At 71.6% G+C, this 112,268-nt stretch carries 95 protein-coding genes and 16 pseudogenes (2 of these 111 running past the window's edge); 56 read left to right on the forward strand and 55 right to left on the reverse strand.

The window, feature by feature from the left end:
- Positions 1 to 343: the 5' portion of a ferredoxin gene (locus tag OHB56_RS05555; protein ID WP_326751148.1), read on the reverse strand. It extends 59 nt beyond the left edge of the window; 343 of the gene's 402 nt are visible here — the first part of the coding sequence; the start codon lies at positions 341 to 343; its stop codon lies beyond the left edge, outside the window.
- A gap of 109 nt (positions 344 to 452) precedes the next feature.
- Between OHB56_RS05555 and OHB56_RS05560 the strand changes: the two genes are divergently transcribed.
- The 5 genes from OHB56_RS05560 to OHB56_RS05580 all read left to right on the forward strand — a co-directional run bounded on the left by OHB56_RS05560 (position 453) and on the right by OHB56_RS05580 (position 4,948).
- Complete coding sequence (locus tag OHB56_RS05560) at positions 453 to 860, forward strand: DUF6479 family protein (RefSeq protein ID WP_406351955.1); 408 nt, start codon at positions 453 to 455, stop codon at positions 858 to 860.
- Positions 861 to 1,081: 221 nt separating this feature from the next.
- Positions 1,082 to 1,588: a SigE family RNA polymerase sigma factor gene (locus tag OHB56_RS05565; protein WP_406351957.1), complete on the forward strand. Its 507-nt coding sequence runs from the start codon at positions 1,082 to 1,084 to the stop codon at positions 1,586 to 1,588.
- 11 nt (positions 1,589 to 1,599) lie between these two features.
- Positions 1,600 to 2,136 (forward strand): cellulase, encoded by a 537-nt coding sequence (locus OHB56_RS05570; protein WP_406351959.1) that lies wholly within the window; start codon positions 1,600 to 1,602, stop codon positions 2,134 to 2,136.
- A gap of 161 nt (positions 2,137 to 2,297) precedes the next feature.
- Complete coding sequence (locus OHB56_RS05575) at positions 2,298 to 3,629, forward strand: glycosyltransferase (RefSeq protein ID WP_406351961.1); 1,332 nt, start codon at positions 2,298 to 2,300, stop codon at positions 3,627 to 3,629.
- Positions 3,626 to 4,948, forward strand: coding sequence for a hypothetical protein (locus tag OHB56_RS05580; RefSeq protein ID WP_406351963.1), 1,323 nt, complete (start codon positions 3,626 to 3,628; stop codon positions 4,946 to 4,948). Before OHB56_RS05575 ends, OHB56_RS05580 begins: the two co-directional genes overlap by 4 nt.
- A gap of 45 nt (positions 4,949 to 4,993) precedes the next feature.
- Here OHB56_RS05580 and OHB56_RS05585 read toward each other — a convergent pair whose 3' ends face one another.
- From OHB56_RS05585 to OHB56_RS05595, 3 genes are all read right to left on the reverse strand, one after another.
- On the reverse strand, positions 4,994 to 6,250 hold the full coding sequence (locus tag OHB56_RS05585; RefSeq protein ID WP_406351965.1) for a M20 family metallopeptidase: 1,257 nt from the start codon (positions 6,248 to 6,250) through the stop codon (positions 4,994 to 4,996).
- 124 nt (positions 6,251 to 6,374) lie between these two features.
- Positions 6,375 to 6,608 carry a hypothetical protein gene (locus tag OHB56_RS05590; RefSeq protein ID WP_406351966.1) on the reverse strand — a complete coding sequence of 78 codons (234 nt, stop codon included), beginning with the start codon at positions 6,606 to 6,608 and terminating at the stop codon, positions 6,375 to 6,377.
- Between the two features lie 93 nt (positions 6,609 to 6,701).
- Positions 6,702 to 7,481, reverse strand: coding sequence for an SDR family NAD(P)-dependent oxidoreductase (locus tag OHB56_RS05595; RefSeq protein ID WP_055629235.1), 780 nt, complete (start codon positions 7,479 to 7,481; stop codon positions 6,702 to 6,704).
- A 173-nt stretch (positions 7,482 to 7,654) separates the two neighbouring features.
- Here OHB56_RS05595 and OHB56_RS05600 point away from each other — a divergent pair, with 173 nt between their 5' ends.
- Positions 7,655 to 8,290, forward strand: a complete 636-nt coding sequence (locus tag OHB56_RS05600; RefSeq protein ID WP_406351968.1) for a TetR/AcrR family transcriptional regulator — start codon at positions 7,655 to 7,657, stop codon at positions 8,288 to 8,290.
- Between the two features lie 70 nt (positions 8,291 to 8,360).
- Here OHB56_RS05600 and OHB56_RS05605 read toward each other — a convergent pair whose 3' ends face one another.
- Positions 8,361 to 8,732 (reverse strand): helix-turn-helix domain-containing protein, encoded by a 372-nt coding sequence (locus OHB56_RS05605; RefSeq protein WP_055593424.1) that lies wholly within the window; start codon positions 8,730 to 8,732, stop codon positions 8,361 to 8,363.
- A 132-nt stretch (positions 8,733 to 8,864) separates the two neighbouring features.
- Between OHB56_RS05605 and OHB56_RS05610 the strand changes: the two genes are divergently transcribed.
- Entirely contained in the window at positions 8,865 to 9,725 is an 861-nt protein-coding gene (locus OHB56_RS05610; RefSeq protein ID WP_406358937.1) for an NAD(P)-dependent oxidoreductase, read from the forward strand.
- 274 nt (positions 9,726 to 9,999) lie between these two features.
- Here the strand turns inward: OHB56_RS05610 and OHB56_RS05615 are convergent, their stop codons facing one another.
- On the reverse strand, positions 10,000 to 10,389 hold the full coding sequence (locus OHB56_RS05615) for a metalloregulator ArsR/SmtB family transcription factor (protein ID WP_326751157.1): 390 nt from the start codon (positions 10,387 to 10,389) through the stop codon (positions 10,000 to 10,002).
- Positions 10,390 to 10,540: 151 nt separating this feature from the next.
- A complete protein-coding gene (locus OHB56_RS05620; RefSeq protein ID WP_406351971.1) occupies positions 10,541 to 11,533 on the reverse strand; it encodes a PstS family phosphate ABC transporter substrate-binding protein in 993 nt (330 codons plus the stop codon).
- Positions 11,534 to 11,898: 365 nt separating this feature from the next.
- Between OHB56_RS05620 and ligA the strand changes: the two genes are divergently transcribed.
- Entirely contained in the window at positions 11,899 to 13,989 is a 2,091-nt protein-coding gene (ligA, locus tag OHB56_RS05625; RefSeq protein WP_406351973.1) for an NAD-dependent DNA ligase LigA, read from the forward strand.
- 193 nt (positions 13,990 to 14,182) lie between these two features.
- Positions 14,183 to 14,509 (forward strand): annotated as a pseudogene (locus OHB56_RS05630) (NAD-dependent epimerase); the annotation flags it as partial.
- A 624-nt stretch (positions 14,510 to 15,133) separates the two neighbouring features.
- Here OHB56_RS05630 and OHB56_RS05635 read toward each other — a convergent pair.
- Positions 15,134 to 15,352, reverse strand: coding sequence for an EF-hand domain-containing protein (locus OHB56_RS05635; protein ID WP_055596811.1), 219 nt, complete (start codon positions 15,350 to 15,352; stop codon positions 15,134 to 15,136).
- A gap of 482 nt (positions 15,353 to 15,834) precedes the next feature.
- Between OHB56_RS05635 and OHB56_RS05640 the strand changes: the two genes are divergently transcribed.
- The 3 genes from OHB56_RS05640 to OHB56_RS05650 all read left to right on the forward strand — a co-directional run bounded on the left by OHB56_RS05640 (position 15,835) and on the right by OHB56_RS05650 (position 19,260).
- A protein-coding gene (locus OHB56_RS05640; RefSeq protein ID WP_406351975.1) for an IS3 family transposase occupies positions 15,835 to 17,036 on the forward strand; the annotation gives its coding sequence in 2 pieces (ribosomal slippage) (positions 15,835 to 16,126 and positions 16,126 to 17,036; 1,203 coding nt in all).
- A gap of 446 nt (positions 17,037 to 17,482) precedes the next feature.
- Entirely contained in the window at positions 17,483 to 18,367 is an 885-nt protein-coding gene (locus OHB56_RS05645) for a RimK family alpha-L-glutamate ligase (RefSeq protein WP_406351977.1), read from the forward strand.
- Positions 18,364 to 19,260 carry a RimK family alpha-L-glutamate ligase gene (locus tag OHB56_RS05650; protein ID WP_406351979.1) on the forward strand — a complete coding sequence of 299 codons (897 nt, stop codon included), beginning with the start codon at positions 18,364 to 18,366 and terminating at the stop codon, positions 19,258 to 19,260. Before OHB56_RS05645 ends, OHB56_RS05650 begins: the two co-directional genes overlap by 4 nt.
- 270 nt (positions 19,261 to 19,530) lie before the next feature.
- Here OHB56_RS05650 and OHB56_RS05655 read toward each other — a convergent pair whose 3' ends face one another.
- From OHB56_RS05655 to OHB56_RS05690, 8 genes and pseudogenes are all read right to left on the reverse strand, one after another.
- Complete coding sequence (locus tag OHB56_RS05655; protein WP_406351981.1) at positions 19,531 to 19,794, reverse strand: twin-arginine translocation signal domain-containing protein; 264 nt, start codon at positions 19,792 to 19,794, stop codon at positions 19,531 to 19,533.
- A 242-nt stretch (positions 19,795 to 20,036) separates the two neighbouring features.
- Positions 20,037 to 20,201: pseudogene (locus OHB56_RS05660) on the reverse strand (IS6 family transposase); the annotation flags it as partial.
- A gap of 244 nt (positions 20,202 to 20,445) precedes the next feature.
- Entirely contained in the window at positions 20,446 to 21,627 is a 1,182-nt protein-coding gene (locus OHB56_RS05665) for a beta-propeller fold lactonase family protein (RefSeq protein WP_406351983.1), read from the reverse strand.
- Positions 21,627 to 22,430 (reverse strand): polysaccharide deacetylase family protein, encoded by an 804-nt coding sequence (locus tag OHB56_RS05670; protein ID WP_406351985.1) that lies wholly within the window; start codon positions 22,428 to 22,430, stop codon positions 21,627 to 21,629. Before OHB56_RS05670 ends, OHB56_RS05665 begins: the two co-directional genes overlap by 1 nt.
- 47 nt (positions 22,431 to 22,477) lie before the next feature.
- A pseudogene (locus OHB56_RS05675) lies at positions 22,478 to 22,789 on the reverse strand (transposase family protein); the annotation flags it as partial.
- 180 nt (positions 22,790 to 22,969) lie between these two features.
- Positions 22,970 to 23,611: a phosphatase PAP2 family protein gene (locus tag OHB56_RS05680; RefSeq protein ID WP_406351987.1), complete on the reverse strand. Its 642-nt coding sequence runs from the start codon at positions 23,609 to 23,611 to the stop codon at positions 22,970 to 22,972.
- Positions 23,608 to 24,213: a phosphatase PAP2 family protein gene (locus OHB56_RS05685; RefSeq protein ID WP_326751165.1), complete on the reverse strand. Its 606-nt coding sequence runs from the start codon at positions 24,211 to 24,213 to the stop codon at positions 23,608 to 23,610. The genes OHB56_RS05680 and OHB56_RS05685 overlap by 4 nt, the downstream gene beginning before the upstream one ends.
- The gene (locus tag OHB56_RS05690) at positions 24,210 to 24,833 is read right to left on the reverse strand and encodes a DedA family protein (protein ID WP_326751166.1); all 624 of its coding nucleotides are present in this window, start codon (positions 24,831 to 24,833) and stop codon (positions 24,210 to 24,212) included. The genes OHB56_RS05685 and OHB56_RS05690 overlap by 4 nt, the downstream gene beginning before the upstream one ends.
- A 19-nt stretch (positions 24,834 to 24,852) precedes the next feature.
- Between OHB56_RS05690 and OHB56_RS05695 the strand changes: the two are divergent.
- Together OHB56_RS05695 and OHB56_RS05700 are read left to right on the forward strand one after the other, a co-directional pair.
- A pseudogene (locus OHB56_RS05695) lies at positions 24,853 to 25,203 on the forward strand (BlaI/MecI/CopY family transcriptional regulator); the annotation flags it as partial.
- Positions 25,200 to 25,524: pseudogene (locus OHB56_RS05700) on the forward strand (M56 family peptidase); the annotation flags it as partial. The pseudogenes OHB56_RS05695 and OHB56_RS05700, both read left to right, overlap by 4 nt.
- A 49-nt stretch (positions 25,525 to 25,573) precedes the next feature.
- Here OHB56_RS05700 and OHB56_RS05705 read toward each other — a convergent pair.
- Positions 25,574 to 25,915 (reverse strand): winged helix-turn-helix domain-containing protein, encoded by a 342-nt coding sequence (locus OHB56_RS05705; RefSeq protein ID WP_406358938.1) that lies wholly within the window; start codon positions 25,913 to 25,915, stop codon positions 25,574 to 25,576.
- A 61-nt stretch (positions 25,916 to 25,976) separates the two neighbouring features.
- Here OHB56_RS05705 and OHB56_RS05710 point away from each other — a divergent pair.
- Positions 25,977 to 26,336 (forward strand): annotated as a pseudogene (locus tag OHB56_RS05710) (hypothetical protein); the annotation flags it as partial.
- 114 nt (positions 26,337 to 26,450) lie between these two features.
- Here the strand turns inward: OHB56_RS05710 and OHB56_RS05715 are convergent.
- Positions 26,451 to 27,203, reverse strand: a complete 753-nt coding sequence (locus OHB56_RS05715) for a DUF4118 domain-containing protein (protein WP_406351990.1) — start codon at positions 27,201 to 27,203, stop codon at positions 26,451 to 26,453.
- A gap of 671 nt (positions 27,204 to 27,874) precedes the next feature.
- Between OHB56_RS05715 and kdpF the strand changes: the two genes are divergently transcribed.
- The 5 genes from kdpF (at position 27,875) to OHB56_RS05740 (ending at position 35,063) form a co-directional block, all read left to right on the forward strand.
- On the forward strand, positions 27,875 to 27,964 hold the full coding sequence (kdpF, locus tag OHB56_RS05720) for a K(+)-transporting ATPase subunit F (protein ID WP_326751168.1): 90 nt from the start codon (positions 27,875 to 27,877) through the stop codon (positions 27,962 to 27,964).
- Complete coding sequence (gene kdpA, locus OHB56_RS05725) at positions 27,964 to 29,628, forward strand: potassium-transporting ATPase subunit KdpA (protein ID WP_406351992.1); 1,665 nt, start codon at positions 27,964 to 27,966, stop codon at positions 29,626 to 29,628. The genes kdpF and kdpA overlap by 1 nt, the downstream gene beginning before the upstream one ends.
- The gene (gene kdpB, locus OHB56_RS05730) at positions 29,628 to 31,733 is read left to right on the forward strand and encodes a potassium-transporting ATPase subunit KdpB (protein WP_326751170.1); all 2,106 of its coding nucleotides are present in this window, start codon (positions 29,628 to 29,630) and stop codon (positions 31,731 to 31,733) included. The genes kdpA and kdpB overlap by 1 nt, the downstream gene beginning before the upstream one ends.
- 24 nt (positions 31,734 to 31,757) lie before the next feature.
- On the forward strand, positions 31,758 to 32,402 hold the full coding sequence (kdpC, locus tag OHB56_RS05735) for a potassium-transporting ATPase subunit KdpC (protein WP_406351995.1): 645 nt from the start codon (positions 31,758 to 31,760) through the stop codon (positions 32,400 to 32,402).
- Positions 32,403 to 32,501: 99 nt separating this feature from the next.
- The gene (locus OHB56_RS05740) at positions 32,502 to 35,063 is read left to right on the forward strand and encodes a DUF4118 domain-containing protein (protein WP_406351997.1); all 2,562 of its coding nucleotides are present in this window, start codon (positions 32,502 to 32,504) and stop codon (positions 35,061 to 35,063) included.
- Between the two features lie 374 nt (positions 35,064 to 35,437).
- Here the strand turns inward: OHB56_RS05740 and OHB56_RS05745 are convergent.
- Positions 35,438 to 35,602 (reverse strand): annotated as a pseudogene (locus OHB56_RS05745) (pirin family protein); the annotation flags it as partial.
- A gap of 365 nt (positions 35,603 to 35,967) precedes the next feature.
- On the opposite strand from OHB56_RS05745, the gene OHB56_RS05750 reads away from it, so the two are divergent.
- Positions 35,968 to 36,117, forward strand: coding sequence for a hypothetical protein (locus OHB56_RS05750; protein ID WP_326751173.1), 150 nt, complete (start codon positions 35,968 to 35,970; stop codon positions 36,115 to 36,117).
- 25 nt (positions 36,118 to 36,142) lie between these two features.
- The gene (locus tag OHB56_RS05755; protein WP_326751174.1) at positions 36,143 to 36,421 is read left to right on the forward strand and encodes an integrase core domain-containing protein; all 279 of its coding nucleotides are present in this window, start codon (positions 36,143 to 36,145) and stop codon (positions 36,419 to 36,421) included.
- A gap of 82 nt (positions 36,422 to 36,503) precedes the next feature.
- On the opposite strand, the gene sufC is transcribed toward OHB56_RS05755, so the two are convergent.
- A complete protein-coding gene (sufC, locus tag OHB56_RS05760) occupies positions 36,504 to 37,268 on the reverse strand; it encodes a Fe-S cluster assembly ATPase SufC (protein WP_326751175.1) in 765 nt (254 codons plus the stop codon).
- Positions 37,269 to 37,426: 158 nt separating this feature from the next.
- Here sufC and OHB56_RS05765 point away from each other — a divergent pair.
- Positions 37,427 to 37,852 (forward strand): annotated as a pseudogene (locus OHB56_RS05765) (inorganic diphosphatase).
- A gap of 229 nt (positions 37,853 to 38,081) precedes the next feature.
- Here the strand turns inward: OHB56_RS05765 and OHB56_RS05770 are convergent.
- Both OHB56_RS05770 and OHB56_RS05775 read right to left on the reverse strand, forming a co-directional pair.
- On the reverse strand, positions 38,082 to 38,540 hold the full coding sequence (locus OHB56_RS05770; protein WP_406352000.1) for a DoxX family protein: 459 nt from the start codon (positions 38,538 to 38,540) through the stop codon (positions 38,082 to 38,084).
- 219 nt (positions 38,541 to 38,759) lie between these two features.
- Positions 38,760 to 39,104: a hypothetical protein gene (locus tag OHB56_RS05775; protein WP_406352002.1), complete on the reverse strand. Its 345-nt coding sequence runs from the start codon at positions 39,102 to 39,104 to the stop codon at positions 38,760 to 38,762.
- Positions 39,105 to 39,861: 757 nt separating this feature from the next.
- On the opposite strand from OHB56_RS05775, the gene OHB56_RS05780 reads away from it, so the two are divergent.
- Positions 39,862 to 40,314, forward strand: coding sequence for a VOC family protein (locus OHB56_RS05780; protein ID WP_326751177.1), 453 nt, complete (start codon positions 39,862 to 39,864; stop codon positions 40,312 to 40,314).
- Positions 40,315 to 40,440: 126 nt separating this feature from the next.
- On the opposite strand, the gene OHB56_RS05785 is transcribed toward OHB56_RS05780, so the two are convergent.
- The 3 genes and pseudogenes from OHB56_RS05785 to tpg form a co-directional block, all read right to left on the reverse strand.
- A complete protein-coding gene (locus OHB56_RS05785) occupies positions 40,441 to 41,103 on the reverse strand; it encodes a class I SAM-dependent methyltransferase (RefSeq protein ID WP_326751178.1) in 663 nt (220 codons plus the stop codon).
- A 245-nt stretch (positions 41,104 to 41,348) separates the two neighbouring features.
- Positions 41,349 to 41,822, reverse strand: a complete 474-nt coding sequence (locus tag OHB56_RS05790; RefSeq protein WP_406352004.1) for a hypothetical protein — start codon at positions 41,820 to 41,822, stop codon at positions 41,349 to 41,351.
- Positions 41,823 to 41,979: 157 nt separating this feature from the next.
- Positions 41,980 to 42,523, reverse strand: a pseudogene (gene tpg, locus OHB56_RS05795) (telomere-protecting terminal protein Tpg).
- Positions 42,524 to 42,869: 346 nt separating this feature from the next.
- Here tpg and OHB56_RS05800 point away from each other — a divergent pair.
- Positions 42,870 to 43,436, forward strand: a complete 567-nt coding sequence (locus OHB56_RS05800; RefSeq protein ID WP_326751180.1) for a dihydrofolate reductase family protein — start codon at positions 42,870 to 42,872, stop codon at positions 43,434 to 43,436.
- Positions 43,437 to 43,617: 181 nt separating this feature from the next.
- On the opposite strand, the pseudogene OHB56_RS05805 reads toward OHB56_RS05800, so the two are convergent.
- Positions 43,618 to 43,854: pseudogene (locus tag OHB56_RS05805) on the reverse strand (DnaB-like helicase C-terminal domain-containing protein); the annotation flags it as partial.
- 23 nt (positions 43,855 to 43,877) lie between these two features.
- Positions 43,878 to 45,287, reverse strand: coding sequence for a hypothetical protein (locus OHB56_RS05810; RefSeq protein WP_326751181.1), 1,410 nt, complete (start codon positions 45,285 to 45,287; stop codon positions 43,878 to 43,880).
- 549 nt (positions 45,288 to 45,836) lie between these two features.
- On the opposite strand from OHB56_RS05810, the gene dacB reads away from it, so the two are divergent.
- Positions 45,837 to 47,423: a D-alanyl-D-alanine carboxypeptidase/D-alanyl-D-alanine-endopeptidase gene (gene dacB / locus OHB56_RS05815; protein ID WP_326751182.1), complete on the forward strand. Its 1,587-nt coding sequence runs from the start codon at positions 45,837 to 45,839 to the stop codon at positions 47,421 to 47,423.
- 58 nt (positions 47,424 to 47,481) lie between these two features.
- Here the strand turns inward: dacB and OHB56_RS05820 are convergent, their stop codons facing one another.
- Positions 47,482 to 47,643, reverse strand: a complete 162-nt coding sequence (locus OHB56_RS05820; RefSeq protein WP_406352007.1) for a hypothetical protein — start codon at positions 47,641 to 47,643, stop codon at positions 47,482 to 47,484.
- Between the two features lie 261 nt (positions 47,644 to 47,904).
- Between OHB56_RS05820 and OHB56_RS05825 the strand changes: the two genes are divergently transcribed.
- Positions 47,905 to 49,191, forward strand: a complete 1,287-nt coding sequence (locus OHB56_RS05825) for a bifunctional GNAT family N-acetyltransferase/ATP-binding protein (protein ID WP_326751183.1) — start codon at positions 47,905 to 47,907, stop codon at positions 49,189 to 49,191.
- A 318-nt stretch (positions 49,192 to 49,509) separates the two neighbouring features.
- Here OHB56_RS05825 and OHB56_RS05830 read toward each other — a convergent pair whose 3' ends face one another.
- Positions 49,510 to 50,538, reverse strand: a complete 1,029-nt coding sequence (locus OHB56_RS05830; RefSeq protein ID WP_326751184.1) for a zinc-binding alcohol dehydrogenase family protein — start codon at positions 50,536 to 50,538, stop codon at positions 49,510 to 49,512.
- 173 nt (positions 50,539 to 50,711) lie between these two features.
- On the opposite strand from OHB56_RS05830, the pseudogene OHB56_RS05835 reads away from it, so the two are divergent.
- Positions 50,712 to 51,136: pseudogene (locus OHB56_RS05835) on the forward strand (IS6 family transposase); the annotation flags it as partial.
- An 85-nt stretch (positions 51,137 to 51,221) separates the two neighbouring features.
- Here the strand turns inward: OHB56_RS05835 and OHB56_RS05840 are convergent.
- Together OHB56_RS05840 and OHB56_RS05845 are read right to left on the reverse strand one after the other, a co-directional pair.
- Complete coding sequence (locus OHB56_RS05840; protein ID WP_406352010.1) at positions 51,222 to 52,313, reverse strand: integrase core domain-containing protein; 1,092 nt, start codon at positions 52,311 to 52,313, stop codon at positions 51,222 to 51,224.
- Between the two features lie 935 nt (positions 52,314 to 53,248).
- Positions 53,249 to 53,413: pseudogene (locus OHB56_RS05845) on the reverse strand (pirin family protein); the annotation flags it as partial.
- A 1,076-nt stretch (positions 53,414 to 54,489) separates the two neighbouring features.
- On the opposite strand from OHB56_RS05845, the gene dhaK reads away from it, so the two are divergent.
- From dhaK to dhaM, 3 genes are read left to right on the forward strand one after another with little or no spacing between them, the layout of a single operon-like run.
- Positions 54,490 to 55,482 (forward strand): dihydroxyacetone kinase subunit DhaK, encoded by a 993-nt coding sequence (gene dhaK, locus OHB56_RS05850; protein WP_326751285.1) that lies wholly within the window; start codon positions 54,490 to 54,492, stop codon positions 55,480 to 55,482.
- Positions 55,483 to 55,530: 48 nt separating this feature from the next.
- The gene (dhaL, locus tag OHB56_RS05855; protein WP_406352012.1) at positions 55,531 to 56,157 is read left to right on the forward strand and encodes a dihydroxyacetone kinase subunit DhaL; all 627 of its coding nucleotides are present in this window, start codon (positions 55,531 to 55,533) and stop codon (positions 56,155 to 56,157) included.
- Positions 56,150 to 56,563, forward strand: coding sequence for a dihydroxyacetone kinase phosphoryl donor subunit DhaM (dhaM, locus tag OHB56_RS05860; protein ID WP_326751287.1), 414 nt, complete (start codon positions 56,150 to 56,152; stop codon positions 56,561 to 56,563). The genes dhaL and dhaM overlap by 8 nt, the downstream gene beginning before the upstream one ends.
- Positions 56,564 to 56,680: 117 nt before the next feature.
- On the opposite strand, the gene OHB56_RS05865 is transcribed toward dhaM, so the two are convergent.
- Positions 56,681 to 57,325 (reverse strand): glycoside hydrolase family 75 protein, encoded by a 645-nt coding sequence (locus tag OHB56_RS05865; protein WP_406358940.1) that lies wholly within the window; start codon positions 57,323 to 57,325, stop codon positions 56,681 to 56,683.
- 425 nt (positions 57,326 to 57,750) lie between these two features.
- Here OHB56_RS05865 and OHB56_RS05870 point away from each other — a divergent pair, with 425 nt between their 5' ends.
- Positions 57,751 to 58,713, forward strand: coding sequence for a fibronectin type III domain-containing protein (locus tag OHB56_RS05870; RefSeq protein ID WP_406352014.1), 963 nt, complete (start codon positions 57,751 to 57,753; stop codon positions 58,711 to 58,713).
- 222 nt (positions 58,714 to 58,935) lie between these two features.
- Entirely contained in the window at positions 58,936 to 59,481 is a 546-nt protein-coding gene (locus OHB56_RS05875; RefSeq protein ID WP_326751288.1) for a hypothetical protein, read from the forward strand.
- Positions 59,482 to 59,706: 225 nt separating this feature from the next.
- Here the strand turns inward: OHB56_RS05875 and OHB56_RS05880 are convergent.
- The 3 genes and pseudogenes from OHB56_RS05880 to OHB56_RS05890 all read right to left on the reverse strand — a co-directional run.
- Positions 59,707 to 60,237 (reverse strand): annotated as a pseudogene (locus OHB56_RS05880) (PadR family transcriptional regulator); the annotation flags it as partial.
- A gap of 32 nt (positions 60,238 to 60,269) precedes the next feature.
- Positions 60,270 to 62,285 (reverse strand): FAD-dependent oxidoreductase, encoded by a 2,016-nt coding sequence (locus OHB56_RS05885; protein ID WP_406352016.1) that lies wholly within the window; start codon positions 62,283 to 62,285, stop codon positions 60,270 to 60,272.
- Between the two features lie 161 nt (positions 62,286 to 62,446).
- On the reverse strand, positions 62,447 to 62,827 hold the full coding sequence (locus tag OHB56_RS05890; RefSeq protein WP_326751290.1) for a hypothetical protein: 381 nt from the start codon (positions 62,825 to 62,827) through the stop codon (positions 62,447 to 62,449).
- Between the two features lie 309 nt (positions 62,828 to 63,136).
- Between OHB56_RS05890 and OHB56_RS05895 the strand changes: the two genes are divergently transcribed.
- Positions 63,137 to 65,272 (forward strand): SpoIIE family protein phosphatase, encoded by a 2,136-nt coding sequence (locus OHB56_RS05895; RefSeq protein WP_406352018.1) that lies wholly within the window; start codon positions 63,137 to 63,139, stop codon positions 65,270 to 65,272.
- On the opposite strand, the gene OHB56_RS05900 is transcribed toward OHB56_RS05895, so the two are convergent.
- A complete protein-coding gene (locus OHB56_RS05900; RefSeq protein ID WP_406352020.1) occupies positions 65,262 to 66,098 on the reverse strand; it encodes a putative protein N(5)-glutamine methyltransferase in 837 nt (278 codons plus the stop codon). The two genes, OHB56_RS05895 and OHB56_RS05900, sit on opposite strands and share 11 nt — an antisense overlap.
- 374 nt (positions 66,099 to 66,472) lie before the next feature.
- On the opposite strand from OHB56_RS05900, the gene OHB56_RS05905 reads away from it, so the two are divergent.
- The 4 genes from OHB56_RS05905 to OHB56_RS05920 all read left to right on the forward strand — a co-directional run bounded on the left by OHB56_RS05905 (position 66,473) and on the right by OHB56_RS05920 (position 70,179).
- Complete coding sequence (locus OHB56_RS05905; RefSeq protein WP_406352021.1) at positions 66,473 to 67,096, forward strand: sulfite oxidase-like oxidoreductase; 624 nt, start codon at positions 66,473 to 66,475, stop codon at positions 67,094 to 67,096.
- Positions 67,089 to 67,907, forward strand: coding sequence for a ferredoxin reductase (locus tag OHB56_RS05910; protein WP_406352023.1), 819 nt, complete (start codon positions 67,089 to 67,091; stop codon positions 67,905 to 67,907). Before OHB56_RS05905 ends, OHB56_RS05910 begins: the two co-directional genes overlap by 8 nt.
- A gap of 260 nt (positions 67,908 to 68,167) precedes the next feature.
- A complete protein-coding gene (locus tag OHB56_RS05915) occupies positions 68,168 to 69,136 on the forward strand; it encodes an acetylxylan esterase (RefSeq protein ID WP_406352025.1) in 969 nt (322 codons plus the stop codon).
- A gap of 251 nt (positions 69,137 to 69,387) precedes the next feature.
- On the forward strand, positions 69,388 to 70,179 hold the full coding sequence (locus OHB56_RS05920; protein ID WP_406352027.1) for a GntR family transcriptional regulator: 792 nt from the start codon (positions 69,388 to 69,390) through the stop codon (positions 70,177 to 70,179).
- Here the strand turns inward: OHB56_RS05920 and OHB56_RS05925 are convergent.
- A complete protein-coding gene (locus OHB56_RS05925; protein ID WP_326751296.1) occupies positions 70,157 to 70,939 on the reverse strand; it encodes a class I SAM-dependent methyltransferase in 783 nt (260 codons plus the stop codon). The two genes, OHB56_RS05920 and OHB56_RS05925, sit on opposite strands and share 23 nt — an antisense overlap.
- Positions 70,940 to 71,019: 80 nt before the next feature.
- On the opposite strand from OHB56_RS05925, the gene OHB56_RS05930 reads away from it, so the two are divergent.
- The 3 genes from OHB56_RS05930 (at position 71,020) to OHB56_RS05940 (ending at position 74,272) form a co-directional block, all read left to right on the forward strand.
- Positions 71,020 to 71,418: a nuclear transport factor 2 family protein gene (locus OHB56_RS05930; protein ID WP_350857024.1), complete on the forward strand. Its 399-nt coding sequence runs from the start codon at positions 71,020 to 71,022 to the stop codon at positions 71,416 to 71,418.
- A 364-nt stretch (positions 71,419 to 71,782) separates the two neighbouring features.
- Entirely contained in the window at positions 71,783 to 72,922 is a 1,140-nt protein-coding gene (gene rho, locus OHB56_RS05935; RefSeq protein ID WP_326751298.1) for a transcription termination factor Rho, read from the forward strand.
- A 129-nt stretch (positions 72,923 to 73,051) separates the two neighbouring features.
- The gene (locus tag OHB56_RS05940; RefSeq protein WP_406352030.1) at positions 73,052 to 74,272 is read left to right on the forward strand and encodes a D-alanyl-D-alanine carboxypeptidase family protein; all 1,221 of its coding nucleotides are present in this window, start codon (positions 73,052 to 73,054) and stop codon (positions 74,270 to 74,272) included.
- Between the two features lie 83 nt (positions 74,273 to 74,355).
- Here OHB56_RS05940 and OHB56_RS05945 read toward each other — a convergent pair whose 3' ends face one another.
- Positions 74,356 to 75,375, reverse strand: coding sequence for an asparaginase (locus OHB56_RS05945; RefSeq protein WP_326751300.1), 1,020 nt, complete (start codon positions 75,373 to 75,375; stop codon positions 74,356 to 74,358).
- Complete coding sequence (locus tag OHB56_RS05950; RefSeq protein ID WP_326751301.1) at positions 75,372 to 76,160, reverse strand: FadR/GntR family transcriptional regulator; 789 nt, start codon at positions 76,158 to 76,160, stop codon at positions 75,372 to 75,374. The genes OHB56_RS05945 and OHB56_RS05950 overlap by 4 nt, the downstream gene beginning before the upstream one ends.
- Positions 76,161 to 76,294: 134 nt before the next feature.
- Here OHB56_RS05950 and OHB56_RS05955 point away from each other — a divergent pair, with 134 nt between their 5' ends.
- Positions 76,295 to 77,356: a fatty acid desaturase family protein gene (locus OHB56_RS05955; protein ID WP_406352033.1), complete on the forward strand. Its 1,062-nt coding sequence runs from the start codon at positions 76,295 to 76,297 to the stop codon at positions 77,354 to 77,356.
- Between the two features lie 51 nt (positions 77,357 to 77,407).
- On the opposite strand, the pseudogene OHB56_RS05960 reads toward OHB56_RS05955, so the two are convergent.
- From OHB56_RS05960 to OHB56_RS05975, 4 genes and pseudogenes are all read right to left on the reverse strand, one after another.
- Positions 77,408 to 77,596 (reverse strand): annotated as a pseudogene (locus OHB56_RS05960) (fluoride efflux transporter FluC); the annotation flags it as partial.
- Positions 77,597 to 77,858: 262 nt separating this feature from the next.
- On the reverse strand, positions 77,859 to 78,116 hold the full coding sequence (locus tag OHB56_RS05965) for a winged helix-turn-helix domain-containing protein (protein WP_326751302.1): 258 nt from the start codon (positions 78,114 to 78,116) through the stop codon (positions 77,859 to 77,861).
- 241 nt (positions 78,117 to 78,357) lie between these two features.
- Entirely contained in the window at positions 78,358 to 79,935 is a 1,578-nt protein-coding gene (locus tag OHB56_RS05970) for an arabinogalactan endo-beta-1,4-galactanase (RefSeq protein WP_406352035.1), read from the reverse strand.
- 115 nt (positions 79,936 to 80,050) lie between these two features.
- On the reverse strand, positions 80,051 to 82,072 hold the full coding sequence (locus OHB56_RS05975) for a beta-galactosidase (protein ID WP_406352037.1): 2,022 nt from the start codon (positions 82,070 to 82,072) through the stop codon (positions 80,051 to 80,053).
- Positions 82,073 to 82,289: 217 nt separating this feature from the next.
- On the opposite strand from OHB56_RS05975, the gene OHB56_RS05980 reads away from it, so the two are divergent.
- The 5 genes from OHB56_RS05980 (at position 82,290) to OHB56_RS06000 (ending at position 87,015) form a co-directional block, all read left to right on the forward strand.
- Complete coding sequence (locus tag OHB56_RS05980; RefSeq protein WP_406352039.1) at positions 82,290 to 83,612, forward strand: ABC transporter substrate-binding protein; 1,323 nt, start codon at positions 82,290 to 82,292, stop codon at positions 83,610 to 83,612.
- Complete coding sequence (locus tag OHB56_RS05985) at positions 83,609 to 84,598, forward strand: carbohydrate ABC transporter permease (protein ID WP_406352041.1); 990 nt, start codon at positions 83,609 to 83,611, stop codon at positions 84,596 to 84,598. The genes OHB56_RS05980 and OHB56_RS05985 overlap by 4 nt, the downstream gene beginning before the upstream one ends.
- Positions 84,595 to 85,500 carry a carbohydrate ABC transporter permease gene (locus OHB56_RS05990; RefSeq protein ID WP_326751307.1) on the forward strand — a complete coding sequence of 302 codons (906 nt, stop codon included), beginning with the start codon at positions 84,595 to 84,597 and terminating at the stop codon, positions 85,498 to 85,500. Before OHB56_RS05985 ends, OHB56_RS05990 begins: the two co-directional genes overlap by 4 nt.
- On the forward strand, positions 85,497 to 86,528 hold the full coding sequence (locus OHB56_RS05995; protein ID WP_326751308.1) for a LacI family DNA-binding transcriptional regulator: 1,032 nt from the start codon (positions 85,497 to 85,499) through the stop codon (positions 86,526 to 86,528). The genes OHB56_RS05990 and OHB56_RS05995 overlap by 4 nt, the downstream gene beginning before the upstream one ends.
- Before the next feature lie 97 nt (positions 86,529 to 86,625).
- Positions 86,626 to 87,015, forward strand: coding sequence for a MarR family transcriptional regulator (locus OHB56_RS06000; RefSeq protein ID WP_326751309.1), 390 nt, complete (start codon positions 86,626 to 86,628; stop codon positions 87,013 to 87,015).
- A gap of 91 nt (positions 87,016 to 87,106) precedes the next feature.
- Here the strand turns inward: OHB56_RS06000 and OHB56_RS06005 are convergent, their stop codons facing one another.
- Complete coding sequence (locus OHB56_RS06005; RefSeq protein WP_326751310.1) at positions 87,107 to 87,508, reverse strand: SseB family protein; 402 nt, start codon at positions 87,506 to 87,508, stop codon at positions 87,107 to 87,109.
- A gap of 269 nt (positions 87,509 to 87,777) precedes the next feature.
- Here OHB56_RS06005 and OHB56_RS06010 point away from each other — a divergent pair, with 269 nt between their 5' ends.
- Complete coding sequence (locus OHB56_RS06010) at positions 87,778 to 89,223, forward strand: glyceraldehyde-3-phosphate dehydrogenase (protein ID WP_326751311.1); 1,446 nt, start codon at positions 87,778 to 87,780, stop codon at positions 89,221 to 89,223.
- Positions 89,224 to 89,370: 147 nt separating this feature from the next.
- Positions 89,371 to 90,345: a hypothetical protein gene (locus tag OHB56_RS06015; RefSeq protein WP_326751312.1), complete on the forward strand. Its 975-nt coding sequence runs from the start codon at positions 89,371 to 89,373 to the stop codon at positions 90,343 to 90,345.
- Positions 90,346 to 90,374: 29 nt separating this feature from the next.
- Here OHB56_RS06015 and OHB56_RS06020 read toward each other — a convergent pair whose 3' ends face one another.
- Positions 90,375 to 92,036, reverse strand: coding sequence for an FAD-dependent monooxygenase (locus tag OHB56_RS06020; RefSeq protein WP_326751313.1), 1,662 nt, complete (start codon positions 92,034 to 92,036; stop codon positions 90,375 to 90,377).
- 244 nt (positions 92,037 to 92,280) lie between these two features.
- Between OHB56_RS06020 and OHB56_RS06025 the strand changes: the two genes are divergently transcribed.
- From OHB56_RS06025 to OHB56_RS06055, 7 genes are all read left to right on the forward strand, one after another.
- Positions 92,281 to 93,420 carry a SchA/CurD-like domain-containing protein gene (locus OHB56_RS06025; RefSeq protein ID WP_326751314.1) on the forward strand — a complete coding sequence of 380 codons (1,140 nt, stop codon included), beginning with the start codon at positions 92,281 to 92,283 and terminating at the stop codon, positions 93,418 to 93,420.
- A 68-nt stretch (positions 93,421 to 93,488) separates the two neighbouring features.
- Positions 93,489 to 93,971 carry a cupin domain-containing protein gene (locus OHB56_RS06030; RefSeq protein WP_406352045.1) on the forward strand — a complete coding sequence of 161 codons (483 nt, stop codon included), beginning with the start codon at positions 93,489 to 93,491 and terminating at the stop codon, positions 93,969 to 93,971.
- The gene (locus tag OHB56_RS06035) at positions 93,968 to 95,236 is read left to right on the forward strand and encodes a beta-ketoacyl-[acyl-carrier-protein] synthase family protein (RefSeq protein ID WP_406352047.1); all 1,269 of its coding nucleotides are present in this window, start codon (positions 93,968 to 93,970) and stop codon (positions 95,234 to 95,236) included. Before OHB56_RS06030 ends, OHB56_RS06035 begins: the two co-directional genes overlap by 4 nt.
- Positions 95,233 to 96,486 carry a ketosynthase chain-length factor gene (locus OHB56_RS06040; protein ID WP_326751317.1) on the forward strand — a complete coding sequence of 418 codons (1,254 nt, stop codon included), beginning with the start codon at positions 95,233 to 95,235 and terminating at the stop codon, positions 96,484 to 96,486. Before OHB56_RS06035 ends, OHB56_RS06040 begins: the two co-directional genes overlap by 4 nt.
- A 27-nt stretch (positions 96,487 to 96,513) precedes the next feature.
- Positions 96,514 to 96,774 (forward strand): acyl carrier protein, encoded by a 261-nt coding sequence (locus OHB56_RS06045; protein WP_055593900.1) that lies wholly within the window; start codon positions 96,514 to 96,516, stop codon positions 96,772 to 96,774.
- Between the two features lie 2 nt (positions 96,775 to 96,776).
- On the forward strand, positions 96,777 to 97,259 hold the full coding sequence (locus tag OHB56_RS06050) for an SRPBCC family protein (RefSeq protein ID WP_326751318.1): 483 nt from the start codon (positions 96,777 to 96,779) through the stop codon (positions 97,257 to 97,259).
- Positions 97,260 to 97,287: 28 nt separating this feature from the next.
- The gene (locus OHB56_RS06055; RefSeq protein ID WP_326751319.1) at positions 97,288 to 97,623 is read left to right on the forward strand and encodes a TcmI family type II polyketide cyclase; all 336 of its coding nucleotides are present in this window, start codon (positions 97,288 to 97,290) and stop codon (positions 97,621 to 97,623) included.
- A 115-nt stretch (positions 97,624 to 97,738) separates the two neighbouring features.
- On the opposite strand, the pseudogene OHB56_RS06060 reads toward OHB56_RS06055, so the two are convergent.
- The 10 genes and pseudogenes from OHB56_RS06060 to OHB56_RS06105 all read right to left on the reverse strand — a co-directional run.
- Positions 97,739 to 97,915, reverse strand: a pseudogene (locus OHB56_RS06060) (methyltransferase); the annotation flags it as partial.
- Positions 97,914 to 98,087 (reverse strand): annotated as a pseudogene (locus tag OHB56_RS06065) (methyltransferase); the annotation flags it as partial. The pseudogenes OHB56_RS06065 and OHB56_RS06060, both read right to left, overlap by 2 nt.
- Before the next feature lie 80 nt (positions 98,088 to 98,167).
- Complete coding sequence (locus OHB56_RS06070) at positions 98,168 to 99,247, reverse strand: right-handed parallel beta-helix repeat-containing protein (protein WP_326751320.1); 1,080 nt, start codon at positions 99,245 to 99,247, stop codon at positions 98,168 to 98,170.
- 138 nt (positions 99,248 to 99,385) lie between these two features.
- Positions 99,386 to 100,924 (reverse strand): vWA domain-containing protein, encoded by a 1,539-nt coding sequence (locus OHB56_RS06075; RefSeq protein WP_406352051.1) that lies wholly within the window; start codon positions 100,922 to 100,924, stop codon positions 99,386 to 99,388.
- Positions 100,921 to 103,923, reverse strand: coding sequence for a hypothetical protein (locus tag OHB56_RS06080; protein ID WP_406352052.1), 3,003 nt, complete (start codon positions 103,921 to 103,923; stop codon positions 100,921 to 100,923). Before OHB56_RS06080 ends, OHB56_RS06075 begins: the two co-directional genes overlap by 4 nt.
- The gene (locus tag OHB56_RS06085; RefSeq protein WP_326751323.1) at positions 103,920 to 105,005 is read right to left on the reverse strand and encodes a hypothetical protein; all 1,086 of its coding nucleotides are present in this window, start codon (positions 105,003 to 105,005) and stop codon (positions 103,920 to 103,922) included. Before OHB56_RS06085 ends, OHB56_RS06080 begins: the two co-directional genes overlap by 4 nt.
- Positions 104,998 to 107,295, reverse strand: a complete 2,298-nt coding sequence (locus OHB56_RS06090; protein ID WP_406352053.1) for a hypothetical protein — start codon at positions 107,293 to 107,295, stop codon at positions 104,998 to 105,000. Before OHB56_RS06090 ends, OHB56_RS06085 begins: the two co-directional genes overlap by 8 nt.
- A gap of 266 nt (positions 107,296 to 107,561) precedes the next feature.
- Positions 107,562 to 109,697, reverse strand: coding sequence for a protein kinase domain-containing protein (locus tag OHB56_RS06095; protein WP_406352054.1), 2,136 nt, complete (start codon positions 109,695 to 109,697; stop codon positions 107,562 to 107,564).
- A 3-nt stretch (positions 109,698 to 109,700) separates the two neighbouring features.
- On the reverse strand, positions 109,701 to 110,642 hold the full coding sequence (locus OHB56_RS06100; protein ID WP_406352056.1) for a hypothetical protein: 942 nt from the start codon (positions 110,640 to 110,642) through the stop codon (positions 109,701 to 109,703).
- A 1-nt stretch (position 110,643) separates the two neighbouring features.
- Positions 110,644 to 112,268, reverse strand: partial view of an SAV_2336 N-terminal domain-related protein gene (locus OHB56_RS06105; protein WP_406352058.1) — the 3' portion only. The gene runs 1,372 nt beyond the window's last position; only the last 1,625 of its 2,997 coding nucleotides appear in the window; its start codon lies beyond the right edge, outside the window; its stop codon occupies positions 110,644 to 110,646.

Below are 112,268 nucleotides of genomic sequence, written 5' to 3' on the forward strand. Positions count from 1 at the left end.
GGCACACCTCGGCCGTGCGCTCCGCGCCGGGGTGTCCGTCGAAGGCGCGCGCGCCTTCGAGACACACCTGCCGGCACCATTCCACCTGGGCCCGGACGGTCTCCTCGTCCGTCTGGTTGCCCTCGGACAGCACACGGCTGGTCGCGTCGCACACTTCGGCGCAGATGACGCCCTTGCGCCGTACGAGTTCCTCCGGTGTGCCGCCGCCGGGATTCACCAGGCTCGCCCGCACCGCGCAGGCCCGCGAGCATTCCGCGCACGCCTGCGCGCAGGCGAACCGGTCCTCGAGATACCGGTACAGCTCCTGCTGGGACACCTGGGGTATCGGGGATGTCGTCGTCACACCGGGCGGGTAGCCCCGGCCACCGGCGCTCAAACCACGGATGGCCGCACCGCGGACGGCCGCACCTGCCCGGCCCTATACATCGGGCTGCCGGGGGTACTCGCCCACCATGTCGAACCCTGTGTTGAACGCCCTGACGAATGTCTCGCCGAACGTCTCCCCGAACGCCCCGGCGGACTCCTCCTGGACCGGAGCGGCCGATCTCGCCACCGGCCGCGGTGCCGTCGGTATCGGACTCGCCGTGGCGGCCCTGCTGGTCGTGGGTCTGTTGATCGGCCTGTTCGCGTCGGGCAGCCGCCGGGTTCGGCGCGGCGACTCCCCCAGGCCGCGCCCCGACGAGCAGCCGCGGATGCCCGAGGGCGGTCCGGTCCGTGAGGTCCGCGAACGCCGGGAGCCCGACGAGATGCCCCGTGACGGTGACCGTCTGGGTCCGCACGACCTGCACGGCGGCAGCTCCGGCAGCCGAACCGGCACCTCGCAGGACCGTCCGCGCTGGGACGGGAACGGCCGCGTCTAGGTCGGGTTGCGAAGCCTCGTCCGCACCGCCTGACGGCGGCACGGCGGGCGGTGCCCCGGGGCGGGTCATGAGGTCACCGGTCGGATCACACGACCGGTGACCTCATGACCCGCCCCTTCGTCTGCGTGAAGTGAGGCGGATCACAGGGGCCGGGTGCATCGTGGGGCGGGGTCCAGCGTCTTTGTCCGGGTGTAGGGGATTGAACGGACGGGACGGTGAGGATGGAGCGGTTTCGGGCAGACGGCTTCGACGAGTTCGTGGCTGCCCGCTGGGGGGCGCTGCTCCATGTCGCGCGTCTGCTCACCGGCGGCGACCGGCAGCGTGCCGAGGACCTGGTGCAGGAGTCCCTGGTGAAGCTGTGGTTCGCCTGGCCGAAGGTCGCCGAGCAGGCGCCGGACGCGTACGTCCGTCAGGTGCTCGTGCGGATGGCGGCCCGTTCCGCCCGGCGGCGCTGGTGGGGCGAGCGTCCGGTGGAACAGCTGCCCGACCGGCCCGAACCGGGCGATGTGTCGTCGGTCGTGGCGGAACGCTCGCGGCTGGAGGCCGCACTGGCCCTGTTGCCGCCCCGGCAGCGGGCCGCGGTGGTGCTGCGCTACTGCGAGGACCTGCCCGAGGCCCAGGTGGCGCAGATTCTCGGCTGTCCGGTGGGCACCGCCCGGTCCCACGCCTCGAGGGGCGTGGCGCGACTGCGGCAGATCCTGTCCGACGCCGTCAGGCCCGTGGGGTGAAGGGAGAACCGATGGACGACTTCGAGCGGGAACTGACGCGCATGATGCGCGCCCCCCGGCAGCAGACCCCCTTCGATTCCGAGCAGCAGAAGCGGCTGCACCAGGGCATCCGGGCCCGCCACCGGTCCCGGACACTGTGGCGGGCGGGCGGCTCGGCCCTGGCGGTGGCCGGGCTCAGCGCCGGACTCGCCCTGCTGCCCGGCCTCGGCTCCGGCTCCCAGCCACCCGCCGATCACCGTCCGCTGCCCGCGACCAGTCCGACGCCGCCCCCGGTGCTCCCGACGCCCACTCCGACGGCGACGAGCTCCGCTCCCCGCACCTCCCACCCGCCCATGAGCCCGCCCGTCACCACGGCCCCCGCCACCAGCGCCGTGGGAAGCGGTACGCCGACCTCGACGTCACCGCCCGCCACGACGAGCGGGAGCGAACGGACGCCAGTGTCCTCCTCACCACTCGTGACCTCGACGCCGACTCCGCCCCCGTCCACCTCCGAGCCCCCGCACTCGCCCTCCTTCTCGGCCGGCCTCGAGTCGGCCGGCAGCGGGTAGCCGCCGCGCCGCACAGCGCAGCACCGCACTACGCCGCACGCCCCGCCCGGGGCGCCGTTCGGCCCCGGGCCTCTCCCTCCGACCACCCTCACGAGCGCATTGGCATGCTCACCTCATAACAGGGGTCGTGCCGCACGCCGGAAAGTGACCGTGAACCAGTCATGAGAACCGCCAGGCGGCCGACGCCGGCCGACCGCCGCACACCCGCCGCTCCCACCGCACCCGCCTCGCCCGTGCTCCTGCCGCGTCGTACGCCGCCGGCGGACGACGGCGACGGCGACGACGACGACGGCCGCCCGGACCCCGTGCTCGACGTGGTCGTTCCCGTGCACAACGAGGAGAAGGATCTGGAGCGGTGCATCCGGCGCCTCCACGCCTACCTCGTGGAGACGTTCCCGTACTCCTTCCGGATCACCGTCGCCGACAACGCCAGCACCGACGCCACCCCGCGGATCGCCGCGCGGCTGGCTCGGGAACTGCCCGGTACGTACTGGATCCGGCTGGCCGAGAAGGGACGCGGCCGCGCGCTGCACACCGCCTGGTCCGGGTCCCGCTCCCCGGTCCTCGCCTATCTGGACGTCGACCTGTCCACCGATCTCGCGGCCCTGCTGCCGCTCGTCGCCCCGCTGATCTCCGGGCATTCGGACCTCGCGATCGGCACCCGGCTGGCGCGCGGCTCCCATGTGGTGCGCGGCCCGAAGCGGGAGATCGTCTCCCGCTGCTACAACGGCCTGCTGCGCGGCACCCTCGCCGTGGGGTTCTCCGACGCGCAGTGCGGCTTCAAGGCCGTACGCCGCGACGTCGCCGAGCGGCTGCTGCCGCTGGTGGAGGACCGGGGGTGGTTCTTCGACACCGAACTGCTGGTGATCGCCGAGCGGGCCGGACTGCGTATCCACGAGGTGCCGGTCGACTGGGTGGACGATCCCGACAGCCGGGTCCACATCGTGTCCACGGCGCTGGCGGATCTGCGCGGCATGGCCCGGCTGGGGCGTGCCCTGGCCGGTGGCCGGCTGCCGCTGACCGCGCTGCGCCGGGGCGGCGGTCTCGAGCGGGTCGCGGAGCTGCCGCCGGGCCTGGCCGGTCAGCTGCTGCGCTTCGCCGCGGTCGGTGCCGCCAGCACCCTGTGCCACCTGCTGCTCTACACGGCGCTCCGGTCCTTCACCGGCGCCCAGGCGGCCAACGCGCTCGCCCTGCTGGCCAGCGCGGTCGCCAACACCGCCGCGAACCGGCGGCTGACCTTCGGTGTGCGCGGCCGGCACGGGGTGCTCGGGCACCAGCTCAAGGGGCTGGCCGCCTTCCTGGTCGGCCTCGCGCTCACCAGCGGTTCGCTGGCCGTTCTGGACCGCACCGCGCCCGAGGCCGGACCGGGTCCGGAACTGCTGGCCCTGGTCCTCGCCAACCTCGCCGCGACCCTGCTGCGGTTCCTCCTCCTGCGGGCCTGGGTGTTCCCCGGCCGCGGCGCCCGCCGCACGAGAGGAACCTCCGCCTCATGAGCGGCACCCTCCGGGCCGGTCACCCGGCCGCCCCGTCGGACCCCGCAGACCGCGCAGACCGGGCGCCGAGTCCGACGCCCTGGCCCGACGTCTCCGTCGTCTCCCCTCCGGGGAACACCGGCCGGAGCCCTCGGGAGCGGCTGCGGCGCGCCGTCGCGCGCCATGGACCCGTCCTCGCGACGTACGGCGTGCTGAAGCTCCTCGGCTTCGCCGTCTTCATGTACCTGCTCGACTCGGCCGGCGACTTCCGCGAGAAGCATCCCCGCTTCGGCGGCGGCGCCCGCACCTGGGACGTGCTGGGCAGCTGGGACGGCTGGTGGTACCAGCAGATCGCCCTACACGGGTACGACCCGGCCCTGGAGCCCGTCCCCGGCGCGACCGGCATGATCACCCTCGAGGGCAACTCGGCGGCGTTCTTCCCCCTCTACCCGACGCTGATGCGGCTGGTCCAGGAGCTCACCGGGCTCGGCCCGTACGGCGCCGGGATGACCGTCTCCGTCGTCTCCTCGTTCGTCGCGGCGCTCGGCATCCACGCGGTCACGTCCCGGCTGGGCGGTCGCCGGGCCGGTCTGGTCGCCGTCGGCCTGTGGGCGGTGTGGCCTGGTTCCGGCGCCGAGTGGGCGGTGTACTCCGAGTCGCTGTACACGGCCCTGGCCGTATGGGCCTGCCACGCCGTCATGACCCGCCGCTGGCTCACCGCCGGGCTGCTCACGTTCTTCGCCGGGCTCGCCCGGCCGACCGCCGTCACCCTGGTCGCGGCCCTCGCCGTCGCCGGGCTGATCGCGGTGTGCCGACGGCGGGAGGGTGTCCGCCGTCCGCTGCTCGCGGTGGCCGTCGCCCCGCTGGGGACGCTCGGCTACCTCGGCTGGGTCGGCCACCGCATGGGCGACTGGGGTGGGTACGGCAAGCTCCAGGACGGCGCGTGGGGCCACACCTTCGACTACGGCCGGCACAGCCTCGACGTCCTGACCTCGGTCCCCGTGGGTCATTTCGACTATCTGTTCGCGATGCCCTTCGAGGACGTCATCGGTGTCGGGGTGGTCCTGCTCGTGCCGGTCCTCACCGTGCTGCTGGTTCGGCTGCGCCCACCGGCCGTGCTCGTCGTGTACACGGTGCTGTCGTATCTGATGGTGATGGGCACCCAGCAGTACTTCGGCAACGTCTCGCGCTATCTCCTCCCCCTGTTCCCGCTCCTGATCCCGCTCGCCCTGGCCATGCGCCGGCTCCGGCTGCCCTCCCTGGTCACCGTGCTCGGGACGGCGGCGCTGGCTTCCGGGTCGTACGCGGGGTACGTCCTGTTCGAACTCGGGGTGCCGTAGGGCCTGTGCGGCGGGGCATGCCCGGGACGCGGGCCGGGCGCCCGGTCAGGTGCCGAGCCAGGCGAGGGCGGCCACGGTCAGCGCGCGCACGCCGGTGTCCAGGGTGGGCTGGACCACCGGGGCGAAGAAGGGGCTGTGGTTGACCGGGATGTCCTCGGCGACGGTGCCGCTGCGGACGGCCTCGGCATGGCGGGCGGGGTCGGTGCCGCCGATGCCCCAGTAGGTGAACGGCACGCCGAACGCGGCGGGGATCTCGCTCATGTCCTCGCTCGCGGTCTGCAGGTCGATGGTGTGCGCGTCGTCGCCGAAGTGCGCGGCGAACGCCTCGGTGACCCGCCGGGTCACCGCCTCGTCGTTGACGGTGGGCGGGAAGGAGGCGATCCGCTCGATCTCGGGTGCCTTCGGCGACCGGGACGCCTCGCACTCGGCACGGACAATCCGGCCGATCGCGTCCAGGACGTGGGCGCGGGTGGCGTCGTCGTAGGTGCGCACGTTGAGTTCGACGACCGCGCTGTCGGGGATGACGTTGGGGCCGGAACCGGCGTGGATGCTGCCGACCGTGACCACGGCGGGGGTCGTGGCGGCCAGCTCCCTGGACACCACGGTCTGCAGGCGTACGACGATCATGGCGGCCATGACCACGGGGTCCACCGCTGCCTGGGGCATGGCACCGTGCGCCCCGCGCCCGTGGACGGTGATGCGCAGGCTGTCCGCCGCCGACAGGAACGGCCCGGTGCGGGTGCCGACGTAGCCGGCCGGATAGGGCAGGACGTGCTGGGCGAGCACCACGTCGGGCCGGGGCGACGTGGAGGTGAGACCGTCGGCGATCATGGCCTCGGCGCCCTCGCCGTTCTCCTCCGAGGGCTGGAGGAGCGCCACGAAGGTGCCCCGCCAGGCGTCCCGGTTCTCGGCCAGCAGCCGCGCACAGCCGAGCAGGCAGGTCACGTGCACGTCGTGTCCGCAGGCGTGCATGACGGGCTGCTCGGTGCCGTCCGGGCCGGTCACGGTCGCGGTGGAGGCGTAGGGCAGACCGGTCCGTTCACGCACGGGGAGGGCGTCCATGTCGGCGCGCGCCATGACGGTCGGGCCGGCGCCGTTGGCCAGCACGCCGATCACGCCGGTGCCGCCGATCCCGTCGGTGACCTCGTAGCCGAACGAGCGCAGGGCCTCGGCCCCCTTCCCCGCCGTGCGGTGTTCCCGCAGTCCGAGTTCGGGGTGCCGGTGCAGGTCCTCGTAGACGTCCTCAAAATACGGGCGGATGCCGTCGAGGCCGGCGAGCACGGTGGGGGCACGGTCGCTCATGGGTGACGCTCCTTGCACGGAGGGGACTGCTCTTCACCGGGGTTCCATGATCTCGCCATGCCCCGCCGTTGACGATCCGGCGCCGGTGCTCACGCGTCCCGTCCCCGGAACGTCCCGGCCGCGATCAGGAGCAGCGCCGCCGTGCACCCGGCGACCAGCAGCAGGGACGGCCGGGGCCGAGGCCGCCTGGCGTCCCCGCGGTCGCGTCGGAGGTCTGGGTGAGCTTCTCCAGGGCCGCCGTGGGCGAGATGCCCGCGATCCACGCCCGGGCGCCGCCGAAGGGCGGGCCGAGGAGGGACGGCAGGAGCAGCAGGCCGATGACGGCGGTGACGGCGCCCGCCGAGTGACGGACGACCACACCGTACGAGGAGCGCCGCCCTGCCGCATACGACAGCGGGAGTGTCCGCGCCGGTGGACGGAACGCGTCCGGCGACCTCGGGTCCGGGCGGAGTCAGACCGCCGACCAGCCGTTGTCCACCGGCAGGACGACGCCGTTGATGCTGCTCGCCGCGTCGGAGGCGAGGAAGACGATGGCGGCGGCCTGCTCCTCCGGTTCGCTGATGCGCCCCATGTTGACCATGTACCGGCCGACGACGGCGGGCCCGTGGGCCTCCCGGTCGACGTCGAGGCCGGTCGCGATACCGGTCATCGTGCCGCCCGGGACAATGGCGTTGGCGCGGATGCCCTGGTCCCGGTACATCACGGCGAGGGAGCGGGTGAGGCCGAGGAGGCCGTGCTTGGAGACGGTGTACGCGGTGCCCGCCGCGCTGCCGCGCAGCGCCGCCTCGGAGGCGGTGTTGACGACGGCTCCACCACCGGCGGAGAGCATGTGCGGCAGCACGGCACGCGTCAGCAGGAACGGCGCCGTGAGGTTGATGCGCAGGACGCGGTCCCACTCGGCGTCGGTGACATCCACCGGCGCGGACATGCTGTCCATCACTCCCGCGTTGTTGACCAGGACGTCGACCCCGCCGAAGGCGTCGACCGCGGTGGCCACGACCTCGTCGACCACCGCGCCGTCGCTCAGGTCTCCCGCGACGGCGACCGCCGTGCCGCCCGCCGACCGGATCTCGTCGACGACGCTCCCCGCCCCGTCGGCGTTCAGGTCGGCGACGACGACCTCGGCCCCCTCGGCGGCGAACCGCAGCGCGGCAGCGCGGCCGATGCCGGAGGCGGCCCCGGTGACAACGACGCTCTTGCCGGACAAGCCCGCACCGGATGTGGCACCCATGAGAACTCCTCTGCTCGACGTAGGGACATGCCGATGTGCCGACGGACCGTCGGCGTTCACCGGCGTGCACCAGCGTACTGGCTTATTGGCGCAGTGTGACACAAAGGCATGGTGCGCCATTACGGCATCACACGACATAAAATAGGGTGTTCACAGCGAGCGAGGGGGCGTACATGACCGGACGGGCCGGTGGCGCCACGGGGCGACCGCCCTTGACGGAGCGGCGGCGCGCCGAGACGCGCCGGGAGATCGCCGAGGAAGCAGTACGGCTGTTCGTCGCGCAGGGCGTGGCCGCGACCACCGCGGAGGACATCGCCTCCGCTGCGGGGATCTCCACCCGCACCCTGTGGCGGTACTTCCGCTCCAAGGAGGAGTGCGTCCGCCCGCTGCTCACCACGGGCCTGGAGGCCCTGGCCCGAGAGGTAGAGGGCCGGAACGGCACCGTCCCCCTCGCCGAGTCCGTCCTGCACGCCCACCACGGCGCGGGCGCGGAGCAGGATCCGCGGGCCCTGCGCGACCTGGTACGGCTGTGCCGGGACGAACCGGGCCTGCGTGCCGTATGGCTGGAGGCGCACTACGACGCCGAGGCCGAGTTCGCCGCGATGATCGCCGACCGCACCGGCCGCCCCGCCGACGGCCTCGCCGTCCGCATGGAGGCGGGCGTACTGAACACCGCGCTGCGCATCGCGGTGGAGGACTGGGCCCTACGGCCCGACCCGGCAAAGGGACCGCCCCTGGGGGACACCGTCGCGGCCGCCTTGCGCCTGATCACCCACGTCTCCGCGCCTGAAACTCCCCGGCCCGCCTGACGACCGTCCGCCCGCTCCGTCCGCTCCCGGTCCGCGCGTGCGGCCGTCGTCGGTGTGGCGGCCGGGACGCTCAGCCGTGCGAGGGCTCGGCAACGCCGGCCGTTTCGGAGCCTTCGCGACGCATCCGCTCGACGCCCCAGGCACCGAGCGGTCCGAGCGCTTGATTGAGCGCGCGCCCGTGGCCGGTCAGGGAGTACTCCACCCGCGGCGGCACCTCCGCGTGGACCTCACGGTGCACGAGCCCGTCCTCCTCCATCTCCCGCAGGTGCTGGGTGAGCATCTTCTCGCTCACTCCCGGCAGACCGCGGCGCAGCTCGGCGAAACGGCGTACGCCATGGACGTCGAGTTCCCAGAGGATCTGCCCCTTCCACTTGCCGCTCACCACGTCGAGCGCGGCTTCGATGCCACAGATGTAAGGCCCGCGTCTCGACGCCTTGGCCATCGCCGATTCCCCTTACTAATAGGTAAGTACCGCAGTAAATAGTGGGTACTTCCGAGAATAGGGGCGCTCTTCGAGCATGGAGGGGTGAACGAACGACGGAACCACACCACCCGGCGGAACAGCGCTGTCACCATGATCGGGCTCGGCCCGATGGGGCAGGCGATGACCCGCACCCTCCTCACCGCCGGCCACCCGGTCACCGTCTGGAACCGCACCGCCGGCCGGGCCGACGGTGTCGTCGCCGACGGAGCGACACGCGCGGCGACACCCGGCGAGGCGGTCGAAGCGAGCGACCTCGTGATCCTCAGCCTCACCGACTACCGGGCGATGTACGACGCCCTCGACGGCGCCACCTCATCGCTCGCCGGGCGGACGCTGGTCAACCTGAGCTCCGACACTCCCGACCGCACACGCGAGGCGGCGGCCTGGGCCGCGGGCCACGGCGCCGACTTCCTCACCGGTGGCGTCATGGTCCCCGCGCCGATGGTCGGCACGGAGGCGGCCCATGTCTACTACAGCGGCCGCGGTGAGGTGCTGGAGCGCCACCTGGCGGCGTTGACACCGCTCGGCACTCCGAAGCATCTGGGCGAGGACCCGGGCCTCGCCCAGATGATGTACCAAGCCCAGCTCGCGGTGTTCCTCACCACCCTGTCCGGACTGATGCACGCGACCGCGATGCTGGGCACCGCGGGAATGAAGGCCGGGGAGGCGCTGCCGGTGTTGCTTTCCTTCGCCGATTCGATCGGCGACATCCTGAGGGCCGGCGAAGACTCCCCCGGCGCCGCGCTGGATGCCGGAGAGCATCCCGGCGATCTCAGCACGGTCACCATGATGGGTGCGACGTCCGACCACATCGTGGAGACCAGCACGTCACTCGGTCTCGATCTCACGCTCCCCCTGGCCGTGCAGTCCCACTACGGGCGCGCGATCGACAACGGGCACGGCAGCGACAACTGGACCCGCATCATCGACAGCATCCGCGCCCCACGCTGACCGGACGCGGGTCCCGTGAATACGCTCGGTCCCGCTCCGGCTCCGCGACCGGAGCGGCGCCGAGCCGCACCAGGGCGGGTGCCGGTGCGGCGCAACATCCGCCTCCGCCCTGCTCGCTCTCGGGAGCGTCGAAGAGGCCGGCGCCGCCGCAGACTCCGGTGTCGGGGAGGGCGAGTTCGACACGGTCGGCGGAGGCCTCGACGGCGGCCTCGGCCGCCGGCCCGAGCGGTCCGCCCGCGAGGCCGGCCGAGCGGATCCCGGCGGCACAGGAGGGTCAGACCGCCACCGGCTCCTGCGGGCTCACGGGCTCCAGGACCTCGCGCACCCGGCGCAGCCCGGCGGGGTCGACGGAGTACCAGACCCAGGTGCCTCGCCGCTCGCGGTTCAGCAGTCCGGACTCGGTCATGACCTTGAGGTGATGACTGACGGTGGGCTGCCGCAGACCCAGGCAGTCCGTGAGGTCACAGACGCACGCTTCCCCCCGGGGAGCCCGCTCGATGAGGCGCAGCAACTGCAGTCGCGTCGGGTCGGCGATGGCCTTCAGCACCGCGGCGAGCCGCTCGGCCTCGCCGCGGTCGATCAACAGGCGGGCCAGGCCCGTCGCGGACGCTTCCGAGCCGTCCGGCGCCGTCTCCGCCCGCACGCCGTACGAAGAGATAGCCATCCATTCAGCATAGGTCCGGGCCAGGGGCCCCTCCGGTGCGGAAAGCCAGTCCTTCCCGCCTGTTCACCAGGGGTTCGCCTGCGCCACAGACCCTCCGACAACCCTGCACACGCCGGGCCGTTGAACACCGGACGACGGGCAGTGCTCCTGCTCAGGACTCCTGCTTCGCCTGCTTCGCCTTGAGAGCATCGAGGTCCTTGCGCAGCTCGGCATCCTGCTCCGCGCTGAGCGGCACGAAGTTGGCCTTCTCGGCGATGCGCTTGTTGTTCTCGACGTAGTAATCGAGGAACGCCGCGACCTCCGGCTTCTCCAGCGAGGACGCCCTCGGGTAGATGAACAGCGGCCGCGCCAGCGGCTTGTAGCTGCCGTTCTGAACGGCCTCCACGGTCGGGGCGACGCAGCCGTCGCCGCCGTCGATCGCCAGGGCCTTCAGCTGATCCTTGTTCTCCTCGTAGTAGGAGTGGCCGAAGTAGCCCATGCCGCCCACCGAGCCCGAGACGCCCCGCACGATGAGGTCGTCGTCCTCGTTCGCCGCGTAGTCGGTGCGCGAGGCGCCCTCCTCGCCGTTGACGGCACCGGTGAAGTAGTCGAAGGTGCCCGAGTCCGTGCCGGGACCGAACAGTTCCAGTTTCTGGTCGGGGAACGTGGCATCGACCTGGTTCCAGTTGTCTATCTTCGAACCGGGCTGCCAGATCATCCTCAGCTGATCCACCGTGAGGCACTCGACGAAGTCGTTGTCCTTGCTCACCACGACGGACAGGCCGTCGCCGGCGACCTGGAGCTCCTGGTACTCGACACCCTTCAGCCTGCAGGCCGACGCCTCGACGTCCTCGATCACGCGCGAGGCGTTGGAGATGTCGGTCTCGCCGTGGCAGAACTTCTCGAAACCGCCACCGGTTCCGGACGTGCCGACGGCGACCTCGACACCGGGGTTCTCCGCCCGGAAGAGCTCGGCCGCCACCGTGGACAACGGAGCCACCGTGCTGGAACCGTCCACCTGGACGGTTCCCGTCGGCTTGCCCCCCTCACCGTCGCTGCCGTCCGACCCCGCCTCGGCACTGCCGCACGCGCTCACCGCCAGCAGTACGGCTGCCGTCAGAACCACAGGGGTCTTGGCCCTGCGCAACGAGGTGGGAATGTTCACGTGTCTCTCGATCCTGGTGACCGCCGAGGGGGCCCGGCATGCCGATGAGGAACGCGATGCGCTCCGTTGGGACACTTGGATCGAATCCCGCCTATACGAACTGAGGGCATACAAGCAACCACTGGGACATGAACCGTAGGTATCCACCCATATGGAGGCATCCGTTGGGCGGTGACGCAGGCAACGGCTCGGCATCGTCCGACGAATCGGTCTGCGACGACTCGGTCCGCGAGGAACCGGCTGTGAGGAACCGGCTGAAGAATCGGAGCCGCCATCGGCCTCACGGCATCGACGGCAGGCCGGTGCGGATCGGTGCGGGACGGCGTCCGGGCCCGTTGTCAGTGGTGGACGGCATGATGCCGATCATGACAACTCCCGCAGCAGTGATCGTGGATGCCGCCGCCTACGCCCAGGCGGTCGAGAACGCCGTGAGTGCGGCGGCCGCCTATTACGAGGGCGGCACCTCGCCGTTGGACGACGACACCTACGACCGACTGGTCCGCGGGATCGCCGCTTGGGAGGCGGAGCACCCGGACGAGGTCCTGCCCGACTCCCCCACCGGCAAGGTCGCCGGCGGCGCGGTGGAGGGCGACATACCGCACACGGTGCCGATGCTCAGCCTCGACAACGTCTTCTCGGCCGAGGAGTTCATGGCGTGGACGGCGTCCCTGAACCGACGCATCGGCCGTGAGGTCACCCGCTTCAGCGTGGGCCCGAAGCTGGACGGGCTCGCGATCGTCGCCCGCTACAGCAACGGTCGTCTCACCCGGCTGATCACTCGCGGGGACGGGATCGCCGGGGAGGACGTCTCCCACGCGATCGGCACCGTCGTGGGGCTGCCCGAGCGGCTGGCCGAGCCGGTCACCGTGGAGGTGCGCGGCGAAGTCCTGATGACGGCGGCCCAGTTCGAGTACGCGAACGAGGCCCGCACGGGCCACGGCGGTCAGCCGTTCGCCAACCCGCGCAACGCTGCCGCGGGCACCCTTCGGGCGAAGGAGCGGCTCTACACCGTTCCGATGACGTTCTTCGGCTACGGACTGCTGCCGCTGCCCGGCACCGACGGCCCCCTCTCCGAGCGGCTGGCGGAGCTCCCCCACAGCGACCTGATGTCCCTGGCCGCCGAGCTCGGCGTGCACACCAGCGCCACGACCGCGGTCCCGGAATCCGTCGCCGGATCGCCGGAGCAGGTCCTGTCCCGGGTGAAGGAAATCGCCGCGGAGCGGGCCGAGTTGCCGTTCGGCATCGACGGGATCGTCATCAAGGCCGACCTCTCCGCAGACCAGCGGGACGCCGGCTCCGGCTCCCGCGCGCCCCGGTGGGCGATCGCGTACAAGCTGCCGGCCGTGGAGAAGATCACCCGGCTGCTGGAAGTGGAGTGGAACGTCGGGCGGACCGGCATCATCGCCCCGCGCGGCGTCCTCGAGCCCGTGGTCGTCGACGGCTCCACCATCACCTACGCCACCCTGCACAACCCGGCCGACATCACCCGTCGCGACCTGCGGCTCGGCGACCACGTCATGGTCCATCGCGCCGGTGACGTCATCCCCCGCATCGAGGCCCCCGTCGCCCACCTGCGCACCGGCGAGGAGCAGCCCATCGTCTTCCCCGAGCAGTGCCCCCGTTGCGGGTCGGACATCGACACCGGCGGAGAGCGCTGGCGGTGCGCGCAGGGCCGCAACTGCCACCTGGTCGCCTCGCTCTCCTACGCCGCGGGACGCGACCAGCTCGACATCGAGGGCCTGGGAGCCACCCGTGTCGTCCAGCTCGTCGACGCGGGTCTCGTCGCCGATCTCGCCGACGTGTTCGCCCTCCGGCACGACCAGTTGCTCGGCCTGGAGCGGATGGGCGAGACCAGCACCGGCAATCTGCTCGCCGCGATCGCCGCGGCCAAGGAGCAGCCGCTGTCGCGGGTGCTCTGCGCGCTCGGCGTCCGCGGCACCGGCCGGTCCATGTCCCGGCGCATCGCCCGGTACTTCGCCACCATGGACAACATCCGCTCCGCCGACGCCGAAACGATGCAGCGGGTGGACGGCATCGGATCGGAGAAGGCACCCTCGATCGTCTCGGAACTCGCCGAACTCGCCCCGCTCATCGACAAACTCGTCGCGGCGGGCGTCAACATGACGGAACCCGGCGCCACTCCGCCTCCGGCCGCCGACGCCGATCCCGACGGCCGGGACACGGCCGGGGCGCCCGGGGCGGACCGCCCGCTGACCGACATGACGGTGGTGGTCACCGGTGCGATGACCGGAAACCTGGAGAAGCTCTCCCGCAACGAGATGAACGAACTCATCGAACGGGCCGGCGGCCGCTCCTCCTCCAGCGTTTCCAAAAGGACCACCCTCGTCGTCGCCGGAGAAGGCGCCGGCTCCAAGCGCGCCAAGGCCGAGCAGCTCGGCATCCGCCTCACCACCCCGGACGAGTTCGCCACGCTGGTCGCGGGCCTCCTGGAGTGAGTGTCGCAGCGACCGCGGGAGGGTGAGGGCCGCACCCGGTGACGCCCGCCCGGGCTCGGGGCGTGCGGTGCACCCTGGTCGCCCGGAGTCCGAGCCCTTCCGCCGTCCCGGGCCGGCAGCCGTCGGCGGTGGCCGGCAGGGCCGGGCCGGACCGTTCCCCGCGCCCTGGTCCGGCGGCGCGTGCCGGACCGGGGCCCGAGGCGCCTTCAATCTCGCTGCCGACCCCGTGGTCGACAGCGACCTCCTCGCCGAGATGCTCGGCCTGCGCCCGGTGCGGCTGCCGCGTACGGCGGCCCGGTCCGCCGTCGCCGCCGCCTGGGGGCTCCGTCTCCTTCCCGCCTCTCCTCACCTCTTCGACGCGGTACTGCGGCTGCCCCTGATGGACTGCTCCCGCGCCCGCACGGAACTGGGCCGGCGGCCGGAATACACCGCGCCGGAGGTGCTGCGGGAGTTCCTGGACGGGTTGCGGCACGGCGCGGGCGCCGACACCGCGCCCATGCGAGGACGCAAGGTCGGCTGAAGGCGGCACGGATCCGGCTCGTCCCCCCCGCGGTCGGCGTCCGGGGGTGCCCCCGAGGCCTCGGCCGGGCGAGCCGGCGCCCGCCCGAAGCGTTCACGACCGCCGCCGCCGTGCTCGCCGGGAACCTCTCCCTGCACGGGCGGACGACCTGCTCACCGGGACGGCGCTCGGCTCACCGCACGGCCTGCGGCTGCACCGCAAGTGGCGGGCCCTGCGCGGCGGAACGGTCGCCGGGCAGTACCGGGGCCTCCCCGCGCAGGCCACCGGATCGTCCGGACCGGACAGGGCGGTGCACATCACCACGCTCAGGAGCGACCTGTGCACGGTCGCACGGTCGAGCCGTCGCCGGCCCCCGGCGCGTCGCCGAACGGCGCCGAAGCGTCCACCACCGATGCACTGCGCTCCGCCGGACGGTGCGCCTCTTTGCCCGCTTCGCACGGGCCTTGGTTCTCGGGGCGACCGCCTCACGCCGACGGCTCTGCCGCACCGGACCCTACGAGTCGTGGCTCCGAGCATGCGCTCACCCGTCGACGGTGACACCCGCCCCGGCCGGGGCACCCGAGGGTACGCGGGGCGGGGCGGCACGGCCGGGCCCGCGTGCCCTCGCGTGCCGGGCCAGTGGTGTCAACGGTTCATGGCCGCCCAGAACTCCTCGAAGGACATCTGGCCGTCGCCGTTGGCGTCGAGCGAATCGATCAGTTGCCGGGCCTCCGACTCGGTGATCTCGGAACCCTCCAGCTCCGCCACGACCTTCCGGTACTCGTCTGCGCTGACCAGGCCGTCCCCGTCCAGGTCATAGCGCTCGAAAACCTTCCGCGCCGCCGTCTCCACGATGTCCGCCATGTGCTCCGTCTTTCCGCGATCTTCGCTGACGGGCCCACACTATCCGTCCGCCCGGCAGCGAACGCGGAGACGCCGCCCTCGGTCCGCGTACCTCGCGGCAAGAGCCACGCCCTGACCCGAGCAACTCCCGTCCAGGGCGTTCCGGCCGGGCCTCCCGGCCGGCAACGGCCCGGAACGGCGCACCGCGGTTGCCCGCCGCCGTCCGTACGAGCGTTTCGCCGGCGAAATCCTCCGTGCGGGGTGCCCGCTGCGCACCGCTCGCCCGTTACCGGACCGATACCTTTTCCCGCCCTCGACGACTGGGCCGACCCGGCGACCGGCCGCACCCGGGATCTGACCAGCGACCATGGTCCCGTCGTCGACACGCGCCTGTGCAAGGCATGGGGAGGCTTGCGGCGCCGGGGCAAGGGGCGCACGGGCCTTGACCCTTGATCCTGGACACACGAGACACTGGATCCTGAGGATCTGAGAACGGGCATCTCGTGGTCATGAGGAACTATCCGCCGCAGTTCAAGGCGGACGCGGTCGCGCTGTACCAGTCGCGGCCCGAGGCGACGATCAGGCAGGTCGCTGCCGATCTGGGGATCAATCCCGAGACCCTGCGGAACTGGGTCCGGGCGGCCGGAGCGAGCCGGCCCCGGGGGCGCCGGGCGGAGGTGCCGGCCGAGCCGCCGATGCCGTTGGAGGCGGAGAACGCCGCCCTGCGCAAAAAGGCCCGTGAGCTGGAGGAAGAGCGCGAGGTGCTGCGGAAGGCGGCGAAGTATTTCGCCGGGGAGACACGCTGGTGAAACGCTTCCAGTTCGTCGCCGACCACCAGCGCCGCTACGGCGTGAAGCGGCTGTGCACCATCCTGGGCATCGCCCGCTCCAGCTTCTACTACTGGCGCGTGACGGCCGCGGACCGGGCCGCCCGGCAGGCTGCCGACGCCCGGCTCGCCGCCCGGATACGGGCCGTGCACCGCGAGTCGGACGGCACCTACGGCGTCCCCAGGATCACCGCCGAGCTCCGCGAGGCGGGCGAGCGCGTCAACCACAAGCGGATCGTGCGGCTGATGCGGGCTGCCGGTCTGGCGGGCGTGCTCTTGCGCCGCAGACACCGCACCACGGTTGCGGGCCCGGCCGCGGCTAAGGCCCCGGACCTCATCGGCCGCGATTTCACGGCAAGCGAGCCGAACAGAAGGTACGTCGGCGACATCACCTATCTCCCGCTGGACGGTGGGAAGTTCCTGTATTTGGCCACCGTCATCGACCTCGCCTCACGCCGCCTGGCCGGCTGGGCGATCGCGGACCATATGCGCACCGACCTCGTCACCGACGCCCTGGCCGCCGCCGAACGGACCCGCGGCAGCCTCGCCGGGGCGGTCATGCACACCGACCACGGAGCCCGGTACACCAGCCGGGCCTTCGCCGACGCCTGCCGCCAGGCCGGCGTCGGCCAGTCCATGAGCGCGATCGGCAGTTCGGCGGACAACGCACTCGCCGAGTCCTTCAATGCGACGTTCAAACGCGAGACGCTTCAGGGCCGAAAGCACTGGCCCAGCGAACGCGAGGCCCGCCTCGACGCGTTCCGCTGGCTCAACCGCTACAACATCCGACGCCGGCACTCTCGCCTCGGACAACGCAGTCCCATCGCCTACGAGACAGCACTCGACACAACATCAACTACCCTGGCCCAAGCCGCATAGCCCGTGTCCAAGATTCCGGGTCAAGGCCCGTTCGGGGGCCTGGACGCAGCGGTGGACACCGCGCCTGAGCTTCTTCTGCGTCAGCTCGGCGAACCATCGCTCCACCAGGATCAGCCACGACGAGCTCGTTGATGTCGCGTCTGGTCCTGGACGTGGTGCAGCGCCCACGCAGCGGGCAGTGGCTGCACACCCGTTTGAACTGGTCCGCTCGACGTCTCCGGGAGGTGCGATGGCGGATGCGGGCGGGCCGGGGCGCGGAGCCGGCGCGCTACCCGCGCCCTGTCCCCGGCACGACTGACCGAGCGGCCGCGGCGCGGCCCGCCGGCCCCGTGACAGCAGCCGACTTCCTGGCCGCCCGGTCATGACATCCTGTAACGCCACAAGACATTACGGAATGCCGGACGACAGGCGGTAAGACGGGCGCCCGGCGGTGACGGGGAAGAACGATGAAACTCTGTTTTCTGGTGGAGGAACAGTATCGCCACGACGGTATGCCCGTCGAAGTGATCCACCAACTCGCCTCCTGGGGACACCAAGTGGACGTGTTGCGCCCCGGCGGCTCCCTGTTACGCCTGACAGAGGCCGTACAGACGAGCATTCATGACGCATGGGTGCTCAAGACGGTCTCCGGCGGCCCGGGCCTCACCCTTCTCGAAGCGGCGGCCTCGGCCGGCCTGACGACGATCAACAATGCCCGGGCGATACGAGGCGTAAGGGACAAGGCGCTGGCCGCCGCCATCGGCCTCCGCCGCGGGCTGCCCCTGCCTGCGACCTACGCGGCCGCGCTGCCCGAACTGCTCGTGGAGATACCCGAGTCGGAGTATCCGATCGTGGTCAAGCCCGCTGACGGCAGCTCGGGCCGAGCCGTGCGCCTGGTGTCCTCCCCGCGCCGGCTCGCCGAGATGCTCCCCGACCTGGCGGGGGAGGGCATGCTCATTGCCCAACCGTACGTGCCCAACTCTGGCGTTGACATCAAGGTGTACAGCATCGGCGACGAGCTGTACGCCACCGAGCGCCGTTCCCCGCTCCACCCGGACCACGCTGTACGGGAGCGCCGCGTTCCGCTGTCGGCCGAGATCGCCGCGATTGCTGGTCAGGTCGGCGTGGTCTACGGCCTCGATCTGTACGGTGTGGACGTGGTCCTGGGACCGAATGGCCCTGTGGTCGTCGACGTGAACGACTTTCCCAGCTTCCGTCAGGTCCCCGACGCGCCGGTACGCCTGGCAAGGGCCGTCCTCGCCCTGGCGGCCGGCACGGGCGGGGCGACCGCGGCTGCGCAGCCGCCGCTCGGCGCCGTTCCGGGCCCCGTGACGGCAGGCAAGACGGCATGAGAATCGGCCTGATCACGTCTGAGCCCAGCCACCCGCTACTGAGCCTCACTACGACCCTGCTCGCGCCCGACCACCACGTGGATGTGCTGGATCCGCGTACGCCGCCGCCCGTTTCCGAACCGCTCGCTGACGTCTACCTGCTGAAGGCACGTACGCCACATGCCCTCGCACTCGCCCGGGTTCTGGAGCAACGTCGCGTCTGCGTGATCAACTCGGCCACTGCGACCGCGCTGTGCCAGGACCGTACGTCCATGGCCGCACTGGCCCTGAGTGCTGGCCTCCCCTTCGCGGCCACGCACACCTTCACCACCCTCGCCCGGCTGGCGGCCGGGCCGGCGCTGTCCGGACCCGCGGTGGTCAAGAGCCGCCACAGCCGGCGGCACGATGTGGTGGCCCGCGTCGACAGCCCGTCGCACCTGCGGGACTTGGCCGCCGCCCATCCGGACGAGCCGGTCGTGGTCCAGGATTTCGCCCCCAACGACGGCTGGGACTACAAGCTCTGGGCGATCGGCGACCGGCTCTTCGCCGGCCTGCGCCGCTCCGAACTCTCCCCCGAGGGACGCGGCCCCACACGAGCACTCCGCCTCGACGACCTGCCGCCCGGATGGCCGGCCCTGGTGCACCGCGTCGGAGAGGTGTTCTCCCTCGACGTCTACGGCGTGGACATCATCGACCGCGGCCACGGCGCCCCACTGATCGTGGACATCAACGCCTTCCCCGGCGTCCGGGGCCAGTCGGGTGCTCCCGAGGCTCTGGCAGCGCTGGCCCTGTCCCGGTCCAACGGAGCCGATACGGACCGGCCTGCATGCCGTGGTGCGGGAGATGCAGGTAGGAGCGGTCGGGACCGCCTCGTACGGCAGTCCCCGGAATCTGGGCCCGCCGCCGCGCCCTGACCGCTGCGGCGTACACCGGCAGTCCCACCACCAGGCCCGCGCCCGCGCCGAAGCACAGCGTCGGCACCAGATCCCGGAACCCGGCCCACGGCCCCCGCACGGCGGCCAGTCGCGCGCGGTCCGCTGCGCGGCACCGGCCGCCGCGCAGCCGGCGACCACCACCGCGGCCGCCCACCGGTCGCGGACCGACAGCACGGGTACGCCCGCAGGCGTGTCTGCCGTCGCGACCGTCGCCGGGGGGTGGAACAGCAACCAGGGGTGCTCAGCCTTCTACACGTCCAACTCCCTCGAATCGGGGTCGCCATGCCGGGAATGCTCGGACGGCCCGGTCGAAGCCCCGGGATCCCCGCCCGCCGGTGCGTCGCAGCCACTCAGCGCCGTACCGGCGGCGCAGGCACCTGCCACGGTGACGGCTCCCAGAAAACGTCTGCGACTCAGCGCGGTCCCGGGACTGCCGACCTCATCTTCGAGGTGCTCCGTACTCCCGTCCGTCGCGTCCGTCGCGTCCGTCGAACCGTCCAGAGAGACGTGCACAGACCCGTACCACGTGCCTGAAGGGCTGTGCTCTTGTCGCCATCGTGGACGAGGCCACGACCTCCGGCATTCCCATGGACCCGAAAGCTCCCAGGACGGTCGGCATCGCGACTGCGGCGTATGCCGCTGCTCCCCCGGGCCGGTACGCCGTCACGGGCGCCGATCGGCCCGAGAGCGCAGGAGCGTCGATTCGCTCAGCTCCGACTGGCCGTCCTTCGGGAGAAGCTTCAGAAGTGGGGTGAGATGCCACTGAACGCGGACAGGAACCGCTGGGCTCCTCCGACGCTGCGGAAGCCCTTCATGGCGCGTTCGCACTGACGGGTGGGCTGGTGGGAGCTATCCGCCCGACTGCTCAGACCCTTATGGGCGCGGTGCTCGACCGAGGGCATGACCTCGCGGTGCGCAGCTGTTCCGCCCCTCGTCAAGCGTTGCCGATGTGGTCAGATTTTCCGGAGCGAGCGATGACCGTGCGGCGGCCGGTCATCGGTCATGGAGGCCTGGCCGAGTCACGTGCACGAATCCTGGCAGCTGCGGCGCGCTGGACGTCCCGGGTGCCGACGGCGGCGCCGTCCCTGTGGAACAGCCCGGTGGAGGCACTGCTGATTCCCGGTGGACCGGGACGGCCGCTGCCGACGGCGCGGTGGGGTGCGGTCAGCGGAAGACGCCGGTGTGGCCGAGCGAGTAACGGCCGGGCTGCGGGAAGACGGCCAGCCCGTGAGGTCCGTTGCCGACCGGGATCCTGGCCAGCTGCTTGCCGCTGGTGGTGTCGATCGCGTACACCTCGGCGTCGTAACGCCCGGACAGCCACAGCACCTTGCCGTCCGCGGACACTCCGCCCATGTCGGGGCTGCCGCCGTCGGGCAGGTGCCACTTCTCGGTCAGCTTGTCGGCTGCGAAGTCGAAGACGGAGACCGATCCCTCGTCCCGGTTGGTGACGTACATCCGTCTGGAGTCGCGGCTGATGTAGAGCCCGTGGCAGCCCTTGCCAGTGGGCAGCAGTTTCGGGGCGGTGAACTTCTCGGCGTCGAGCACCCACATGCCGTGCGCCATCATGTCGGCGATGTAGAAGGTCTTGCCGTCCGGCGAGAGCTTGACGTCCTGTGGCATCGCACCCTTCATCGGCAGCTTCTGCTGCCCTACGACCTTCATCTTCTCCGTGTCGACTTTGAGGAGTTCGCCGGAGAACTCGCAGGAGACGATGAAGTACCGTCCGTCCGCCGTGAAGTCGGCATGGTTGACGCCCGCGCAGCTCACCGGGACGGTCTTGGCCCGCTCCATGGTCTTCGGGTCACGGAAGACCAGTTCACGGTCCATCGAGGCCATGACGACGGCGTACTTGCCGTTCGGGGTGAAGTAGAGGTTGTACGGGTCGGAGACCTTTACGGTGCGGCCGATCTTCCCGGTGGCCGGGTCGATGGCCGTGAGGCTGTCGCCGAGGTTGTTGTTGACCCAGAGGGTCTTCATATCCCAGGACGGGACGACATGCTGCGGCTGGTTGCCGACGGGGAGGGTCTCGATGACCTTGTACGTCGACGGGTCGATCACCGACACCGTGTGGGAGCCGTTGTTGGGGACGTACACCCGGGACGGGAAGTCTTTGACCGCCGGTGCGAGCTTTCCCGCCCGGTCGGCCGCGTAGATGTTCTTCGGGTCGAGCACGGGCGGCATCCCGGGCAGTCCCTGCGAGGGCTCGGCCCGCCCGGGCTCGGTCGGCGCCGTGGCTTCGGTGCGGGACTGCGCGGGCCGGCCTTCGTCGCCGGCACAGGCGGTCAGTGCGGCAACGAGCACGCCCGCGAGCAGGGCGGTGGCGGTGGTGTGCGGGGAGGGAAGCATCAGGTCAGCAACTCCGTGGTCGTCACCGCGCGCAGTCGGCGCCGGCTGATTTCGGTGAGCAGGAGGGGCAGTGCGGCAACCGTGTCCGGGTAGCCGAAGTGCAGGCTGACCACGGACCCGTTACGCAGTTCGCCGGCGACCTTGCGGGTGACGGCGGCGACGCCCGGAGAGGTGAAGTCGAGGGAGTCCACGTCGTAGGAGAGGACGTGCGGGTAGCCGGCCCGGCCGGCGATGCGCTGGACGAGCGGGGTGGCGTACCGGGTGCGCGACGGGCGAAACCAGGTGCCGATGGAGCCGGTGAGGCGGCGCAGGCGTTCGGCACAGCCGGTGATCTCGGCATACGCCTGTGTCTCGTCCATCGTGGAGATGTCGAGGTGGTTCTGGGTGTGGTTGCCGAGGTCGTGGCCACCGTCGAGGATCCGGTGGGCCATGGCGGGGTGGTCGTCGAGCCAGCTGCCGACGGCCAGGACGGTGAGCCGGGCTCCGGTCCGTTCGGCTTCGGCGAGGACGGTGCGAGCGAGGGCGGGGTCGCCCTGGCCGTGGAAGGTGAGGGCGACGCGGGCACGGTTGCGGGGGCCGTACTCGATCTGGACCGGGCGGCCGGGGAAGCGGTGGGGCCCCGGTGCGGGGCGCACGGCGCCCGGGGCTTTCCGCGCACGAGGAGGCGGGTCATCGTGGGCAGGGGAAGCAGGGGCGATACCACGGTTGTCCGTACAGCCTGCGGTGAGTACGCCTGCCAGGAGCGCCCCGGCGCCCGAGCGCAGGGCGCTGCGGCGGTGCACCGGTGTCTCGCGACCGTTCATGCGCATACCGTAAGGCGGAATGATCGGAATATGCGCATTGAGCTTTTTCAGCGTTGCTGCTCCGGAGTGAGGACGGCCTTGGCGACTGACGTCATGCGGTGGGGGCTGGTCCGGGATCTTCGGAAGATTCGCCAGGACTTCAGCAGTGCCATGCCCCGTTCGGCGGGTGCCCGGGACGTGGCCGGTGCCCGGTTGACCGTCCGCCGTGTGGGGGACAGCTGCCCGCCGGGCGGCCGTCTGCGCCCGGTGGTGACCCAGGGGCCGGCGCCCTGGTAGGCGCGGTCGGCCAGGACGGGGACGCCCTGGCGTTCGCGAGCAGGCCGATGCCGAATACGGCGGAGATGCCGGAGGTGGCCGGGCGCGGGGCGGGAGCGCCGTCCGGCGCGGGAACGGTGTCGACGTCCTCGTCGCAGTCCTCGCAGCAGCACGTCACGCAGGGCGTGCTCGTCCTTGACGACCAGGATCGTCTGACTCATGGTCCTTCCTCTGTTCCCGCGCGATGGCCGTCTCTTCTCGTGCCGGGTCCGTCGTACGGGGATCTATCGTTCGGGCAGCCAGCAGGCCACGGCGCACAGGCACACGCCCAGCCAGCCGAGGGCGAACAGCCAGCCGCCGACGACATCGGTGAACCAGTGCACCCCGAGGTAGACGCGAGTCAGCCCGACCAGCGCGCCCCAACCGCCGATGGCCAGGGTGAGCGGAGTCCTGCCCCGCGGGCCGCGCACGCGGACGGCGATGATCAGCAGTCCCGCGGTGAGGGCCGCCGTGGTGGTGTGACCGGACGGGAACGCCCATGCCGAGGCATAGGTGGCCCAGTCCGCCTGGGGCGGCCGCGGCCGGGCGACGAGCGCCATCACCGCGTACCGCAGTGCCTGGCCGGCCCAGAGGCAGGCCAGGCAGAGCGCGACGGCGAGCGCGCGCTGCCGGAGGGTGCGTCCCGCGATGATTCCGGCCAGCGCGGCCAGCGAGAACGGGATGACACCCGTCCCGGTGGCGGTCAGCGCGCGGGCGAGGGCGACCGCCACGTCCGGCCGGTGGCCGACGGACCACGAGAGGAGGCCGCTGTCCACGAACAGCGGTGTGCCGTCGCGGACCACCACAACCATGGTCAGCACACCGAACGCCGTCCACGCGCCGAGCCCGCAGACGCCGGCCGGTGCGGCGACGTCGCCGCGCTTCATGACGCCGTCAGCAGTGGTCGCAGGCGGGTGGCCGTGAGCCGCCGGGGCAGGGCCCCCGCACTCCTGCGCAGTGCCGGCATGACGAGGAGAGCGGCCAGAGCGCCCACCACGACCCCTGCCACCACGTCATGGGGGTAGTGCGCGCCGGCCCAGACCCGCGAGGCCGCCATCGCACCGCCGGCCACGACGGCGACCGCGCCGAGCCGGCGGGAGACGAACAGCAGGGCGACGGCCGCCGCGGCGGCGATGGCCGTGTGGTTGCTGGGGAAGGACCAGTCGCCGGGCGCCGGACACGCCTCCAGCGTGGCCACCCGCAGGCTCTGGCAGGGCCGGTCCTCGCGCACCAGCAGTTTCAGCGCCGTGTCCACTCCGTAGGCCACGACCACGACGAACGGCACGGCGAGCGCCGTCACCGACACGGTGGCGCCCATCCGCCGGGCGCGCCACCAGCCGACGGTCATGAGCACCGCGAACAGGACCAGCCCGTACGCCGACCATGCCGACACGGTGTCGTTCAGCCACACCGGAGCGTGTCGGGCGAGGTGTACCACGTCGGTGTAGGCCGAGCCGTCGACCGATGAGCCGTCGAGAGCGAGGATCATCCGCGTTCCTCCTTTGTCTTCGCGTCACGCCGCGAGCGGTACACCTCGGAGGCGAGTGGAATCAGCGACAGGGCTACGACCACCGCGACCATCGGCAGCAGATACCGGTCCACGTTCGGTACGGAGGAGCCCAGCGCGTATCCCTCCAGGGTGAGACCCAGACTCCGCACCAGCCCGCCGGCCACCTGCCATAGGGTGAATGTCCGCACGGGCACCCGCAGAGCGCCCGCCATTGGGTTCAGGACCGTGCGCCCCACCGGAACGAAGCGGGCCAGGACGATCGCCTTCGCATACCCGTAGCGCTGCAGCAGGTCCTCAGCCCGTCTCGCCCTCTCATGCAGCCGGGCCGATCGGCTGCGGGCGAGCAGGGAGCCGCCCGCTCTTCGGCCCAGGAGATATCCGCACTGCGAGCCCGCCAGCGCGCCCACCGCCGCGGCGACCAGCAGCGGGCCGAGCGACAGCCTCAGGCCGTGGCCGGCGGTGCCGGTGCACAGCAGGCCGGCCGTGAACAGCAGTGAGTCGCCCGGGAGGAAGAAACCGATCAGCAGCCCGGTCTCGGCGAACAGCACCACGCCCACCCCCAGCACACCGAAGGCGGACAACAGCGACCGGGCATCCACCCATGACCGACGCGAGGGACGGGAGGCGGCCGGTCGGCTCGAAGCCGCCGTCGTGGCCGCGCTGTGGGCCGCCGGGGCCCCGCTCACGCCAGGGCGAGTGCAGACCGGACTCGTTTCCGGCCTGGCCCGGACGACGGTGGCGACGATATTGACCCGTCTGCACGAGAAGGGCGTCGTCAGCCGTGAGCGGCAGGGGCGCGGCTACGCCTACCTCCCCGTGCAGGACGCTCCTGGCCTGACCGCCCGGCGCATGCACACCGAACTCGACCGGGGCACCGACCGGAAGACGATCCTGGCTCGCTTCGTCGCCCAGCTCAGCCCCGGCGACGAGCACTTCCTGCGCCGGCTCCTGGAGAGTGACGAGCGATGACCGCCCTGCTGCTGGTACCGCCGGCCCTGCCCTTCCTCACACCGACGCCGGCCCGCCGAACCTTCGACCGCCTGGCCCCCGGCAACCACGCTGTGGGTCCTCACCACCTCGGTCCTGGCGCCGGCGGGAGCTCGCATCGCCGCCGGTGGCCTGTGCGTCGCCGACTCGCCCCACCCGGATGCGTACGCCCCGCCGGGGCGGCCCCATCGCATCGTCGTCACCACCTTGATGCCGCGCAGCCCGGGGGCGGCCGAGAACGAGGCCCTGTTCGCCCGTGCACACGCCCACAACCGGGCCGGCCCCCACTACTTCCTGACCGCCGACGCGGACTGAGCCGACAAGCGGCGGCCGGGAAGGACGAGCGCGTCCGTCAGGGTTCCAGGCGGTAACCGTGTCCGCGCAGGGTGGTGATCCGGGGCAGTCGGGCGAAGACGCCGGCGGCCTCGGTGAGGCGGCGGCGCAGACCGGCCATGGTGACATCGAGGGTCTTGGTGGAGCCGCACCGGTTCTCGTCCCAGACTTCGCCCATCGGCGTCTCGCGAGAGACGTCCTCGCCCGCGTGCCGGGCAAGGACGGCCAAGAGGTCGAACTCCTTGGGCCGCAGGACGATGTCCTGGCCGTGGAGGATGCACCGGCGGACCGAGACGTCCAGGACGAGGTCGGCCAGGCGGACGGGTTCCTGCGACGGTGCGGCGACGGCACGACGGCGCAGGGCTCACGTGTCCCAGCTGTTCACCCCTGCCCGCACACGCCGGTCACTGCGTTTCACGGCCATGGCCGTCGCCCTGTCGGCGGCCCTTCTGACCGGCGGCTGCGGCTCGTCCGGCAACGGCGCCGCCCAGGACGCGAAGGCCACCGCACCGACGCGCGAGGGGTTTCCCGTCACCATCGACAACTGCGGTGTGAAGACGACGTACGACAAGCCGCCGTCGCGGGTGGCCACCATCCACCAGCACCCGGCGGAACTCATGCTCGCCCTCAGCCTGAAGGACCGCATGGTCGGCACGGCCTTCCCCGACTCGGCCGTGCTGCCGGAGTTGAAGGCGGCCTACGAGGTGATCCCGGAACTGGCCGAGAAGGAGCCGTCCTTCGAGACGCTCCTGGAGGCCGAACCCGACTTCGTCTACGGCGGGGCCGTGGCGGCAGGCCGCAGCAGTCCTTTCCTTGCCAGGTGTCACGGCCTTCCTCGACCGCGGCAGCGGTGATCGCCAGGGCGGCGATGGGCATCGGCCCACGCCCATCCGGCGTCATTCTTGGGATGTGCCCGGTCCTGCCGTGTCGAGGGCGGTGCCTGTCTGGTCGGCGAGGGTCACGGCGACCAGACGGGCCTGAAGGGACGGGTGGGCGCCTGGGGAGGGGGTGAGCATGAACCTTCCCTGGTAGCGGCCGTTGCCGATGGCCCGCAGCTCGATCTCCTCCTGGGGCCAGCCGCGCTGGTCGATATCCCATTGCCGACGGCCGACGGTCACGCTGCCGTCCTGCTCCAAGCGGGGCGGGCGGCCGAGCAGGGAGCCGTATTCGAACCGGCAGCCACGCAGCTGCAACAGTTCGGTGAGCTGCTGCTTGACGTGGTCGACGACCGCGTCGGCAGCTGTCGTGGACTGAGCCAGCTCGGCGGTGTCATGAATCCGGGCCAGGTGCTCGGCGTCGGTGACGACGAGCACCTCAAGACGCCGGGCCCGCGCGGCCAGCTGTGAGACCGCCACGCCCACCGCCAGCAGCAGGACCGTGGTCTCGACGTCGTCGGCACGGGTGATGGTGAAGCTCTGATAGGGCCGGGTGAGGAAGAAGTCGAACCACGCGGCGGCGGACAGCGCCGTGAGAGCACCGGCCACGCGGTTGCCGGCTGCGGCGACCGCGACCACGACCACGACCAGGATCAGCGCCATGTTCGTGCTCGACAGGCTGCCGCGGAAGGGTACGAGCAACAGCGCGACCAGCAGCGGAGCGGCCAGGGCAGCCGTCACTGCGATGCGGTCACGAAGCGGATACCTGGTCACCGGGCCACCTCCGCTCTCTGCCTACCACGGTGTGGCCCATCTGTCTGAATGCCGCGCCTTTGCGATCTTGCGCGGCCTGATCATCCCCACCGGCAAGCGCAAGGGCCGACACCCCTCGGTGGCCTGCATCTACCGGGCGCCCACCGAGCGCGCCAAACGCGAGGCGTGCCCCGAAGTACGTCGAGCAGGCCCACGCCGACTTCGCCGCGCTTCAGGACTCAGATATCCCAGGGCGGCGACCGGATGCGGAGGTCCCCGGCGCACGACCGTGATCGTTCTCAGCGCCAGCAACGGTTTCAGTACCGGGGGCGGTGTCGCCCTCCGGTGCTCTGGTCGGCGGCTGGGCTGCTTCCGGCTGCGCCTCGACCGGGTGCCGCCGGCGGCCCTGGGTGTCTGCGGCGATCTGGGCCACCCCTGGCTCGAGGCGGCGGGCACCAGGCGGCCGGTCTCACCCGTTCGCGCTGCCGGAAGGCTGTCAGCGAGGGCCAGGTGGGCGATGGGGTGCGCTGAGGTGGCCCCGCGCGGGTACTTCTTCATGGCTCATTGCCCCTTCGCGCTTCTCAGCGGCCCGTGCCCGAGGTGAATCCCGAGATGACCGACCTCGCCTTCATCGGCCTCACGATCGCCGCCTTCGCCGTGGTCTTGCTTGTCGCCGGCGGGGTCGAGCGGCTGTGAGCGCCGAGAACACCGTCGGCCTGGTGGTCGCCGCGGCGCTGATCGTCTATCTGGTGATCGCCTTGATCAGGCCGGACAGGTTCTGATGAGCACGACGCTTGCGGGCTGGCTCCAGGTCCTGCTCCTCCTCGCGTTTCTCGCCGCCTCGTACCGCCCGCTCGGTGACTTCATGGCGCACGTCCTCACCGCCTCCCGCCATCTGCGGGCCGAGCGGGCCGTCTACCGCCTCGGCGGAGTCGACGGGGATGCCGACCAGAGCTGGCCCGCGTATCTGCGCAGCCTGTTGGCCTTCGCCGCCGTGAGCGTCCTGTTCCTGTACGGCTTCCTGCGGCTCCAGAACCACCTGCCGTTGTCGACCGGGATGGCGCCGGTGGATCCGGACGGTTCGTTCAACACCGCGGTGTCCTTCGTCACCAACACCAATTGGCAGTGGTACTACGGCGAATCGACCATGGGCCATCTGGTGCAGATGGCGGGGCTGGCAGTGCAGAACTTCGTCTCCGCCGCGATGGGGATCGCCGTCGCCGCCGCGCTCATCCGCGGGTTCACCCGCAGGCAGACCGACCGGGTCGGCAGCTTCTGGGTGGATCTCACCAGAATCACCCTGCGGGTGCTGCTTCCGCTCTCCTTCGTCTTCGCCCTCGTCCTGGTCGCAGGCGGCGTCATCCAGAACTTCCACGGCGTCCAGGAGATCACCACGCTCTCCGGGGACGCACAGGCGTTGACGGGTGGCCCGGTGGCCTCGCAGGAGGCCATCAAGGAGCTGGGTACCAACGGCGGCGGCTTCTACAACGCCAACTCCGCTCATCCGTTCGAGAATCCCAACGCGTTCACCAACCTCATCGAGATCTACCTGCTGCTGGTGGTCCCGGTCAGCCTGCCGCGCACCTTCGGCGGGATGGTCGGCGACCATCGCCAGGGCTATGCCCTCCTCGCCGTGATGGGGCTCATCTGGGCCGCCTCGGTCGCCATCGTGACCGCCAACGAACTGCACAGCGTCAGCAGCCCGGCCGGCGACGCTGCCGGCGGGATGATGGAGGGCAAGGAGCAGCGCCTGGGCATCTGGGCGTCCGCGCTGTTCGCCGTCTCCACCACGCTGACCTCCTGCGGGGCCGTCAACTCCTCCCACGACTCCTACACCCCGGGCGGCGGCGGCCTGCTGATCTTCAACATGCTGCTCGGCGAGATCGCGCCCGGAGGTGTGGGCTCCGGGCTGTACGGGATCGTGATCCTGGCCGTCGTCGCGGTCTTCATGGCCGGGCTCATGGTCGGCCGCACGCCGGAGTACCTGGGCAAGAAGCTCGGCAGGCGGGAGATGACGTTCGCCTCGCTGTACATCCTCACCACTCCCGCGCTCGTGCTGATCGGTACGGCGTCGGCCATGGCGAGCAGGGGCGCCCGCGCCAAGATGCTGAACACCGGCGAGCACGGCTACGCGGAGGTGCTCTACGCCTTCAGCTCCGCCGCCAACAACAACGGCTCCGCCTTCGCCGGCCTCACCGTCGACGGAACCTGGTACAACACCGCCCTCGGCCTGGCCATGCTGCTGGGCAGGTTCCTGCCCATGGTGTTCGTCCTGGCGCTGGCGGGCTCGCTCGCGCGGCAGAAGCCGGTACCGGTGACGGCGGGCACTTTGCCCACCCACCGTCCGCAGTTCGTCGTCCTGCTGGCCGGGGTGGTGCTGATCGTCGTCGGGCTCACCTATTTCCCGGCGCTCTGTCTGGGCCCGATCGCGGAGGGGCTGACGTGATGGCCTCCACCGCCCCCCATGCGACGCACCGGGCCCGGGCCGGGCTGCTCGACCCCGCGTTGCTGTGGCGGTCGCTGCCCGTGGCCTGCCGCAAGCTCGATCCGCGGACGCTGTACCGGAACCCGGTCATGTTCGTGGTGGAGACCGGAGCGGTCCTCACCACCGGCTTGGCGATCGCGGACCCGTCCGTCTTCTCCTGGCTGATCGCGGGCTGGCTGTGGCTGACGGTCGTCTTCGCCAATCTGGCGGAGGCGGTGGCCGAGGGGCGCGGCAAGGCTCAGGCGGAGACGCTGCGCAGGACCAGGACCGCCACCACCGCCCGCAAGCTCACCGACTGGCGGCCAGGGGGCCGGCAACCAGCGGAACAGCCCGTCCCCGCGGCCGAGCTGACGCTCGGTGACCATGTGGTCGTCGAGGCCGGTCAGATCATTCCCGGCGACGGCGACATCGTCGAGGGCATCGCGAGCGTCGACGAGTCCGCGATCACGGGGGAGTCGGCGCCCGTCATCCGCGAGTCCGGCGGCGACCGGTCCGCGGTCACCGGCGGCACCAAGGTGCTCTCCGACCGCATCGTCGTCCGCATCACCTCCAGGCCCGGGGAGACCTTCATCGACCGCATGATCGCCCTGGTGGAGGGGGCTGCCCGGCAAAAAACCCCCAACGAGATCGCGCTGAACATCCTCCTCGCCTCGCTGACGATCGTCTTCCTGCTGGCCGTCGCCACCCTCCAGCCACTGGCGATCTACGGACACGCCGAGCAGCCCGTCGTGGTGCTGACGGCTCTGGTGGTCGCGCTGATCCCGACCACCATCGGCGCACTGCTGTCGGCGATCGGCATCGCGGGTATGGACCGGCTCGTCCAGCGCAACGTCCTGGCCATGAGCGGCCGGGCCGTCGAGGCCGCGGGTGACGTGAACACCCTGCTGCTGGACAAGACCGGCACCATCACCCTCGGCAACCGGCAGGCCGCCGAGCTGATCCCGGTCGGTGGCACGGAGCCCGTCGCGCTCGCCGATGCCGCGCAGCTCTCCTCGCTGGCCGACGAGACACCGGAGGGTCGCTCCATCGTCGTCCTCACCAAGGAACGCCACCAGCTGCGCGCACGGGCCGAGGGGGAGCTGGCGCACGCCGCGTTCGTGCCGTTCACCGCCCAGACCCGGATGTCCGGCGTCGACCTGGCCGGCGACGGCGACGGCACCCGGCGACTGCGCAAGGGCGCCGCGACCGCCGTGATGAAGTGGGTACGGGACAACGGCGGCCACCCGACGGCCGAGGTCGGCCCGATCGTGGACGCGGTCGCCGCGAGCGGCGGCACCCCGCTGGTCGTCGGCGAGACCGTCACCGAGCGCGGGCGCATCACGGCCCGGGTCCTCGGGGTCATCCACCTCAAGGACGTGGTCAAGGAGGGCATGCGGGAGCGGTTCGAGGAGCTGCGCCGCATGGGCATCAAGACGGTCATGATCACCGGTGACAATCCGCAGACCGCGCAGGCCATCGCCCGGGAGGCCGGGGTGGACGACTTCCTCGCGGAGGCAACCCCCGAGGACAAGATGGCGCTGATCAAGCGGGAGCAGGCGGGCGGCAAGCTGGTCGCGATGACCGGTGACGGCACCAACGACGCCCCGGCCCTCGCCCAGGCGGACGTCGGCGTGGCGATGAACACCGGCACCTCGGCCGCCAAGGAGGCCGGGAACATGGTCGACCTCGACTCCAACCCCACCAAGCTGATCGAGATCGTCGAGATCGGCAAGCAACTGCTCATCACCCGCGGCGCACTCACCACCTTCTCCATCGCCAACGACGTCGCCAAGTACTTCGCGATCCTCCCGGCGATGTTCGCGGCGGAATTCGCGGGCCTGGGCAAGCTCAACGTCATGGGCCTGCACAGCCCGGAATCCGCCATCACCTCCGCCATCGTCTTCAACGCGCTGATCATCATCGCGCTGATCCCGCTCGCGCTGCGCGGCGTGCGCTACCGCCCCTCATCGGCGGCGGCGCTGCTCAGCCGCAACATCTCCCTGTACGGCTTCGGCGGTCTGGTCCTGCCCTTCATCGGGATCAAGCTGATCGACCTCGTCGTCCAGTTCATCCCCGGGCTGCACTGACCAGCGAGTGAAGGCGACCTCCCGATGACCGATTTCCTGCCGATCCGGGCCCGCGTCCTCCTCTCGGCGCTGCGCATGCTGCTGGTCTTCACCGCCATCACCGGGCTGATCTATCCCCTCGCCGTGACCGGAGTCGCCCAAGCGCTCTTCGGGGACCAGGCCGACGGCTCCCAGATCAAGCAGAACGGGAAGGCCGTCGGCTCCAGCCTCATCGGCCAGGAGTTCAACCTGCCGCAGCCGAACCCCGACGGCCCAAACGAACAGCCGCGCCCCGACCCTCGATGGTTCCAGCCGCGCCCCTCGTCAGGCGGCTACGACCCGCTGGCCTCCGGGGCGTCCAACCTCGGCCCCCGCGACAAGCAGCTCATCGACATGATCCACCAGCGCCGCAGGGACATCGCCCGTTTCAACCACGTGGACCCGGCATCGGTGCCACCCGATGCCGTGACCGCCAGCGGCTCAGGGCTGGACCCTCACATCTCGACGGCGTACGCGCGCCTCCAGACCGCCCGCGTGGCCAGGGCCCGCGGCATGGACCCGGCCGCCGTCCGCAGGCTGGTGGACGACCACGTCCAAGGCCGCATCCTGGGCTTCCTCGGCCAGGAACGCGTCAATGTCGTCGAGCTCAACCACGCACTCGCCACGCTGCCCCAAAGCGGCACTTCCTGACCGCGAAACGCCACCTGAGCAGCGCTGAGCATGCCGCGCCGCCGGGGGCGGACACTGGGGTCAGGGGCGGGCCCCACAGCGGCGGAGGGAGGACCGGCGATGGAGCGCGGGCAGCTGCGCGTCTACCTCGGCGCCGCCCCCGGTGTCGGCAAGACGTACGCCATGCTCGCCGAGGGACAGCGGCGGGCCGAGCGCGGCACCGACGTGGTCGTCGGCTACGTGGAGACCTACGGGCGCCCCAGGACCGAGGCGCTGCTCGAAGGACTGGAGATCGTCCCACGCAAGACGATGGACTACCGGGGCGCGACATTCACCGAGCTCGACGCCGACGCGGTGATCGCCCGCCACCCGCAGGTGGCACTGATCGACGAACTGGCCCACACCAACGTGCCCGGCTCGGCCGACGACAAGCGCTGGCAGGACGTGGAGCGGGTGCTGGAGGCAGGCATCACCGTGGTCTCCACGGTCAACGTCCAGCACCTGGAGTCCGTCAACGACGTGGTCCGGCAGATCACCGGTGTCCCCCAGCGCGAGACCATTCCCGACGAGGTCGTGCGCCAGGCCGAACAGGTGGAACTGGTCGACATCACCCCCGAAGCCCTGCGCCGCCGCATGGCCCACGGCAACATCTACCCGCCGGAGAAGGTCGACGCCGCGCTCACCCACTACTTCCGAGCCGGCAACCTGACCGCGCTGCGTGAACTCGCGCTGCTGTGGCTGGCCGACAAGGTCGACGACCAACTGGAGCGCTACCGCGCCGACCACGGCATCGCCGGAACCTGGGAGGCGCGCGAACGCGTCGTCGTCGCCCTCACCGGCGGCCCCGAGGGCGACACCCTCGTCCGCCGGGCCTCCCGGATCTCCGAACGCACACGCGGCGCCAACCTGCTCGCCGTCCACGTGACCAGCAGCGACGGGCTGGCCAGCGCCGCCACACCGGCGAACCTGGCCCGCCAGCGGACTCTCGTGGAGAGCCTCGGCGGTACCTACCACCAGGTGATGGGCGACGACATCCCCACGGCGCTGCTGGACTTCGCCCGAGGTGTCAACGCCACCCAGCTGGTCCTCGGCGCCTCGCGTCGCGGGCTTGTCGGACAACTGTTCTCGCGCGGCGTCGGAGTGACCACGGTCGCGCGATCCGGACCGATCGACGTCCACCTGGTCACCCACGAGGAGATCGGACGGGGACGGCGCGCCGCGACCCGCGAAGGGCTGACGCGCCGCCGCCGCCTGGCCGGCTTCCTCCTCGCCGCCACGATCCTGCCCCTGCTCACGCCGGCTCTCGCCGCCCTGCGCGGTCATCTGTCGATGCCCAGCGACATCCTCGCCTTCCTCATCGCTGTCATCGGCGTGGCGCTGGTGGGCGGCCTGTATCCGGCGCTCGCCGCGGCCATGGCGGGCTTCCTGTTGCTCAACTACTACTTCGCACCGCCCGTCCACACCTTCGCCGTGGCCGACGCCGACCACCTCAGCGCCCTGGTGGCGTTCATCCTGGCGGCCGTGGCGGTCAGCACGGTGGTCGATATCGCCGCCCGCCGCACCCACGACGCCGCCCGCGCCACGGCCGACGCCGAGGCCCTGTCCACGCTGGCCGGCAGCGTGCTGCGCGGCGAGCGCGCCCTCGACACACTGTTGGAACGGCTCCGCCAGACCTACGGCCTGACATCGGTCACCTTGCTCGAACACAGACCCGGCACCTCCCTGACCCTCGACCGCCAACGCGACCCCGGCAGATGGCAGATCGCCGCCGGCGTGGGCGACGAGCCGTGTGCCACCCCCGACGAAGGCGACGCCGACATCCCGGTCGGCGACGGACTGTCGCTGGTCCTGCGCGGCCATCAACTCCCCGCGGCGGCCCGGCGGGTACTGGAGGCGTACGCGGCCCAGGCCGCCGTCGCCCTGCGCCAGCAGCGTCTGGAGGAACAAGCCGAAAAGGCGCGCCCGATCGCCGAGGCCGACCGCGCCCGTACCGCCATGCTGCACGCCATCAGCCACGACCTGCGCACACCGCTGGCCGCCGCCAAGGACGCCGTCAACCGCCTGGCCGAGCCCGACGGTGCACGGACCGAGGCCGATCGCGCGCGGCTCACCGCCACCGCCACCGGCTCCCTGGCCCGTCTCGACCACCTGCTCGGCAACCTCCTCGACGTGAGCCGGCTCCAGGCGGGCACGCTCGGCACCGCCCCCCAGCCGCTGGCCGTCGAGGACATCGTGCCGCGGGCGCTGGAGAACCTCGGCCCCTCGGACCACCATGTCGACATCCGGATCCCCGACGGCATCCCCGAACTCCTCGCCGATCCCGCGCTCGTGGAACGCATCCTGGTCAACCTGGTCACCAATGCCCGCCACCACAGCCCGACCGGGGAGCGGGTGCTGCTGACCGCCGGCTCGCACGCCGACCGCGTCGAGATCCGGGTGATCGACCGTGGCTTGGGAGCCCACCCGCCCCACCACGAACGGACCCTGCGCCCCTTCCAGCGCCTGGGCACCGAGGAGAGCCACGCGGGAGCCGAGCTCGGCCTCACCCTCGCCCGCGGACTGGCCGAGGAGATGGGCGGGACCCTCGCCCCCGAGGAGACGCCCGGCGACGGCGTCACCATGGTCCTCAGCCTGCCGACGGCCGCTCCGTCCGCCTCTCATGAACGAGAATCCCCCGCATGAAACGCCCGAAGGAAAAGAATCCCGGCCCGCCGACCTGATGGTCCTCGGCGGCCGCCACCGGCCGGCGGGCCGGAAGGTGTCGACCGACGACGAGTCGTTCACCATCCGCTACACCGTGAGCCCACCCCTGCCGGACGCGGATGACGCGCCTCCTGTGCTGTTGGGGCCGGAAGCCGAGGACGACCTCGGCAATGCGGACCTCGGCTGGAGCCGCCCTTCGGCCCCACCGGCCACCTCCAACAGGTCCTCACCATCCGTACATGGGGCCCGCAGCACGTCGTCCAGCCGCCCTCCTGCACGCGATGAAGGGACGGAAGGCGACACACGACGGCGAGTCCCCCACCCGTCACCAACCAATCAGCTGTTTCCGCAGTTCAGCGAACCCTTCCCCGCGGCTTCAGCGGAACCGGCGGCAGCTCGGGCGCCGGCAGCGGAGCGCCGTCGTAGCCCTTCACCTCACCGAACCGTGTGCCCTCCATCCAGTCCCGGCGGGCCTGTTCGATCTCCTCCTGGGTGCGGCCGATCCAGTTCCAGAACATAGCGAACCATGCGCGCAAAAAAGCAGATCAGCCGCGTTCCGGACCGCCGACGGTTAGCAAACCGTCAGCATCGGTCCCGGAGGAGTCAACAACCGTGAGCTCCGCTGCCCTGGTTCGTGGGATGGGGCCGTTCTTCAAGCAGTGTGAGCATCCGCGGTCGCAGTAGTCGAGGTGTCCGCACCTGTACAAGGTCCGTTACCGGTCTGCGGTGGGGAGGCAGGTGGAGGAGGTCCGGGTTCGCAAACCAGGAGCGGGCGTTGCGCTTTTGACGGAGGTCTACAACGCGAGGAAAGCCGCGCCGTGCGGTCAGGCCGGGGTGGAACGGATCGCCAGGTACGGGGCGATGCGGTTCGAGGAGTACGCCCGTGAGTGGAAGGCCGGGCAGCGGGGCCGGGCCGGCGTCGGTGGCGCTTCTGGTCTCCCTGATGCCAATCCATCTGCTGCCGCTGCTGGGCAGCCAGCGGATGAACACCTTCGAAACCAGACGTCGGGACGGACCCCTGTGGGACTCGTAAAGTCATCGCTGCAGGGGGAGCCCGCGTGCACGACCCCTCGGCGGTGGCGATGAACGCCCATGCCGAGAGGTTCATCCGCAGCGTGCGGGCCGAGTGCACCGACCAGATGCTGCCCTACAACGAGCAACACGCACGGCATGTCCTCGCCGAGTACGCCGAGCATGACAACTCCGGAAGGCCGCACCGGGCCCTGCAGCTTCGCGCACCAGCCGACGACCCGGACGTCATCCCACTCCCAGCCCAGCGGATCCAGCGCCACGACGTCCTCAGCGGACTCGTCCATGAGTACCGCGACACACCCTGACGAAGATCATGACGCTCTGGCAAGCGCCCAGCTCAACGCATGTACGGACTTTTGGCATCCAACAGGCCGCCCCGCAGCCGACTCATTGGCTTGCGGCGCTCTTCACGTACGCCTCGTACCCCTCCTCCTCCAGCCGCTCAGCCAGTTCCGGGCCGCCGGAGTCGACGATCCGGCCGTCCGCGAAGACGTGTACGTGATCGGGGTGAACGTAGCGCAGAATGCGCGTGTAGTGGGTGATCAGCAGGGTGGCGACCGCGCCGGTGGCGCGGACGCGGTTGACGCCCTCGGAGACGACGCGTAGCGCGTCGATGTCCAGACCGGAATCGGTCTCGTCCAGAATGGCGATCTTCGGCTTCAGGAGTTCCAGCTGAAGGATCTCGTGGCGCTTCTTCTCGCCCCCAGAGAAGCCCTCGTTCACGTTCCGCTCGGCGAAGGACGGGTCGATCTGCAGCCGCTCCATCGCCGCCTGGGCCTCCTTCAGCCAGGTGCGCAGTCGCGGGGCCTCACCGCGCACGGCGGTGGCGGCCGACCGCAGGAAGTTGGACATGGAGACGCCGGGGACCTCGACCGGGTACTGCATGGCAAGGAACAGGCCGGCCCGCGCCCGCTCGTCGACCTTCATGGCGAGCAGGTCCTCTCCGTCCAGGAAAGCTGTGCCAGAGGTGACCTGGTATTTGGGATGCCCGGCGAGAGCGTAGGCGAGGGTGGTCTTGCCGGAGCCGTTGGGCCCCATGAGGGCGTGCGTCTCGCCCTGCCGCACGGTCAGGTCGACACCGCGGAGGATCTCCCTCGGACCGTGATCGGTCAGGACCTGGCAGTGCAGGTGGTCGATGACCAGCGTTGCCATGCCTTCTCACCCCTCTTCTTCCTTGTGGAAGCGGGACACGGCCGATCAGCAGGGCACTATGGACATGCACACCCAGCGTGCCGGTGATGGGGCTCACCGCAAACCGCGGCAGTATGCCGCTGACGGCCCCGGTCCCATGGCGTGACCAGGAGGAGGCAGTGGAACTCGACGTGATCGTGGAGATCCACGAGGGATCCCGCAACGAATGCGAGAGGGACCACGAACTGCACCGCATCCGGCTGGACCGCATGCTGTTCACCTCGACCGAGTACCCGGCCGACCACGGCTTCATCGAGGGAACACTCAAGCGCGACGGGACCCGCTCGACGCACTTGTCATGGTCGGCGAGCCGACGTTTCCCGGATGCCTGATCGAATGCCGGGCTGTCGGCATGTTCTGTATGAAGGACGAGCGCGGCCCGGACGAGAAGCTCCTCTGCATGCCCGCCCACGACCCACGCTACTCCCACGTCCAGGACACAAGGGACGTCCCCGCCTTCGACGAGTTGGAGATCACCTACTTCTTCGAGACCCATAGGACCTCGCGCCCGGCAAGAGCGCCAAGGATCGCACTGGGCGGGCTAGCGGCCCAGTAGCGGCTTCCCGGGGCTTGCGGAGGTGCTCGCCCCAGGCAGCTGCCCCCTGGAAGAGGAGGTTCAGTCCTGTGCCCGCGCCTCGGCTCTCGGTGCTGCCTTCCAGCCCGGCAGCAGGAGAGTCGCACCCTCCCTCGCGTGGCGCCCGCTCAGGCGCGACGGTGCCCTCCCCCGAGGGGTGAGGACCGGGGGAGGACGCCGCGGGGTGGGCCGGTGGAACGTCAGGCGGCGACCGGGGTCCGTTCGGCCGTGCGCTGTTCCGCGGGCCGCGTGCCGTTGCGGCGGGTGAACAGCCGGTCCAGGCCGAAGGCGCCGGAGCCGGTGAACACCAGCAGGAACATGGCCCAGCAGTACATGGCCGCGCCCTCGCCGCTGTTCTGGAGCGGCCACAGGGCCTCCGGCTGGTGCACGCTGAAGTAGGCGTAGGCCATGGCGCCCGACGATATGAACGCGGCGGCCCGGGTGCCCAGTCCGAGCAGGACCAGGCCGCCGCCGACGAGCTCGATCACGGCCGCGTACCAGTGGGGCCAGGCCCCGGGCTCGGCGGTGCCGCCGCTGCCGCCCGCGCCACCGAGCACACCGAACAGTGCGGCGGCGCCGTGGCAGGCGAAGAGCAGGCCGACGACGGTGCGGAAGAGGCCGAGGGCGTACGGCTGGGCGCTGTTGAGGCGTCCGGACATGTGGGGGGTCTCCTTCGGTAGACCGGTCCGGAAGGGACCGGGCCGGGGGCGGCAACCGAGTCGAAACCCCGCACTGATGCACCCAGTTCATGCATGGCAAATACACCATTTGGTTTGGGGGCGACGCGGAGATGAAGGGTCAACCGCTTGCCGTCGCGGGTGGATACGGCTCGACATCCGCCCTCGCACTCAAGGGTGTAGCCAAATGCACACCCAGAGTCACAGTTTGCGGCCGGGTGTGACCTCGCGCGAGCCGAGTCGCCAAGCTGTCCGCGTCACCCGCTCGGTTCGGTCTCCGCCGCCGTCCTCGGCCGGACCCCCTGCCCCGTATCCGGCCGCCCCGCGGCCGTCCCCGATGCCGGACGCTCCGCCACGCGCGCGTGCTCCAGTCAGCGGGTGCGGCAACGCCACCAGGAACGCCCGATCGCTCGCATCGAACCATGGCCCGCTCCGGCCCGGCCGCCGCTCGAGCACCGTGATCTGATGACGCAGCGCCAGAATCTCCACGTCCTTGTCCCGGTCGCTCATCGGTAGCAGGCGCAGCATGGCGAACGCGTTGGTCACTCTCGGGTAAACCAGTCACAACAGCACGATCGATCATGTTGCCGCGACCATCGACGGCCGCGGCAGAGCGCCGATTCGAGCGACGGCCCTCAGGATCCGGTACTCCCCCACACACCGGCTCCCAGCAGGACGGATGAGGATTTCGGCGCGGGCAGTGTCGGCGTGCGGTGCAGTCCCACGTGACAGCGACGAACCTGCGGTGCCGGGCGAGCAGGGTGGAGGGGGGTGACCGGGAAGACCTCGCGCCGGTGTCACCGGGGTATCAGCACGGACAGGGCGGCGCACCGGAACCGATCGCCGGCTCGGAGCGGACCGGACCGGCGACCTGACGGCGCAGGACCGCGTTCTCGTGTTGCGGCACGAGCAGCTCAGCGTCCTTGGTGGTGTCGCGGCGTGGCAGCACCGACGGGACGGACAGCAGCCCTCCGGGCCACCTTGTACAGCAGGGATACAGTCACGCGGACATGCTCCCGGGGCCGAACCGCACCACTCCCACCTGCGCCGATGGCTTTTCGAGCGGGACAAGGGGCAGCTTCGTCGCCGATCCCGGTACTGCCGTGTCCGGCGGCGACTACGTCGACGTGCGCTGACCAGTGCCCGTGTCGGCGGCCCCGTCCGGGCCGCCGACACGGGCACTGGTCAGCGGAGGGCCTGGGGGCCAGCACAGCCAACTCTCCTCCCGGCCGTGTTCAGTCGTGCCCACGGACATCCGTCCACCACTATGGAGGGAAAGATCTGATTTACCTGGAGGCCTTGCATGCACCGTGATGGTTTTCCTGCCCCGGATTCCGGGCTCCTCCTCACTCACTTTCTGACGGTGGCCGACGTAGCCCGATCTCGCGCCTTCTACACCGACGTTCTCGGCGGTGAGGTGGTGCTCGAGGAGAACCCTTGCACCATCAAGCTCGGCAACGGATGGATCATCATGAACCCGGGCGGCGGCCCCACCCCGGACAAGCCAGACGTCACCCTGCGCCCGCCCACCGACCCGAGCACGGTCAGCAGCTTCCTCAACCTCCGCGTCGCCGACATCGAGACATGCCACCGAGAGTGGAGTGCGAAGGGCGCCGAATTCCTCACGCCACCCATCGATCGCACGGCCGAGCTGCGGTGCTACTTGCGCGACCCGGACGGCTATCTCATCGAAGTCGGGCAGGCCACCGGCATGCTGCACGGCGTCTACGCCGACCCGCCCGCCGGTACCAGCTAGTGCCGCATCAGACACGTTCACCCCGTTGACGACCTTGCGTAACGGGTGTCGGCACCGTGGCGATTCCGCACCGTCGGGACCGCATCCTCGCTGCGCGGTTCAGGATGCAGCCGCCCTTGTGGACTGTCAGCCGGGGTTGCCCGGCGGTTCCGCGGTACCGACGATGAAACTGCCGCCCACGGTCCGGACATCGGCTGACCACTCCAGCGCGGCGAGCTTTTCCGTGAGCTCTCCGGCGTCGTGGAAGACCTTCACGACGCGATACGGGCTGTCGTCGTCGAGTCGGCGCTGCACCGCAGGGATGGGCTGTCTGGACGAGAACTTCCTCGCGGGCGGCCTCTGCGGGGCCATCGGCGACGAAGATCGCTTTGCCGTGCGGTGCCAGCGCGGCGGCGATGGTGTTCCAGAAGTCCGGTAAGCGGGACGGCGGAATGTGGGAGAGCCAGAAGGCGAAGAACACGGTGTCGTAGCGGCGCGGCGGCCGCCAGGTGAACAGATCGGCCTGAATGAACTGGACGTTGGGGAAGCGATCCGCGCACGCGCGATACCCAGTGTCTCGTCCGACACGTCGACGGCGGTCACAGAGCGCGCCCGAGCGGCGAGCGCCCCGGTCCACTGGCCCGTTCCGCAGGCCAACTCCAGCACGTCCCCGGCGATCGGGAGGTCGTCCGCCGCAGCCAGCAACTCCCGCAGTTCCTCGCGCTCGGCATAGGGCCGGTCGTATCCGCCCGCGTGGGCCCGGTAGTAGGCGATCTGCTCCGTTAAAAGGGCATCCTCATCGCTGTCCATGGCCGCGGCCCTACCGATCGTGTCACCCTCCCGTCCCGCCCAGTGCGGCACCGGCGACAACCCGCAGGGCACGCTCCCGCGGCGTGGACCTCCCCTCGCCGCACCCTGCCTCCTGCGGCGGACAAGGCGCGGCCGCCCGGTGCCCCGGGGGGCGGACTGCCCCGGCCCGGCCGGACGCGCCCCGCGAGCCCGCGCGTGTTCCTCGAGCGCCCGGCCCGGGGCTGCGGCAGATACGCGCCGGGCGGTCAGCGGCTCTGGCCCGGGCCCCGGCGGCGGGTGCGCTGCGGGGCGCGGCGGCCTCGCCGTGCGGGCGCGGTCCGGCTCTCGACCTCGGCGGGGCCGGTGGCAGGTGCGGAGAAGTCGCCCGGAATGCCGGGCCGGGCAGCCGGTATCTGCACCGGGGCCTGGGCGGCAGTGGGCTGGGCGGCTCGGCGCCGGGGCTGAGCGGCGCGGGCGAGGACAGTGGCGTTCGCAAGCAGCGGGGCGCAGGCCTCGCACACCTCTTCGACGCTCCAGACGCGGCCGACGGTGGGATCGTGGCGCAAGATAAGCAGCACGGCGCCCGCGCAGTGCGTTGTGGCATCCGGGTGGGCGGCGCAGCGCTGGGAGCCGCAGTGACACCAGGCGCGGGGGCGGACGGTGGCGACCCTGGCGTGGGCAGCGGCGTGCCGGGCGACGAACGCGCGCAGCGCCGCGAGGCCCTTGGAGCGGGGCGGCATCCGGCAGGCGGAGGTGCTGCAGGAGACGGTGGCGGAGCGGTCGCTGTGTCCGGTGATCCGGACGGTTCAGGCCCGCCCGGGGACGCGCTCGGTGGAGGTTTCGCTGTAGGCGGTCGTCACGGCCCTCCGTTCTGGCTGCTCGAGGGGTGTCGGTCCACTATGGGCTACCCGCCCGCCGCTCGTGCAGCGGTTTTCCTGCCAGGGGCGGCGCGTGTTCCAGGCAGTGGGCCCGCGAAAGGGGTCGGTGTCCCCTCCGGATGACCGGCTCCGGACAGCAGGGGCAGGCGGTCAGCAGGTGCTGCTCACTGGCGCCGGTCTCCTGCGCGTCGAACAGGCGGGCCGCGTACTGCGGGGGCAGGGCGAGGGTGAGGTGGCGGATGCGGGCGTCGTCGGTGGTGCCGGGCGCGGCGGTGAAGCCGAACCGGGCCCGGGTGTCGACGACCAGGCCGGTGGCAGCCTGGCGCCGGGCGCGCTCGCGGACGCGGGGCTGCCAGCGGGCGCGGACCGCGTCCTGAAGACGTTGGGCGAGGTCGGCGCGGGGCCGGCGGATCTGTCCTTCACATACCGCTCCACGGTGCACTGCGAGACGCTAGCGCGTCGGCCACGGCGCGGGTGCCCTTGAGCTGCTTGACCAGATAACACATCTGCGCGCCGGCTGACGTGGGGATGGGCCGGGTGAACGCCTGCTGTGCGGCGTTCATCCGGCCGGGCCGGGGAAGTTGTCCGGCGCCGGGCGGAACGGGCCGCACAGCGGCGCCCAGGACGGTCAGGGGGCGGGTGTAGGGTCTCGCCGCTCGTGACATATCGATCTTGCGTGACCTGGGCGTTCTTGGCTGCCTCACGGCCTTGTCACCCATGATCAGTCTCAAATCCGTGGCATTTCCTCGCGAGGGCGAGGTCGAGATCAGGCGGCTTGCCCGAGTCGGCCGAGTACACCACGCTGAGCCCCGAGCACGAGGACTACCAGCGAGCCCAGATCGCGCACCGATGAGTTTCCCGCGCCGCGCCGGTCTATACGCCGGACACCCACGGACGGAAGGCTGGGCCATGCGGAAACTGATCTACGGCATGAACCTGACCCTGGACGGCTACATCGCCGCGGCCGGCGACGACATCGGCTGGAGCGGACCGCCGAGCCACGAGCTGTTCCAGTGGTGGCTCGACCACGAGCAGGCGAGTGGCCTGTCGCTGTACGGGCGCAAGCTATGGGAGACGATGAGCTCCTACTGGCCGACCGGCGACCAGCAGCCCAACGCCACCCCGGCGGAGATCGAGTTCGCGCGGAACTGGCGGGACACGCCGAAGGTGGTGTTCTCCTCGACGATCGACAAGGTCGACTGGAACACCCGCCTGGTCACCGGCGACGCGATCGCCGAGATCACCCGGCTCAAGGCCGAGGACGGCGGCCCAATGAACATCGGCGGCGCAACGCTCGCCGGGGCGGCCATGCGTGCCGGGCTGATCGACGAGTACGTGATCGCCGCCCATCCGGCCCTGGTGGGCGGCGGCACGCCGTTCTTCACCGCGCTGGACAGCTGGGTGAACCTGAACCTGGTGGAGACGCGAACGTTTCCCGGCGGCGTGGTCCTGACCAGGTACGAGAGGAGGCGCTGAGCAGCTTCCCGCTGTCTCACGGCTTGGATGGGTGTTTCCTCTCACCGTCGTGGCATTTCCTCAGCCGGGATCGTCTGGGCGGCTTGACCTGCCAGTCTCAGATTCGTGTCAGATATGTCATCGCTTGGCCATCGCTCGTGAGATTTGGCCACGAAATCTGAAACCCTACAGCGGGTTCTTCGGCGGCGGACATGTCGCGCAGGCGGCTGTAGTGGAACTGGTGGGCCACCGTGACCGTGGCGGTGGGCCCGTTGCGGTGCTTGGCCACGATCAGGTCGGTCCCCCCGGCCCGCCCGGACTCGGGCTCGTAGTAGTCCTCGCGGTGCAGCAGGAGGATCGCATCCGCGTCCTGCTCCAGCGCGCCGGAATCCCACCCATCAGCCGCAGCACACAGCGGGCCCGCCCGGAAGGGCGGGCCCGCTGTGCCAGAACAGCTGACGATCAGGGCTTGCCCACCGGGTTCAGCACGATCTCCCCGGAGTCGTTCGCCGGGTTGCCCTCGTTCGGCATCGTGTACACGAAGAACGCCCGGCCGGTGGCGTTCTTGATCACCTCGTCGACGCGGAGGTCGAAGGTGAAGGTGCGGGAGGCGTCTTCCAGGATCGGCGTGTCGAGGAAGCAGAGGTAGTCGCCCTCGGTGCCCTCCCAGCCCGGGCGGCAGTCCTCAGGGACCGCGGTGACCGTGGTGCCCGGGGGGAGGTCGACCCAGAAGGGGATCGGTTCGCCGCCGGAGCGGAGCACGGCCAGCCAGGCGGGTCCGTGGTTGGCGAAGCCGATGTCCACCGACACCGTGCTGCCCTTGCGGGCCCGCAGCCGCTCACCGGTCAGATCGAGGTCGAAGGTGTTCGCGGTCGGGAAGTCCATCTCCGCGTAGCGGGTGTAATCGGCCGGGTCCGCGTCCGGCACACGGGCCAGCTCCAGCGCCGGCCCGTCACCCGCCTGGTAGTCGCCTTCGGTCAGCAGCTCCCGCGCCTGCTCGGCGGGCACCGCGCTGAAGCTGTAGGACATCGTGTCGTAGAGCGCGAAACCGGCCGTCTCGATCGGGAAGGGCGCGCTCAGCCCGTATGACGCCTCACCGGTGAACTCACTGTCGAAGATGCAGAGCGCCGTGGAGCGTCCGAGCACATCGTCGGGGTCACGCGGCTCGTACCAGCAGTTGCTGAAGGTGCTGGGGAAGGACAGGCCCCGGCTGCCGGAGATCCGCAGCACGATGCCATCGCCGCCCAGCCCGCCGACGTTGCGGAAGCCCAGCGGCGCCTGGAAGGTGTCACCGGCCTGGAAGCCCTCGGGCTCGGTCAGCTGCTTCATCAGCAGCTCCGGGCCGCCCACCAGCACGTCCACTGTGTGCCCGGTGAAGGCCAGGTCCTCGCCCGCGGCCGTGATCCGGATGGCGCCGAAGTCGCCTGCGGCGCTCTCGTCGGTTACATCGAGACGGATGCCGCCGAGGTCGTTGTAGTCCTGACCCGCGTAGATCTCGTAGTCGCTGCAGGTGGCGACGAGCCCGTCGACGGAGCACCCCTGCCACCCGCCGAGCTGGGAGAAGTCCACCGCAGCAACGCCGGCCAGGGAGCTCGCGTCCACGGTGACCGTGTACTCGCCGGTGTGGATCGGCCAGATGACGCCGTCCTCGTCCGGTACCGGCTCGCCGGGCGCCCGGAGCCCCAGCTCGATCTGCGGCTCACCCGGCCCACCGGCCTCCGGGTGCAGCGAGAGGTTCACGCTGTCGGGGCCAGTGATCGAGACCGGCAGCGGTTCCTCCTGGGCATGGGCAGGACCGGCCAGCGCCGTGCCGACCAGTGCGGCCAGCACAAACGCGGAGATGGTACGCCGCACGACGGCGAGAGAAGTCATGGGACCTTCCGTAATTCGGACATCATGCGCACCGGATCGGTGACGCATACACATGACTCGCGAACTTCCCGGAAGGTTGCTCTGAAACGCGATGGTGCCACCCCGGCAAGGGGTGGCCCCGCCCATCACAATCGACGGCGTTGTCACGTGGTTGAGGGTGTGGGCGCCTGACGGTGGGTCGGGTGTGGTGGGGCCGGATTCCGGCCCCGTGCTCAGGCCGCGGCAGGCAGACCGGCGACGCCGTAGCCTGAGCCGTTGTCACCGCCGAAGCCGAAACGCGCCGAACCGGCTCACACCCTCGAGCACTCACTCAACCTGACAACGCCAGACCGAACGCTCCGAAGGTGGCCCGCCCTCCACCGCCATGCAGCAACTGGGCATAACGCTGCCCCTGTGAGAGCAAGCCGCTGGACGCGCCACAGGCCGGAAGCGAGGTGCGTGGCGAGGTGGTGGTGATCGGTCGTGCCGGGCACCTGCGCAGCGGTGGCGGGGTGCGGATCGGCGCGGGGGTCTGTTGCCATCGGCCGGGATCCGGGATGCTCCTGCGGCATGAGTAGACCCGTGAGACGCACCACCCGTATGCGCCACTGGATCTGGCCCGTCGTCGCCGCCGTGGTCGCGGCGACGTTCAGCTGGAGCTCGCCCGCGGGGGCGGACGGTGACCGGACCGGGCTGCCGGAGGCCATCGACACGATCCTCGGCGACGCCCGCATGGACGGCGGTGCCGCGAGCGTCGTCGTCGCCGACGCGAAGACCGGCGCGGTCCTTTATCAGCATCTGCCGAGCGGGCGGCTCATGCCCGCCTCCAACACCAAGTTACTCACCTCGGCCGCGGCCATGGCGCTGCTCGGCCCCGACCACCGCTTCACCACCGACGTCCTGTCGACCGGTGCCCGGCACGGCTCCGTACTCGACGGCGACCTGTATCTGCGCGGCACCGGCGATCCGACCCTGCTCGCCGAGGACTACGACCGGCTCGCCGCCGCGCTCGCCGACTCGGGGGTGCGGCGCGTCACCGGGCGCCTGGTCGCCGACGACACCCGCTTCGACGACCAACGGCTCGGCCGCTCCTGGGCCTCCGACGACGAATCCTCGTACTACTCGGCGCAGACCTCCGCGCTGAGCGTCGCCCCCGACACCGACTACGACACCGGCACGGTCATCGTGCATGCGGCGCCGGGGGCCAAGCCCGGCGACCGGCCGCGCACCACCGTCACCCCGGCCAATCACTACGTCCACCTCGACGTGCGCGCGACCACCGTCGACCGGGGCGGCCCGAGCGACCTCACCGTCGAGCGGCAGCACGGCGCCAACACCGTCACCGTCAGCGGCACCCTGCCTGTTGGCGGCGCCACCGCCAAGGAGTGGGTCAGCGTCTGGGAGCCCACCGGCTACGCCGCGGACGTCTTCCGCGACGCGCTGGCCGCGCACGGCGTGCGCGTCACCGGGGCGACCCGGCTCGGCGAGGCGACTCCGAAGGGCGCGCACAGGCTCGCCACGCACGAGTCCATGCCCCTCAAGGAGCTGCTGATCCCGTTCCTGAAGCTGTCCAACAACATGCACGCCGAGGCGCTGACCAAGGCGATCGGATACGAGACCTCCGGGCGCGGCACCTGGGATGCCGGCCTCGCCGGCATCAGCGGCTACCTGAAGCGCGTCGGCGTCGACCCGGGCAAGCTGCGCCAGGTCGACGGTTCCGGGCTGTCCCGGATGGACAGCGTCCCCGCGGACCAGCTCGCCAAGCTGCTCCTGTCGGTGCGCACCGAGCCCTGGTACGCCGACTGGTACCGGGCCCTCCCGGTGGCCTGTGACCCGAACCGCTTCGTCGGCGGTACGTTGCGCTCGCGTCTGTGCGGCACGCCGGCCACGCTCAACGCGCGTGGCAAGACGGGGTCGTTGACGGGCGCGTCGGCCCTGTCGGGATACGTCACCGACGCGGGCGGACGCGAACTCGTCTACAGCGTCGTCCTCAACAACTATCTCGCCGGCTCGGTCAAGAGCATCGAGGACGCCATCGTGGTCACCCTCGCCTCGTCCGACGAGAACCGGGCGATGACGGTGCGGCCGAAGGCCCTCCGGAGCACGGAGAGCAACGGGGACCTGGAGTGCTCGTGGCGCAAGCCGGCGCAGTGCTGAGGCACCCCTGGGCGCTCACGCGGGCCGCCGGGCAGTCCGCGCCGAACAGGGCCAGGGCTCAGCGCGCGCCGCGCCGGATCGCGTAGAGCGGCAGTGCGCAAGCGGCAGCGGTGACCGGGGCGAGGCACCCGGCAGCAGGGCCCGCGTGCTCCACCAGCCGACCGCCGCCCGCCACGCCGCAGGCGATGCCCCCGAGGAGGCCGGTCACGGCGAGGGTCATGTCCCGGTTCAATGGAGGAGGACGACCAGGAGCACGTGCTCACCGTCTGGGAATAGGGACGGGGGCGTAGGGGCGGAGCCGAACGGCGGCGAGCCCACAGGACCAACATCACGCTGAGCTACATGTCACTTGGTTCCCTGTACGTTAACGGCACCCTTGTTCGACGCGCGCCCGGGAGGCGCACATGGGGAGAATGAAGCAAGGGCCCGTGGCGGGGCACTCCCTGAGCTGGGGAGCGGTGGTGGCCCCCTCTCGAAGGTGATGACGATGCCGGTGTGGCGATTTCGGGACTTCCACGACGATGATCTGGACCGCGCCATCCAGGTCTGGGACCAGAATCAGCAGGTGGACGAGGCTCCCGCCGTTTTCCCGGTATCGGAGGTCGTGGCCGCAGCCAGGGCCGCAGGACCGGCCGTGGTGGCGGTGGTCGGCGACGAGCTGGTGGGCGTCGGCGTGGCGCAGGTCTCCGGCGAGAGGGGCTGGATCATCCTGGTGGCCCTGGCCGGGACGTGGCGCAGCCGCGGCATCGGGAGCTTCTTGATCGCCGAGCTTGAGCGGCGCTTGCGGTCCCAGGGAGTCCGCCGGATCGGCGCGCTCCTGGCCCCAGGGGCGACGGGAGCCGTTGCCTTGGAAAGTTCAGGCTACCGGTCCCGGAGCGGGCTCGTCTTCTACGAGAAGGTCGAGCAGCTCGGCGCGAGCGATGCCGGCCTCCTGGCGGAACTGGGGGGAAGGATGCTTCCCGGGGATCTGTGGGACAGCCTTGCGGGAATGGAAGAGGTGAAGGAAGCCATCGAGCGGCGGATCGTGCTGCCGCTGGCCCGGCCCGCGCTGGCCGAGCGGTATGGAGTGAGGCCGCCGAAGGCGGTCATCCTCTTCGGGCCGCCGGGCACCGGAAAGACCAGCTTCGCCCGAGCGGTTGCCTCGCGGTTGGGGTGGCCCTTCGTGGAACTCTTCCCGTCCCGGCTTGCGTCGTTCCGGGAGGGAGGACTGGCGGCCTCGCTGCGGGAGGCGTTCACCGAGCTGGCCGAGCTGGAGACGGTGGTTCTCTTCATCGACGAGGTCGAGGAGATCGCTTCTGCCCGGTCCGGTACGGCTGTCGACCCCAGTCATGGAGTCACCAACGAACTGCTCAAGCTGATCCCCGGCTTCCGCGACCACGACGACCGCCTCTTGATCTGCGCCACGAACTCCGTCCGCTTCCTCGACCCTGCGTTCCTTCGGCCCGGCCGCTTCGACTACGTCATCCCGGTCGGCCCGCCCGATCCGCAGGCCCGTTCGGCGGTCTGGCGGCGCTACCTCGGGACCGCCGCCGCCCATGTCGATCTCCGCCGTCTGGTGGAGGCAAGCGCAATGTTCACGCCGGCCGATATCGAGTTCGCTGCTCGCAAGGGCGCCCAGACCGCCTTCGAACGCGAAGTCGCCCAGGGGAAAGGCGCACCGGCCGGCACGGAGGACTACCTGCAGGCCATCGCACAGACCCGTCCCACACTCACCGACCAGGCACTGACGGACTTCGCCGAGGACACCGAGGAGTACGTACGCATGTGACTCTGCTCGTTATCCCGCGAGTTCGCCGTGGTCCTTGGTTCTTCGGCATGGGGCCTGACCAAGCACCTCGTCGCCTTCGGCCTGTGCGTCTGCGCAGGGCTCATGACGGTTCTTCAGAAATCCCGAGGGTCCGTCATGATCTATACGGATCCCTCGCTTCCGTCTGCCGGGCTGACCTGCAGCAACGAGAGATGAAAGCCAGGAGGAACCCGCAGGATGTCGCATAACACACACCGCTCGCGGCGGAACTTCTTCAACCACTCCGTCACCCGCTACCGCGACCTCTCGGGGCACGTCCAAGGAGTGCGTCGCGGCGGGTCATCCGGGCACGAGCACGGCGGCGCCGCTGACCCGGTCGGCGGCCAGGTCCCTCAGAGCCTGGTCGGCACGGCTCAACGGATACGGGCTGACGGTGACCCGCATACCGATCCGCGCGGCCGTGTCCAGGAAGTCGCGGCCGTCCTGCCGGGTGTTGGAGGTGACGCTGCGCAGATTCCGCTCTTCGAAGAGGTGACGGCGGTAATTGAGCACGGGGATGTCGGTGAGATGGATGCCCGCCACGGCGAGCGTTCCCGAACGGTCCAGTGCCTCCAGTGCCACGGGCACCAGATCCCCTACCGGTGCGAACAGGATCGCCGAATCCAGTGGTTCGGGCGGGCGGTCGTAGGCGCCGCCCACGGAGGAGGCGCCCAGGTCGAGGGCGAGTTCACGGGCCCGTGCCGAACGGGTCAGCACGTGCACGGTTGCTCCTTCAGCCAGGGCGACCTGCGCCGCCAGATGGGCCGAGGCCCCGAAGCCGTAGATCCCGAGCCGGCCGTTGGGGGGCAGGGCGCTGCGGCGCAGAGCCCGGTAGCCGATGATCCCGGCACACAGCAGCGGTGCCAGCAGCACGGCGTCCTGGCCGTCCGGGAGCGCGTGGGCGTAGTCCGCCGGAACGAGGGTGACATCGGCGAAACCGCCGTCCGCGTCCCAGCCGGTGTAGAGGGAGGCCGGGCAGAGGTTCTCGCGACCGGCCCGGCAGTAGCGGCATCGGCCGCAGGTGCTGCGCAGCCACGCCCCACCGGCTCGGTCGCCGACCCGGAACCCCGTGACGGACTCGCCGACGGCGGCCACGCGGCCGACGATCTCATGACCGGGAACGGTCGATGCCCGGTGCGGGCGCAGGTCGCCTTCGGCAAGGTGCAGGTCCGTGCGGCAGACGCCGCACGCCTCGACCCTCAGCAACAGCTCACCAGGCCCCGGCGAGGGCACGGTACGCCGCACGGACACCAGTGGGCCGTCCGCGATCGGACCAGGACTCTCGACAGCCCACCCGGTCAGCATGTTCGAAGCCGACGCGCGCACCATGCTCCCAGCCTGGCGCCGGCCGGCAGGTCCGGCAAACGCTCGCCGCAGAACGGCAGGCCGCAACCGCACGCCGCTTGGTGCGGCAACGGCCCTCGGCCGTTAGGGCGGCACTGTCACGTTGACTGACCGGGTGGAATGATCTTCTGGTTGGTCACGCCGGGAGGGGTTCGTTCGTGTCGTCCGTGCCGCCGTCGTACAGGGGGCACCGGTACCCGGCGGAGATCATCTCCCACTGCGTGTGGCGGTACTTCCGCCTCCCGTTCGGCTTCCGCGAGGTCGAGGAGCTGCTGCTCGCCCGCGGCGTGATCGTGTCTTACGGGAGCGTCCGGCGGTGGTGTCTGAAGTTCGGGCAGGCCTACGCCGGCTCGCTGCGCCGCCGGCGGCCTCGGCCCGGGGACACGTGGCACCTGGACGAGGTGTTCGTCAGGATCAACGGGGAGCCGACGTACCGGTGGCGGGCCGTCGACGCCGGCGGCACCGTCCTGGACATCCTTGTGCAGAACCGGCGGAACAAGGCCGCGGCCCGGCGGTCTTCCGCCGCCTGCTGAAGAGGACCGGTGCGGTGCCGCGGGTGGTCATCACCGACAAGCTGCGTTCCTAGGGCGTGGCCCGCCGGGAGCTGATGCGCTCGGTCGAGCACCGCTCACACAAGGTGCGAGTGCCGATTATTACGTCCTCGCAGGTCAAGCGACATGTGTGTACTCGTGGAGGATGCCGTCGAGTCGGTCTCGTCGGCGGATGTCGAGGTGGTCGAGCCGGGTGGGGTCGGTGATGGGTTCGGGGGCCGGCCGAAGCGGCGCTGCGCTGTGCAGGGCGCGGTGCGGCCTGTGCTCGTTGTAGAACGACTCGAACTCGCCGAGCGCGTGGAGCAAGTGGGGCAGGTTCCAGATCAAGGTGCGGTCGAGGAGCTCGTGCCGACAGGTTTGCACCCAGCGTTCCATGATCGAGTTCATGCGGGGAACGCGGATACCGGTGGTGACCATCTCGAAGCCCTCGGCCTCGAAGACGGCGTCGAATGCGCGGGTGTACTTGCTGTCGCGGTCCCGGAGCAGGCGCGTGACGGTGGCCCCTGCGTCCTGAAGATCCATCACGAGATTCCGGGCGGCCTGGGTGACCCGGGCCGCAGTGGGATAGGCCGTCGCACCAAGGATGCGGATGCGGCGGTCGGTGTGCTCGATGACGGCGAAGACGTACGCAGTCGCGCCGCTCAGAGTGGTGGCGGTGAAGAAGTCGCAGGCCAGGATCGCGTGAGCCTGGCCGCGCAGGAAGGCAGCCCAGGTCTGGCGGTCGCGCTCGGGTGCGGGCTGGATCCCATGCGTGCGCAGAATCTCCCACACGGTCGAGGGCGCGACCTTGATGCCCAGCACGGCGAGCTCGCCGTGGATCCGTCTGTAGCCCCACCCGCCGTTCTCCCGGGCCAGGCGCAGGACGAGAGCCTGGATAGAGCGACGGGTGGGCGGTCTGCCGGGACGCTTACGTCGGGAGACATCGGCGTGGCGACGGCGCATGAGGTCGCGGTGCCCCCGGAGGATCGTCGCAGGGGAGACGATCAGGTGGAGCTGCCGCAACCGGGCGCGAGGCAACCGGTGGAGGAGTGCGGCAAGGAGAGCACGGTCCGCCTGGGGGGCCCGGGGCCTGCCGGTCTGCCGCTGCAGGACCGCCAGTTGGTGGCGCAGTGTCAATATCTCGATGTCCTTGTCGACATCGTTCATCGACAGCAGCCGGATGAAGGCGAACACGCTCGACACTGCGAGGTAGGGCAGTCGCAGGAGCACGATTGGTCAGCCTGACACACCCGTCCTGCGGCCAACGGAGGTTCACGAGAACCTGCACGGCGCAGGCCATGGACGGGGTTTTCGGCACCCGCAGAGCCGACGGGGGTCCTCACCTGTCACGAGCGATCACGGGTGGATCACCAACCCCACGGACGCACTCACGTCACAAGGCTCTGACCTGGACTTACGCGCTCACCCTGGATCAGCTGGACGCCCGTGGACGGTTTCTACGACATGTGCCATGTGGTACCGGCACGCGCGGAGGCGCCTCTCATTGAGCGCCATCCTTCCCGCCGCACCACAGGGCCCCAAGCACGCGAAGGTGTCTCGCCGTCCCCCATCGGTTGTAGCTGGGCCCGGATTTCTCGCCCTCACCGGCGGATGCGAGAAGCCAAGATCCGGACCATTGACGGGCCAACGAAGCCGCATCAGGAGCAACTTACGGCATCGACACAGGCCAGAGACATGCAAGCGCCGTGCCACCAGCAGACGAAGAACCTGCTGGGAGCACTCCGCCACGACACGCCCTCCCAGGAGCAGGGCCAAGAGCGCTCACCCCTACGACCACTCCCGCCTTGTCGAATTCCCACAAACCGACAGGCCGAGTACCGAGTTCCCGCACCGGAGTGTGACTCAGCCACCCGCCGGGTCAGCATCCGTGCGGTGGTCACCCAAGCGGCGATGACCACTACACCGCCGCGAAGGTACGACACGGTCCTCCACCGATACCTGATGACTCGTCAGTAGAGTTAGCAAAGGGTTAGCAAGAGTCCTGCCACAGCTCCCCACAGACGGACACACCGTGGAATCGCCTGGCCCCACGCATGGGGCCTACAGCACGTCCAGCCGCCCTCCCGCACGCGTTGGAAGGACGGGAGACAACGCCCAACGGCGAGTCACCCACCCGTCACCACTCAATCAGCCGTTTCCGCAGGTCAACGCACCCTTCCCCGCGGCTTCAGCGGCGTCGCCGGCAGCTCGGGAGCCGGCAGCGGGTCCCCGTCGTACCCCTTCACCTCGCCGAACCGCGTGCCCTCCATCCAGTCCCGGCGGGCCTGTCCGATCTCCTCCTGGATGCGGCCGATCCAGTTCCAGAACAACTGGATCATGTTCGAGGCGTGATCTCCGCGCATCCAGGAATGATCCCGATGACATGCCCCCCAGTGCTGCCGTCGTTCGCGTGGTCCCCTCGCATGCGGGGTGACTCCTCACATCTGTATCACCGGCCCCAGGTACGGAGTTGACCAAGAAGACGCAACCCTGCCGACAGTGGAAGCAGCACTTTGTCGAGGAGCTCGTCCTCACTGCACCCGTCGAGGTACGCGGCAAGGCCGGCACGGCAATACACCTCTGCAACAGTGAAGGGCGCGGTGCGGGTGTGCCGCCAGAGCCGGGGCGGTCTTCGTCCCGAGGTGGCGGAGACAGCAGTGCCCATCGGCAGCGTAGAACGCTTCGAAACCTTCCCGGACGAGTGCTTGATTGGGCCGGCGTAGCGCGGTCGGCCGGTTCGGCCCCTTGGTAAGGGCGTCGGCGGGACTCATCCGGTGGTCGATGAGCCTGCGGAAGGACTCCGAGGGCCGAGCAGGACCGCCGTGCGGCTCGGCCTGCATCGTTTCAAGAACGTCGGCCACCCGACGGTGCCGGGGCGAGCCGTCGTGTACCCGGTCCGTGCCGAGCCCAGCGAAGAACTCGGTGATGCACATTCCAGACCGGCAAAGGAAGCACTTCGGTTCCGATGAGCTGCCGGGCTCCTCGGAGCCGAGGTTTCCGCACACCGGGTCACCAAGAGACTCGGGCGTTCTCTTCCTGAATTTCACGGCCAGGGCCTCTCCCCGGCACCGCCGCGTCGGCCGCGCAGGCCCCACCCTCATTGCGGCCCGCCGCACGGCTCAGGCGGCGGGCCGCCCCACCTCCCGGGCACACCTGAGCGCCCGCGTACGTGACCTTCGCTCCCGCAAGGTCAATACTTCAGACAAGAGGACTTCAGCCGGCTCGCATCCAAGCACCCAGCAGACCTGACGGCCCGTCACCAAAGTCAGTATTAAGTCAGCATCAGTACCGCCACAGCCCGCTTCCGGCCGCTACGGACCGCCGGGATCGAGAACTTCCCCTACCTGCTCTGACCAGCAAAAACCCAGGTCGAAGATCCACCTGCCAAGCTCCCCAGGAGGTACCCGTGAAGATGTTGATCAATGTGCCGGAGACCGTGGTCGCTGATGCGTTGCGAGGGATGGCGGCGGCGCATCCCGAGCTCGCGGTGGACGTGGAGAACCGAGTGATCGTCCGGCGGGACGCTCCCGTGGCCGGGAAAGTGGGCCTGGTCTCCGGCGGGGGTTCCGGGCACGAGCCGCTGCACGGCGGCTTCGTGGGGCCCGGGATGCTCTCGGCGGCCTGTCCCGGAGAGGTGTTCACCTCTCCGGTGCCCGACCAGATGGTGCGGGCGGCGGCTGCCGTGGACAGTGGGGCCGGAGTGCTGTTCGTCGTGAAGAACTACACCGGTGACGTGCTCAACTTCGACATGGCCGCCGAGCTGGCCGAGGACGAGGGCATCCAGGTCGCGAAGGTGCTGGTCGACGACGATGTCGCGGTGACCGACAGTCTCTACACCGCGGGCCGGCGCGGCACCGGTGCGACGCTGTTCGTGGAGAAGATCGCGGGCGCGGCGGCCGAGGAGGGACAGCCGCTGGCGCAGGTGGAGGCTCTCGCCCGGCAGGTCAATGAGAACTCCCGCAGTTTCGGTGTGGCCCTGACCGCCGTCACCACGCCCGCCAAGGGCAGCCCGACCTTCGATCTGCCGGCGGGCGAGCTGGAGCTGGGTATCGGCATCCACGGCGAGCCGGGCCGGGAGCGGCGGCCGATGATGACCTCGGGTGAGATCGCCGAGGCCGCCGTGGGCGCGATCCTGGACGACATCACCCCGCGCAATCCGGTCCTGGTCCTGGTCAACGGTATGGGCTCGACCCCGCTGCTGGAGCTGTACGGCTTCAACGCCGAGGTGCAGCGGGTGCTCGGCGAACGGGGTGTCCCCGTCGCCCGGGTACTCGTCGGCAACTACGTGACGTCGCTCGACATGGCGGGCGCCTCCGTCACCCTGTGCCAGATCGACGAGGAGACCCTGCGGCTGTGGGACGCGCCGGTGAGGACCCCGGGACTGCGCTGGGGCATGTGAGGGGCACCGGGGAGGTTGGTCACAGTGTCCAGTACACAAGGAGTTCCAGTGCTCGATGCCGTCTTCTTCCGCCGTTGGATGGCGGTCACCTCCGCCACCGTCGACCGTGAGGCGGAGCGGCTCACCGCTCTCGACTCGCCCATCGGGGACGCCGACCACGGCACCAACCTCCAGCGCGGGTTCAGCGCGGTGCGGGCCGCGCTGGACGAGGAGCCGCCCGCCACGCCCGGCGCGGTGCTGACCCGGTCCGGGCGGCTGCTGATCTCGACGGTGGGCGGCGCCTCCGGGCCCCTGTACGGGACGCTGCTCCGCCGCACCGGCAAGGCGCTCGGTGACGCACCCGAGGTGAGCAGGGAGCAGTTGGCCGAGGCACTGCGCACCGGGGTGGACGCGGTGCGGCAGCTCGGGGGCGCGGCGCCGGGCGACAAGACGATGATCGACGCGCTGGTGCCCGCGGTGGACGCGCTCGGCGACTCCTTCGCCGCGGCGCGGGCCGCCGCCGAGGAGGGCGCGGTGGCCACGACACCGTTGCGGGCCCGCAAGGGCCGGGCCAGTTATCTGGGCGAACGGAGCATCGGACACCAGGATCCCGGAGCCACCTCGGCGGCCCTGCTGATCGCAGGTCTGGCCGATGCCTCCGATGCCTACGAGGCCGGGGAGGCGTCCGATGGGTGACGACGGGAAGCTGGTGGGCATCGTCCTGGTGTCGCACAGCGCTCAGGTGGCGGCGTCGGTGGCCGAACTGGCGAAAGGGCTGGCGGGCACCGGCAGTGCGGTGCCCGTGGCCCCGGCGGGCGGCACGGAGGACGGAGGTCTAGGTACGAGCGCCGAACTCATCGCCGCCGCGTCCGCGTCCGTCGACCGCGGCGCCGGGGTCGCCGTCCTGACCGACCTCGGCAGCGCGGTGCTCACCGTGAAGGCGCTGCTCGCCGAGGGCGACGAACTCCCGGAGCACACCCGGCTGGTGGACGCGCCGTTCGTGGAGGGTGCGGTCGCCGCGGTGGTCACGGCGTCCACGGGGGCGGACCTCGCGGCTGTGGAGGCCGCGGCGGCGGAGGCGTACACGTACCGGAAGGTCTGACGAGCACGGTCGAGGCGGGGAGTGACGGGCGGGCACTTTCACCGCCCGTCGCTCCCCGCCTCGGCCTATCCGTCCGGCGGGCTCCGGTTTCGGGCCCGCCGGGGGTGGTGGTTCGGCTCAGCCGCCGTCCACGAACTGCTGGGCCAGTCTCTCTCCCGCCGCCACCGCGGCCATCCGGTCCTCGATGGGGGTCACCCGGCTGTTCTTGAACACGATGTAGGTGACCCCGGAGGGCGTGCCGCCGCTTCGGGGGTCGGGATTGATGCCGAGCGCTTCGGCCGCCGCGTAGGACGCCTCACCGATGACGTCCGCGGGGCCGGTGTCGCCGACGACCGCGTACTGCACCTGGTCGCCGTACACGACGGCCACCACCGAGCCTCCCTGGACGCCGTGCGCCCGGTAGTCCCAGAGCGCGCTCGGCACCGGCACCACCACGTAGGGCAGGGTCTCGGAGTTCAGCGGAAGGCCGTCGGACTGCGCGAACGCCGTGGAGGCGGAGAAGTACGGGTCGGTGGCGAGGTTGCAGCGGATTCCGGGCTGTCCGTCGCAGTCGATGTCCATGTCGGCCTTCCAGAACACGACCTCGTCGGTGCCGCACACGGGGATGGTGGCGGCGGCGCCCTGGTCGCTCCGGTAATTGCCCTGGGAGACGGGGGTGCAGTCACGCACCTGGGCCAGCAGGTCGGCGGCGCTGACGGAGCCACCCTCTCGTACGGCCGGTGGTTCCGTGCCGGCCTGCGGGGAGGCGGTGCTGTGGAGCATCGTGGGGGCGAGCACGGCGACGCCGGCCACGGCCAGTGCCAGCGACTGGACAGGGGTCACGGTGTGGGGCCTCTCGTGGGGGACACTGACGGGCACTCGGCTCCCATCTCATCCCGGACTCATGGCGTGGCCGCCGCAACAGGGCCGTACGGTGCACGTTCGGCTGCCCGGCAATGGGCCGGGTGACTGAGTCGGCGCCGGTGCCGGTGCCCGTACGCGGCCCGAGCCGGCCGAGTCGCCGCACCGCCCTCTTGATGTGATCGCGTCATCCGCGTCACCATGGGGGCGAGATTGGTCCGGACCATTTCCGTGCGTCGTCAGGAGGCAGAGTCGTGCGAGGCGTTGCTGTCGCCGTTGCCGTGCTCTCACGCCGTCCCCTCGCGTTGCGTGGTGGTGCGCTCCGCTCACCGCTCCTGCTCTGCGGCGTGCTCACGCTTGTGCTTCTCCTGGTCGTCTCCTGCGGTGGCGGCGGATCCGGGGCCGGGAACGGGGACGGCGGGCAGCCGCCCGGGGCTCCGGTGGGTGTCACGGCCGAGGCCGGCAGCGCCACGAGTGTGCATGTCATGTGGAACACCGTCGCTGCCGCGAGCGCCCGGGTGAGCCGATACGAGGTGTACCGGGGCACCGCAAAGGTCAAGGAAGTACCCGGTTCCGAGCACATGGTGGATGTCATCAGGCTTCGGCCCTCCACCACGTATGCCTTCACCGTGCGGGCGCGGGACGCGGAAGGGCGGCTCGGGCCCCGCAGCCGGGAGGTGCGGGCGACGACACCGGCGGCCACGGCGGCCGACCGGTCCGCACCCAGCCGCCCCTCGGACCTCCGCGGCAGAGCGGTCGGCGACAGGGCCGTCCAGCTGAGCTGGTCCGCCTCGACGGACGACCGGGGCGTCCTGTCGTACGACGTCCACCAGGGAGAAACGAAGGTCCACAGCGTCGGCGGGAGTCAGACCGCCACCGTGGTGACGGGGCTGCGACCGGGCACCCGCTACTCCTTCACGGTCCGGGCGCGGGACGCGGCCGACAACCTGTCTCCCCCCGGTGCTCCCCTCCGCCTGACCACACCGGGCCGCGGCGCCGCCCCCGCCGCGGCACCCACCGGCTTCCGCGCCTCGAGCCACCGGTCCGAGGGGGCGTACCACATCGACCTCAGCTGGGTGCCACCGCGCGTGGACGGGGTGATCACGGAGTACCAGGTACATCTGGACGGCCGCCCGGCCACCTCCGTCGTCTACGGCGGGGAGGCACCGCGCGACCGGGCGACGTACAGCTTCTACGCGGGACGGGAGGCGGGGGTCAGCCATCGGGTACGGATCCGGGCCAGGCTGCCGGACGGGACCTGGGGCGGCTTCTCCACGGAGCGCACGGTGACGACGGGCCCGGGGCGCTGAGCGCGACCGGGCCCCACCGGGCAGGCAGGGCGAGCCGGGCCGGACCGGTGCCGCTCGACGGGCGGGTTCGCCGGGCGACGGCCGTCGTCACCTGCCCGGCGGCGGCCGGAATGCGCCGCGGGCCGGGTGCGCATTGGCTGGGCGCGTGGCAGCACGGGCGCTCCCCGACCCTCGGCGGCGCAAGGGATGTACCGCCGGCCGTGCCGCCGGAAGGCAGTTCACATGCGCTACTCGAAGCCTCTGACCCGCTCCGGTCTGACCGTCGCAGCCGCCGCCGCGCTGCCTCTGGCGCTGGCCGGCCCGGCCGCCTCCGGTCCCGGCATCTCCGTGAGCACGACCGGTTCGACCGTCTCCGTCACGACCGCCGCGTGCGCCCAGCTCAACGGCAGCTGGGGCACCGCGTCCCTGCTCGCCGGCGACCAGTCGAATTTCTCCCAGGGCCGCCAGGTGGCCCTCTCGGGAACCGGTTCGGAGCAGTCCGCCGCCTGGTCGGACGTCGACTCGGGCACCCACACGGTGATCGTGATGTGCTCGAACGGGACCACCGCGGGCACCCAGTCCGTCATCGTCTCCCCCGCGGACCCTCCCGCCCCCGACCCGTCGGCCACCGCCTCGCCCTCGCCGCCCCTCGGGGTGATGGGTGGCATCGGCGGCAGCTCCGCGGACTACGGGACGGTGACGCTGGTGGCGGGCGGCACGCTCTTCGGTACCGGTCTCGTCGCCACGGCCTGGTACCTGCGCCGGCGCAACAAACCGAACCGGCTCTGAGACGGCGCCGGTCGCCACCACGTCCGACGCGCTCCGGTCGGGCGGCCGGCGTCACTCCTCTCCGGAGCCCGAACCGTCCGATTCCGCGCGCCCGGAGTCGGACGGTTCCGCGTGGGCGGGGATCCCCGGGGGGTCGGCTCGTTCCCCGTCCGGCAGTCCTGCGTTCTCCCCGCGCTCCGCGTTCTCCGTGCTCTGCGCGCTTTCCGCGTTCTCCGTGAACTCCGCGATCTGTGCGAACTCCGCGAGCGCGTGTCCGAGCCACCCGGTCCAGAAGGTCTCCAGGTCGATACCGGCCCGGAGCACCAGGTGCCGGAGCCGGTCGTCCGGGGCGTCCCTGCCGGGCGGGAAGTCCCGCCGTTCGATCTCCTGGTACTCCGCCAACTGCCTTTCGTGCAGCTCAAGATGGCGCCGCAGATCGGCTTCGAGACCTCCGGCGCCGACCACCGCCGCCGCCCTCAGCCGCAACAGCAGCGCGTCGCGCATCGGCTTGGGGTCCTGCGCCGTGGAGGTCCAGCGGGCCAGTTCGGCGCGGCCCGCGGGCAGGACCTCGTAGGCCTTCTTCTGCCCACGGGCGGGCTGTTCGGCGGCCAGCGCCCGGATCAGGCCCTCGGCCTCCAGTTTCCCCAGCTCGCGGTAGATCTGCTGATGCGTCGCGGACCAGAAGTATCCGATCGACTTGTCGAAGCGGCGGGTCAGCTCCAGCCCCGACGACGGCTTCTCGAGCAGGGCGGTGAGGATCGCGTGCGGGAGTGACATGGACCCCATCCTAGGGACGGCACAGGGCTCTGCTAGAGAGCCGCCGCCACCTCCGTGCCCTGCTTGACGGCCCGCTTGGCGTCCAGTTCGGCGGCCACGTCGGCGCCACCGATCAGGTGGACGGAGCGCCCGGCCGAGACCAGTTCCTCGTACAGGTCACGGCGCGGTTCCTGGCCGGTGCACAGGACGATCGTGTCCACCTCCAGGACGGTGCTCTCGCCGTCGACGGTGAGGTGCAGGCCCGCGTCGTCGATACGGTCGTAGCGCACGCCGGGAACCATGGTGACACCGCGGTGCTTCAGCTCGGTGCGGTGGATCCACCCGGTGGTCTTGCCCAGACCGGCGCCGACCTTGGTCGTCTTGCGCTGGAGCAGGTGGACGGTGCGCGGCGGGGCGGGCCGCTCGGGTGCGGTGAGACCGCCGGGCGTGCGGTGGTCCATGTCGACGCCCCACTGACGGAAGTACGTCTCCGGGTCCTCGTGCGCCTTGTCGCCGCCGTCGGTGAGGAACTCGGCGACGTCGAAGCCGATGCCGCCCGCACCGAGAACGGCGACCCGGTCGCCGACGGGGGCGCCGTCGCGCAGGACGTCGAGGTAGCCGAGCACGCTCGGGTGGTCGACGCCGGGGAGGTCGGGGACGCGCGGGGTGACTCCGGTGGCGACGACGACCTCGTCGTGGCCGGTCACGTCGTCGGCCGTGACCCGGGTGTCCAGGCGTACGTCGACGGCCAGTTCGGCGAGCCGGGTGCGGAAGTAGCGCAGGGTCTCGTCGAACTCCTGCTTGCCGGGGACCTTGCGGGCGACGTTGAGCTGGCCGCCGATCTCGCTCGCGGCGTCGAACAGGGTGACGTCGTGGCCGCGTTCGGCGGCGCTGACGGCGCAGGCCAGGCCGGCCGGACCGGCGCCGACGACCGCGACGCGCTTGCGGCGTCTGGTCGGGGACAGCACCAGCTCGGTCTCGTGGCAGGCGCGCGGATTGACCAGGCAGGAGGTGATCTGCAGGTTGAAGGTGTGGTCCAGACAGGCCTGGTTGCAGCCGATGCAGGTGTTGATCGCCTCGGGTCGGCCGTCCGCGGCCTTGGCCACGAAGTCGGGATCGGCGAGCATCGGCCGGGCCATGGACACCATGTCGGCGTGCCCCTCGGCGAGCAACTGCTCGGCGAGTTCGGGAGTGTTGATCCGGTTGGTGGTGACGAGCGGAACCGAGACCTCGCCCATCAGCCGCTTGGTCACCCAGGTGTAGGCGCCGCGCGGCACGGAGGTGGCGATGGTGGGGATGCGGGCCTCGTGCCAGCCGATGCCGGTGTTGATGATCGTGGCGCCGGCCGCCTCGACGGCCTTGGCCAGCGTGATCACCTCGTCCAGGGTCGAGCCGCCGGGGACGAGGTCCAGCATGGAGAGCCGGTAGACGACGATGAAGTCCTCGCCGACCGCCTCGCGCACCCGGCGGACGATCTCGAGGGGGAAGCGCGTCCGGTTCTCGTACGAGCCGCCCCAGCGGTCGGTGCGCCGGTTGGTCTGCGCGACGATGAACTCGTTGATCAGATAACCCTCGGAGCCCATGATCTCGACGCCGTCGTAGCCAGCCTGCCGGGCGAGGCGGGCGGTACGGACGTAGTCGTCGATGGTGCGCTCGATGTCCGCGTCGGTGAGTTCGCGGGGTACGAAGGGGCTGATCGGCGCCTGGAGGGGGCTGGGGGCGACCAGGTCCCGGTGGTAGGCGTACCGGCCGACGTGCAGGATCTGCAGGGCGATGCGCCCGCCCTCGCGGTGTACGGCCTCGGTGACGACGCGGTGCCGCTCCGCCTCCTCGCCGGTGGTGAGCTTCGCGCCGCCCTCGAAGGTCCGTCCCTCGTCGTTGGGTGCGATGCCGCCGGTGACGATGAGGCCGACGCCGCCGCGGGCACGGGCGGCGTAGAACTCGGCCAGGCGCGCGAAGCCGTTCTCGGCCTCCTCCAGGCCTACGTGCATGGAGCCCATGAGGACCCGGTTGGGCAGGGTGGTGAAGCCCAGGTCGAGGGGGGTCAACAGGTGCGGGTAACGGCTCATTGGGCCCTCCGTGCGCGGTGTCGTCCCTCTGTTGTAGAGGACGCGCACCCGTTTTTGCAACTAGTTGCAAAAACGTGGTGGAGGGCACACCGGGCCGGGGGCGTGCACGGCTGGGGCCGGCCGGCCGTGCTGACGTCCCGCCGGCCCGTTCCCGGCGGCGGTCACCGGCTTTCGAGGCGGACGTGCAACTCCTTCTCCTGATCGCCGGAGACCGTGCTCAGGTCGCGCAGCGTGAACAGGGATTCCAGGGTGGCGCGGACCCGGTCGATCGCCCAGTAGCCGCCCTGCAGGTCGACGTCGACCGAGGACGCCAACCGGACCGGGTCGTCCGGGCGGGCTCCGCCCTCGTGCGGGTCGGCCACGTCGAACGTGCCGAGCCACACCGTCGGGCGGGCCCCGGAGGACTTCTCCGGCACGTCGCCGGAGCGCCGGTCGGACGTGAAGTACGCGCCCAGGGTGTCGAACACGATCTGTGCGTCGTGCCTCTCGCACCCGCTGAGTTCGACCGAGACGGATTCCGGGTGCGGTCGCTCGCTGCCCATCGTGATCGCTCCTTTCGTCGCGACGCCTTGCCGCGTCCTGCCGTGCCTCGGCTACGTCCTTGCCGCGCCTTGCCGGGCCTGCCACACGGCGTACCCCGCCCTCCACCGCCCAAGCACCACACACACGCACAGGTGCGCTCCCCGCGCACGACCGGCGTGCCCGCGGGATCGCGGGGCACCCGACGGAGGGAGGTAAAGAAGGTGGAGGAGACAGCCGGAGAGGCGGAAAATCGCCCCCACGCGCGGTAGAAACAAGTGATGTCGGCACATCACGGTGTGCCGCGGAAATCGGCGAAGGCGGGGCGTGCGATGAGTTCAGCCGGGTCACCTCTGGTCGAGGGCGACGGAGCGGCCCCCAGGCCGGTCCGTCCCAGCGGACTGCTCGACGTGCTGCGCGTGGCCTCGGTGGTGCTGGACCCCCAGGGCCGGATCGTGCTGTGGAGCCCCCAGGCCGAGGAACTCTTCGGGTACCGCACCGAGGAGGCGCTGGGCCAGTACGCCGCCCGGATCATGGTGCACGAACAGTATCTGGACCTGGTGGTCAAACTGTTCTCCGAGGTCATGCGGACCGGGCGGAGCTGGGCCGGGGCGTTCCCCATTCGGCGCAAGGACGGCAGCACCCGGCTCGTGGAGTTCCGCAACGTGCGGCTGACCGACGACCAGGGCGGCGTCTACGCCCTCGGCCTCGCGGTCGACCAGTCGACCGTGCGCCGGGTGGAGCAGGACGTGGCGCTGTCCACCCGGATCGTCGCCCAGTCCCCGATCGGGCTGGCCGTCCTGGACACGGACCTGCGGTACGTCTCGGTCAACCCGGCGCTGGAACGGATCAACGGCGTCCCGGCCGAGGAACACCTGGGTCACACGATGCCCGAGGTACTTCCGCACCTGGAGATCGATGCCGTCGAGGCCGCGGCGCGGCGGGTCCTGGACACCGGGGAACCGGTCGTCGACCAGTTCATGATCGGCCGGACCCCGGCCGATCCCGACGAGGAACACGCCTGGACCACCTCCCTGTTCCGGCTGGAGAACGCGCTCGGCTCGGTGCTCGGCGTGGCCCTTTCCGTGGTGGACGTCACCGAGCAACACCGGGCGGGCCTCGAGGCCGAACGGGCCCGGCGCCGGCTGGCCGTCGTGGCCGACGCCTCGGCTCGGATCGGCACCACGCTCGACCTGGAGCGTACGGCCCGTGAGCTGGCCGATGTGGCCGTGCCGGAGCTGGCCGACGTGGCCGCCGTGGACCTGCTGGACACGGTGGTGCTGGGCCGTCGGAGCACCCTCGGCCCGTCCGAGTCGGCGGTGGTCCGGGCGCTGGCGGTCCGGGGCACGGGCGCCGGCTCGGCGGACGCCCTGCTGGCTGCCGATCCGCCGGGCCGGGTGGCCCGGTACGGTCCGGACCGGTTCGTCACCGAGTGCGTACGCACCGGCCTGCCCGTGATGCTGCCGCAGGTCAAGGACGAGGACCTGTCCCGGGTCGCCCGGTCGGCCGAGGCGGCCGAACTGCTGGGCCGGGCGGGTGTGCACTCGTATCTGGCAGTGCCGCTGATCGCGCACGGCGAGGTGCTCGGCGCGCTCGACCTCAAGCGCACCGGCAACCCGTTGCCGTTCGACGAGGACGATCTGCTGCTGGCCCGGGAGCTGGCCGCCCGCGCGGCGGGGCAGATCGACAACGCCCGCTGGTACCAGAGCGTCCGCGACGCCGCCCTCACCCTGCAACGCAGCCTGCTGCCCAGCCACCCGCCGGTGACGGGCGGGCTCGAGGTCGCCTCCCGCTACCAGCCGGCGGGGGCCACCAGCGAGGTGGGCGGCGACTGGTTCGACGTGATCCCGCTGGACGGGGGCAGGACGGCCCTCGTCGTGGGAGACGTGATGGGCAGCGGCATCCCCGCGGCGGCCACCATGGGGCGGCTGCGCACGGCGACGAACACGCTGGCCTCGCTCGGCCTCGATCCCGCGGTGCTCCTGGAGCACATCGACCGGATCGTCGGCGAGCTCGAGGACGCCATCGCCACCTGCCTCTTCGTCGTCCACGATCCCCATGAACGGCAGTGCCTGATCGCCAACGCGGGGCATCTGCCGCCGGTGCGGGTCCGGGCCGGCGGCACCCCGGAACTGCTCGACCTGCCGACCGGGGTGCCGCTGGGAGTGGGCGGCGTCAAGTTCTCGACCACCGTCGTGGGGCTCGAACCGGGCGACCGGCTGGTGCTGTACACCGACGGCCTGGTCGAGACCCGGCACCACGCGCTGGACGAGCGCCTCGACCTCCTGCTCACGCTGCTGCGCGACCGGCCCGACCGCTCCCTCGAGGAGACGTGCGACCTGCTGCTGCGCACCCTGCACGAGCCCGACAACTTCGACGACGTGGCCCTGCTCATCGCCCGCGCGACCCTGCCCGGCGGCCCCGCGTCCCCGGGCCGCCCCGCGGCGGCGGACGGAGCTACGGTCTGACGCCGATCACGACATGGGCGTACTCCTCCTCCGAGACGGCCAGGCGGGTCCGCAGTCCGGCGCCGGTGAAGGCCGCGGCGGCCGCGGGTGCCTGGCGGCGGGTCGTCTCTATCAGGAGGCAGCCGCCGGGCGCCAGCCAGTCGGGGGCCCCGGCGGCCACCCGGCGCAGCACGTCGAGCCCGTCCGCGCCGCCGTCGAGCGCGACCCGCGGCTCGTGGTCGCGGGCCTCCGCGGGCAGCAGGCCGATCTCGTCGCTGGGCACGTACGGCACATTGGCCGCGAGGATGTCGACCCGGCCGCGCACCGTGCCGGGCAGTGCCTCGAACAGGTCCCCCGTGTGCACCAGGCCGCCGACGTCCGCGACATTGCGGCGAGCACAGCGCACGGCGGCCGGGTCGATGTCGGCGGCGTGCAGTTCGACCGTGCCGAGGCCGGCGGCCAGGGCGACGCCGACGGCGCCCGAACCACAGCACAGATCCACGACGACGGCCGCGTCGGGCGCCTGCGCGAGGGCCTGTGCCACGAGGAACTCGGTACGGCGCCGGGGCACGAAGACGCCCGGGGCCACGGCGATCCGCCGGCCGCTGAACTCGGCCCAGCCGACGACGAGTTCGAGGGGGATCCCGCGGACCCTGCGCTCGACCATCCCGGGCACGTGGTCCGGGGTGGGAGCAGCGGCGAGGATCAGTTCGGCCTCGGCCTCGGCGAAGACGCAGCCCGCGGCACGCAGTGCGGCCACCAAGGAATCCGGCGCGGCGGGTGCGGACGGAGCGACGGGCAGGGGGAAGGGGGAGAAGAGGGCGGCGCGGGGAGAGGGGGAGGGCATGGCAGCGGGAGCCTTTCGAGAGCCGAAGGGCGCTCCCGCGGTCACCTACTGGGGCGATCCGCTTCGCTTCGTGGTGAGAGCACCCAACCTGACACAGCGTTAATGGGTCTCACCCCCTCGGCCGTCGACGACTGGGACCCTCCGCAGCCGGACCGCAACAGTACCCGACGGCACCACCGGCCGTCCGGCATTTCTCCTGCGGTCGTCGGGATCGCGGAGCGGGCGGCCGGCAGGTGGGCCGACGGGTGGGTGGGCAGGTAGGCGGGCGGGTGAGCAGGTAGGCGGGCGGGACAAGTGTGCGGGCGGTCCCGGGCACCCCGTACGGTTGAGCCCGGAACCACCTGAGCACCACTCGCAACGGAATTGTCGATCACGTGAACATCACCCGCGGCTTCACCGGCCGCCCCCGCGTGCACAACCCCGGCCTGCCACCCGGCCAGTACGACGCCGGCGACGAATGGCCCGTACTCTCCGCCGAGGTCACGCCGGACCTCGCGCCCGCCGACTGGGCGCTGCGGATCGACGGGCTGGTGGCGGAGCCCCGCACCTGGACCTGGGAGCAGGCCCACGCCCTGTCGGCCTCGGCGTACGAGGGTGCGATCCACTGTGTGACGGGCTGGTCGAAGTTCGGAGTGCGGTTCGGGGGTGTCTCCCTGGACACCTTCTGGGATGTCGTCCGGCCCCATGGGTCCGCCACCCATGTCGTCGCCTACTCGCACACCGGCTACACGGCGAACCTGCCGCTCGCGGACCTGACCGGCGGGCGGGCCTGGATCGCCTGGGAGTACGACGGCCGGCCGCTCCCGCCCGAGCACGGCGGCCCGGCCCGGCTGGTCGTGCCCCATCTGTACTTCTGGAAGAGCGTCAAGTGGATCGCGGGCCTGCGGCTCCTCGACCATGACGAGCCGGGCTTCTGGGAAGGCAACGGCTACCACGCGCGGGGCAATCCCTGGAAGGAACAGCGGTACTCCGGTGACGGAGACGACGGAAATGGCTGAGGTGATCGAGGGGGCGGCGCAGCCGCAGCAGGCGCGGAGCCGGGGGGCGGAGGCCTCGCCGGAACCGTTCACCCCTCCGACACGGTTCGCCGTACCCGGACGCATCGGGGTGAGCGAGCAGACGGCCTCGGTGTGGCGGACGGCGACCCTGACCGAGATCCGTCGCGAGACCCCGCGCGCCGCGACCTTCCGCTTCGCCGTGCCCGGCTGGCCGGAGCATGTGCCCGGCCAGCACCTGCTGCTGCGGTTGACCGCCGAGGACGGCTACGTGGCCCAGCGCCACTACTCGATCGCGTCCGCGCCGGACGACTCCGGGCACATCGAGCTGACCCTGGACCACGTGGCGGGCGGCGAGGTGTCGGGCTGGTTCCACTCGGTGGCCCGGCCCGGCGACCGGGTCGAGGTGCGCGGCCCGCTGAGCGGCTTCTTCGCCTGGCCGGGCGACCGGCCCGCGCTGCTGGTGGGCGCCGGCTCGGGCGTGGTCCCGCTGATGTCGATGGTGCGGCACCACAGGGCCCGGGATCTGTCTCTGCCCCTGAGGCTGCTGGTGTCGGCGCGCAGTCCCGAGGAGCTGATCTATGCGGGCGAGTTCGGCGCGGAGACCCTGCGGGTGTTCACCCGGAGCGCGCCGGAGGGCACGGCTGTGGGACGTATGACGGCCGCACATGTGGCGCCGCTCCTGGCCGAAGCTCCTCCGGGTGGGTGGGAGGCCTATGTGTGCGGTTCCAACTCCTTTGCCGAGCATGCCTCCAGGCTGCTCGTCGCGGCCGGACAGCCCGTGGAGCGCATCCGCATCGAGCGCTTCGGCTGACCCGCACCGCTCACCGGGTCCGCGCCACCGCCGCCACGCCGGCCGGCCGCATCGGGGCCGGGCTGCTCCGGGGGCGCTCCGAGGCCGGAGCGGCTGCCGTTCCGGACCCGGTGACGGCAAACGCTTTCCATGCCCTTCACCTGCGCCTCTCCTTTCTCGCGTAGGCATGGATCAAGTCCGGCGCAGGGTCTGGCGGGCGCTCCGACGGCCCACGTACGGTGTGATCGCTTCGTACTGTCCCGGCACAAAGGCGGTTTCCCATGCCCCTGTTCGACCTTCCCCTCGACGAGCTGCGCGAGTACCGGAGCGCTTCCACCGCACCGGGGGACTTCGACGCGTTCTGGTCCGGGACCCTCGCGGAGGCGCGCGAGCACGACCTGGACGCCCGCTTCGAACCGGTCGGCACCGGCCTGTCCACCGTGCGGGTCCTCGACGTGACGTTCGCCGGGTTCGGGGGCCATCCGGTCAAGGGCTGGCTGACACTGCCGGCCGGGGCCGGGGCGCCGCTGCCACTGGTCGTGCAGTTCATCGGCTACGGCGGCGGCCGCGGGCTGCCCCACGAGCATCTGCTGTGGGCCTCGACGGGCCGGGCGCACTTCGTGATGGACACCCGCGGCCAGGGCAGCGCCTGGGGCGGCGGCGGTGACACGGCGGACCCGGTGGGCAGCACGCCCGCGTACCCCGGGTTCATGACGCGCGGCATCGACGCGCCCGAGAACTACTACTACCGCCGGGTGTTCACGGACGCGGTGCGCGCGGTGGAGGCCGCCCGTTCCCACCCCCTGACGGACGCGGCGCGCACCGCGGTCCTCGGCTCGAGTCAGGGCGGCGGCATCGCCCTCGCGGTGGGCGGCCTGGTCCCGGACCTCGCGGCGGTGGCCCCGGACGTGCCGTTCCTGTGCGACTTCCCGCGGGCGGCGACGCTCACCGACCGGCATCCGTACCGGGAGATAGGCCTCCACCTCAGGACGCACCGGGGCCGCACCGGGGACGCCCTGCGCACCCTGTCCTACTTCGACGGCGTGCACTTCGCCGCCCGCGGCTCGGCACCCGCGCTGTTCTCGACGGGCCTCGAGGACCAGACCTGCCCGCCCTCGACGGTCTTCGCGGCGTTCAACGCCTGGACGCACGACGACAAGGCGATCGAGGTGTACGACTTCAACGACCACGAGGGCGGTGGCCCCTTCCAAGAAGCAACCCAGCTCCGCTGGATGCGCTCGTACATCTGAGGGACCGCACCGCGGACTTTCGGACAGGACGGCTCGGCGGCTCCCGTATCCCATCCGGCTCCAGAACCATGGGACTCGGCCGCCGCCGCACCGCACGCACCCTCCCGCACGGCGCCGCGCGGCGGGCACCGGCCCGGTCCCGTTTCGGCCGAACTCACGGACCGCCCTTCCCTGCTGGTTTAGACCAATGGTAGATGTGGTGGCGCAACGAGCCCACACCGCTACGGAACGTCACCAACAGGAGGCGCGGCATGGCCCGCACCACCCCGCACGACCCTCCGCAGGCTTCTCCACCCACCGCCCCGTCCACCGCACCGCGCGATCCTGCGCACCCCGAAGACGAGCCGCTCTACCGGCGGATCGCGACGGAGTTGCTCGGCGCGCTGCGCGGCGGAGCCATTCCGCCCGGCGAACGGCTCCCGGGTGAGCGGCAGTTGGCCGATCACTTCGGGGTGAGCCGGGAGACCGTACGACAGGCTCTGGAGATGCTGCGCCGCGACGGCCTGGTCACCACCGACCGGCGGGGCAGCCATGCGACTCTGAAGGGCCCGCCGGTGGAGACGCCCGCGGCGCTCGCCTTCCCGGTCGGCGCGCGGCACGTCGGCCGGGACGCGATGGCGCGGGCCACCGTGTCCTGGGAGTCTCCGCCTCCCGGGCATGCCGAGGCGCTGGCCCTGGCACCCTCCCGGCCGACCCTGGTGCACCGCTACTGGTCCGCGTCGGCCGACGGGCACGAGCTGCGGACGGCCGTGACCTCGTTCTCCACCGTCGCGCTCGCCGAGGTCGAGGAGCTGGCGCGCTACCGCGACCGGGCCGACGGCACCACCGCCGCGGAACTGCGGCGCGCCTACGACTGGCTGCGCAGGGCCGGGCTGACACTGCACCACCGCGACACGATCACCCGGATCGCGGGCACACCGTCCGTTCGGGTCACCCGGCGGGTACACGACCAGTACGCCCGGCCCCTGGAGATCACCGAGCTGATCGTGGACGCCCAACAGGACGCTCTGGTATACGAGTTCACTCTTCCTGCCGCGGTCTGACCGGCACGGCGGACGGCCCGCGGCCGGCCTGTTGCTCCACGGGCCGCTCGGCGACGACCAGGCGGACCCGGGGGCTGCCGTCCGGCCGCCGCCCGAACTCGGGCAGCGGATGGAGTTCGACCCGGAATCCGGCCCGGTCCAGCTCACGCCGGAGAGCACCGAAGCGGAGGGCGCGGTAGTACATGACGAACGGCGGACGCCACACCGCGTTGCGCACCCGCATCACCATGTCGAAGCCCAGGAGCATCCCGTGCTCGAGCGAGCCCGTCCGGGGCGGGGCGACCACCGGGAAGGCGAACCGTCCCCCGGGCCGCAGCACCCGGTGGACCTGGGTGAACAGCCCTGGCAGCTCGCGCGGCAGGAAGTGGCCGAACGCCCCGAAACTCACCACCAGGTCGAAGGCCGGCCCGAACGGCAGCGCCCGTGCGTCCGCCCGCACCCAGCCGGCCGTCGGGCCCTCGGGCCCGGTCCGCTCGCGCGCGACGCCGAGCATGCCCGCGCTGAAGTCGACGCCGGTGACGCTCCGGCGGCACACCCTCGCCAGGACGTCCATGCCCGCGCCGGTGCCGCAGCACAGATCGAGCCCGGCGTCGAACGGCCCCAGCCTCCGCAGTGCCACGGCGGTGGCGTCGAGCACCGAGTCGGACGTACGGAAGGGGGTGTGGTCGAATTTCGGCGCGAGGAGGTCGTATCCGCGTTCCACGGACGAGAGCGCCTGGACGGCGAGTTCACGCAGGCGGGGGCCTTCGGGGCTGAACATCGGATCAGCCTAGACCCGGGAGCCGGCCGTGGGACTACCCTCGTGCGCACTGTGTGATCCGTTGACTGTGAGGAGCTGTGATGCGGGCATTCCGTGAGGCCGTGGAGGCGCACGACATGGACGCCGCCGAAGCGCTACTGGCGGAGGATGTCGTCTTCTCCAGTCCGGTCGTCTTCAAGTCCTACACCGGCAGGCCGATCACCGCGGCGATCCTGCACGCGGTGGCGGAGGTCTTCGAGGACTTCCGCTATGTGCGGGAGGTCAATGACGCGAACGGCCGTGACCACGTCCTCGTGTTCACCGCTCGCGTGGGCGACCGTGAGGTCGAGGGCTGCGACATCATCCATGTCGACGACGAGGGCCGCATCGACCAACTCACCGTGATGGTCCGGCCCTTGTCGGGCGCGCAGGCGCTCCAGGCGGCCATGGGCGCGAAGTTCGACCAGATCGCACATGCCGCGCAGGACCGTTCGGCCTGAACCGCTCCCCCGGCCCTGCCCCGGGGCCCGCCGGTCGCCTCCGGCGGGCCCTTTCCGGCTTCGCCCCCTCGCGCACACCTACCCCGCGACCCCGTGACCCCGTGGTACAGTGCGCAGAGCACCCCTTTTACGCCCTGGTACGGGCGTCGGTGCCAGTTCTTCCCAGGATTTTCCTCGGTACGCCGTTCCGCCCGTCGTTTCGGGCCGGCCGTCCGGCTTTCCACACCACCTCGTGAGCCGGCTTCACCGCCATGGCCGAGGTGCTGTTCCCACCGCCCCGGGCGCTGGACGCGTCCTCCTGCGCGGTTCTCCCCTTCCCCGCGTGTGTTCCTTCCACCCCAGTCGTCCACGAAAGGACCGCCCCATGGCCACCCCCACACTCGACCGCCCCTCCGTCCGGCAGCAGCCCCAGCCCGTCAGCGGCGTCCTCGACGTCGTTGCGGACGGGAAGGGGTACCTGCGAGCCGGCACCTGCCTGCCCTCCTCCTCCGACCTCGCCGTCTCCCCCGCCACGCTCCGCAGGTACGGCCTGCGCAAGGGCGACCTGACCGAGGGCCTGCGCGGCGACCGGAGCGGCCTGACCGAGGTCACCCGGATCAACGGCCGCACCCCCGAAGCACTGCGCGGCCGGCCCCGCTTCGGGGACCTGACACCGCTTCACCCGCAGGAGCGGCTGCGCCTGGAGCACCCCGCGTCCGGTCTGGCCGGGCGCGTCATCGATCTGCTCGCCCCTGTCGGCAAGGGGCAGCGAGGCTTGCTCGTGGCCCCGCCGAAGACCGGCAAGACCGTGTTGATCCAGCAGCTGGCGGCGGCCGTCGCGGGCAACCACCCCGAGTGCCGCCTGATGGTGGTACTGCTCGACGAACGCCCCGAGGAGGTCACCGACATGCGGCGCTCGGTGCACGGTGAGGTGTACGCCTCGACCTTCGACAGGCCCGCCAAGCAGCACATCGCCCTGGCCGAGCTGGTGATCGAGCGGGCCAAGCGGCTGGTGGAGGCGGGCGAGGACGTCGTCATCCTGCTCGACTCGCTGACCCGGCTCTGCCGGGCGTACAACAACGCCGCCGCCCCCGGTGGCCGCACCATGAGCGGCGGGGTCGACACCTCGGCGCTGATCGGCCCGAAGCGGTTCTTCGGTGCCGCGCGCCGGGCCGAGGAGGGCGGTTCGCTCACGATTCTCGCCTCGGCCCTGGTGGAGACCGGCTCCCGCGCCGACGAGTTCTACTTCGAGGAACTCAAGAGCACCGGCAACATGGAGCTCCGGCTGAGCCGCGAAGCGGCGTCCCGCCGGCTGTTCCCGGCCGTCGACATCGTCCCGTCCGGCACCCGCCGTGAGGAACTGCTGCTCGACCCGGCGGAGTTTTCGGCCGCACGCGGTCTGAGGCGGGTGCTGCAGTCCCGGGAGGGGCAGGCCGGCCTGGAGACGCTGCTGGAGCGGATGCGCGAGACCCCCGACAACGCGACCTTCCTCCGGCGCGTCCAGCCCACCCTGCCCGGCAGCTGACGGCGTCCGGCAGTCGTCCCTCCCCCACCACGAGGAGCCGTCGCACCGCCGTGCGGCATCCGGGTGCTTGCGGAGGGCCTCCGGCCCGGTCATCACGGCTGTCCGGGGTCCCCTTCCTACGTTTACGGTATGACTATCGGACTTGCTTCGCGGGCTGCCGTGTCCACTTGTGCCCTCTGCGCAGCGGGCCTGCTGGCGCTCGCCCCCGCCGCGGCGACCGCCGGCACGGTCGCGGACCCCGCGCCGTCGCCCGGCTCCGGAGCACGAGCCGCTCCGGGACCAGGGGCCGAGGCCGGGGGCGCGCCGGATGCGCTGCTGTACCGCTCCGGCACCCAGGTCCGCCCGCACGCCGGGGCACCCGAGGTCCCGGAGCTGTCCGCCCGGTCGTGGCTGGTGGCCGACGCCGACTCCGGTGAGGTGCTCGCCGCGCACGACGCGCACCGCAGGCTGCCGCCCGCCAGCACCCTCAAAACCCTGTTCGCGCTCACCGTGCTGCCCGTGCTGCCCGCCGACATCCGGCACACCGTCAGCGAGGAGGAACTGGCGGGCATCGGCCCCGGCAGCAGCCGCGTCGGGGTCGCGGAGGATCTCACGTACCGGATCTCCGACCTGTGGAACGGAGTCTTCCTCAGCTCGGGAAACGACGCCGTGCATGTGCTGGCCGCGCTCAACGGCGGCTGGGAGGCCACCACGCAGCGGATGCAGGACAAGGCCCACGCCCTCGGCGCCCACGACACGCAGGTCGAGTCGCCCGACGGCTACGACGCCCCGGGCCAGATGTCGTCGGCGTTCGACCTGGCGGTGTTCGGCCGGGCCGGGCTGCGCAGCCCCGACTTCGTCCGGTACTGCTCCCGCGAGGAGGCGATGTTCCCGGGCCGCGACGGCGGATCGTACGGAATCCGCAACACCAACCGGCTGCTCACCGGCTCGGACGGGGTGGAACGGTACCCGGGGATCGTCGGGATCAAGAACGGCTACACCAGCAACGCCGGCCACACGCTCGTGGCGGCCGCCCACAGGGATGGACGCACCCTCGTGGTGACGGTGCTGAACCCTCTGTGGGGCGGCGGGAACGCCGTGTACGAGGAGGCGCGCACGCTGCTGGACTGGGGGTTCGACGCGTCCGGCCGGGTCGACGCGGTGGGGTCGCTGGACGCCCTGCGGGTCAAGCCGCTGCCGGGGCCCCAGGCACGACCCACGACCGCCCCGACCCCGGCCGCGGTTCCGGCGGCGCGGGGCCGGGAGCCCGAGCGGCCGGGGACATGGACGGTCACGGGCACCGCATTGCTGGCCGCGATGGGCGTGGCCCTGTTCCTGCGGCTCAGGTGGGGTCGGGCGGTGCCGGACTGACCGGCCGCGACCGACGCCACCCGCCGCCCCGGCACACCGCCGCCCGCCGCCCGCTGCCCGCCGCCCCACGCTCCGACAGGCCGTCAGCGTCGTGCGGCGGTCCCGGGCAGCGGTTCCAGCGCGGGTACGGGGCGGATGCCGCCGACCGGCAGGCCGCCGCCGAGCAGCGGTTCACCGGCGAACGCGGTGAGCGCGGCCGGGTCGACCCCGGCGTGGGCGAGGGCGGCCGCGGTCACCGGGACGCGTGCCCGGTCGGCGCCGTCGGAGATCTTCACGGCGACGGCGCTGCCGTCGGGCAGGGCGGCTACCTGTACACCCTCGAATCCGTCCTTGACGAGCAGCCCGGGTACGGCCCCCATCAGGGCGGCGACGTCCCGGCCGGAGCCCGACGCCATCCCCGGGTGGTCGCGCATCGCGTCGGCGACCCGGGCCTCGGGGGTGCCGGGCAGGGCGGTGGTGATCCGGGCGGCGGCGCGGGCGAGTCCGTACAGGGAGACGGCGAACAGGGGTGCGCCGCAGCCGTCGACGGTCACCCGGGCGACGCGCTGCCCGGTGAGGTCCTCGACGGTCTCGGCGATCGCCCGCTGGAGGGGGTGGCCGGGGTCGAGGTAGTCGCCGAGGGACCAGCCGTTGAGCCGTGCGGTGAGGAGCATGGCGGCGTGCTTGCCGGAGCAGTTCTGGGCGAGCCGGGAGGGCGGGCGGCCCTCGCTCACCCAGGTCTCGCGTACGGCCCGGCCGAACGGCAGGTCCGGCGTGTTGCACAGGTGGTCCTCGGTGAGCCCGGCGCCCGCGAGGATGCGCCGGGTGCCGGCGAGGTGCCGTTCCTCGCCGGAGTGGCTGGCGGCGGCGAGGGAGAGCAGCTCGCCCTCGAGCGGGAGGCCGGCCCGCACCATGGCGACGGCCTGGACGGGCTTGAGCGCGGAGCGCGGGTAGCAGGCGGCCTCGATGTCACCGAGCCCGAGCCTGACCTCGCCGTCGGCGCCGAGGACGACGACGGAACCGTAGTGGACACCTTCCACGACCCCGCCGCGGACGAGGTGGGCGACAGGGGTGTGGAGGGGTTCGCGGACCGGGGGCGCGGCCGCGGGGAACGTGCTGTTCATCGGGATCGGTCTTCCGTGGGGACGGGCCCGTGGGGGGCGGCGGGGGTACGCGGGGGCGGGACCGCGCGGGCGGCCGTCCGGGGGGCGGCGGGCGCCGGGCGCACGATGGCCGTGAGGGTCGCCCCGACCCGCTCGAGATGGTGCGCCATCGCCTCGGCGGCGGCGTCCTCCGAACCGTCGGCCAGTGCCTCGACGACAGCCCGGTGCTCGCGGTTGGACTGCTCGCGCCGGTCACCGAGCTGGTTGAGGAAGGCGGACTGACGCGCCAGCGCGTCCCGGATCTCCTCGATGACCCTGCGGAACACGGGGTTCCGGGCGGCTTCTGCCACTGCGAGGTGGAAGTGGGTGTCCATGGCGGCCCAGGCGGTGGTGTCGGTCTCCCGGTCCATCCGGTCCAGCAGTTGGCGCAGGAGCTCGAGGTGCTCGGGGGTACGCCGCCGGGCCGCGTACCGGGCGACCGGGATCTCGACGTGGCGGCGCACCTCCAGCAGGTCGCCGGCCGTGTAGTCGCCGAAGGTGGGGTCCCCGACGGCGTCGGCGACGACGAAGGTGCCCTTGCCGGTCCTGGACGCGGTCAGTCCCATGGTCTGCAGCGCCCGCAGCGCCTCGCGCAGTACGGGCCGGGAGACCTCGAGGGTGCGGCACAGCTCCGCCTCCGAGGGGAGCTTGTCGCCGATGGCGTACTCGCCGCGCTCGATGGCGTCGCGCAGGTGGGAGAGGACCGCCTCCATCGCGCTGACGCGCCGCGGACCGACCCCACCTGTCTGGCTGTCTGACAGGTTCACGGGGGTGATGGTGCGGGGCGGACGCGAGGGGTGTCAAGCCGGACGGGGCGACGCCCGTGCGGGGGCTACCCACCCCCCGGTCCCGGGGGTCAACATCATTCTGCGGCGAGGCGTTCGTTCACATACTCATCCGCATGGCCAATCCAACGGTGCTCAATCCGCCGATGCTCACAAAAACCCCGACCGCTCGTGCACGCGGAAAGGGGAGCGACTTCGCCGAACTGTCGCGGCGCATAACCGCCGAAGGGCTGCTCAGGCGCCGCCCTCTCTATTACACCCTGCGCTTGGGGACCGTGGGTCTCACCCTGGCGGGAGGTGTCGCCGCCTTCCTCGTCCTGGGCGACAGCTGGAGCCAGCTGTTCGTCGCGGCGGCCCTGGCGGTGGTCTTCGGACAGCTCGCGCTGGCCGCCCACGATCTGGCGCACCGGCAGGTGTTCTCCCGCCGGCGACCCAGCGAGGCGGGCGGTCTGCTGGTGGCCGACGTGCTGCTGGGCATGAGCTACGGCTGGTGGATGAACAAGCACACCCGCCACCACGCGAACCCCAACCACGAGCAGAAGGACCCGGATGTCGCCCCCGACCTGCTGGTCTGGTCGCGCCGCCAGGCGAGCCGGGCGCAGGGTCCCGCACGGTTCATCGGCAGGCACCAGGCCGTGCTCTTCCTCCCGATGCTGACCCTGGAAGGCCTCAATCTGAGTTTCAGCAGCTTCAAGGCCCTGCGCGGCCCGGCCGTGAAGCGACCGATCCTGGAGGGGGTCCTGCTCGTCGCCCACTTCGCCGTGTACTTCGGCGGCCTGTTCACGGTGCTCTCCCCCGGCAAGGCACTCGCCTTCGTCGCCGTCCACCAGGGCCTGTTCGGGATCTACCTCGGCTCCGTGTTCGCCCCCAACCACAAGGGCATGCCGATGATCGAGGAGGGGCGGCAGCTGGACTTCCTGCGCCGCCAGGCCCTCACCTCCCGCAACGTCACGGGCGGTGTGTTCGTCGACCTCTTCATGGGCGGGCTGAACCACCAGATCGAGCACCACCTCTTCCCCAGCATGCCCACCCCCGCCCTCGGCCGGGCCCAGGTCATCACCGAGCGGTACTGCGCCGAGCTGGGCATCCCGTACTGCCGGACGGGGCTGTTCGCCTCGTACGCCACGGCGCTGCGCCACCTCAGGAGCGTGGGGGAACCGCTGCGCGAGGCCCGCTGACGGACGGCGGCGCACCCTCCGGCTGGACGACGGGCAAGGGCGGGCGGCCCACTACGCCCACAGCGCGTCGGCCGGGGCCGCTCCGGTGAAGGCGGCGCCCGGGCCGGCCGCGACGCTCGCCGTGACCTTCACGGCGGCATGGCGGACGGCCCCCGTCCCGGCGAGGCGGAGGGTCTGGTAGGAGAAGGTGGAGTACGTGGTCAGGGCGCCGCACAGACCGGTGCCGAGCAGCAACTGGAGCCGGGGCCGCCACGGCGACGACGGAAGCGTGCGCGCGCGGAGGGGTGTGTGTGGAGGGCCTCGGTGGGCGGGGTGTCACGGGCGTGCGTCTCCTGCTCGTCGAGCGGCCCGGGACGTGCGGGCGCGCGTCTTCACCAGGAGGGACCGTTGGCGGCGGCTCCGCGGTGCGGAGACGGCGGGCCCCACCGCCGCGCCGCGAGGCGTGCCCGCGGCCGAGTGCCGGCTCGACGTCCGAGGCCGGGAAGGCCCTGGACCGTATGCGCTACCAGCCCTTCTCGAACATCCGCGCGACCTCGGCGATCCGCACCTCGTCGCGCCGGTAGTACGGGCGCTCGGCGGCACCGCCGGTGCGCAGCAGGCCGACGGCGGTGAGCAGCCGGAGGTGGGTGAGGGCGACCGGGCGGGTCATGCCGAACCGGTCGGCGACGGCCTCCGCGGTGGCGCCGTGTTCGGCGTGGCCGGGTTCTCTCAGCCAGGCGAGGATGTGCAGCCGTGTCCCGCCGTCGGGAGTCCTGATCATGTCGTCCACCTCCACCCCGGCGTCCGCTCCGGGCCCTTCCACTGTCCCGCAGCCGACGCCCTCGTGTCAGGTGCTCCGGCACCCTTGACGCGGCAGCCAATGTGCCTCAGCTGCAAGGTGGTTGAACGATGCGGCGACTCGACGGCACAACCGCTTCACGGCACAGCGGCGGACGGCCCGGCCGCACACGACGACGGTACGTGTGCGGCCGGGCCCCGGCGCACGTCAGGAACTCATACGCTCACCGGTGGCCGAACCACGACATCGCGGGCAGCGCCCGGTCGTCGTAGCCGAACAGCGCCTGGTTCTCCCAGCCGTTGCCCGAGGCCGGGTCGGCCGGGTCCCAGCCGTTGCCGGTGCGGGCGGTCCAGGTCGCCTCCCAGTAGAAGACGCCGAGGCCCCGCCCGTTCGGGACGGCCTCCACGATGCTCGCCACGTCGTTCATCCACCGGGTCTGGCCCGCCGTGGTCGCCGGGTAGCCGGGGACCAGTTCCCCGGTGAGGTCGATGATGTTCTCGAGTCCGTCCTCGCTGTCGAGGCGGAACGGGTAGGCCGTCTCGGCGAGGAAGACCGGCTTGCCGTAGCGGGCTGCCGCGTCGTCCAGGGTGGTCTGGAAGTCGTGGAGCGTACCGTGCCAGTAGCCGTAGTAGGACAGGCCGATGGCGTCGAACCTCACGCCCTGGGACACCGCGTTGTCGAACCACCAGCGGGTGCCGTCGAGGTCGCCGCCCTCGGCGAGGTGCAGCGCGACGGTCGTGGCCGGGGCGACCGCCTTGACGGCGTCGTAGCCGGAGTTGAGCAGGCCGGCGAGCTGTGTCCAGTTGCCGGTGGACCCCTCGTTCCAGAGCATGCCGCCGTTGATCTCGTTGCCGACCTGGACCATGTCCGCGGTGGTGCCCTGCGCCTTGAGGGCGCTCAGGACGTCGTACGTGTGCTGGTACACGTCCGTCTTCAACCGGCTGTAGGAGTGTCCTGCCCAGGCGGCGGGTTTGGTCTGCTTGCCGGGGTCGGCCCAGGCGTCCGAGTAGTGGAAGTCGACCAGCAGCTTCATGCCCTGGGCCTTGACGCGCCGGGCCAGGGTGAGAACGCGCGCCTTGTCGTTGTAGCCGTCGGCCGGGTTCACCCAGACCTTCAGGCGGGCGTAGTTCATTCCGGCCGACCGCAGGATGGCGACGCCGTCGCCGGCGCTGCCGGAGGCGGTCCGGTAGACGCCGCCCTTGGCCTCGCTCTTGGGCAGGGACGAGATGTCGGCGCCCTTGACCGCGAGGCCGGAGGTGCCCGGGGCGAAGGTCAGGTCGTCGACGTTGATCCAGTTGCCCGCGTCGGCGTCGCTGTGGACGCTGATCGTGCACTGGTTGTTCGTCACCCTGACGGGCACGACGATCCGTATCCAGTCCCCGGCGGACACCGGCAGGTCGGTGCGCTGTTCGGTGCCGCCGCAGTTCTTGAGGGCGAGGTACGCGGCGTTCTGGCCGCCGCCGGAGCGGACCCAGGCGGTCAGCCGGTAGTCGCCGTTGGTCAGACCGGACAGGTACTGGTACGTCTCCACCTGGTAGGCCGAGGACGACCAGTGGGACAGGCGGTGACTTCCGCCGCGTCCGCCGGACTCGGTGTACGAGGCGCCGGTGGCGCCGTACTCCGACCAGCCGGCCGGGGTCGCGGCCCCCGAACCGTCGGCTTCGAAGCCGCCGTTGGTGAGGGTGCTCGCCGCCGCCGCGGTCCGGTCGGGCGGTGCGGTGAGGGCCAGCCCTGCGGCGAGCGGCAGCAGCAGGGCCCTGAGGATGCGTGTACGTGTGCACGTGCGTCTGGGATGGAACATCGGTGTCCGTCGTCCCTTCGACGTGGGGAGGGAAGCTGCCCCCGCCCGCTGCGGGGGCGGGGCCTCCCTCCGCCCGCGGCGTGCGCTGCCGCCGCGGGCGGAGGGGAGTCGTGGCTCAGCCGTCGAGTCGGACGACCCGGACGGCTCCGGCCGGGACCGCCAGGCGGCCCGCGGCGCGTTCACCCGTCAGCAGTTCGGTGCCGGGGTTGTCCAGCGGCACCTTGGTGTCGCCGGCGGTGTGGTTGATCACGAACAGGAAGGTGCCGGACTCCCCGGTGCGGCGCACCACTTCGACGTCGCGGGGCAGATCGGCGCGCGGGGTGATCCCGGTGTCCTCGACGGCCCAGCCGAGCAGGGTGTCCAGCCCTTCGGCGCCCAGGCGGGTGGAGACGTACCAGGCGCTGCCCTCGCCGAGGCGGTGGCGGGTGACGGCGGGGTGGCCGGCGGTGAGGCCGTCGGCGTAGGTCCAGACGGTCTCCGCGCCGCGCGGCACCACGAACTCGGACCATACGTCGGCGCCGAGTTCGGAGCCGTCGGGGCCGGTCAGGCGCACCTGGGCGCCGGCGTCGAGCGGCGAGAACTCCTCCACGGTCAGGCCGAGGACGTCCCGCAGGGCCCCCGGGTGGGCGCCCTCGTGCACGGCGTCGTGTGCGTCGACGATGCCGGAGAAGTACGAGACGACGAGGGTGCCGCCCCGCTCGACGTACTCCTTGAGGTTGTTCCCCGCCGCCTCGGTCATCAGGTACAGGGCGGGGACGACGACCAGGGGATAGCGCGACAGGTCGGCTTCCGGGTGGGCGAAGTCGACGGTGAGGTGGCGGTCGTAGAGCGCCTCGTAGAAGGCGTCGGCGCGTTCGCGGGCGTCGTGGTCCTCGGTGGGGCGCCAGTCGAGGTTCTGCGCCCACCAGGAGTGCCAGTCCCACAGCACGGCGACGTCGGCCTCGGTGCGGGTGCCACGCAGGGGCGCCAACGCGTCGACGTTCGAACCGAGTTCGACGACTTCCCGCCAGACACGGGTGTCCGTGCCGCCGTGCGGGAGCATCGCCGAGTGGAACTTCTCGGCGCCGCGCCTGGACTGGCGCCACTGGAAGAACAGGGCGCCCTCGGAGCCGCGGGCCACGTGCGCGAGGGAGTTGCGGGCCATCTGGCCGGGCGCCTTGGCGGGGTTGCGGGGCTGCCAGTTGACGCCCGAGGTGGAGTGCTCGAGCAGCAGCCAGGGGGCGCCGCCGGCGACGGACCGGGTGAGGTCCGCGGACATCGCCAGGTTCACGTGGGTGCGGCGGCCGTCGGTGATCAGGTAGTGGTCGTTGGTGACGAAGTCGACCTCACGGCCCCAGGCCCAGTAGTCCATGGAGTCGCACTGGCTGAGGGCCGTCATGAAGTTGGTGGTGACCGGGACGCCGGGTGAGAGGCGGTGCAGGATGTCCCGCTCGGCGGTGAAGTTCTCCCGCACGGTGGCGTCGGCGAACCGCCGGTAGTCCAGCGCCTGGGCCGGATTGCCGACCGTGGGGGTGACCCGCGGCGGGTTGATCTGCTCGAAGTCCGCGTAGCGCTGGCCCCAGAAGGCGGTGCCCCAGGCCTCGTTGACGGCCTCGACGGTGCCGTGGGTCCGCGCGAGCCAGCGGCGGAAGTGCGCGGCGCACCCGTCGCAGTAGCAGGCGGAGACGGGGACGCCGTACTCGTTGTGGACGTGCCACATCGCGAGCGCGGGATGGCTCCCGTACCGCTCGGCGAGTGTGGTGGTGATGTCCGCGGCGGCGGCCCGGTAATGGGGGTTGCTGTGGCAGATGGCGCCGCGCGAGCCGAACTCGTAGCGCACCCCTTCCGCCGTCACCGGCAGCGCGTCCGGGTGGGCGCGGTAGAACCACACGGGCGGTACCACGGTGGGGGTGCCGAGGTCGGCGCGGATGCCGTTCTCGTGCAGCAGGTCCAGGACCCGGTCGAGCCAGCCGAAGTCGTGGACACCCGGCGAGGGTTCCAGCAGCGCCCAGGAGAAGATGCCGACGCTCACCATGGTGACGCCGGCCTCACGCATCAGCCGGACGTCCTCGGTCCAGACGCTTTCCGGCCACTGCTCGGGGTTGTAGTCCCCACCGAAGGCGAGCCCGGTGAGGCCCAGGGGGGTGGTCTCCGGCATGGATTGTCTCCCGATATGTCGATCTTCTGGGAACGTGCACACACACTTTCGGCGGCACGGAGCCAACATAACCGCACAGCAACAACCATTGACAAGTGTCCGGGATGTTTCTCTACTGTGAACGCTCACAGAGCGGCGCGAGCCACGGTACGAGCCGCGCGCAGCTGGGGCAGCAGGCCTTCGCGAGAGGCGGGGGCCCAGGTCAGGGGAGAGTTCCATGCGATACACGAAGCACCGCCGCCTCGTGAGTTCCGCTCTGGCGGTCACGCTCGGCGCCACCACGCTGGCCGCGTGCGGCTCGTCGTCGGACGACGGCGGCGGGGCCCGGTCCGGCCCGGTCTCACTGACGTACTGGACCTGGGCTCCGGGCATGGACAAGGTCGTGGACCTGTGGAACGAGGGCCCCGGCAAGAAGGAGCAGATCAAGGTCACGGTGAAGAAGCAGGCGTCCGGCGACACGCTGGTCACCAAGATCCTCACCGCGCACAAGGCGGGCAAGGCCCCGGACTTGGTGCAGGCGGAGTACCAGGCGCTGCCCACGCTGGTCAGCAATGACGCGCTCGCCGACATCTCGAAGGACGTGGGCGACGCGAGGAGCAAGTTCGCGGACGGCGTCTGGCAGCAGACCACGCTCGGCACCGACGCGGTGTACGCGGTCCCGCAGGACATCGGGCCGATGATGTTCTACTACCGCGAGGACCTGTTCGAGGAGTACGGCCTGACGGTGCCGACGACCTGGGACGAGTTCGCGGACACCGCGCGCAAGCTCAAGAAGAAGTCCCCCAAGACGGACCTGACCACGTTCTCCGCCAACGACTCGGGCCTGTTCGCGGGCCTGGCCCAGCAGGCCGGCGCGCAGTGGTGGAGCACGTCGGGCGACCAGTGGAAGGTCGGCATCTCCGACGACGCGACCAAGAAGGTCGCCGAGTTCTGGGGCGGCCTGGTCAAGGAGGGCGCGATCGACAACCAGCCGATGTACACCCCGGCCTGGAACAAGGCGCTCAACACCGGCAAGCAGATCGCGTGGGTCAGCGCCGTGTGGGCGCCGGGCACGCTGAACACCGCCGCGCCCGACACCAAGGGCAAGTGGGCCATGGCCCCGCTCCCCCAGTGGACCGAGCAGGAGAACCGCACCGGCAGCTGGGGCGGCTCCTCCACCGGCGTCACCACGGACTCCGGGAACAAGGAGGCCGCCGCCCGGTTCGCCGCCTGGCTGAACACCGACGGCGACGCCCTGAACGCGCTGGCGAAGGAGAGCGGTATCTACCCCGCCTCCACCTCGGCCCAGCTCAGCGGCGCCTTCACCACCCCGCCGGAGTACTTCTCCAACCAGCCGGACTTCTACCGGAAGGCCGCCGAGATCGCGCAGACCACCGCGCCGTCCGCCTGGGGCCCGAACGTCAACGTGGCGTACACGACGTTCAAGGACGCCTTCGGTGCCGCGGCGAAGAACAAGTCCGACTTCGTCGCGGCCGTGGACACCATGCAGCAGGACACGGTCGCCGACCTGAAGAAGCAGGGCTTCGAGGTCGCTCCGTGACATCCCCGGCACGCGGGAAGGCGTACGGGGTCGAAGGGGCCCCGTACGCCCGCCCGTCCCGCACCTCCGCACCGAGGCGCACCCGAAGCGCACCCTTCCTCTTCCTGGTCCCCGCGACGGTCCTCTTCCTGCTCTTCTTCGCGCTGCCCATCGGGTACGCGATCTGGCTCAGCTTCCGCAAGGTGCAGGTGTCCGGGCTCGGCCTGGGCGCGGGCGCCCGCAAGGAGGTCTGGGCCGGCCTGGAGAACTACACCGCCGCCCTCTCCGACAGCGAGCTGCTGGACGGCGCGCTGCGCGTGCTCGGCTACGGCTGCATCGTGGTGCCGGTGATGCTGGGGCTCGCCCTGGTGTTCGCCCTGATGCTGGACTCCGAGAGGGTGCGGCTCGCGCCCTTCACCCGGCTCGCGATCTTCCTGCCGTACGCCATTCCGGGCGTGATCGCGGCGCTGCTGTGGGGCTTCCTGTACCTGCCCGACGTGAGCCCGTTCTACTTCGTGCTCGACAGGTTCGGCCTGCCCCAGCCGGACCTGCTGGACGGCGGTCCGCTGTTCCTCGCCCTGTCGAACATCGCGGTGTGGGGCGGCACCGGCTTCAACATGATCGTCATCTACACCGCGCTGCGGGCCGTCCCGGCCGAGGTGTACGAGGCGGCGAAGCTGGACGGCGCCACCCCCCTGCAGATCGCGCTGAAGATCAAGATCCCGATGGTCGCGCCGTCGCTGGTGCTGACCTTCTTCTTCTCGATCATCGCGACGCTCCAGGTGTTCAACGAACCGACCACGCTGAAGCCGCTCACCAACTCCGTCTCCACCACCTGGAGTCCGCTGATGAAGGTGTACCAGGACGCCTTCGGCAACGGCGACATCCACTCGGCCGCCGCCCAGGCCGCCCTCATCGCGCTCGCCACCCTGGTGCTCTCCTTCGGCTTCCTGCGGGCCGCGAACCGACGCACCAAGCAGGACGACCGTCAAGGAGCCGCCCGATGAGTTCCGTGGCCCTGAACAAGGCCGAGCCCGTGGCCGGCACCGCCCCGGGCACCGGCCGGGGTCCGGCGCGGCCCCGCCGCGTCGCCCTGGTCCCCACCCTGACGCTGCTGCTCGGCGCGCTGTACTGCCTGCTGCCGGTCGCCTGGGTGGTCATCGCGTCCACCAAGTCGGGCAGCGAGCTGTTCTCCACGTTCACGTTCTGGCCCGGCACCGGCTTCACCGAGAACCTCTCGGACCTGAACGCCTACCGTGACGGCGTCTACTGGAAGTGGATGGGCAACTCCGCCCTGTACGCCGGGCTCGGCGCCCTGCTGTCGACGTGCGTGTCGGCGGTCAGCGGCTACGCGCTGGCGGTCTACCGCTTCCGGGGCCGCGAGACGCTGTTCAACGTGCTGCTCGCGGGTGTGCTGATGCCGCCGGTGATCCTCGCCGTCCCGCAGTACCTGCTGCTGGCGCAGGCGGACCTGACGGACTCCTACCTGTCCGTGCTGCTGCCGCAGATCCTCTCCCCGTACGGCGTCTACCTGGCGCGGATCTACGCCGCGGCGTCGGTGCCGTCCGACGTGGTGGAGGCCGGGCGGATGGACGGTGCGGGCGAGTGGCGGATCTTCACCCGGGTCGCGCTGCCGATGATGATGCCCGGACTGGTGACGGTCTTCCTGTTCCAGTTCGTCGCGGTCTGGAACAACTTCCTGCTCCCGTACATCATGCTCAGCGACGACGAGAAGTTCCCGATCACGCTCGGTCTGCACACGCTCCTCGAACAGGGCGCCAACACTCCGGCGCTGTACACCCTGGTGGTCACCGGTGCGTTCCTCGCGGTGTTCCCGCTGGTCGCGCTCTTCCTGGTCGTCCAGCGGTTCTGGAGCCTGGATCTGCTGTCCGGGGCCGTAAAGTCATGACCATGAGCAACACGGGGGGCAGGCGAAAGCCGCCGACGATCCACGACGTGGCGCGTGAGGCCGGTGTCTCGCGCGGCACCGTCTCACGCGTGCTCAACGGCGGCCACTACGTCAGCCCGGCCGCGGCGGAGGCGGTCGACGCCGCGATCCGCAGGACGGGGTACGTGGTGAACCGGCATGCCCGCTCGCTGATCACCGGCCGGTCCGACTCGGTGGGCTTCCTGCTGACGGAGCCGCAGGAGCGGTTCTTCGAGGATCCCAACTTCAATGTCCTGCTGCGTGGTTGCACACAGGCGCTGGCCGCGCACGACATTCCGCTGCTGCTGATGATCGCCGGTACGCAGGCCGAACGGCGGCGCATCGTGCGGTACATCACCGCCGGGCACGTCGACGGGGTGCTGCTGGTCTCCAGCCACTCGGGCGATCCGGTGGCCGAGGAGCTGCGGGCGGCGGGCGTGCCGCTGGTCGCGTGCGGCAAGCCGATCGGGCTGGGTTCCAAGGTGAGCTACGTGGCCGCGGACGACCGGGACGGCGCCCGTGACATGGTGCGCCATCTGCTGGGACTGGGCCGGCGCAGGGTGGGCGTGGTGACCGGGCCGCTGGACACCCCGGGCGGCGTGGAGCGTCTCGCCGGGTACAAGGAGGTGCTCGCCGAGGCCGGCCTCGGGATCGACGAGCGGCTCATCGTCTCCGGCGACTACAGCAGGGCCAGCGGCGAGGCGGGCGCGGAGCGGCTGCTGGCCGGTGCGCCGGACATGGACGCCGTGTTCGTCGCCTCGGACCTGATGGCGCAGGGCGTGCTGGCGGCACTGCACCGCGCGGGACGCCGGGTGCCCCAGGACGTGGCGGTCGGCGGCTTCGACGATTCCCAGGCCGCCGTCGCCGCCAGTCCCGGCCTGACCACGATCCGCCAGCCGTGGGACCGCATCAGCTCCGAGATGGTACGGGTCCTGCTCGCCCAAGTGGGCGGTGAGGACCCGGCCACGGTGATCCTCCCGACGGAACTGGTGAAGCGCGAGTCGGCGTAGGGGCGCGCACCGGCCACGGGGGGTGACGCGGGGCCCGCGCACGGTCCGTCGCCGCCCAACCATTAGTTGAACTTCGAACAAATGCTACCGTTCACTCATGGCAGCGGAGACGGTCGGCATCCGGCTCGAGGAGCGGTGGCGGGAGATCCTGTCGGTGCACGCGCGCACCCTCGGGGAGATCGACCGCGCGCTGCATCCGCACGGCCTGGGCGCCTCCGACTTCGAGGTGCTCGACCTGCTCGCGACCGCGTCGCCCGAGGAGGGCGAGCAGTGCAGGGTGCAGAACCTGGGCGGGCGGGTCCACCTCAGCCAGAGCGCACTGTCCCGCCTCATCGCCCGGCTGGAGAAGGACGGCCTGGTCACCCGCAGCCTCTGCAGGGAGGACCGGCGGGGCGTCTACGTCACGCTCACCCGCAAGGGCCGCGACCTGCACGCCGAGGTACTGCCGCTCCAGCGCGCGGCCCTGGCCCGCGCGCTGGGCGAGTAGTCCGCCCCCGGGACGGCCGCGGTACGCCCGGGATCCTTCGTGCGGAGCGTGCCGGACCCGCGCGGGTCCGGCACGCTCCGCATGAGAGGCCCTAGGGGCGGGCCAGCAGGGTGCGCACCCCCTCGGACGTCAGCGTCAGGCGGTGCTCCGAGCTGCCGTCGATGGTGAGGGACAGCTCGTCGGCCGGCCACTGCGCGGCCAGCGCCCCGAGCGGCACCAGGCGGTAGCGGGAGACGAACGGCAGCAGCCCCGACATCTCCAGTTCCGAGGTGAAGACCGGCACCACCTGGATGCCGTCCGGCTGCTCCATCACCGGCAGCGCGACCGCGCCGGGGTCGGCGGCCTCCTCACCCGCGTCGTCGGGCACGGGGATCAGTACGTCACTGTTGGCGAGGGCGTCCAGCGCCGCCGTGTCCTGGGTGTTGTCGGCGAGAGCGTCCAGAGCCCGCTGGGCGGACGTGGGGGCATTGTTCTCGTGCGCGGGTGTCTCCATGGCGGTTTCCCTCGTAGCGGCGGTCGTACGGACCCGCCCCGGACGGAATCGGCGACGGCCATCGGCGATCCGCGACGAGCGATCCGCGGGCGGCGGACCGGCAGAAGGCGGATCGGCCGATCGGACCGGAATCCGCTCCGGGCACGGTCCTGCACGCGTACCCGATCGCGCGGTCCGCAATCCTCCCGCCGGCGGAAGGGAGACCCCGGCGGAGCTCCCTGAGCGGCATGGCTATCATATGAGCGCCACCTAGCTCGAAAGATGATCCTGTGACTGTCAATGAAGACTCGTTCACCAGCTGGAAGCACCGCGAGGAGATCGCGGAGTCGATGATCCCGATCATCGGGAAGCTGCACCGCGAGCGGGACGTCACCGTCCTGCTGCACAGCCGCTCCTTGGTGAACAAGTCGGTGGTCTCGATCCTCAAGACCCACCGCTTCGCCCGCCAGATCTCCGGCCAGGAGCTGTCGGTCACCGAGACCCTGCCCTTCCTCCAGGCACTCACCGCACTCGACCTCGGTCCGTCCCAGATCGACCTCGGTCTCCTCGCCGCGACCTACCGGACCGACGACCGCGGACTGTCGGTGGCGGAGTTCACCGCCGAGGCCGTCGCCGGAGCCACCGGCGCCCACAAGATCGGCCGCCGTGAGCCGCGCGACGTCGTCCTCTACGGCTTCGGCCGCATCGGCCGGCTCCTCGCCCGCCTGCTCATCGAGAAGTCCGGCTCCGGCAACGGCCTGCGGCTGCGCGCCATCGTGGTCCGCCGGGGCGGCGAGCAGGACATCGTCAAGCGCGCCTCCCTGCTGCGCCGCGACTCCGTGCACGGTCAGTTCCAGGGCACGATCACCGTGGACGAGGCGAACAGCGCGATCGTCGCCAACGGCAACACCATCAAGGTGATCTACGCCGACGACCCGTCGCAGCTGGACTACACGGCGTACGGCATCAAGAACGCCATCCTCATCGACAACACCGGCAAGTGGCGCGACCGCGAGGGCCTCTCGCAGCACCTGCGCCCCGGTGTCGACAAGGTCGTGCTGACCGCGCCCGGCAAGGGCGACGTGCCCAACATCGTGCACGGGGTCAACCACGACACCCTCAAGCCGGACGAGCAGATCATCTCCTGCGCCTCCTGCACCACCAACGCGATCGTCCCGCCGCTCAAGGCGATGGCGGACGAGTACGGTGTGCTGCGCGGCCATGTGGAGACCGTCCACTCGTTCACCAACGACCAGAACCTGCTGGACAACTACCACAAGTCCGAGCGCCGCGGCCGCTCCGCGCCGCTGAACATGGTGATCACCGAGACGGGCGCCGCCTCCGCCGTCGCCAAGGCGCTGCCCGACCTCGACGCGACGATCACCGGCAGCTCGATCCGGGTCCCGGTGCCGAACGTCTCCATCGCGATCCTCAACCTCCAGCTGGGCCGCGCGGCCGACCGCGCCGAGGTGCTCGAGTACCTCCGCGAGGTGTCGCTCACCTCGCCGCTGAAGCGCCAGATCGACTTCATCAGCGCCCCCGACGCGGTCTCCAGCGACTTCATCGGCTCGCGGCACGCCTCGATCGTCGACGCCGGCGCCCTCAAGGTCGAGGGCGACAACGCGATCCTGTACCTCTGGTACGACAACGAGTTCGGCTACTCCAGCCAGGTCGTCCGGGTCGTCCAGTACGTCTCGGGGGTGGAGTACCCGACCTTCCCGGCGCCGGCTTCCTGACCGGCCGGGCAGCTCGACGGTGTCCAAGGCCCTGTTCAGGGCCTTGGACACCGTCGAGCTGCCCGAACCACGTCACTCTGTGGTGCGGATCGGTAACGATCGGGTCGTATCGGTTGCCGGACCCGAAACTGTTCCTAGTCTGCGGGCATGGCGCTCTTCAGTAGTCGTACCGGTAAACGTCCCCAGCTCGCTCCCGCCCTCGACGACGTCGCCCTCGCGCGCGTCCTCCGGCAGGTGAGCAAACGCGGTGGAAGCGTCAAGTCGACGGAGGTGACCCTCGTCGCGGCCTTCCTGGAGGAAACCGGTGACAACTGGGACCGGCGCAGCCATCGGGTGACCGTGCTGGCCGGGGAGACGGCCGAATCGAAGTCCGACCTGGCCTCGGCCTGGCTGACCAGGGAGCCGAAGAACCCCGACGCACTGGTGTTCCACTCCTGGGTCGGTCTGATGCGCGGCCTGCGGGACAGACACCTGGAGGACGCGGCACAGTTGGTGACCCAGTGCCACCGGGCCGCGGAGCTGAGGCCGGCGGATCCGCTGCCCTGGGTGGCCCTGCTCGGCATGGCCCGCCTCGAGCGGTATCCGCAGAGCGAGGTCAACGCCATCTGGCGGGAGGCCACCGGACGCGACCGCTGGCACCGCGAGGCCTATCTGCAGATGCTCGCCCATCTGTCGCCGGAGGAAGGGGGCTCGAGCGCGGCCGTCCTCGACTTCATCGACGTGGTGCGTGCCCGGATACCGGCCAACGCGCCGTGCGCCGCGATCGAGCTGACCGCGGCCGTCCGGCAGTACCAGGGGCTGGTGGCGCAGGGCGGCGTCCGGGCCATGACGGCCGGTCAGCTGTGGGAGGGCGGGCAGATCGCGGCCTCGCTGGAGCAGGCCGCCTCCCTCTGGGCGAAGCCGGGATTCTTCCAGCACGCGGCGGCCCAGGCGGACCTGAACGTCCTGGCGTACGCGCTGTGCGCGGCCGGCCGGGCCGTCGACGCCAACCATGTGTTCGAGGCGCTCCAGGGCACGGTGACCCCGTGGCCGTGGAACGACGACGGACCCGCGGTCCAGCGGTTCGAACAGCACAAGGCCAAGGCGGAGCGGGGACGGCAGGGCGGCGTCGGAGGAGCCTGACGCCGCCTCGCCGCGCGCACCGTCGGCCGTCAGCCCCGTTCGCGGGCCAGGATGTCCGTGACGGCCTTCCGCAACACCGTCGCGGGGTCCGCCACGGCCCCTTCGGAGCGCCACGCCACGAATCCGTCGGGGCGGACCAGGACCGCGCCGTCCCCGGTGACGCCGTGGGCCTGTGCCCAGTCCACGCCGTCGTCCGGCGTCAGGTCCGCGGCGGGGCCGGTGCCGATCCGGTAGGCGTCGAGGGGCACCCGCAGGTGCTGTGCCGCCTGCGCCGCGGCGGCGTGCCAGGCGGCGTCGCCGGACTCGCCGGTCAGCAGCACCAGGGACCGCTCGTACAGGTCGAGGGTGGAGATGCGGACGCCGTCGCGGTCCAGCCACAGGTGGGGGGCCCGGGTGCCCGGCTCCCCCGTCAGCCGCAGGTCCTCCGGGACGATCGGCGCCGCCGGGTCGCCGCCGACGACCGCGCCCTGCGGATAGCGGTAGCCCAGCGCCACGTTGAGGATTCCGCCCTTCGGGCCCTTGGTGCCGGCGCCTGCCGCGGGCGTGTAGCCGGGGTGGCTGTGCTCGACCGAGCGGTTCGAGGCGCGGGCGCTGGTCGCCTCGGCGACCGGCCGCCGCTCGGCGTCGTAGGACTCCAGCAGTCCGGGGCCCGCCCAGCCGCCGTGGACGGCGGCCAGCTTCCAGGCGAGGTTGTGCGCGTCCTGGATGCCGGTGTTGGAGCCGAAGGCCCCGGTGGGCGACATCTCGTGGGCCGAGTCGCCGGCGAGGAACACCCGGCGGTCGGTGTACCTGTCGGCGACCCGCTCGGCGGCGTGCCAGGCGGCCCGGCCGGTGATCTTGACGTCGAGGTCCGGCACGCCGATCGCCCGCCGGATGTGGGCGATGCACCGCTCGTCGGTGAACTCCTCGAGCGTCTCGCCGTGTTCGGGGTGCCAGGGGGCGTGGAACACCCAGTTCTCGGTGTTGTCGACGGGCAGCAGCGCCCCGTCTGCCTCCGGGTTCGTCAGGTAGCAGACGATGAACCGCCGGTCGCCGACGACGCCCGCGAGATCGCGTGAGAAGAAGGTGACGCTCACGTTGTGGAACAGGTCCCCCGGACCGTTCTGGCCGATGCCGAGCCGCTCCCGCACGGGGCTGCGCGGACCGTCCGCGGCGACCAGGTAGTCCGCTCGGATGGTGGTGTGCTCGCCGGTCTCCCGGTTCTTGACCCGCGCCGTCACCCCGTCGTCGTCCTGGTCGAACGACATCAGCTCGGTCGCGAAGCGCAGATCGCCGCCGAGTTCGCGGGCGTGGGCCAGCAGCACCGGCTCGAGGTCGTTCTGGCTGCACTGGCACCATCCGCCGGGGCTGAACCGGGCCAGGCCGCCCCCGGGGTCGATCTCCTTGAACAGCCACTCGCCGTCGCCGTCCGCCAGACTCGGCGTCTGCATGATGCCGTGGTTGTCCGCCAGGACCGACGCGACCTCCTTGATCTGCTGTTCCACTCCGGCCACCCGGAACAGCTCCATGGTGCGCACGTTGTTGCCGCGCCCGCGCGGGTGGATCGACGTGCCCGGGTGACGTTCGACGAGCGTGTGCGGCACGCCCAGACGCCCCAGGAACACGGACATCGACAGGCCCACGAGGGAGCCGCCCACGATGAGGACGGGCGTGCGGTGACCGGTCTCGCCGGCCTCTTGCGATCGGTTCATTGAACTGCCTCCATCGTCGCCCTGGACGGGCGGGGAAAGGACGCCGCATTCATGCCCGGTACGGGCCGCTTCGCGTCCCGGTGGCACCCGGTTGACGCGGGGTTCACCCACCTGCCCCGTGTGTCTCGCGCACCTCGCGGGGCGCGTCGACGATCGGTTCAGGGCCAGCCCGGCCGTTTCGGCGACGGGCTGCTCCCGACCTCCACTGAAGAGCCTTTCGTGAAAAAGAGGAGAGGTGCGCCGGATGACCACGACGGAACGCACGACGGGACCCACGGCGGGACGCATAGCGCATTCGGCGTTCGACGGCTCCAGACTGCGGGTGATCCTGCTGCTCGACCTGTACGACGGGGCGCAGGAGCAGTTCCTCGAGGCTTACGAGCACATGAGCAGCAAGGTCGCGTCCATTCCCGGGCACATCCAGGACCAGCTCTGCCAGTCGATCGAGAACCCCTCGCAGTGGCTCATCACCAGCGAGTGGGAGAGCGCGCTTCCCTTCCTCGCCTGGGTGAACAGCGAGGAGCACATCGAGATCGTCCGCCCGATGCACAGCTGCGTCCGCGACACCCGCTCCATGCGCTACAGCGTCCTGCGCGAGACGGAGCCGCGCCCCGGGGCGAAGAAGCGGTCCGGTCTGCAGGCGCAGGTCCGCGTGGGCGACGGAGTGGCCCGCCACGCGCTCACTTTCACCGTCAAGCCGGGCAGCGAGTCCAAGGTCGCGGAGCACCTTGCCGGGTACACGTCCCCCGAGGCCCTGCTGGAAGTGGACCGGAGGCTGCGCCGCACCTCCGTGTTCATGCACGGCAACCGCGTGGTGCGGTGCATGGAGGTCGCGGGCGACCTGGCCGCGGCCCTGCGCCACGTGGCCGACCAGCCCGAGATCCGGGCGATCGAAACGGCCATAGACCCCCACCTGGAGCAGGAGCGGGATCTGTCCGACCCCGGCTCGGCGCGGGTGTTCTTCACCCGGGCCGCGCTCCCCTCCGTGCACCACGTCCGCGCGGACGGCCCCGAACCCGCCGGTCTGCGGCGGCACGCGCTGTACTACCCGGCCGTCGAGGGACAGGGCATCGAGCTGGCCCGGTTCCTCTCCCATCAGGACGAGGCAGCGGTCGGCGACCCGGACAGCCGCATCTTCACGAGCACCGTCTTCCAGCGCGACGACATCGTGGTCCGCATGGTCGACGTCACGGGCGCCCTCGACGCCGACCCCGAATGGGCCCTGGGTGTCAAGGGCGCGGGGAAGGCGGCGGAACTGGAGCGGCTCCTCGACGGCGCGGCGGTCGGTGTCGACGTCCCGCTGAACTCGGAGCGCAACCTCAACCGGCTGCTGTCGCACGCCGACATGCTGCCCGTCACCGACCGCGGCACGGTGGATTCCTGACGGCAAACCGTGGTGACGTCCGCGGCCGCGCAGCCCGGACGTCACCGTCCCACCCGGAGGTACCAACCATGTCCAAGCAGCATCCACGCATCGTGGACCTGAGCGAGACGGAACCCAACAGAAGGCGCGGAGGCGATCTCAGGACCCTCCTCACCCCGGCCACGGTGGGTTCCACCAGCGGCTTCATGGGTCTGGCCGTCATCCAGCCCGGTGAGCGCATCGGCGAGCACTACCACCCGTACTCCGAGGAGTTCGTGTACGTCGTCAGCGGCGCGCTCGAAGTCGACCTGGACGGGGAGCCGTTCGCGCTGCGGGCCGAGCAGGGTCTGATGATCCCGATCGACATGCGGCACCGCTTCCGCAACGTCTCCGACGCCGAGGCCCGCATGGTCTTCCACCTGGGCCCGCTCGCCCCGCACCCGAGCCTCGGGCACGTCGACACCGAGGAGAACGCCGGCTCCGAGGCCGGCCCTCAGCTGACCGTGGGCGGTCCGGTCGCATCCGGGACCGGACCGGGCCGGCCGGCCGGACCCAGTGAGGCCATAAAGTGACCCGCCGGGTGGCCGTCACCGGTATCGGAGTGGTCGCTCCGGGCGGCACCGGGGTGACGGCGTTCTGGGACCTTCTGTCCGCCGGCCGCACCGCGACCCGCGGCATCACCCTGTTCGACCCGAGCGGGCTGCGCTCGCGGATCGCCGCCGAGTGCGATTTCGACCCGTTCGACCACGGTCTCGACCCGGACCTGTGCCAGCACGCCGACCGGTACATCCAGTTCGCCGCGGTCGCCGCCGGCGAGGCGGTCCGCGACGCCGGGCTCGACCCGGGGAACGACGGCGGCTGGCGCACCGCGGTGTCGCTGGGCAGCGCGGTCGGCGGCACCACCCGGCTGGAGCACGACTACGTCCAGGTCAGCGAGCACGGCTCGCGCTGGGACGTGGACCACCGGGCCGCCGACCCGAAGCTGCACCTGGCGTTCCAGCCGAGCACGCTCGCCTCGGTCGTCGCCGAGCGGTTCGGCGCGCGGGGCCCGGTGCAGACCGTCTCCACCGGCTGCACCTCGGGACTCGACGCGGTGGGGTACGGCTTCCACACCATCGCCGAGGGCAGGGCCGACGTCTGCATCGCCGGGGCGTCCGACTCGCCGATCTCGCCGATCACGATGGCGTGCTTCGACGCCATCAAGGCGACGTCGCCGAACAACGACGACCCGGAGCACGCCTCCCGTCCCTTCGACGCGCACCGCGACGGCTTCGTGATGGGCGAGGGCGCGGCGGTGCTGGTCCTCGAGGAGTACGAGCACGCGCGGGCCCGCGGGGCGCAGATCCACTGCGAGATCGGCGGGTACGCCACCTTCGGCAACGCCTACCACATGACCGGTCTGACCACCGAGGGCCTGGAGATGGCACGGGCCATCGACAGCACGCTCGACCAGGCCCGTCTCGACCCCACACTGATCGACTACGTCAACGCGCACGGTTCCGGCACCCGGCAGAACGACCGGCACGAGACGGCCGCGGTCAAGCGGTCCCTCGGCGCCCACGCCTACGACACGCCCATGAGCTCCATCAAGTCGATGGTGGGGCACTCGTTGGGCGCGATCGGCGCGATCGAGGTGGTGGCCTGCGTGCTCGCCCTGAAGCACCAGGCCGTACCGCCGACGGCGAACTACGAGACCCCCGACCCCGAGTGCGACCTGGACTACGTGCCGCGCACCGCCCGCCCCCGGAAGCTGAGGAACGTGCTCTCCGTCGGCAGCGGGTTCGGCGGCTTCCAGTCCGCGGTGCTGCTGACCGGGCCGAGTGGGAGGACCCGATGAGCACTCAGCGCACTCAGCGCCCCCGCCTCGCGGCCATCACCGGCATCGGTGTGATCGCGCCCAACGGACAGCGGACCGACGCCTACTGGAAGTCCGTCAGCGAAGGCATCGGCGTGCTGGACCGGATCACCCGTGAGGGCTGCGGTCATCTGCCGCTGCGCGTGGCGGGTGAGGTCCGCTCCTTCGACGCGACGGCCCTGATCGAGGACCGGTTCCTGGTCCAGACCGACCGGTTCAGCCATTTCGCGATGGCGGCGGCCGCCCTCGCTCTCGACGACGCCGGGCTCGGCAGCGGTGATCCCGCGGAGCCGTTCTCCATCGGCGTGGTCACCGCGGCCGGTTCCGGCGGCGGTGAGTTCGGGCAGCGCGAGCTGCAGAAACTCTGGGGGCAGGGACCCCGGTTCGTCGGCCCGTACCAGTCCATCGCCTGGTTCTACGCCGCGAGCACCGGCCAGATCTCCATCCGCAGCGGTTTCAAGGGCCCGTGCGGGGTGGTGGCGAGCGACGAGGCGGGCGGTCTGGACTGCCTCGCGCACGCCGCCGGGGCGGTCCGGCGCGGCACCGACACGATGGTCGTCGGGGCCGCGGAGGCCCCGCTGGCCCCGTACTCGATGGTCTGCCAGCTCGGTTATCCCGAGCTCAGCACCGTCGAGGACCCGGACCTCGCCTACCGTCCCTTCACCTCGAAGGCCTGCGGGTTCGTGCCCGCCGAGGGCGGTGCGCTGCTCGTCGTCGAGGACGGGAACCGCGCCCGCGAGCGCGGCGTGCCGGTGCGGGCCACCCTCGCCGGCCATGCCGCCACCTTCACCGGCGCCTCCCGCTGGGAGGAGTCACGGGAGGGCCTGGCCCGTGCGATCCGCGGCGCCCTCGACGAGGCGGGCGCCGCGCCGGAGGACATCGACGTGGTGTTCGCCGACGCGATGGGCGTACCGGAGGCGGACCGCGCCGAGGCGCTGGCCATCGCCGACGCGCTGGGCGCGCACGGCAGGCGGGTCCCCGTCACGGCGCCCAAGACCGGTTTCGGACGGGCCCACTGCGCGGCACCCGTGCTGGACACGGTGGCCGCGGTGCTCGCCATGGAACACGGTCAGGTGCCCCCCACCCCCAACGTGTTCGACATCTGCCACGACCTCGACCTGGTGATGTCGCGCGCTCGGCCCGCCGAGCTGCGTACGGCCCTCGTCCTCAGCAGGGGACTCATGGGCTCCAACGCGGCGCTGGTCGTGCGCCGCGGCGAATCCGCCCGGTAGGCCCGGGCGGGGAAGGAGCAGACACTCATGATCACCACCGAAGTGACCGTCGACGAACTGGCCGTCCTGATGAAGAAGGCGGCCGGCATCACCGTCGACCCGCAGGAGCTGAAGCAGGCCGCGGGGTCCCCCTTCGACTGCTTCGGCCTCGACTCGCTCGGCCTGCTCGGCATCGTCGGCGAGCTGGAGAACCGGTACGGCCTCTCGCTTCCCCCCGACTCGGAGCGCTGCAAGTCGCCCCGGGAGTTTCTGGACCTCGTCAACAGCACCCTCAAGGCTGGAGCCTGAAAGTGGCAGGACACACCGAGAACAGCATCACCGTCGACGCCCCGTTCGACCTCGTCTGGGACATGACCAACGACCTCGAGAACTGGCCGAACCTGTTCAGCGAGTACGCGTCGGTCGAGGTGCTCTCCCGCGAGGGCGACACCACGACGTTCCGCCTGACGATGCACCCGGACGACAACGGGAAGGTGTGGAGCTGGGTCTCCGAGCGCACCCCCGACCGGGGCCGCCGGACCGTGCGCGCCCGTCGCGTCGAGACGGGTCCCTTCGCCCACATGAACATCCTGTGGGAGTACGAGCAACTGCCGAGCGGAGTGCGGATGAGCTGGACACAGGACTTCGCGATGAAGCCCGACGCCCCGGTCGACGACGTCTGGATGACGGACAACATCAACCGCAACTCGCGTACGCAACTGGCGCTCATCCGGGACCGGATCGAGCAGGCCGCCGGCGAGCGCAGGAGCCACGCGTCCGCCACCTCCCGCTGACCGCCGATCGATCCGGAAAGGACCGTCGATGCACCACGCACTCATCGTGGCCCGTATGGCGCCCGGTTCGGCGCCGCAGATCTCCGATGTGTTCGCCGCCTCCGACCGGGGTGAACTTCCCCACCTGATCGGGGTGAACAGGCGCCGGCTCTTCCAGTTCGGCGACGACCTGTATCTGCACCTCATCGAGTCCGAGCGGGATCCGGCGCCCGCGATCGCGAAGGTGGCCGGGCACCCCGAGTTCCGCGGCATCAGCGAACAGCTGGAGGCGTACGTCAGCCCGTACGACCCCCGGACCTGGCGCGGCCCCAAGGACGCCATGGCGCAGTGCTTCTACCACTGGGAGCGCGGCGCCGGCTCCTGAGCGGACAGCCCGGAAGAACCCCGAGGCCGCCGGTCCCGTGTACGTCACGGAGCCGGCGGCCTCGGGGTCGGCCTGCGTACGGAAGGTGCCGGCCGGACGGTACGGCCGGTGCGGATCAGCCGGGGACGGCGCGCTCAAAGGCGTGCAGGCAGGCGTTGACCGGCTGGACCTCGCCGATGACCAGGCCTGCGTCGGTCAGCCGGTCGGTCATGCTCTTCCGGGTGTGCTCGGCGCCGCCGACGTCGAGGAGCAGCAGCAGGTCCATGGCCGTGGTGCACCGCCTCGACGGGGTGCGGCCGGCTCTTCACCGCCTCCGCGAGGCCGTCCACGGCCATGGGGGTGTCGTCGAGTGCGTCCGCCACGCCCAGGCGTACGGCGGCGCGCACGGCGGCGGCGCAGGCCGCCCCGAAAACGAGCTCCCGCGGCCGCATGGGCGGTGGGGGAGCCGGATCGACGGTCGTCATCCGTCGCCTCGCTTCTTCTGTCGTGCTGTTGAGGGGGAGGGTGAGGTGCTGAGGGGCGGGGCGGTGGCACGGCGGGGCGTTCAGCACAGACCGGCGGGCTCGGAGAGCGTGCAGGTGTTGCCGCTGAACGTGTTGGTCGTGGCGGTGTCCCGGTCGGCCAGGTCTGCCGGGCTGTTGCCGGTGACCAGGTTGTCGCGGACGGTGCTGCGCTCGTTCGCGGCGCCCATGAGGCTCTTGAACAGCACGATGCCGCCGGACAGCGGGGAGGTGCCCTTGTTGTTCTCGATCCGGTTCCCCGCCACGAGGGTGCCCTCGGCTCCGGTGAGGACGACGCCCGTGCCCTGCAGGAAGGGCAGCCGCGGGGTGGCGGCGCAGTGCTTGTTGTTGGCGCGGAGGTGATTGCGGGTCACCCGCAGGTCGCCCGCGACGGGCTTGGACTCGTCGCCCACCACGAACACGGCGGCGCAGTTGCCGGTGGCCTCGTTGCGGTCGACGGTCAGGTTCCGCAGCCGCCGCACGATGACGCCGACGCGGTTGCCGAGCATGCGGTTGTGGCGGATCACCGTCTTGCGGGCGTCCCGGGCGCCTTCCTCGGTGTCGGTGGTGTCGGCCAGGAACAGTCCGGCGTCGCCGTTCTCCTCGACCACGTTGTGGCTGAGCACGCTGCGCACCGAGCGCTCCTCGGCGATGCCCCACTTGCCGTTCCTCTCCGCGGTCACGCCCTGCACCCGCAGCCGGTCGGTGCCGGTGGCCCACAGCCCGTTCCCGGTGAAGCCCCGCAGTGTCAACGAGCGTACGGTGACGCCCCGCAGGGGCATCTTGTCCGTGCCGGTCACGCAGATGCCGTGCCCCGCCCCGGCGCAGGCGCCCCGGTCCGCGTCCGTGCCGGGCACCAGGACGGTGTCGGGCACCAGGACGGTGCGGTGGGCACCGGAGCCGCGCAGGGTGACGTCCGACGTGGTGAGGTCGACGCTCTCCTTGTAGGTGCCGGGCGAGAGGACGACGGTGTCCCCCGGCTTCGCGGCGTCCACGGCCTTCTGGATCGATGCGCCGGGCTGCACCCGGTGCACGGTGGGCCGGGCGGCCGACGGCGTCGCGGCCATGCCCGAAGCCAGGACGACCACGGTGCAGGTGAGATACGTGAGGTGGCGTTGGGTCATATGGCGAAACTAGGAGGGAATATGACGACCCGCCACCATTGATCCTCCAGGTGAGCAGCGGCAACGCGCCGCCCGGCGACGGGCCTCGCGGGAACCTCCGGGGAACGTCGCGGGTGGCCGCCGGGCGGTGGGCACCGGTCATCTCCGCTGCGCGGGCAGCGTCGCGTAGTGGAACTCGATACCGCACAGCAGCACGGTCTGCCCGGGCGAGCAGACGATCTCCCGTTCCGGCCGGTCGGCGGTGCGGCAGCGCAGCCGGATGGGCGGCTGCTCGCGGAGCGGGCCGGGGACGCTGCGGATCCTGACCGATCCGTCGCCGTCGAGGAGCGGGGAGAGGTCCACGGTGACCTCGCCGCGTCCTTGCAGAGGGATCCGCACGGGTTCCCTGGTGTCGACTCCCTCGGCGGACAGCGTGCCCCGGACCGGGCGGTACCGGCGCAGCAGCACGACGCCCGCCAGGACGAGGACGAGCAGGAGGACACCCAGTGCGGCGGCCCAGCGCACCGGGTCGACGGTGACCTGCGCCGTCCCCCGCACCGCCAGGGACTCTCCGGCCGGGGTGGTGGCCAGCCGGGCCTGCTGGTCGACGAACCGCTCCGAGGCCCGCGCCACCGGGGTGCTCACCCGGCCGTCGACGGACAGCTGCCAGGTCTCGGTGCGGGGCCCGCTCCCCCACCCCTTGCGCTGCGCGGTGGTGGAACTGAGCGTGACGTCGACGTCCCGGCTCTCCCCCGGCCGGAGGTCGACCGAGCGGGGCAGTCCGCCGGTCGGTTCGACGCCCTCGGGAAGCCCTTCGATCCGCAGGTCGGTGACGCGCACGGGCAGCGCGTCGGTGGTGGCCGTCAGCCGCAGGCGAAGGACCGATCCGGCCGGCACCGGCCCGTCGCCGGGCCTGTCCGGCCAGGAGACGGCCACGCCCTTGCCCTTGTCCCCGGTCACGGCCCGGGCGGCCTGGAGCAGACGGGTGTCGTCCTGAGCCGCCGTCATCGCCTCCCGGGTGCGGGATCCCGACGCGTCGAGCATGCGGTAGCTCGGGAACACCTTGGCCAGGACCTGCTCGACCTCGGCGCCGGGGGCCAGGGCGATGCCGTAGCCGGTCAGGGTGCGGTCGGCGGGCAGGCCCGAGGCCTGTTTGCGCAGGGCGGGCCAGCCGCTCGCGGTGAAGTCCCGGTACTTGACGTCGTCGGGCGCGTGCATCTGCGCGTCGGACAGCAGCAGTACGCCACCGACATCGGTACCGGCCCGTTGCAGTCCGTCCAGCGCCTGCTCGAAGGCGCGCCCGAAGTTGGACGCGGAACCCTCGGGGGTGGCGGGCAGCGCCTCGTCGAGTTCCGCGAGCGCCTCGTCGCGGGAGACCATGTCGCAGGCGCGCGCGCTCCCGCTGAAGGGGATCAGGCAGACCAGGTCCTCGGGGTGCAGGGACTCGAGGAACGCGGGAAGTACCGAACGGACCTTGTCGTACGAGCCGTTGTTCGCCATGGACTGCGAGGTGTCGACGACGATCGCGTAGCCCGCGCCGCGGGTGCCCACCACCGAGTCCAGGAACCGCTCCAGGTCGCCGGAGTCCGCGGCACGGGCGGGGGTGAGGGGGCTCAGCGCGGGCCCCAGGGTGAGGAAGGCGGTGGCCAGTGCCGCGGCGAGTGCGCGCCTGGCCGTCCGGGAACGGTCGTTGCTCATCGGGCGGTGCTCCCTCTGTTCCACTTCTTGGGCTTGCGTGGCGTTCCCGGTACCAGGTTCACGTGGGCCATCAGCCGTATCCAGCGCAGTTCACGCACCCGCGAGCGGCGTGCGCGCAGGTCCCGTTTCGCCTCCCGGAGCACCGGCCCGGCCTGCCATCCGCCGCCGCTGTGGCCGGAGGCCCGGCCGGCCATGACCAGGCGCCTGATTTCGTGCAGGATGTCCGCGGTGACGTCGATGCTGCACTGGTGCTCGGTGAGCAGCGCGCGTTCCAGATGACCGAAGAGTGCGGCGCGTTCCCCGTCCTGGGCCTTCTCCCACCAGCGGCCGGCCGCTTCGAGGGCTTGGCGGCCCGCGGCGGATTCCAGGTCGAGGGTGAAGGGCGCCCACATCGCCGCGACCTCCCGGGAGGAGCCGACGTGCGTCGCGGCTCGGGCGAGGTCTTCCAGAGAGCCGGGCCCGTCGCCCGTCCGGCCGGGGCCGCCGAGGACGGGCGGGCGTCCGTGGCCCGCGTGGGGGACGGTGGCCGCCGTGGCGGGGCGGGGACCCGTTCCGGTCGCGAGGCCTGTGCCGGGGTGCCGTTCCAGGGCGGCCTTCTGCACGGCCTGGCTCTCCTGCGCCTGGCGGGCGGCGCGCAGGTGGGCGTTGTGGGCGGCTTCGCGCTCGGAGAGCCGTTGTGCGTGGACGGCACGCTCCCGCTCCTGGGCGGCCTGCCGGCGCCGCCGTTCCTCGTCCCGGGCGGCGACGCGCCGGCGCAGGTTCGCGGCGGCCGCCTCGTGCGGCACCTGGAGGAGGGCCTCCAGGACGATGGACTCGCCCTCCTGGACCCAGGGTTCGTCGAGCACCGGTCCGGCGAGCTCGTCCACGAGCAACTCCAGGAAGGGTGCCAGGCTCCCGTCCCGGAAGATCTGGTGCAGGCTCCGTGCGTAGGCGAGGCACGCCTCCTCGCGCCACGGGGGCCCGACGGGAGGGAGGCCCACCAGGCAGCTCAGGACGTCGGTCGACGCCCTGCAGTGCCGCCACGCCTCCGGATCGGCGGCGAGCAGGTCCCGCAACGTACGCGCGTCCGGAAGGCCGAACGGGGCCACCAGGGCCACCGGGTCCGCGCGGTCGGCGGGAGCGGCCGGATTCGGGGAGCCCGGCGGGTGCCCCGGGGGCTTCGGGATCTCCGGCGTGTCCGGGGCGTCCGATGTCCCGGCCGAGGAGGGTTTCCGCGACCCGTCCCGGTTCCGGTTCCGGTTCAGGAAGGGAAGCCTGAAGGTGGCTCCGTCCTCGTCCGGGCGTCCGCCGTCCCTCGGCTCGGTGGCGATGGCGTACAACTGCGGCCACAGCCAGCCGACGGCCTCCGCCGCCCAGTCGGGCCGGCGCGCGCGGACGGTGGCGGTGAGCACATGAACGGCGTCCTCGGCGGTGGGACGCGGCTCCGCCCGGGACGCCCGCCTCGCCTCGCGCACCGACAGCACCGCCCAGGCACGCAGCCAGGCGGGGGCCTCGGGCGCGGCCGGCGCGAGCGGGGTCAGCCAGGCCACGAGCCGTGCGGGGTCGGCCGACACCCGCGCGAGCACCTCCAGGGTGAGCCGCCGCGTGTCCCGGAGCGCGCGCACCGCGCCGGCCCGGTCGTCGGCCACCCTGTCCGGGCCCAGCAGGAGCAGGCACTCGACCGCGCACCCCAGGCGCCGGCCGTCGGCCGGCTGTTCGGAGCCGGGCAGCAGCCGCAGTACCTCGGCCTCCTTCCGGCACTGTTCGACCAGCCGCCACAGCGCGTCCAGCCTGGCGCGGCACGAGGTGCTGTCCATCGCGTGCCGGGCGCCGCTCAGGACCACGTTGAGGAGGGCTTCCGCCATGAGGGCGGACACGCGCGGTCCGGTCCTCTCGTGCGTCCAGTGACGGTGCAGCGCCTCGTGCAGCTCCCGCCCCCCGGGTTCGACCGCGTAGGCGATCCCCCACTCGACGAGCCGCAGGAAGTCGTCGGAGTCCGTGTCCTCGCCGTCCGTCAGGCTGTTCAGCCCTTCGGCCACGACCCGGACGGACTGCTTCCCGGCCTCGACGGCGCTCACCGCCGCGCGGAACGGGTCCAGCCGGCCGAGGGCGCCGAGCAGCGCCCCGTGGTCGGCCGGTGCGACGGGCGCGTCGAGCCCGCGCAGTCCGGCGGTGACCGCGTCGAAGCCCACGACCTCGATCAGGCGGGAGAGCTGACGCCGGTAGTCCTCCGGAGGGCCGGCCGGCACCTGCGGCGGGGTGCCGAGCCGCACGCACCGGGCGGACGGCGTGTGCTCCGGTCCGAAGGCCAGTTGGGTGGGCGGTTTGTCACCCCCGTCGACGCAGCTGCCCACGCGCAGCCCGCTGCGTACCCCGTACGGCAGAAGGCCGACGACGGCGTCGAACACGGCCAGCCGGGCCCGCGCGCCGAGCCGGCCGCCGCCGGTGACGACGACGGGGTGGCCGCACAGCAGCAGTGCGGCCACGGACACGGCCCAGTCCACGGCTTCCTCCCACCGCTCTCCGGCGCCGGCGGTGTCGCCGTGCACATGGTCGGCGATGGTGTCCAGGCCTTCCGCCAGTCCCTGGCCGGCCTGTGGGGACACCTCCAGCAGGATGCTCTCGTCGTGCTCCGGCGGCAGCCGTACGGGGGTGACGGCGTCCCACAGGGTGGTGTACTCCACCCTCCGGCTCACCAGTTCGGTGGAGTCGATCAGCATGTAGCGGGTCGGGGTGACGGCCCGGTTCGCGCCGTCGCGCAGGGTGGAGGTCTCCATCACGGAGATGCCGGTCCACAACTGGTCGGAGAAGGGGAGACCCATCACGGAGATCCAGGGCAGCCGGTCCTGCACGGCCGCCGCGGCGGGCGGGTTGCCGAGGCTCGCCGCGATGATGTATTCGGAGAACATCGCGCGGCGGGGCGCTCCTCCGGTGCAGCGCATCACGTCGTACTCGGCCAGCGAGCCCGCTTTCTTGCCGTACCAGGCCCACAGCGCTTCCACGGTGAACGCGTCGTTCACGGACGGCCTCCGTTCCGCATGCCGAGCAGCAGGGTCACCAGCGGTTCCATGACGTTGTACGGGCTGAGCGGCCCCACGATGCGCTCGTTCCCGTCGACGACGTTGACGTTCCCGAAGCGCCGCAGGTCGACGGAGCCACCGGGCAGGGTGCCGAACCCGATCGCCGAGGAGGTGAAGAAGTGGAGGCGCGAGGGATGGAAGTTGGCGCGCAGGGTCTGTCCCACCAGGCGCATGGTGCTGCCGTGCAGGTCGTCGGCGAGCCAGTCGAAGAAGCCGGCGGGGTCGGACACCACGGGCACGCCGTTCGGCCCGAGGTCGGTCCAGCCGCCGCGCCGGGCCCGGTGGAAGATGTCGGGGTCGTCGAACTTGGTGAGGCAGACGGCGAGATGGTGCGGGAGGTAGGGGCCGTCCAGCCGGTTCTCCTGCATGCACAGCCGCGTGATCCGGGTCAGGGTGCCGTTGAGGAAGGCGAACGAGTCGTTGTTCCTCGCCTCGCGCACCGGGTCGAAGAGGTAGACGAGTCCCTGGGCCCTGGCCAGGTGATCGACGCTCCGGGCGGTGAGGCCGTCGCTCCTGAGATCTTCGTAGACGCCTCCGGGCACGTCGAGTACGTTCAGCTCGAACTCCATCCGGTTCGAAGGCCGTTTGCGCAGCAGGCGGCGCCTGCCGAGGGCGGTGCCGCTCAGGTCCCCGCGAAAGCGCCAGGCGTACGGGCGCACGGCCTGGGTGGCCGGGGGAAAGACCTTGTCGATCGCCAGTTTCTGGGCCGTCTCCACCAGGAACCGCTCCGACACGTCGTCGGACGGCACCACCTGCCACCGGCCGAAGGGACCGGACGGGTCGAGGGCGGCGAGGCGCAGGGCACCCAGGAACGTCGTCTTGCCGGAGGCCGGAGAACCCCAGACGCCGATCCGGGTCTCCCCCTCCCCCACCTGCGGTTCCGGAGTGAACTCGACCGGAGCGACGTACACCGGCTCGCTGCCGACGTAGTCGGCTTCTCCGTCCGCCGCGTTCCGCTCGTACGTCTTGCTCATCATTTCCGGCGGTGGGAACCGGGGCTCGTCCGGCTTGTTCTCATCCATGGTGCTCACTGTCCTTCTGACGGGGTGGTGCCGCCGACGAGTCGGTGCGCGCGCCGTGCCGGCGGGCCGTTCCGAGGGCCGCCGGTGCGGTGGCGGGGTCGGTCAGCAGCCCGGGGGCCTCGGCGGGGCCTCCCAGGGCACGGTCGACGCACGAGACGACGTCTTCGGGTGTGTGTGTCCCGAGGGTGAACAGGTGGTCGCGGCCGAGGTCGCGCCAGATGTGGCGGAGCCGCTCGCGGGTCTGGGGGCGCCAGCGTCCGGTGGTGTCCACGGCCGCCTGATCACGTACGCCGATGACGGTCAGGTCGGGACAGACCACCGTACGCAGCCGTCGCAGGGCTTCCTCGTAGTCGTACCGGTCGGGGCAGGGCAGGCTGAGGTCGGACTGCTGGCGGGCGGGGTGGGGCGGCCGGCGGGCCAGCACGAGCAGCAGGTGCCGGGCTCCGTCGCGCCAGTGCGGCCAGTGGGCGGCCGCGTGCAGGGCGTCCTCCAGCGGTGCGCCGTAGTCGTGTCGTACGGGCCGGACGGGGAACCGGCGGACGGCCTCGGCGGCGGCTTCGGCGGAGCCGGGGCCCCAGACGCTCAGCACGGAGTCGCCTTCCGGTCCCGCACGCACGGGCAGGACCTTGTGGTCCTCGTATCCGACGAGCCCGATCCGCAGGCCCGTCCGGGCCTCGGGACTCTCCCCGCCGGGGCGGCCCGCCCCGGGGTCCGGCGGACCGGTGGCGCCGAGCCGGCGGAGCACCGACCGCAGGAAGCGGACACGGCGCTCGGACTCGGCCTGGGTGCCGCCGAGTTCGAGCAGGAGCAGCACATCGACGGCGGCGGCTCGGGACGGCCGGGACGCGTTTGTGTCCGCGTCGGCGGCATGCGGCAGCGTCCGTCCGTCCCGGCTTTCGGCGAACAACTCCGGTTCTGTGAAACGGAGTTGCCCGTGACCGTCGAGGGCGACGGTCACGGTGGTCCGGTGTCCGGGCCGTACCCGCGCACGCCCCGTGTGCAGCACCGGCCAGTCCTCGGTCCGGATGCCCCTGGCCGTCACCAGGGGCAGTGCGAACACGCCGTCCCGCGTGCGGGCTTCGGCATAAGGGCGGGGAGTGGCGTCGGGATGCTCGTCCGTGTCCGCGTGATCCGCGTGCGTGCTCGCGTCCCCGATTCCGCCTTCGCCCGCTTCCGCCTCTGCCTCCGCCAGCAGTTCGACGGAGGCGAACAGTTCGCCTTCCTCCGGCAGCGTCGTACCGCCCGGGAAGAGGATGCGGGCACCGGTGTCCGTCCGCCGGCCCGGCGGGTCTTCCCGGGCGGGCCGGGTGAGCAGGGCGTAGCCGTGCCGCAGGGGAACCTGGCGGCAGACGCCGCGAACGATGTCGTCCAGGGTGCGCGGGTCGGAGGCGTCGAGGAACATCCGGGCCGCCGCTGGCGCCCTGGCCGTCAGTTCCTGCGCCGCGTGGCCCGGCCAGCGCCATCCGCGGGCCTGGACGACGAGGAGCAGCGGCACCGCGCGGCCCTGTGCGCGTGCGGCGTCGAGGGGGGCCAGCGCGGCGTCGAGGGCGTGGCGGACCGCGGGCTCCCACGCCTCGTCGGTGGCCCGGGGCACCCCGTGTGTTCCGTAGGGGGGTGTGAGGCCGATGCCGCCGGCCAGCAGGAAGGCGCGTTCCGCCGGCGACGCGGGCAGCCAGGGCGCGAGGTCCGGCCACCGCACGTCGTCGCCCGGGGAGTCGTGCGTCCATCCGGTCCCCTGCGGGCAGCGGCCCAGCTCCCGCAGGGTCAGTCCGGCGGTGGAGATCCCGAGGACGCAGACGGCGTCGTACTCGCCGGCCGTGAGCGCGGTGAGCAGGGACACGGCACCGGCGGGGCTGCCCGCGGCGGTGTCCCTGCGGCCCTCCGCGCCGAGCGGGTCGAGGATGCCGAACGGGTCGAACGGGTCGAGGGGACCGAAGGGGCGTGGACCGGGTACGGCCGTCGCGGGGGCGCGGCGGATCAGCGGGCCCAGCCGGAGGTCGACGGTGGCGCCCGGCGTCACTCCGCGGGAACGGCCGCCGGCCGCCAGGTACCGGGTCGCGAGGACGGCCGCGGACATGTCCCAGGACCAGCAGGCGGCGATCTCCGCGTCCCGTGCCGCCGAACCGGCGGCCGCCGTCGCCTCCGGCTCCCAGCCGCAGGCCCCGCACCGCCGTCCGGTACCGCCCGACCAGCAGACGGGGCAGTGTCCGGGTGGCCCGGCGGCGGTGTACCCGGCATCGGTGGACCGCGGCCGGCCGTGCTCGGGTCCGTCGCGGCGGACGCGCGTCACGGGCGGCGCCCACGGGGCGCGGAAAGGCCGTCGTTCATGGGTGCCGGCCCTGCTTCGGGCCATCTGTCGCTGTTCACGGTTCCCCCCTCGGACCGCAGTCCCCGCCGCTGCCCCGGACCGCGGAATCCCCGGTCACGGGCTGCGAACTGAGAACGCGTCAGCGATCGTATCGGGGCGCTTGCCCTGTTGTCCGAGGAAAAGGCAGAATCTCTCCTTCTCTTTCCTGAAATGCATACACCTCGCATGATGGGGCGATATTGCTGGATTCAGTCCGTGGCCGGACGGCGTCCCCCTCCGAGGACCAGCCGGCGTACCGCGCCGTCGAGTCCGACCGCGATCAGCCCGTCCTCGGCCGGACGCAGTCCCGAGACGGAAGGCAGTTCCCAGCGCCTCAGCAGGCGGCCGTCGCGGACGGCGAGCAGCCGGATCCCGTGCTGGTCGGCGACGCACACCGCCGAGCCGTCCACCAGGACGTCCAGAGCACGTGGCGCCGCCCCACCGGTCGCCGGCGCCGTCCACAGCGGGCGGCCGTCATCGGCGTCCAGCGCCGTGACCGAGCCCTCCGTGGTCGCCACCACGACAGCCCCGCCGCAGCCGGCGGCGGGGAGGTGCACGGTGCCGCCGGCCGGCGTCGCCCACACCGTCTCTCCCGTGGCACGGCACAGGGCGGTCACCGTGCCGTCCGCCCCCGGCACGACGACGGCGTCCTCCAGCGCCGTCACCCCCGCCGGACCGGCGGCCGGCGGACGCACGCCCCACAGCCGACTCCCGTCGTCCATCCGCCGGCACACCACCTGGCCGCGATCGGTGCGGTAGACCACGGTGCCGCCGGCGACCACCGCTCGTCCCGTCACGACTCCCGCGTCCTCGACGGTCCAGCCGCAGTCCCCGGAACGGAGGTCGAGGACGCGCACGCTCCGTCCCTCGGCGACGAAGAGCCGGTCCGGGTCGTCGCCGGGGGCGCCGGACCAGCCCACCGCGTGCACTCCCGCGGTGAACCGGTGCCGTGCGTGCTCGGGACCGGTCGCGGCCAGCCGGACATGGTGCACCGCTCCGTCGGCGGCGCCCAGAATCACCGCGTCCCGCGCCGGGATCAGTCCGCCCCGTACCGGTGCGCCGAGGTCCAGTCGCCACAGGGGCCGCCCGCTCCGGTACTCGACGCCGTACAGGACCCCGCCCGCCGTGGCGATCAGCACCATGTCCCCCATCAGCCAGGGGGGTACGCGCAACCAGTCGTGGCAGTGCCAGACCCAACGCTCGGCGGTGGCCGGTGCGGGCGTGGGCTCCGGCGCGGGCGCCGGGGCCCGCTCCGATGCGGGTGCGGGCGCGGGCTCCGGTACCGGCACGGGGGCCGGCGCGAACGCGGGCACGGTCGGCACGAGGCCGTCGTCCGTCCGGTTCCCCGGGCTCCACTGTTCCCTGCCCGTTTCCCGGCCCCGGGCCCGCCCTGCTCCCCGCTCCCCCGGCTCCTCCCGCGCCAGCCGGTCGGCGCGCGGCCCGATGAGGGCGCGCAGCGCGTCCATGTGGCGCTCGAACACATGCAGTGCCGCGGGCGGGTAGGGGACGCGGTCCGTGTCCGTCGCGCGGGCCAGCCCGGCGCGTACGTCGTCCATCGAGGGGCGCTCGGTGTCGGTGAACCGGAGGCACGCGGTGACGAGTTCACGCAGCGGTCCGTCGTGCAGACCGGTGATGTCCGGTGGCTCCGTCAGGGCGCGCAGCCGGATGTCGAACTGGTTGCGCCCGCTGTAGGGGGGATGTCCCGTCGCGGCGAAGAGCAGGGTCGCGGCGAAGGCGAAGACGTCGGCGGGCCCCTGGGCGCGGCCGAGACCGCTGGCCTGTTCGGGGGCGGCGTACTGGAAGCTGCCCATGGCGTCCGCGGTGACGGTCAGGCTGGGGTTGGCGACGAGGCGTACGAGGCTGAAGTCGATGATCCAGGGGCGGGTCGGGGTGACGAGTACATTGCTCGGTTTCAGGTCCCGGTGGTAGAGCCCGGCGCTGTGCAGGGCGGCCAGCGTGCCGGCCAGACGGCGGCCGAGGGCGAGCACCGTGGTCTCCGGCAGCGGGCCGGCGTCGTCGACCAGCCGTTGCAGCGAGGGACCCGGAACGTACCGGGTGGCCAGCCAGGGGCGGCGGGCGGCCGGGTCGGCGTCCAGGAGTTCGGGGATGCCTTCGCCGCCGGCCCGGTCGACGGCCTCGATCTCGCTGTGGAACCGGGGTCTGAGCCGCTCGGACTCGGCGACGTCGGTACGGATGAGTTTGACCGCGGCGAACCGCTCCCGGCCGCCCGGCTCCTCCTGCCCGAGGAACACCTCGCCGAATCCGCCCGCGCCGATGCGGGACAGCAACCGGAACCGTCCCAGCCGCCGGGGGTCCTCGCTCCTCAGGGCCTCCATCGAGGACATCGGTCAGCCCTCCCCGTGCGCGTCGGCCCGCCGGCCCGTCCGGTGGCGCGACCCGTCGTCGCCGGGGAACGAGGCAGGGGCGGTGCGCCGGGCGAGCGCGCGCAGCAGGCCGTCGGTGCCCAGCTCCTCCCGCAGCATCCGCAGCCGGGCCAGATGGGCGCGGGCCGGCGGGGAGACGGGTTCGGGCGGGGTGTCCTCGTCCACGACGCGCCGCCGGGGCGAGGACGCCTTGGTGTAGCAGATCCAGGGGGCGTCCGCGGTGGCGTCCGGAGCCCAGGTCGACGCGGTCAGCGTGGCCCGGTATCCGTAGGGCAGCAGGGAGACGACGGCGTCGATGACACCGATCCGGTCGAGGGCGAACCGGTCGCCCCGGGCCCGCAGGGCGAGTGGCGCCTCGAGCGCGACGGCGGCGGTGGCGGCCGCCCAGTCGAAGCCGGCCGCCTCCACCCGTCGTACGGTCCGCTCGACGGGGTCGGCCTGCGCCGTGAGCAGCACGGGCTGCGGCATCCCGCTCTCCGCTGCCTCACCGGGCAGCGGCACCGGCCGCACCGCGTTCCACAGGGGGACCAGTCCCATCCCGTGCCGGGCCAGGTCCTCGTAGGGCACCAGGAAGCAGCGGGTGGTGGCGGACCGCCGGCCGGAGGAGTCCCAGGTGGCCTCCGCGAAGCTGTTCCAGTCGGTCACGGAGACGGTGATCCACCTGCTGCCGGTGCTCTCCGCTCCGGCGCCGCAGACGCCGAAGGAGATCCAGGGCAGGACCTCACCGGGACGTCCCGCGGTGGACCAGGGAGGCGGGGTGCCGAACAGCGTGGCTCTGATCACGTGCTCGAACCAGGCCATCTCCGAGGGACCGTCACTGCACCGCAGGACACGGTAGTCACTGCTGTCCGCCGGCGGTTTCGACAGCACGGCCCAGCGCGCGCGCAGGCTGAGAGTGGGGGTCATGTCAGGTGCCTCCCGGCGCTCGTCCCAGGTCGATCAGCGGTTCCAGCACGTTCACCGGCCGGGCGGAGCCGCGCAGCACGGGCAGGCCGTCTTCGTCGTGGGTCCGGTTCGAGCAGTCGTCCAGGTTCAGCGTGCCGCCGGGAGTGCGGTGGAAGCCGATCGCCGACACCGCGTACCAGAGGACGTGGTCCGGGAGGAAGTACGTCTTCGTCAGCGCCCGCGCCCGCGCCACGTAGCCGGAATCGTCCGCCAGCCAGCCGATGTAGTCCTCCGCGTCGGCGGCGGGCACGCACGGATCGCCCTGCGCGTTCTGACCGACCCAGTTGCCGCGCCGGGCGTTCTGGAAGACCGAGGGCTCGTCGAACTTCGTGACGCAGAAGGCGACGCGGTGCGGCAGTCGTCCCCGTACCAGTCGGCGGTGTTTCTGGAACTCCTTCAGCAGTCGCTCCAGGTGGGGGGCGAGGAACTCGGCCTGGGGGCCGTTTCCGGTGGGGTCGACCAGGATCACCAGATGGCCGGCCCGGCCCAGGTGCGAGTCGAGGACGAGGTTGTTGCCGTAGTTCTTCCACTGGTACTCGCGGCCGCCGACGTCGCAGAAGTCCAGCGCGAAGTCGACCCGCTCCGGGCGTCGCCCCCGCGTGAGCTCGGCGCGGAAGACGTACGAGAAGGAGCTCCGGCCCATCGTCGCCTGCGGGAACCGGCGCGCGACCGCCAGCGCATAGGTCTGCTCCACGAGAAAGTGCTCGGCCCGTTCGCTCTCGGCGACGACGTTCCAGCGGCCCAGCTCCGGGGACGCGCCCGAGGCGGCGAGTCCCGCGGCCGCGAGGAAGGTCGTCTTGCCGCTGTGCGCGGCCCCGAGGACTGCGATCGTGTGTCTCCGCTGCCGTGCGGCGCCCTCTCCCGAACTGTGATCCGTGGGCTCCTCGGCCGGCTCGGGGCCGGCGGACACCGGTGCGAGGAGGGGCGTGCGGTCGGGTGCGACGGGGACCGGGGCTGCTTCGGGCACGGAGGCGGGGGCGGATTCCGGCGCGGGTGGCCCGGGGACGAGTGGCGGGAACCGCGCCGGGGACGGAGGCGGGGGCGGGGCGGAAGCCGGACGGCCGGGCGGGGCCGGGGAGTCGGCCGTCCGCGGCCCGGCCGCCGCGCCCCCGTGCGGCGGCCGGGCGGGGGCGAGGGCGCCCAGGACCGGCGGGGGCGGGGTGGTGTCGGCTTCGTCAGCAGGGTGGGCGAGCCCGTCCACGGCCTCCTCGATACGCCGCACCGCGTCTCCGTAAGCCGGGCCCATCCCTTTCAGGATGCGGACCGCGATCTCCGCGAACGGACGGGTCTCCGGGTCGATCTGGCCGATCAGCCGGCCGTCGCGCGGCGAGGCCAGCAGCGCGGGGAAGGCGAGCGCGGTGCGGCCCCGCATCCTCGCCACGTATCCGGACACGGTCTCGAAGACCCGTACCGCCTCGACCCGGTCCATGCTCTCCAGCAGGATCTGCCGGGTGTTTCCGGTGAACTCGTAGACGGGGTCGTCCGCCGGTGTCCCGGAGCCCTCCCGCGCGGGACGGGGACGCAGCAGACCGCTGAAGAAGACCTCCGCCAACGGGGCGGGGTCGTAGGGCTCCTGGCGCCAGTTGC

The sequence above is a fragment of the Streptomyces sp. NBC_01635 genome (assembly GCF_045209715.1).
Classification (GTDB): Bacteria; Actinomycetota; Actinomycetes; order Streptomycetales; family Streptomycetaceae; genus Streptomyces; species Streptomyces hirsutus.

Bases quoted from the DNA above. Each gene is read 5' to 3' on its own strand.
- OHB56_RS05560 (WP_406351955.1), top strand. From the start codon at position 453: ATGTCGAACCCTGTGTTGAACGCCCTGACGAATGTCTCGCCGAACGTC.
- OHB56_RS05565 (WP_406351957.1), top strand. From the start codon at position 1,082: ATGGAGCGGTTTCGGGCAGACGGCTTCGACGAGTTCGTGGCTGCCCGC.
- OHB56_RS05570 (WP_406351959.1), top strand. From the start codon at position 1,600: ATGGACGACTTCGAGCGGGAACTGACGCGCATGATGCGCGCCCCCCGG.
- OHB56_RS05575 (WP_406351961.1), top strand. From the start codon at position 2,298: ATGAGAACCGCCAGGCGGCCGACGCCGGCCGACCGCCGCACACCCGCC.
- OHB56_RS05580 (WP_406351963.1), top strand. From the start codon at position 3,626: ATGAGCGGCACCCTCCGGGCCGGTCACCCGGCCGCCCCGTCGGACCCC.
- OHB56_RS05585 (WP_406351965.1), bottom strand. From the start codon at position 6,250: ATGAGCGACCGTGCCCCCACCGTGCTCGCCGGCCTCGACGGCATCCGC.
- OHB56_RS05595 (WP_055629235.1), bottom strand. From the start codon at position 7,481: ATGGGTGCCACATCCGGTGCGGGCTTGTCCGGCAAGAGCGTCGTTGTC.
- OHB56_RS05600 (WP_406351968.1), top strand. From the start codon at position 7,655: ATGACCGGACGGGCCGGTGGCGCCACGGGGCGACCGCCCTTGACGGAG.
- OHB56_RS05605 (WP_055593424.1), bottom strand. From the start codon at position 8,732: ATGGCCAAGGCGTCGAGACGCGGGCCTTACATCTGTGGCATCGAAGCC.
- OHB56_RS05610 (WP_406358937.1), top strand. From the start codon at position 8,865: ATGATCGGGCTCGGCCCGATGGGGCAGGCGATGACCCGCACCCTCCTC.
- OHB56_RS05615 (WP_326751157.1), bottom strand. From the start codon at position 10,389: ATGGCTATCTCTTCGTACGGCGTGCGGGCGGAGACGGCGCCGGACGGC.
- ligA (WP_406351973.1), top strand. From the start codon at position 11,899: ATGACAACTCCCGCAGCAGTGATCGTGGATGCCGCCGCCTACGCCCAG.
- OHB56_RS05635 (WP_055596811.1), bottom strand. From the start codon at position 15,352: ATGGCGGACATCGTGGAGACGGCGGCGCGGAAGGTTTTCGAGCGCTAT.
- OHB56_RS05645 (WP_406351977.1), top strand. From the start codon at position 17,483: ATGAAACTCTGTTTTCTGGTGGAGGAACAGTATCGCCACGACGGTATG.
- OHB56_RS05650 (WP_406351979.1), top strand. From the start codon at position 18,364: ATGAGAATCGGCCTGATCACGTCTGAGCCCAGCCACCCGCTACTGAGC.
- OHB56_RS05665 (WP_406351983.1), bottom strand. From the start codon at position 21,627: ATGCTTCCCTCCCCGCACACCACCGCCACCGCCCTGCTCGCGGGCGTG.
- OHB56_RS05670 (WP_406351985.1), bottom strand. From the start codon at position 22,430: ATGAACGGTCGCGAGACACCGGTGCACCGCCGCAGCGCCCTGCGCTCG.
- OHB56_RS05680 (WP_406351987.1), bottom strand. From the start codon at position 23,611: ATGAAGCGCGGCGACGTCGCCGCACCGGCCGGCGTCTGCGGGCTCGGC.
- OHB56_RS05685 (WP_326751165.1), bottom strand. From the start codon at position 24,213: ATGATCCTCGCTCTCGACGGCTCATCGGTCGACGGCTCGGCCTACACC.
- kdpA (WP_406351992.1), top strand. From the start codon at position 27,964: ATGAGCACGACGCTTGCGGGCTGGCTCCAGGTCCTGCTCCTCCTCGCG.
- kdpB (WP_326751170.1), top strand. From the start codon at position 29,628: ATGGCCTCCACCGCCCCCCATGCGACGCACCGGGCCCGGGCCGGGCTG.
- kdpC (WP_406351995.1), top strand. From the start codon at position 31,758: ATGACCGATTTCCTGCCGATCCGGGCCCGCGTCCTCCTCTCGGCGCTG.
- OHB56_RS05740 (WP_406351997.1), top strand. From the start codon at position 32,502: ATGGAGCGCGGGCAGCTGCGCGTCTACCTCGGCGCCGCCCCCGGTGTC.
- sufC (WP_326751175.1), bottom strand. From the start codon at position 37,268: ATGGCAACGCTGGTCATCGACCACCTGCACTGCCAGGTCCTGACCGAT.
- OHB56_RS05770 (WP_406352000.1), bottom strand. From the start codon at position 38,540: ATGTCCGGACGCCTCAACAGCGCCCAGCCGTACGCCCTCGGCCTCTTC.
- OHB56_RS05780 (WP_326751177.1), top strand. From the start codon at position 39,862: ATGCACCGTGATGGTTTTCCTGCCCCGGATTCCGGGCTCCTCCTCACT.
- OHB56_RS05785 (WP_326751178.1), bottom strand. From the start codon at position 41,103: ATGGACAGCGATGAGGATGCCCTTTTAACGGAGCAGATCGCCTACTAC.
- OHB56_RS05790 (WP_406352004.1), bottom strand. From the start codon at position 41,822: ATGCCGCCCCGCTCCAAGGGCCTCGCGGCGCTGCGCGCGTTCGTCGCC.
- OHB56_RS05800 (WP_326751180.1), top strand. From the start codon at position 42,870: ATGCGGAAACTGATCTACGGCATGAACCTGACCCTGGACGGCTACATC.
- OHB56_RS05810 (WP_326751181.1), bottom strand. From the start codon at position 45,287: ATGACTTCTCTCGCCGTCGTGCGGCGTACCATCTCCGCGTTTGTGCTG.
- dacB (WP_326751182.1), top strand. From the start codon at position 45,837: ATGAGTAGACCCGTGAGACGCACCACCCGTATGCGCCACTGGATCTGG.
- OHB56_RS05820 (WP_406352007.1), bottom strand. From the start codon at position 47,643: ATGACCCTCGCCGTGACCGGCCTCCTCGGGGGCATCGCCTGCGGCGTG.
- OHB56_RS05825 (WP_326751183.1), top strand. From the start codon at position 47,905: ATGACGATGCCGGTGTGGCGATTTCGGGACTTCCACGACGATGATCTG.
- OHB56_RS05830 (WP_326751184.1), bottom strand. From the start codon at position 50,538: ATGGTGCGCGCGTCGGCTTCGAACATGCTGACCGGGTGGGCTGTCGAG.
- dhaM (WP_326751287.1), top strand. From the start codon at position 56,150: ATGGGTGACGACGGGAAGCTGGTGGGCATCGTCCTGGTGTCGCACAGC.
- OHB56_RS05865 (WP_406358940.1), bottom strand. From the start codon at position 57,325: ATGCTCCACAGCACCGCCTCCCCGCAGGCCGGCACGGAACCACCGGCC.
- OHB56_RS05875 (WP_326751288.1), top strand. From the start codon at position 58,936: ATGCGCTACTCGAAGCCTCTGACCCGCTCCGGTCTGACCGTCGCAGCC.
- OHB56_RS05885 (WP_406352016.1), bottom strand. From the start codon at position 62,285: ATGAGCCGTTACCCGCACCTGTTGACCCCCCTCGACCTGGGCTTCACC.
- OHB56_RS05890 (WP_326751290.1), bottom strand. From the start codon at position 62,827: ATGGGCAGCGAGCGACCGCACCCGGAATCCGTCTCGGTCGAACTCAGC.
- OHB56_RS05895 (WP_406352018.1), top strand. From the start codon at position 63,137: ATGAGTTCAGCCGGGTCACCTCTGGTCGAGGGCGACGGAGCGGCCCCC.
- OHB56_RS05900 (WP_406352020.1), bottom strand. From the start codon at position 66,098: ATGCCCTCCCCCTCTCCCCGCGCCGCCCTCTTCTCCCCCTTCCCCCTG.
- OHB56_RS05910 (WP_406352023.1), top strand. From the start codon at position 67,089: ATGGCTGAGGTGATCGAGGGGGCGGCGCAGCCGCAGCAGGCGCGGAGC.
- OHB56_RS05915 (WP_406352025.1), top strand. From the start codon at position 68,168: ATGCCCCTGTTCGACCTTCCCCTCGACGAGCTGCGCGAGTACCGGAGC.
- OHB56_RS05920 (WP_406352027.1), top strand. From the start codon at position 69,388: ATGGCCCGCACCACCCCGCACGACCCTCCGCAGGCTTCTCCACCCACC.
- OHB56_RS05925 (WP_326751296.1), bottom strand. From the start codon at position 70,939: ATGTTCAGCCCCGAAGGCCCCCGCCTGCGTGAACTCGCCGTCCAGGCG.
- OHB56_RS05930 (WP_350857024.1), top strand. From the start codon at position 71,020: ATGCGGGCATTCCGTGAGGCCGTGGAGGCGCACGACATGGACGCCGCC.
- rho (WP_326751298.1), top strand. From the start codon at position 71,783: ATGGCCACCCCCACACTCGACCGCCCCTCCGTCCGGCAGCAGCCCCAG.
- OHB56_RS05940 (WP_406352030.1), top strand. From the start codon at position 73,052: ATGACTATCGGACTTGCTTCGCGGGCTGCCGTGTCCACTTGTGCCCTC.
- OHB56_RS05945 (WP_326751300.1), bottom strand. From the start codon at position 75,375: ATGAACAGCACGTTCCCCGCGGCCGCGCCCCCGGTCCGCGAACCCCTC.
- OHB56_RS05955 (WP_406352033.1), top strand. From the start codon at position 76,295: ATGGCCAATCCAACGGTGCTCAATCCGCCGATGCTCACAAAAACCCCG.
- OHB56_RS05965 (WP_326751302.1), bottom strand. From the start codon at position 78,116: ATGATCAGGACTCCCGACGGCGGGACACGGCTGCACATCCTCGCCTGG.
- OHB56_RS05970 (WP_406352035.1), bottom strand. From the start codon at position 79,935: ATGTTCCATCCCAGACGCACGTGCACACGTACACGCATCCTCAGGGCC.
- OHB56_RS05975 (WP_406352037.1), bottom strand. From the start codon at position 82,072: ATGCCGGAGACCACCCCCCTGGGCCTCACCGGGCTCGCCTTCGGTGGG.
- OHB56_RS05980 (WP_406352039.1), top strand. From the start codon at position 82,290: ATGCGATACACGAAGCACCGCCGCCTCGTGAGTTCCGCTCTGGCGGTC.
- OHB56_RS05990 (WP_326751307.1), top strand. From the start codon at position 84,595: ATGAGTTCCGTGGCCCTGAACAAGGCCGAGCCCGTGGCCGGCACCGCC.
- OHB56_RS05995 (WP_326751308.1), top strand. From the start codon at position 85,497: ATGACCATGAGCAACACGGGGGGCAGGCGAAAGCCGCCGACGATCCAC.
- OHB56_RS06000 (WP_326751309.1), top strand. From the start codon at position 86,626: ATGGCAGCGGAGACGGTCGGCATCCGGCTCGAGGAGCGGTGGCGGGAG.
- OHB56_RS06005 (WP_326751310.1), bottom strand. From the start codon at position 87,508: ATGGAGACACCCGCGCACGAGAACAATGCCCCCACGTCCGCCCAGCGG.
- OHB56_RS06015 (WP_326751312.1), top strand. From the start codon at position 89,371: ATGGCGCTCTTCAGTAGTCGTACCGGTAAACGTCCCCAGCTCGCTCCC.
- OHB56_RS06020 (WP_326751313.1), bottom strand. From the start codon at position 92,036: ATGAACCGATCGCAAGAGGCCGGCGAGACCGGTCACCGCACGCCCGTC.
- OHB56_RS06025 (WP_326751314.1), top strand. From the start codon at position 92,281: ATGACCACGACGGAACGCACGACGGGACCCACGGCGGGACGCATAGCG.
- OHB56_RS06030 (WP_406352045.1), top strand. From the start codon at position 93,489: ATGTCCAAGCAGCATCCACGCATCGTGGACCTGAGCGAGACGGAACCC.
- OHB56_RS06040 (WP_326751317.1), top strand. From the start codon at position 95,233: ATGAGCACTCAGCGCACTCAGCGCCCCCGCCTCGCGGCCATCACCGGC.
- OHB56_RS06045 (WP_055593900.1), top strand. From the start codon at position 96,514: ATGATCACCACCGAAGTGACCGTCGACGAACTGGCCGTCCTGATGAAG.
- OHB56_RS06055 (WP_326751319.1), top strand. From the start codon at position 97,288: ATGCACCACGCACTCATCGTGGCCCGTATGGCGCCCGGTTCGGCGCCG.
- OHB56_RS06070 (WP_326751320.1), bottom strand. From the start codon at position 99,247: ATGACCCAACGCCACCTCACGTATCTCACCTGCACCGTGGTCGTCCTG.
- OHB56_RS06075 (WP_406352051.1), bottom strand. From the start codon at position 100,924: ATGAGCAACGACCGTTCCCGGACGGCCAGGCGCGCACTCGCCGCGGCA.
- OHB56_RS06085 (WP_326751323.1), bottom strand. From the start codon at position 105,005: ATGGATGAGAACAAGCCGGACGAGCCCCGGTTCCCACCGCCGGAAATG.
- OHB56_RS06095 (WP_406352054.1), bottom strand. From the start codon at position 109,697: ATGTCCTCGATGGAGGCCCTGAGGAGCGAGGACCCCCGGCGGCTGGGA.
- OHB56_RS06100 (WP_406352056.1), bottom strand. From the start codon at position 110,642: ATGACCCCCACTCTCAGCCTGCGCGCGCGCTGGGCCGTGCTGTCGAAA.